At 71.5% G+C, this 110,510-nt stretch carries 111 protein-coding genes and 1 tRNA gene; 58 read left to right on the top strand and 54 right to left on the bottom strand.

All coding sequences use genetic code 11. The annotated features are described in order from the left end of the window. Nucleotides 1–206: 206 nt before the first annotated feature. Together ABZ693_RS15695 and ABZ693_RS15690 are read right to left on the bottom strand one after the other, a co-directional pair. Nucleotides 207–695, bottom strand: a complete 489-nt coding sequence (locus ABZ693_RS15695; protein ID WP_359876726.1) for a GNAT family N-acetyltransferase — start codon at nt 693–695, stop codon at nt 207–209. A 19-nt stretch (nt 696–714) separates the two neighbouring features. Then, a complete protein-coding gene (locus ABZ693_RS15690; protein ID WP_359876724.1) occupies nt 715–1,626 on the bottom strand; it encodes an aminoglycoside phosphotransferase family protein in 912 nt (303 codons plus the stop codon). Between the two features lie 171 nt (nt 1,627–1,797). On the opposite strand from ABZ693_RS15690, the gene ABZ693_RS15685 reads away from it, so the two are divergent. Then, the gene (locus ABZ693_RS15685; protein ID WP_359876723.1) at nt 1,798–3,219 is read left to right on the top strand and encodes an NAD(P)/FAD-dependent oxidoreductase; all 1,422 of its coding nucleotides are present in this window, start codon (nt 1,798–1,800) and stop codon (nt 3,217–3,219) included. Between the two features lie 126 nt (nt 3,220–3,345). On the opposite strand, the gene ABZ693_RS15680 is transcribed toward ABZ693_RS15685, so the two are convergent. Continuing rightward, nucleotides 3,346–5,487 carry a restriction endonuclease gene (locus ABZ693_RS15680; RefSeq protein WP_359876721.1) on the bottom strand — a complete coding sequence of 714 codons (2,142 nt, stop codon included), beginning with the start codon at nt 5,485–5,487 and terminating at the stop codon, nt 3,346–3,348. A gap of 255 nt (nt 5,488–5,742) precedes the next feature. On the opposite strand from ABZ693_RS15680, the gene ABZ693_RS15675 reads away from it, so the two are divergent. After that, a complete protein-coding gene (locus ABZ693_RS15675; protein ID WP_359876737.1) occupies nt 5,743–6,210 on the top strand; it encodes a DUF4240 domain-containing protein in 468 nt (155 codons plus the stop codon). Between the two features lie 275 nt (nt 6,211–6,485). On the opposite strand, the gene ABZ693_RS15670 is transcribed toward ABZ693_RS15675, so the two are convergent. Both ABZ693_RS15670 and ABZ693_RS15665 read right to left on the bottom strand, forming a co-directional pair. Beyond that, a complete protein-coding gene (locus tag ABZ693_RS15670) occupies nt 6,486–6,938 on the bottom strand; it encodes a hypothetical protein (RefSeq protein WP_359876720.1) in 453 nt (150 codons plus the stop codon). A gap of 389 nt (nt 6,939–7,327) precedes the next feature. Next, nucleotides 7,328–7,591 (bottom strand): hypothetical protein, encoded by a 264-nt coding sequence (locus ABZ693_RS15665; protein ID WP_359876718.1) that lies wholly within the window; start codon nt 7,589–7,591, stop codon nt 7,328–7,330. A gap of 324 nt (nt 7,592–7,915) precedes the next feature. Between ABZ693_RS15665 and ABZ693_RS15660 the strand changes: the two genes are divergently transcribed. After that, the gene (locus ABZ693_RS15660) at nt 7,916–8,050 is read left to right on the top strand and encodes an integrase (protein WP_359876717.1); all 135 of its coding nucleotides are present in this window, start codon (nt 7,916–7,918) and stop codon (nt 8,048–8,050) included. A gap of 65 nt (nt 8,051–8,115) precedes the next feature. On the opposite strand, the gene ABZ693_RS15655 is transcribed toward ABZ693_RS15660, so the two are convergent. Then, nucleotides 8,116–8,189, bottom strand: a tRNA-Thr gene (locus ABZ693_RS15655). A 184-nt stretch (nt 8,190–8,373) separates the two neighbouring features. On the opposite strand from ABZ693_RS15655, the gene ABZ693_RS15650 reads away from it, so the two are divergent. From ABZ693_RS15650 to ABZ693_RS15640, 3 genes are all read left to right on the top strand, one after another. Then, the gene (locus tag ABZ693_RS15650) at nt 8,374–9,471 is read left to right on the top strand and encodes an ABC transporter ATP-binding protein (RefSeq protein WP_359876715.1); all 1,098 of its coding nucleotides are present in this window, start codon (nt 8,374–8,376) and stop codon (nt 9,469–9,471) included. 347 nt (nt 9,472–9,818) lie between these two features. Then, a complete protein-coding gene (locus ABZ693_RS15645) occupies nt 9,819–10,280 on the top strand; it encodes a hypothetical protein (RefSeq protein ID WP_359876713.1) in 462 nt (153 codons plus the stop codon). A gap of 31 nt (nt 10,281–10,311) precedes the next feature. Further along, nucleotides 10,312–11,025, top strand: a complete 714-nt coding sequence (locus ABZ693_RS15640; protein ID WP_359876711.1) for a nucleotidyltransferase family protein — start codon at nt 10,312–10,314, stop codon at nt 11,023–11,025. 123 nt (nt 11,026–11,148) lie between these two features. On the opposite strand, the gene ABZ693_RS15635 is transcribed toward ABZ693_RS15640, so the two are convergent. The 6 genes from ABZ693_RS15635 to ABZ693_RS15610 all read right to left on the bottom strand — a co-directional run bounded on the left by ABZ693_RS15635 (nt 11,149) and on the right by ABZ693_RS15610 (nt 18,109). Then, nucleotides 11,149–12,849, bottom strand: a complete 1,701-nt coding sequence (locus ABZ693_RS15635) for a DoxX family protein (RefSeq protein WP_359876709.1) — start codon at nt 12,847–12,849, stop codon at nt 11,149–11,151. Nucleotides 12,850–13,210: 361 nt separating this feature from the next. Then, complete coding sequence (gene rlmB / locus ABZ693_RS15630) at nt 13,211–14,167, bottom strand: 23S rRNA (guanosine(2251)-2'-O)-methyltransferase RlmB (RefSeq protein WP_359876707.1); 957 nt, start codon at nt 14,165–14,167, stop codon at nt 13,211–13,213. A 132-nt stretch (nt 14,168–14,299) separates the two neighbouring features. Beyond that, nucleotides 14,300–15,703, bottom strand: coding sequence for a cysteine--tRNA ligase (gene cysS, locus ABZ693_RS15625; protein ID WP_359876706.1), 1,404 nt, complete (start codon nt 15,701–15,703; stop codon nt 14,300–14,302). A gap of 145 nt (nt 15,704–15,848) precedes the next feature. Beyond that, on the bottom strand, nt 15,849–16,373 hold the full coding sequence (gene ispF, locus ABZ693_RS15620; protein ID WP_359876704.1) for a 2-C-methyl-D-erythritol 2,4-cyclodiphosphate synthase: 525 nt from the start codon (nt 16,371–16,373) through the stop codon (nt 15,849–15,851). Next, complete coding sequence (gene ispD / locus ABZ693_RS15615; protein WP_359876702.1) at nt 16,363–17,112, bottom strand: 2-C-methyl-D-erythritol 4-phosphate cytidylyltransferase; 750 nt, start codon at nt 17,110–17,112, stop codon at nt 16,363–16,365. The genes ispF and ispD overlap by 11 nt, the downstream gene beginning before the upstream one ends. A gap of 514 nt (nt 17,113–17,626) precedes the next feature. Beyond that, on the bottom strand, nt 17,627–18,109 hold the full coding sequence (locus tag ABZ693_RS15610; RefSeq protein WP_003953493.1) for a CarD family transcriptional regulator: 483 nt from the start codon (nt 18,107–18,109) through the stop codon (nt 17,627–17,629). Nucleotides 18,110–18,897: 788 nt separating this feature from the next. On the opposite strand from ABZ693_RS15610, the gene ABZ693_RS15605 reads away from it, so the two are divergent. Then, complete coding sequence (locus ABZ693_RS15605; protein ID WP_359876700.1) at nt 18,898–19,542, top strand: DUF461 domain-containing protein; 645 nt, start codon at nt 18,898–18,900, stop codon at nt 19,540–19,542. A 187-nt stretch (nt 19,543–19,729) separates the two neighbouring features. On the opposite strand, the gene phoP is transcribed toward ABZ693_RS15605, so the two are convergent. Beyond that, a complete protein-coding gene (gene phoP / locus ABZ693_RS15600) occupies nt 19,730–20,410 on the bottom strand; it encodes a two-component system response regulator PhoP (protein ID WP_188271409.1) in 681 nt (226 codons plus the stop codon). Further along, nucleotides 20,407–21,897 (bottom strand): sensor histidine kinase, encoded by a 1,491-nt coding sequence (locus tag ABZ693_RS15595; protein WP_359876698.1) that lies wholly within the window; start codon nt 21,895–21,897, stop codon nt 20,407–20,409. The genes phoP and ABZ693_RS15595 overlap by 4 nt, the downstream gene beginning before the upstream one ends. Before the next feature lie 441 nt (nt 21,898–22,338). On the opposite strand from ABZ693_RS15595, the gene phoU reads away from it, so the two are divergent. After that, complete coding sequence (gene phoU, locus ABZ693_RS15590) at nt 22,339–23,019, top strand: phosphate signaling complex protein PhoU (RefSeq protein ID WP_359876697.1); 681 nt, start codon at nt 22,339–22,341, stop codon at nt 23,017–23,019. Nucleotides 23,020–23,490: 471 nt separating this feature from the next. Here the strand turns inward: phoU and ABZ693_RS15585 are convergent, their stop codons facing one another. Continuing rightward, nucleotides 23,491–24,069 (bottom strand): GNAT family N-acetyltransferase, encoded by a 579-nt coding sequence (locus tag ABZ693_RS15585; RefSeq protein ID WP_359876735.1) that lies wholly within the window; start codon nt 24,067–24,069, stop codon nt 23,491–23,493. A 114-nt stretch (nt 24,070–24,183) separates the two neighbouring features. On the opposite strand from ABZ693_RS15585, the gene ABZ693_RS15580 reads away from it, so the two are divergent. Further along, nucleotides 24,184–24,765 carry a GNAT family N-acetyltransferase gene (locus tag ABZ693_RS15580; RefSeq protein ID WP_359876695.1) on the top strand — a complete coding sequence of 194 codons (582 nt, stop codon included), beginning with the start codon at nt 24,184–24,186 and terminating at the stop codon, nt 24,763–24,765. A 98-nt stretch (nt 24,766–24,863) separates the two neighbouring features. On the opposite strand, the gene ABZ693_RS15575 is transcribed toward ABZ693_RS15580, so the two are convergent. Then, entirely contained in the window at nt 24,864–25,226 is a 363-nt protein-coding gene (locus tag ABZ693_RS15575) for a hypothetical protein (RefSeq protein WP_359876693.1), read from the bottom strand. A gap of 246 nt (nt 25,227–25,472) precedes the next feature. On the opposite strand from ABZ693_RS15575, the gene ABZ693_RS15570 reads away from it, so the two are divergent. Beyond that, nucleotides 25,473–25,958 carry a transglycosylase SLT domain-containing protein gene (locus ABZ693_RS15570; protein WP_359876691.1) on the top strand — a complete coding sequence of 162 codons (486 nt, stop codon included), beginning with the start codon at nt 25,473–25,475 and terminating at the stop codon, nt 25,956–25,958. 486 nt (nt 25,959–26,444) lie between these two features. On the opposite strand, the gene ABZ693_RS15565 is transcribed toward ABZ693_RS15570, so the two are convergent. The 4 genes from ABZ693_RS15565 to ABZ693_RS15550 all read right to left on the bottom strand — a co-directional run bounded on the left by ABZ693_RS15565 (nt 26,445) and on the right by ABZ693_RS15550 (nt 31,703). Beyond that, entirely contained in the window at nt 26,445–28,136 is a 1,692-nt protein-coding gene (locus ABZ693_RS15565) for a DUF262 domain-containing protein (RefSeq protein WP_359876689.1), read from the bottom strand. A gap of 541 nt (nt 28,137–28,677) precedes the next feature. Beyond that, on the bottom strand, nt 28,678–29,508 hold the full coding sequence (locus ABZ693_RS15560; protein ID WP_359876687.1) for a helix-turn-helix domain-containing protein: 831 nt from the start codon (nt 29,506–29,508) through the stop codon (nt 28,678–28,680). A gap of 711 nt (nt 29,509–30,219) precedes the next feature. Then, nucleotides 30,220–30,900 (bottom strand): YdcF family protein, encoded by a 681-nt coding sequence (locus ABZ693_RS15555; RefSeq protein ID WP_359876686.1) that lies wholly within the window; start codon nt 30,898–30,900, stop codon nt 30,220–30,222. Continuing rightward, nucleotides 30,897–31,703 carry a GntR family transcriptional regulator gene (locus ABZ693_RS15550; RefSeq protein WP_359876684.1) on the bottom strand — a complete coding sequence of 269 codons (807 nt, stop codon included), beginning with the start codon at nt 31,701–31,703 and terminating at the stop codon, nt 30,897–30,899. Before ABZ693_RS15550 ends, ABZ693_RS15555 begins: the two co-directional genes overlap by 4 nt. Before the next feature lie 605 nt (nt 31,704–32,308). Between ABZ693_RS15550 and ABZ693_RS15545 the strand changes: the two genes are divergently transcribed. The 13 genes from ABZ693_RS15545 to ABZ693_RS15485 all read left to right on the top strand — a co-directional run bounded on the left by ABZ693_RS15545 (nt 32,309) and on the right by ABZ693_RS15485 (nt 43,472). Then, nucleotides 32,309–32,578: a DUF6284 family protein gene (locus tag ABZ693_RS15545; RefSeq protein ID WP_359876682.1), complete on the top strand. Its 270-nt coding sequence runs from the start codon at nt 32,309–32,311 to the stop codon at nt 32,576–32,578. Beyond that, the gene (locus tag ABZ693_RS15540; RefSeq protein ID WP_359876680.1) at nt 32,575–33,024 is read left to right on the top strand and encodes a Pycsar system effector family protein; all 450 of its coding nucleotides are present in this window, start codon (nt 32,575–32,577) and stop codon (nt 33,022–33,024) included. Before ABZ693_RS15545 ends, ABZ693_RS15540 begins: the two co-directional genes overlap by 4 nt. Next, the gene (locus ABZ693_RS15535) at nt 33,021–34,139 is read left to right on the top strand and encodes a conjugal transfer protein (protein WP_359876679.1); all 1,119 of its coding nucleotides are present in this window, start codon (nt 33,021–33,023) and stop codon (nt 34,137–34,139) included. Before ABZ693_RS15540 ends, ABZ693_RS15535 begins: the two co-directional genes overlap by 4 nt. Continuing rightward, the gene (locus ABZ693_RS15530) at nt 34,136–34,960 is read left to right on the top strand and encodes a phosphoadenosine phosphosulfate reductase (protein WP_359876677.1); all 825 of its coding nucleotides are present in this window, start codon (nt 34,136–34,138) and stop codon (nt 34,958–34,960) included. Before ABZ693_RS15535 ends, ABZ693_RS15530 begins: the two co-directional genes overlap by 4 nt. 61 nt (nt 34,961–35,021) lie before the next feature. After that, a complete protein-coding gene (locus ABZ693_RS15525) occupies nt 35,022–35,339 on the top strand; it encodes a hypothetical protein (RefSeq protein WP_359876675.1) in 318 nt (105 codons plus the stop codon). Continuing rightward, entirely contained in the window at nt 35,336–35,650 is a 315-nt protein-coding gene (locus tag ABZ693_RS15520) for a hypothetical protein (RefSeq protein ID WP_359876673.1), read from the top strand. The genes ABZ693_RS15525 and ABZ693_RS15520 overlap by 4 nt, the downstream gene beginning before the upstream one ends. An 87-nt stretch (nt 35,651–35,737) precedes the next feature. After that, entirely contained in the window at nt 35,738–37,855 is a 2,118-nt protein-coding gene (locus tag ABZ693_RS15515; protein ID WP_359876672.1) for an ATP-binding protein, read from the top strand. 203 nt (nt 37,856–38,058) lie between these two features. Next, the gene (locus ABZ693_RS15510; protein ID WP_359876670.1) at nt 38,059–38,526 is read left to right on the top strand and encodes a hypothetical protein; all 468 of its coding nucleotides are present in this window, start codon (nt 38,059–38,061) and stop codon (nt 38,524–38,526) included. A 13-nt stretch (nt 38,527–38,539) separates the two neighbouring features. Further along, entirely contained in the window at nt 38,540–39,007 is a 468-nt protein-coding gene (locus tag ABZ693_RS15505; protein ID WP_359876669.1) for a hypothetical protein, read from the top strand. Nucleotides 39,008–39,096: 89 nt separating this feature from the next. Then, nucleotides 39,097–39,975 carry a bifunctional DNA primase/polymerase gene (locus ABZ693_RS15500; RefSeq protein WP_359876667.1) on the top strand — a complete coding sequence of 293 codons (879 nt, stop codon included), beginning with the start codon at nt 39,097–39,099 and terminating at the stop codon, nt 39,973–39,975. Between the two features lie 2 nt (nt 39,976–39,977). Next, complete coding sequence (locus tag ABZ693_RS15495) at nt 39,978–41,453, top strand: AICE element replication initiation protein (protein WP_359876665.1); 1,476 nt, start codon at nt 39,978–39,980, stop codon at nt 41,451–41,453. A 457-nt stretch (nt 41,454–41,910) separates the two neighbouring features. Beyond that, complete coding sequence (locus tag ABZ693_RS15490; protein WP_359876664.1) at nt 41,911–42,156, top strand: helix-turn-helix domain-containing protein; 246 nt, start codon at nt 41,911–41,913, stop codon at nt 42,154–42,156. A 77-nt stretch (nt 42,157–42,233) separates the two neighbouring features. Then, nucleotides 42,234–43,472 (top strand): tyrosine-type recombinase/integrase, encoded by a 1,239-nt coding sequence (locus ABZ693_RS15485; RefSeq protein WP_359876662.1) that lies wholly within the window; start codon nt 42,234–42,236, stop codon nt 43,470–43,472. Nucleotides 43,473–43,550: 78 nt separating this feature from the next. Here ABZ693_RS15485 and ABZ693_RS15480 read toward each other — a convergent pair whose 3' ends face one another. After that, nucleotides 43,551–44,312: a phosphoglyceromutase gene (locus tag ABZ693_RS15480; RefSeq protein ID WP_359876660.1), complete on the bottom strand. Its 762-nt coding sequence runs from the start codon at nt 44,310–44,312 to the stop codon at nt 43,551–43,553. Nucleotides 44,313–44,447: 135 nt separating this feature from the next. On the opposite strand from ABZ693_RS15480, the gene ABZ693_RS15475 reads away from it, so the two are divergent. Continuing rightward, entirely contained in the window at nt 44,448–45,773 is a 1,326-nt protein-coding gene (locus ABZ693_RS15475) for an MDR family MFS transporter (protein ID WP_359876658.1), read from the top strand. Nucleotides 45,774–45,840: 67 nt separating this feature from the next. Here the strand turns inward: ABZ693_RS15475 and ABZ693_RS15470 are convergent, their stop codons facing one another. After that, complete coding sequence (locus ABZ693_RS15470) at nt 45,841–46,356, bottom strand: type III secretion system chaperone family protein (RefSeq protein ID WP_359876657.1); 516 nt, start codon at nt 46,354–46,356, stop codon at nt 45,841–45,843. Continuing rightward, complete coding sequence (mshA, locus tag ABZ693_RS15465; RefSeq protein WP_359876655.1) at nt 46,349–47,725, bottom strand: D-inositol-3-phosphate glycosyltransferase; 1,377 nt, start codon at nt 47,723–47,725, stop codon at nt 46,349–46,351. The genes ABZ693_RS15470 and mshA overlap by 8 nt, the downstream gene beginning before the upstream one ends. A gap of 410 nt (nt 47,726–48,135) precedes the next feature. Here mshA and ABZ693_RS15460 point away from each other — a divergent pair, with 410 nt between their 5' ends. The 3 genes from ABZ693_RS15460 (at nt 48,136) to ABZ693_RS15450 (ending at nt 51,975) form a co-directional block, all read left to right on the top strand. Further along, on the top strand, nt 48,136–48,957 hold the full coding sequence (locus tag ABZ693_RS15460; protein ID WP_359876653.1) for a class I SAM-dependent methyltransferase: 822 nt from the start codon (nt 48,136–48,138) through the stop codon (nt 48,955–48,957). Nucleotides 48,958–49,320: 363 nt separating this feature from the next. After that, on the top strand, nt 49,321–50,385 hold the full coding sequence (locus tag ABZ693_RS15455; RefSeq protein ID WP_359876651.1) for a C40 family peptidase: 1,065 nt from the start codon (nt 49,321–49,323) through the stop codon (nt 50,383–50,385). Nucleotides 50,386–50,655: 270 nt separating this feature from the next. Next, nucleotides 50,656–51,975, top strand: a complete 1,320-nt coding sequence (locus ABZ693_RS15450) for a PP2C family protein-serine/threonine phosphatase (RefSeq protein ID WP_359876649.1) — start codon at nt 50,656–50,658, stop codon at nt 51,973–51,975. Between the two features lie 63 nt (nt 51,976–52,038). Here ABZ693_RS15450 and ABZ693_RS15445 read toward each other — a convergent pair whose 3' ends face one another. The 3 genes from ABZ693_RS15445 to ABZ693_RS15435 all read right to left on the bottom strand — a co-directional run bounded on the left by ABZ693_RS15445 (nt 52,039) and on the right by ABZ693_RS15435 (nt 53,574). Further along, on the bottom strand, nt 52,039–52,395 hold the full coding sequence (locus ABZ693_RS15445) for a DUF2516 family protein (RefSeq protein WP_359876734.1): 357 nt from the start codon (nt 52,393–52,395) through the stop codon (nt 52,039–52,041). 167 nt (nt 52,396–52,562) lie between these two features. Further along, entirely contained in the window at nt 52,563–53,129 is a 567-nt protein-coding gene (locus tag ABZ693_RS15440) for a hypothetical protein (RefSeq protein ID WP_359876648.1), read from the bottom strand. A 55-nt stretch (nt 53,130–53,184) separates the two neighbouring features. Further along, nucleotides 53,185–53,574 carry a helix-turn-helix domain-containing protein gene (locus ABZ693_RS15435; RefSeq protein ID WP_359876647.1) on the bottom strand — a complete coding sequence of 130 codons (390 nt, stop codon included), beginning with the start codon at nt 53,572–53,574 and terminating at the stop codon, nt 53,185–53,187. Nucleotides 53,575–53,849: 275 nt separating this feature from the next. On the opposite strand from ABZ693_RS15435, the gene ABZ693_RS15430 reads away from it, so the two are divergent. Beyond that, entirely contained in the window at nt 53,850–54,761 is a 912-nt protein-coding gene (locus ABZ693_RS15430; RefSeq protein ID WP_359876646.1) for an aminoglycoside phosphotransferase family protein, read from the top strand. Between the two features lie 42 nt (nt 54,762–54,803). Here ABZ693_RS15430 and ABZ693_RS15425 read toward each other — a convergent pair whose 3' ends face one another. Together ABZ693_RS15425 and ABZ693_RS15420 are read right to left on the bottom strand one after the other, a co-directional pair. After that, on the bottom strand, nt 54,804–55,202 hold the full coding sequence (locus ABZ693_RS15425) for a winged helix-turn-helix domain-containing protein (RefSeq protein ID WP_359876644.1): 399 nt from the start codon (nt 55,200–55,202) through the stop codon (nt 54,804–54,806). Then, entirely contained in the window at nt 55,199–55,615 is a 417-nt protein-coding gene (locus ABZ693_RS15420; RefSeq protein WP_359876642.1) for a hypothetical protein, read from the bottom strand. Before ABZ693_RS15420 ends, ABZ693_RS15425 begins: the two co-directional genes overlap by 4 nt. Nucleotides 55,616–55,900: 285 nt before the next feature. On the opposite strand from ABZ693_RS15420, the gene ABZ693_RS15415 reads away from it, so the two are divergent. Together ABZ693_RS15415 and ABZ693_RS15410 are read left to right on the top strand one after the other, a co-directional pair. Continuing rightward, nucleotides 55,901–57,193, top strand: coding sequence for an NAD(P)/FAD-dependent oxidoreductase (locus ABZ693_RS15415; RefSeq protein ID WP_359876640.1), 1,293 nt, complete (start codon nt 55,901–55,903; stop codon nt 57,191–57,193). A 32-nt stretch (nt 57,194–57,225) separates the two neighbouring features. Further along, nucleotides 57,226–58,116, top strand: coding sequence for an RNA polymerase sigma-70 factor (locus ABZ693_RS15410; RefSeq protein ID WP_359876638.1), 891 nt, complete (start codon nt 57,226–57,228; stop codon nt 58,114–58,116). A 55-nt stretch (nt 58,117–58,171) separates the two neighbouring features. Here ABZ693_RS15410 and ABZ693_RS15405 read toward each other — a convergent pair whose 3' ends face one another. After that, nucleotides 58,172–60,505, bottom strand: coding sequence for an ATP-binding cassette domain-containing protein (locus ABZ693_RS15405; RefSeq protein WP_359876732.1), 2,334 nt, complete (start codon nt 60,503–60,505; stop codon nt 58,172–58,174). Nucleotides 60,506–60,784: 279 nt separating this feature from the next. Between ABZ693_RS15405 and ABZ693_RS15400 the strand changes: the two genes are divergently transcribed. Continuing rightward, nucleotides 60,785–61,216 carry a helix-turn-helix transcriptional regulator gene (locus ABZ693_RS15400; protein ID WP_359876730.1) on the top strand — a complete coding sequence of 144 codons (432 nt, stop codon included), beginning with the start codon at nt 60,785–60,787 and terminating at the stop codon, nt 61,214–61,216. Beyond that, a complete protein-coding gene (locus ABZ693_RS15395; RefSeq protein WP_435842427.1) occupies nt 61,185–61,643 on the top strand; it encodes a VOC family protein in 459 nt (152 codons plus the stop codon). Before ABZ693_RS15400 ends, ABZ693_RS15395 begins: the two co-directional genes overlap by 32 nt. Nucleotides 61,644–61,836: 193 nt before the next feature. Here ABZ693_RS15395 and ABZ693_RS15390 read toward each other — a convergent pair whose 3' ends face one another. The 5 genes from ABZ693_RS15390 to ABZ693_RS15370 form a co-directional block, all read right to left on the bottom strand. After that, the gene (locus tag ABZ693_RS15390) at nt 61,837–62,385 is read right to left on the bottom strand and encodes an HAD domain-containing protein (protein ID WP_359876635.1); all 549 of its coding nucleotides are present in this window, start codon (nt 62,383–62,385) and stop codon (nt 61,837–61,839) included. Between the two features lie 38 nt (nt 62,386–62,423). Continuing rightward, on the bottom strand, nt 62,424–64,472 hold the full coding sequence (locus ABZ693_RS15385) for a HelD family protein (RefSeq protein WP_359876633.1): 2,049 nt from the start codon (nt 64,470–64,472) through the stop codon (nt 62,424–62,426). Nucleotides 64,473–64,557: 85 nt separating this feature from the next. Then, nucleotides 64,558–65,202, bottom strand: a complete 645-nt coding sequence (locus ABZ693_RS15380; protein WP_359876632.1) for a TetR family transcriptional regulator — start codon at nt 65,200–65,202, stop codon at nt 64,558–64,560. Nucleotides 65,203–65,238: 36 nt separating this feature from the next. After that, nucleotides 65,239–66,489, bottom strand: coding sequence for a GNAT family N-acetyltransferase (locus ABZ693_RS15375; RefSeq protein WP_359876630.1), 1,251 nt, complete (start codon nt 66,487–66,489; stop codon nt 65,239–65,241). A 121-nt stretch (nt 66,490–66,610) separates the two neighbouring features. Beyond that, nucleotides 66,611–67,309 (bottom strand): RsiG family protein, encoded by a 699-nt coding sequence (locus tag ABZ693_RS15370; protein ID WP_359876628.1) that lies wholly within the window; start codon nt 67,307–67,309, stop codon nt 66,611–66,613. Between the two features lie 143 nt (nt 67,310–67,452). Between ABZ693_RS15370 and dtd the strand changes: the two genes are divergently transcribed. After that, the gene (dtd, locus tag ABZ693_RS15365) at nt 67,453–67,878 is read left to right on the top strand and encodes a D-aminoacyl-tRNA deacylase (protein ID WP_359876626.1); all 426 of its coding nucleotides are present in this window, start codon (nt 67,453–67,455) and stop codon (nt 67,876–67,878) included. Here dtd and ABZ693_RS15360 read toward each other — a convergent pair. From ABZ693_RS15360 to ABZ693_RS15345, 4 genes are all read right to left on the bottom strand, one after another. Next, nucleotides 67,856–68,611, bottom strand: coding sequence for a DNA glycosylase family protein (locus tag ABZ693_RS15360; protein ID WP_359876624.1), 756 nt, complete (start codon nt 68,609–68,611; stop codon nt 67,856–67,858). The genes dtd and ABZ693_RS15360 overlap by 23 nt on opposite strands. A gap of 106 nt (nt 68,612–68,717) precedes the next feature. Beyond that, complete coding sequence (locus tag ABZ693_RS15355) at nt 68,718–69,158, bottom strand: hypothetical protein (protein ID WP_359876623.1); 441 nt, start codon at nt 69,156–69,158, stop codon at nt 68,718–68,720. A gap of 302 nt (nt 69,159–69,460) precedes the next feature. Then, nucleotides 69,461–69,664 (bottom strand): DUF397 domain-containing protein, encoded by a 204-nt coding sequence (locus tag ABZ693_RS15350; RefSeq protein WP_359876622.1) that lies wholly within the window; start codon nt 69,662–69,664, stop codon nt 69,461–69,463. Between the two features lie 9 nt (nt 69,665–69,673). Next, the gene (locus ABZ693_RS15345; RefSeq protein ID WP_359876621.1) at nt 69,674–70,528 is read right to left on the bottom strand and encodes a helix-turn-helix domain-containing protein; all 855 of its coding nucleotides are present in this window, start codon (nt 70,526–70,528) and stop codon (nt 69,674–69,676) included. A gap of 236 nt (nt 70,529–70,764) precedes the next feature. Between ABZ693_RS15345 and ABZ693_RS15340 the strand changes: the two genes are divergently transcribed. Both ABZ693_RS15340 and ABZ693_RS15335 read left to right on the top strand, forming a co-directional pair. Continuing rightward, a complete protein-coding gene (locus tag ABZ693_RS15340; protein ID WP_359876619.1) occupies nt 70,765–71,280 on the top strand; it encodes an ATP-binding protein in 516 nt (171 codons plus the stop codon). A gap of 142 nt (nt 71,281–71,422) precedes the next feature. Further along, the gene (locus tag ABZ693_RS15335; RefSeq protein WP_359876618.1) at nt 71,423–71,821 is read left to right on the top strand and encodes a hypothetical protein; all 399 of its coding nucleotides are present in this window, start codon (nt 71,423–71,425) and stop codon (nt 71,819–71,821) included. A 28-nt stretch (nt 71,822–71,849) separates the two neighbouring features. Here ABZ693_RS15335 and ygfZ read toward each other — a convergent pair whose 3' ends face one another. The 4 genes from ygfZ to ABZ693_RS15315 form a co-directional block, all read right to left on the bottom strand. Continuing rightward, the gene (gene ygfZ, locus ABZ693_RS15330; protein WP_359876729.1) at nt 71,850–72,815 is read right to left on the bottom strand and encodes a CAF17-like 4Fe-4S cluster assembly/insertion protein YgfZ; all 966 of its coding nucleotides are present in this window, start codon (nt 72,813–72,815) and stop codon (nt 71,850–71,852) included. Between the two features lie 15 nt (nt 72,816–72,830). Then, nucleotides 72,831–73,268 carry a Fur family transcriptional regulator gene (locus tag ABZ693_RS15325; RefSeq protein WP_359876617.1) on the bottom strand — a complete coding sequence of 146 codons (438 nt, stop codon included), beginning with the start codon at nt 73,266–73,268 and terminating at the stop codon, nt 72,831–72,833. 374 nt (nt 73,269–73,642) lie between these two features. Next, the gene (locus tag ABZ693_RS15320) at nt 73,643–74,215 is read right to left on the bottom strand and encodes a heme-binding beta-barrel domain-containing protein (protein ID WP_359876616.1); all 573 of its coding nucleotides are present in this window, start codon (nt 74,213–74,215) and stop codon (nt 73,643–73,645) included. Nucleotides 74,216–74,506: 291 nt separating this feature from the next. After that, nucleotides 74,507–74,635 carry a hypothetical protein gene (locus tag ABZ693_RS15315; RefSeq protein ID WP_359876739.1) on the bottom strand — a complete coding sequence of 43 codons (129 nt, stop codon included), beginning with the start codon at nt 74,633–74,635 and terminating at the stop codon, nt 74,507–74,509. A gap of 65 nt (nt 74,636–74,700) precedes the next feature. Between ABZ693_RS15315 and ABZ693_RS15310 the strand changes: the two genes are divergently transcribed. Together ABZ693_RS15310 and ABZ693_RS15305 are read left to right on the top strand one after the other, a co-directional pair. Beyond that, nucleotides 74,701–75,063: a DsrE family protein gene (locus tag ABZ693_RS15310; protein WP_359876614.1), complete on the top strand. Its 363-nt coding sequence runs from the start codon at nt 74,701–74,703 to the stop codon at nt 75,061–75,063. Nucleotides 75,064–75,079: 16 nt separating this feature from the next. Further along, the gene (locus tag ABZ693_RS15305) at nt 75,080–75,337 is read left to right on the top strand and encodes a YxzC family protein (protein ID WP_359876612.1); all 258 of its coding nucleotides are present in this window, start codon (nt 75,080–75,082) and stop codon (nt 75,335–75,337) included. A gap of 46 nt (nt 75,338–75,383) precedes the next feature. On the opposite strand, the gene ABZ693_RS15300 is transcribed toward ABZ693_RS15305, so the two are convergent. Both ABZ693_RS15300 and ABZ693_RS15295 read right to left on the bottom strand, forming a co-directional pair. Beyond that, on the bottom strand, nt 75,384–76,649 hold the full coding sequence (locus ABZ693_RS15300) for an MFS transporter (RefSeq protein WP_359876610.1): 1,266 nt from the start codon (nt 76,647–76,649) through the stop codon (nt 75,384–75,386). A 291-nt stretch (nt 76,650–76,940) separates the two neighbouring features. Then, a complete protein-coding gene (locus ABZ693_RS15295; RefSeq protein WP_359876608.1) occupies nt 76,941–78,593 on the bottom strand; it encodes a hypothetical protein in 1,653 nt (550 codons plus the stop codon). An 806-nt stretch (nt 78,594–79,399) separates the two neighbouring features. Here ABZ693_RS15295 and ABZ693_RS15290 point away from each other — a divergent pair. Both ABZ693_RS15290 and ABZ693_RS15285 read left to right on the top strand, forming a co-directional pair. After that, nucleotides 79,400–79,999 (top strand): hypothetical protein, encoded by a 600-nt coding sequence (locus ABZ693_RS15290; protein WP_359876606.1) that lies wholly within the window; start codon nt 79,400–79,402, stop codon nt 79,997–79,999. Next, nucleotides 79,996–80,607 (top strand): hypothetical protein, encoded by a 612-nt coding sequence (locus tag ABZ693_RS15285; protein WP_359876604.1) that lies wholly within the window; start codon nt 79,996–79,998, stop codon nt 80,605–80,607. The genes ABZ693_RS15290 and ABZ693_RS15285 overlap by 4 nt, the downstream gene beginning before the upstream one ends. 68 nt (nt 80,608–80,675) lie before the next feature. Here the strand turns inward: ABZ693_RS15285 and ABZ693_RS15280 are convergent, their stop codons facing one another. The 7 genes from ABZ693_RS15280 to ABZ693_RS15250 form a co-directional block, all read right to left on the bottom strand. After that, complete coding sequence (locus ABZ693_RS15280; protein WP_359876602.1) at nt 80,676–80,960, bottom strand: DUF3099 domain-containing protein; 285 nt, start codon at nt 80,958–80,960, stop codon at nt 80,676–80,678. Between the two features lie 177 nt (nt 80,961–81,137). Beyond that, nucleotides 81,138–81,425 carry a DUF1416 domain-containing protein gene (locus ABZ693_RS15275; protein ID WP_359876600.1) on the bottom strand — a complete coding sequence of 96 codons (288 nt, stop codon included), beginning with the start codon at nt 81,423–81,425 and terminating at the stop codon, nt 81,138–81,140. Between the two features lie 39 nt (nt 81,426–81,464). Beyond that, nucleotides 81,465–82,310, bottom strand: coding sequence for a sulfurtransferase (locus ABZ693_RS15270; protein ID WP_359876599.1), 846 nt, complete (start codon nt 82,308–82,310; stop codon nt 81,465–81,467). Between the two features lie 684 nt (nt 82,311–82,994). Continuing rightward, nucleotides 82,995–83,687, bottom strand: a complete 693-nt coding sequence (locus ABZ693_RS15265) for an LmeA family phospholipid-binding protein (protein WP_359876597.1) — start codon at nt 83,685–83,687, stop codon at nt 82,995–82,997. A gap of 144 nt (nt 83,688–83,831) precedes the next feature. Beyond that, the gene (locus tag ABZ693_RS15260) at nt 83,832–85,295 is read right to left on the bottom strand and encodes a hypothetical protein (RefSeq protein WP_359876595.1); all 1,464 of its coding nucleotides are present in this window, start codon (nt 85,293–85,295) and stop codon (nt 83,832–83,834) included. A gap of 10 nt (nt 85,296–85,305) precedes the next feature. Next, nucleotides 85,306–85,560, bottom strand: coding sequence for a MoaD/ThiS family protein (locus tag ABZ693_RS15255; protein ID WP_359876593.1), 255 nt, complete (start codon nt 85,558–85,560; stop codon nt 85,306–85,308). 45 nt (nt 85,561–85,605) lie between these two features. Further along, on the bottom strand, nt 85,606–86,448 hold the full coding sequence (locus ABZ693_RS15250) for an alpha/beta hydrolase (protein ID WP_359876592.1): 843 nt from the start codon (nt 86,446–86,448) through the stop codon (nt 85,606–85,608). 322 nt (nt 86,449–86,770) lie between these two features. Between ABZ693_RS15250 and ABZ693_RS15245 the strand changes: the two genes are divergently transcribed. The 5 genes from ABZ693_RS15245 to ABZ693_RS15225 all read left to right on the top strand — a co-directional run bounded on the left by ABZ693_RS15245 (nt 86,771) and on the right by ABZ693_RS15225 (nt 92,189). Beyond that, nucleotides 86,771–87,559 carry a response regulator transcription factor gene (locus tag ABZ693_RS15245; protein WP_359876590.1) on the top strand — a complete coding sequence of 263 codons (789 nt, stop codon included), beginning with the start codon at nt 86,771–86,773 and terminating at the stop codon, nt 87,557–87,559. Nucleotides 87,560–87,738: 179 nt separating this feature from the next. Further along, entirely contained in the window at nt 87,739–88,761 is a 1,023-nt protein-coding gene (locus tag ABZ693_RS15240) for a LacI family DNA-binding transcriptional regulator (RefSeq protein ID WP_359876588.1), read from the top strand. Between the two features lie 134 nt (nt 88,762–88,895). Next, the gene (locus ABZ693_RS15235; RefSeq protein WP_359876587.1) at nt 88,896–89,939 is read left to right on the top strand and encodes a S1C family serine protease; all 1,044 of its coding nucleotides are present in this window, start codon (nt 88,896–88,898) and stop codon (nt 89,937–89,939) included. A 55-nt stretch (nt 89,940–89,994) separates the two neighbouring features. Then, a complete protein-coding gene (locus ABZ693_RS15230; protein WP_359876585.1) occupies nt 89,995–90,801 on the top strand; it encodes a response regulator transcription factor in 807 nt (268 codons plus the stop codon). Next, on the top strand, nt 90,798–92,189 hold the full coding sequence (locus ABZ693_RS15225) for a sensor histidine kinase (RefSeq protein WP_359876583.1): 1,392 nt from the start codon (nt 90,798–90,800) through the stop codon (nt 92,187–92,189). Before ABZ693_RS15230 ends, ABZ693_RS15225 begins: the two co-directional genes overlap by 4 nt. Before the next feature lie 19 nt (nt 92,190–92,208). On the opposite strand, the gene ABZ693_RS15220 is transcribed toward ABZ693_RS15225, so the two are convergent. Continuing rightward, entirely contained in the window at nt 92,209–92,619 is a 411-nt protein-coding gene (locus ABZ693_RS15220; protein WP_359876582.1) for a VOC family protein, read from the bottom strand. 230 nt (nt 92,620–92,849) lie between these two features. On the opposite strand from ABZ693_RS15220, the gene ABZ693_RS15215 reads away from it, so the two are divergent. Beyond that, a complete protein-coding gene (locus ABZ693_RS15215; protein WP_359876581.1) occupies nt 92,850–93,866 on the top strand; it encodes a hypothetical protein in 1,017 nt (338 codons plus the stop codon). A 49-nt stretch (nt 93,867–93,915) separates the two neighbouring features. Here ABZ693_RS15215 and ABZ693_RS15210 read toward each other — a convergent pair whose 3' ends face one another. After that, nucleotides 93,916–95,289 (bottom strand): NsdA family TPR-like regulatory protein, encoded by a 1,374-nt coding sequence (locus ABZ693_RS15210; protein WP_359876580.1) that lies wholly within the window; start codon nt 95,287–95,289, stop codon nt 93,916–93,918. A 129-nt stretch (nt 95,290–95,418) separates the two neighbouring features. On the opposite strand from ABZ693_RS15210, the gene ABZ693_RS15205 reads away from it, so the two are divergent. Further along, nucleotides 95,419–95,739, top strand: a complete 321-nt coding sequence (locus ABZ693_RS15205) for a hypothetical protein (RefSeq protein WP_359876578.1) — start codon at nt 95,419–95,421, stop codon at nt 95,737–95,739. Between the two features lie 192 nt (nt 95,740–95,931). Here the strand turns inward: ABZ693_RS15205 and ABZ693_RS15200 are convergent, their stop codons facing one another. After that, complete coding sequence (locus tag ABZ693_RS15200) at nt 95,932–97,755, bottom strand: bifunctional metallophosphatase/5'-nucleotidase (protein ID WP_359876577.1); 1,824 nt, start codon at nt 97,753–97,755, stop codon at nt 95,932–95,934. 195 nt (nt 97,756–97,950) lie between these two features. Here ABZ693_RS15200 and mshD point away from each other — a divergent pair, with 195 nt between their 5' ends. From mshD to pstB, 12 genes are all read left to right on the top strand, one after another. Next, nucleotides 97,951–98,877, top strand: coding sequence for a mycothiol synthase (gene mshD / locus ABZ693_RS15195; RefSeq protein WP_359876575.1), 927 nt, complete (start codon nt 97,951–97,953; stop codon nt 98,875–98,877). 147 nt (nt 98,878–99,024) lie between these two features. Further along, nucleotides 99,025–99,411, top strand: a complete 387-nt coding sequence (locus ABZ693_RS15190; RefSeq protein ID WP_359876573.1) for a GntR family transcriptional regulator — start codon at nt 99,025–99,027, stop codon at nt 99,409–99,411. Continuing rightward, the gene (locus ABZ693_RS15185) at nt 99,408–100,295 is read left to right on the top strand and encodes an ATP-binding cassette domain-containing protein (RefSeq protein WP_359876571.1); all 888 of its coding nucleotides are present in this window, start codon (nt 99,408–99,410) and stop codon (nt 100,293–100,295) included. Before ABZ693_RS15190 ends, ABZ693_RS15185 begins: the two co-directional genes overlap by 4 nt. Then, nucleotides 100,292–101,323, top strand: a complete 1,032-nt coding sequence (locus tag ABZ693_RS15180; protein WP_359876569.1) for an ABC-2 membrane transporter-related protein — start codon at nt 100,292–100,294, stop codon at nt 101,321–101,323. The genes ABZ693_RS15185 and ABZ693_RS15180 overlap by 4 nt, the downstream gene beginning before the upstream one ends. A gap of 257 nt (nt 101,324–101,580) precedes the next feature. After that, entirely contained in the window at nt 101,581–103,827 is a 2,247-nt protein-coding gene (locus ABZ693_RS15175) for an RNA degradosome polyphosphate kinase (RefSeq protein ID WP_359876567.1), read from the top strand. Between the two features lie 52 nt (nt 103,828–103,879). Then, nucleotides 103,880–104,908, top strand: a complete 1,029-nt coding sequence (locus ABZ693_RS15170; RefSeq protein ID WP_359876728.1) for a CHAD domain-containing protein — start codon at nt 103,880–103,882, stop codon at nt 104,906–104,908. Then, nucleotides 104,905–105,342, top strand: coding sequence for an NUDIX hydrolase (locus ABZ693_RS15165; RefSeq protein WP_359876565.1), 438 nt, complete (start codon nt 104,905–104,907; stop codon nt 105,340–105,342). Before ABZ693_RS15170 ends, ABZ693_RS15165 begins: the two co-directional genes overlap by 4 nt. A gap of 80 nt (nt 105,343–105,422) precedes the next feature. Next, complete coding sequence (locus ABZ693_RS15160; RefSeq protein WP_359876563.1) at nt 105,423–105,779, top strand: hypothetical protein; 357 nt, start codon at nt 105,423–105,425, stop codon at nt 105,777–105,779. Between the two features lie 364 nt (nt 105,780–106,143). After that, nucleotides 106,144–107,280, top strand: a complete 1,137-nt coding sequence (pstS, locus tag ABZ693_RS15155; protein WP_359876561.1) for a phosphate ABC transporter substrate-binding protein PstS — start codon at nt 106,144–106,146, stop codon at nt 107,278–107,280. A gap of 142 nt (nt 107,281–107,422) precedes the next feature. Further along, nucleotides 107,423–108,409, top strand: coding sequence for a phosphate ABC transporter permease subunit PstC (pstC, locus tag ABZ693_RS15150; protein ID WP_359876559.1), 987 nt, complete (start codon nt 107,423–107,425; stop codon nt 108,407–108,409). After that, on the top strand, nt 108,406–109,482 hold the full coding sequence (gene pstA / locus ABZ693_RS15145) for a phosphate ABC transporter permease PstA (protein ID WP_359876557.1): 1,077 nt from the start codon (nt 108,406–108,408) through the stop codon (nt 109,480–109,482). The genes pstC and pstA overlap by 4 nt, the downstream gene beginning before the upstream one ends. A 25-nt stretch (nt 109,483–109,507) precedes the next feature. Continuing rightward, complete coding sequence (pstB, locus tag ABZ693_RS15140; RefSeq protein WP_359876555.1) at nt 109,508–110,284, top strand: phosphate ABC transporter ATP-binding protein PstB; 777 nt, start codon at nt 109,508–109,510, stop codon at nt 110,282–110,284. Nucleotides 110,285–110,510 lie beyond the last annotated feature (226 nt).

The following is a 110,510-nucleotide window of genomic DNA, read 5'->3' as shown; positions in this document are numbered from 1 at the left end:
TTCAGCCACGTGATCATTCTGATCGCCCGGAGCTGCCAACCGCAGCGACCGGGCGACTCGTCACGAGAGGCGAAGGTTGCCTGATGCGGCACTAGCCGTGGGGCGTCGGGGCGTCGGGGCGTCGGGGCGTCGGGGCGTCGGGATCAGACCGTCATACGGCCGGCTCCGGCCCGGGAAAGACCCTCACGCCCCCTCTACAACCGCCGCTACGCGACCGCGCCGGCTCCCGCGCCCAGCGAGGCCAGCGCGTCGTCCGTCAGCCGGTAGACCGTCCACTCGTCCTGCGGGCGGGCACCCAGGGACTCGTAGAAGGCGATCGACGGCGCGTTCCAGTTCAGGACCGACCACTCCAGCCGCTCGTACCCGCGCTCCCCGCAGATCCGCGCCAGCTCCGTCAGCAGCGCCTTGCCGTGACCGCCGCCGCGCAGCTCCGGACGGACGTACAGGTCCTCCAGGTAGATGCCGTGCACCCCACGCCAGGTCGAGAAGTTGAGGAACCACAGCGCGAAGCCGGCGACCTCGCCCGTGTCGGTCTCGGCGATGTGCGCGAACGCGGCCGGGTGCTCTCCGAAGAGGGCCTCCCGCAGCTGTTCCGGCGTGGCACGGACCTCGTGCAGCGCCTTCTCGTACGCGGCGAGATCGCAGATCATGTCGTGGATGACGGGGACGTCGGCAGGCGTGGCGGTACGGATCATGGGGACAGACTGCACTCCCTCACCCTGCCCTGGCCAGCATGTTTCGCGCGATGGACACCTGCGCCGGGTCGAGCGCGGCGGCCCCGTCCTCGACATCCCAGAGCCCGTTCTGCAGCACCCGGCCGAGCGTCCAGGCGCGCGCCCGGGCCCGGTCCAGACCGAGGCGTTCGGTCAGCAGGTCGAAACGCCACCGGGTCTCGGCCGGGTCCGGAAGGGGGCCCGGGTCCCACGGGCTCGTCAGCGCCGGCAGCAGGTCGAAGCCGGGGTCGCCGGCCAGCGGCTTGGGGTCGATGGCCAGCCAGGGCTCGCGCGCGGAGGCCAGGATGTTGTCGGAGTGCAGGTCCCAGTGGAGCAGCCGGTCGCCCGGTTCGCCCACCACCTCCCGTACGGCCGACGCGCAGTCCCGCAGCAGCGCCGCCTCCGCCGGGTCCGCGAGGCCCGCCGCGGCCTCCGGCGTCCGCGCGAGCATCGCCGCGGCGATGTCCCCGAGGCCGCGCAGCCCGGCCGGCGCGGGCAGGGCGACCAGCCGGGCGAGGACGTCCGCGAGGATCCGTACCGCCTCGCGCGCGTCCGTGAGCGTCGACAAGTGCCGCTTCTCGTCCGCCCGTTCCAGCAGCATGGTGCCCGTCGGGTCGTCATATGCCAGAAGTCGGACCGCCCCGTTCCCGCCCCACGCGCGCAACGCGACCGGCTCGCCCTCGCTCTCCTCGTCGAGCAGCTGGAACTTGACCGCCGCCGCGATCCCCTCCGTCCGTACTTCCACGGGCAGCACCAGCGACGCCACCCCGTGCATCGAGGGCCCCGTCACCCGCAGCCCCCACCGCTCGACGAATTCCTCCGCCCGGCGCGGCAGCGCCGCGATGAACGCCCGCCCCGCCGCACCGTTGTACTTCTCCTGGGACGCCGCCAGCGCCGCCGGAACCTCGATCATCCGATCAACTCCCCTTCCTCACACGGCTCGTGAACCCCCTGGGAACCCATCCACCGGGACAACGAAATCCGCACCCCCGAAGCTCCCCACCCGCTCCCCGGAATCAGCCGTATCCACCGGCCCCGGGCCCCGGGTAACCTCCCGCCCACGCACCCGGAAGAGGGATGGAAGATGAGCACGCGCAGCACGGCCAACGGCACGGCCAACGGCACGGTCAACGGCGGCATATCGTTCTGGTACGCGCAGGAAGGCGCCTCCGCGCCCCGCGAACCGCTGCCCGGCGACACCACCGCCGACGTCTGCATCGTCGGCGGCGGCTACACCGGCCTCTGGACCGCGTACTACCTCAAGAAGGCCGTCCCCTTCCTCGACATCACCGTCCTCGAAGCCTCCTTCTGCGGCTACGGCGCCTCCGGCCGCAACGGCGGCTGGCTCTACAACGGCATCGCCGGCCGCGACCGCTACGCCCGCCTGCACGGCCACGACGCCGCCGTCCGCCTCCAGCAGGCCATGAACGACACCGTCACCGAGGTCGTCGACGTCTGCGCCGCCGAGGGCATCGACGCCGACATCCACCGCGGCGGCGTCCTCGAAGTCGCCCTCTCCCCCGCCCAGCTCGCCCGCCTCCGGGACTTCCACACCGTCGAGGCCGCCTTCGGCGAGAAGGACCGCGAGCTGTACGGCGCCCGCGAGACCGCCGCCCGCGTCCGCGTCACCGGCGCCGTCGGCTCCAGCTGGACCCCGCACGGCGCCCGCCTCCACCCCGTCAAGCTCGTCAAGGGCCTCGCCGCCACCGTCGAAGCGCTCGGCGTCACGATCCACGAGTCCACGCCCGTCACCGAGATCCGCCCGAAGCACGCAGTCACCCCGTACGGCACCGTCCGCGCGCCGTACGTCCTGCGCTGTACCGAGGGCTTCACCGCGTCCCTCTCCGGCCAGCGCCGCACCTGGCTCCCGATGAACTCCTCGATGATCGCCACCGAGCCGCTCACCGACGCCCAGTGGGACTCCATCGGCTGGGACGGCCTGGAGACCCTCGGCGACATGGCCCACGCCTACATGTACGCCCAGCGCACCGCCGACGGCCGCATCGCGCTCGGCGGCCGGGGCGTCCCGTACCGCTACGGCTCGCGCACCGACAACGACGGCCGCACCCAGCCGCAGACCGTCGACGCCCTCCGCGACATCCTGGTCCGCTTCTTCCCGCAGCTCGCGGGCGTCGGCATCGCCCACGCCTGGTCCGGCGTCCTCGGCGTGCCGCGCGACTGGTGCGCCACCGTCACCCTCGACCGCTCCACCGGCCTCGGCTGGGCGGGCGGCTACGTCGGCTCCGGCGTCGCCACCACCAACCTCGCCGCCCGCACCCTGCGCGACCTCATCCAGCAGGACTCCGGACAGACCGGACCGACCGAACTGACCGCCCTGCCCTGGGTGAACCACCGCGTCCGCAAGTGGGAGCCGGAGCCGCTGCGCTGGCTCGGCGTGCAGACCATGTACGCGGCCTTCCGCGCCGCGGACCGCCGCGAGGCCACGTCCCGTACGACCGCCACGGACCGCATCGCGACCGTCGCGAACCGCCTCTCGGGCCGCTGACCTCTCGGGGCGCTGGCGCACCGCCGCCCCACCGGTCGGAGTCCGGTGGGGCACGGTGCTTCCGCGGGCCGCCCGGGCGCGGGGCTCGCGCGGCTCTCCTCGTCGCGCACCGCGCCTCCGCCCGGCTCACTCCACTTCGATGCCGAAGTCCCCCACGAGCTGCGCGAGCCCGCCCGTGTACCCCTTCCCGCCGAGTACGAAGTCCCAGTCGCCGCCCGCCCGGCGCCGGAACGACCCGAGGACCAGCGCCGTCTCGCCCGGCCGGCCGTCCGACACCTCCAGCCGGTCCAGCTCCGCGCCCGCGTCGTCGCGCAGCACGATCCCCGCGTCCACGAACCCGGCCAGGTCGGCGTCCGGGTTCACCTCCGGATCCACCGCCGCGACCAGGACCAGCCGGTCGGCGCCGGCCGGCAGCGCGTCGAAGCCGACCCGTACCGCCGCCTTGTCGCCGGGCGGCGGCGTCACCATCGCCACCGAACCGTCCGGCGTCGCCGGGTTGTTGAAGAACACGAACCAGTCGTCCGCGAGCACCCGGCTGCCCGCGCACACCAGCGCGCACACGTCGAGCGCGACCGACCCGGTCCACACCATGCCGAGCAGGTTGAAGCCCTCGTCCGCCTCGACCGGCGCCGCCACCGGCTGCACCAGCGTGGGGGCCGGCTCGCCCGTACCGAGCCGCCCCCGCAGCCCGTGCTGCCGCAGCAGCTCCACCAGTTCCGTCCCCGCGATCAGCGTGAGCGGCTTGCCGTTGGCGAAGGCGTACGAGCCGGGGCCGAACCTCGACGTCGTCACCAGGACGCCCTTGTTGGCCCCGGCGTCCTGCACCGTCCCGAACAGATCGCGTACCGCGCTCGGCGGCACCGTGTTCCGGTACCGCTTCACCTGCACCAGGATCGAGCCGCCGCTGATCGGATCCGGATCCAGCGCCTGTACGTCCACGCCGCCGTCGTTCGACCGCTGCGTGGTCACCGCCTGCAGCCCGCGCGCCCGGAACAGCTCGGCCACCAGGTGCTCGAACGCGATCGGGTCCATCGCCAGCAGATCCGGCTCCTCGCCGTCGCCGTGCGACACCACGCCCGCGCCCACCTGCTCGGGTGCCAGCAGCGGCGTCACCGCGACGCGCTCCTCCGGCTTCGCCGACAGGCGGCCCGCCAGCGGCCCCGTCACGCACTCCACGGCGCCGACCAGTTCCAGGTTCAGCCCGTCGAACGCCGGCCGGTCCACCGCGACCGACGCCACGCATATCCGGCCCGGCACACCCGTCGCTGGATCCACGCCCTCGACGAACCCGTTCAGCACCACCCGGTCCAGCGCCCGGCCCCCGCCGCCCCCGGCCGACCCGAAACCGTCCGAACCGAAGCCGTCCGACCCGGCCCCGGCCGACCCGAAGCCGTCGGCCACGAAGAGCTCGCGCACCGCGAGCAGCACACACTGCGCCAGTACGCCCCGGTAGAGCGCCCGGCGCTGGGTCACCGGCCGCTCCACCTCCTTCTCCTGATCCGTACTCGGCAGGTACTTGACGCCCTTCACGTCCGGCACCACGTCGTACCCCGGCAGATCCCAGTCGAGCACCAGCGCCCGCGCACCCCGGTCGTACGCCGCCGACACCTGCCGCGGGAAGCCCTCCGGCCACGCCGTCGACGCGTACAGCACCGCGGAGAAGTACTCGACCACCGTCTCCGGATCACCCGACCGCAGCGCCTCCGCCATCCCGGCGAGCCCGCTGTTGTGCTGCCGTATCTCCGCCAGCCGGGCCGCCGCCCACTCGTCGTACTGCCGCCGGTACGCCGCCAACTGCTCCAGCCGCCGCCCCTCAGCCGCCTGCGCCGCGTACCAGTCCTGCTCGAACCGCGCCCGCGCCTCCCGCTGACCGCCCCAGCCGGCCCGCGCCTGATAGTTCCGCTCGTCGGGCATCAGCACCGGCTGACCGAGCGGCCCCGGATCGAACGGCGCCACTTCCTCCCGCTGCCGCAAGGAATCCACCACCGGCGGCACGCTCCGGCACCCCGAGGCCAGCAGGCCCTCCAGCGCCGCCACCCGCTCGTCCAGCTCCCGCGTCCGCCGGAGCGCGTCCGCGTCCCGCTGCCGCCGGTACTCCGCCCGCTGCTCCCGCTGCATCCGCGCCACGTCACGCTCATGCGCCCGCCGCGCCCGCTCCGCGTCCTGCTGCTGCCGCAGCACGGCCCGCTGCCGCCCCTCCCGCTCACGCTGCGCCGCCCGCTGCGCCTCGGCCCACACGCCGATCAGCCCACTCGAACGCCTACTCATCCGCCGCACCCCTCCCTCGACACACCCCACACGCCCCGCGCCCCGCCCCCGTAACGCACAAGTGTCCCGGACCCCGGTACGTACCGGGACACAAATCCGAAGAGAGCCGGTGAAACACCGGCCCACAGACCGGCGGGACACGCCGCCAGGCCCGGGGCGGGCTGTCCGGGGCCGGCCGGGCGCGGCTGCTGCTGTCCACGGTCGTTGATGTCAGCCGTGGATGTCAGACCGTCCTGCCATCCTGCGCCCGTGAATATGACATGGGCCGACTTCTGGGCGCTGACAGCCACCCTGAACGGCGAAGCCACCCAAGAGAGCTGCCACCGCCTCGCTGAGGAACTGAGCCACCGTCCGATCGCCGACATCGTCGGTTTCGCGGAGCGTCACGCCGAGGCGCTCTACCGCTTGGACCAGGAGAAGTTCGGCACCCTGCCCGTAATCGACCTGACGGCCCGGTTCGGCAGTCCGTTCCCTCAGTCGTCCGACGTGTTCCTGTACGCGCGCTGCGCGGTGGTGGCCGCGGGTCGGGCTGTGTGGGAGAGCGTCTTCTTCGACGTCGACAAGTTCGCGCCGTACACCTCAAGCGAGCGTGACGGCGAGTGGCTGCTGTACGTGCCGGACAAGGCGTACAAGCTGGCCACCGGCGAGGAGTGGGACCGCTCGACCCGGTACTGCTTCGAGAGCTACTCCAACAGGGACGGCTGGCCGGACCTGCGGAGCTGAGGCGAGCACCAGCTTGATCGGGACAGCCTCGTCTTCGGGCTCGTCGGAGTCGGGCTGTGCGGTCACCCGGCAGCCCGCGATGCCAACGTCCGGCCTGGCATTCACCTACCAGTACGGTCGTGCCCGGAACGGGGTACTCCACCTTGTCCGTGGCGCCCGGGGGATCAGCCGTAGCGGCAGTGCACCTCGACGACCGGCACCACCTCCACCGAGGTAGGTGCGTGCCCCTGCTGGACGCTGGTCTGGCTCGACACCATCTTGAGCACGGGGTTGAGTCAGTGGAACCAGACGACGAGACGCACGTTCTCCGCGCCGTGGACTTCACTGAGGATGCGCATGACGCTCCAGACTCGACCCCAGTCTGTGTCGGTACCCGCGACCGACGCCCGGCTTCGTGTGCCGGAGGCGTCCGTCTCCTGCCAGTCGGTGGCGGACAGCTCGGCCCAGGTCACCCAGGTCGTCCCGTACACGCAGTCGTGGCCGCCGCAGTCGGCGAACTCACGACGCAACCCTTCCGACGCGTCCCCCGGAAAGCCGCGGTCCTCAGTAAGCGGACGGAAACCGGAGGAGTTGCGAATCCCGAAGAGGCAGGCCAGGCCGTCATAGGCGTTGCCCCTGTTCAGCAGGAAGAGGTCGATGCCCGCTTCCCAGACCGTGTCCTCATCGTCCAGACCCCACAGCCGGGCCCCCGGACGGCACTCGATCAATCCACTGACGTCGGCCGACATGGCGTGATCCTGCCTGCCGGGCCTGGGAGCGAGCATCCGTATCTCGCTCCACCCGCTCGTGGCCGCCCTCGCCCAACCGACCCCGTTGACGCAACCCGTAGATGTCGAAGCCCCCCGTCCTGAAGGACGCCGCCGGCAAGGACCCGGGAGTCGGGATCCGGTTGGCGTCCGCCGAGTGGCTGCACAACTCACCCAGCTCTACACCGGCGAGGACTTTCGCCCTCTGCCCAAGAGGTGGCCCGCCGGCGGCAGGATCCGCTCCGACCGCCTCGCGGCCTCCTCGTCGACCGGGGCCGCACCCGCGCCGCCCCCTGACATCGAGACGACCCGCCCCAAGCCCCCGCAGGACGAACAGCGGGAACTGCTTCAGGCCGGTCCGGTCACCGGAGCTACGGCAGGCGGAATCCACCGAGCTGGTAATCAAGGTCAGCCTTGAACTCCAGCCGAGGAACTGCGGCCCGCATGGCCGCGTAGCGCTCAGGCACGACCGGATACACGGCAGTGGCGAGGAGCTCATCCTCCCCACGCTCCGGAAAGAGCGTGTGGAGACTCAAGATCTCGTCCCGCGTCAGACTGGTGACATGGGCCGCAGCCTCATCGCCGTCCCACCCGATGAGTTCCCAGCCCACGTCTTCGACATCGTGATCAATCATGCTGCTCACATTACGAGCGGGCTCCGGTGAGATCTGCGGCAATATCTGCAGGGAACCTCTGGCCCCGGTACGGCTCCTCTTGCTCTTCGGCGGCTTGCCGCCGCCCACCGTTCGTCACCTGCGTCACGCGGTGACGGACGCTCCGTCACGGGTGACACAGGCCATCGCCCCTTGCGTCACCGAGAACCACGGGTCAGAAGCCCATATGACGCTGATGACGCCGTGACGCAGAAATCCCCGCCTCGGACGCACGAGCCGCCGGCCCACCACTGGACCGGCCCGGCCGCACGACGTACGGCACGGCACCTCGACGCTGCTCGCCGCGTGATCATGCCGATCCTGGGCCACTCCCAGATCGCCGTGACCATGAACGTCCACACCCACGTGGTCGACCACTCGCAGCGGGAGGCCATGGCCAAGACGGACGGCTCGCTCGCCCCGAAACGGGCCCCCGAGTAGCGGTTGTCGTCGGAAACAGTCGTCAGGGGCCTGCCGTAGAGAAGACGGCAGGCCCCTGACATGCGAGCCCCCTGTCGGGTTCGAACCGACGACCCCCGCTTTACAAGAGCGGTGCTCTGGCCAGCTGAGCTAAGGAGGCAGCGAAAGCAGTGTAACGAACGCCCGCGCGCCGGAGGCGGGAAATCTCAGGGTCTCCCGGCTGCTGACAGATCGGGCGGGGGCAGGTAGCGTCGCTCGGAGTTCACCCAGGTGGACTAGACCTCAATCCTTCCTTTACTCGGATCGTCCGGCACGTTCCTGCCGGTGAAGGGATACACATCACCATGGCTTCCGTCACGTACGACAAGGCGACCCTGGTCTACCCCGGCGCCGAAAAGCCCTCCGTCGACCAGCTCGAGATCGAGATCGCCGACGGCGAGTTCCTCGTCCTCGTCGGCCCCTCCGGCTGCGGCAAGTCCACCTCGCTGCGCATGCTGGCCGGCCTGGAGGACGTCAGCGCCGGCGCCATCCGGATCGGCGACCGCGACGTCACGCACCTGCCGCCGAAGGACCGGGACATCGCGATGGTGTTCCAGAACTACGCGCTCTACCCGCACATGACCGTCGCCGACAACATGGGCTTCGCCCTGAAGATCGCCGGCGTCAACAAGAGCGAGATCCGCGCCAAGGTCGAGGAGGCCGCCCGGATCCTCGACCTGACCGAGTACCTGGACCGCAAGCCGAAGGCGCTGTCCGGTGGTCAGCGGCAGCGTGTCGCGATGGGCCGGGCCATCGTCCGCGAGCCGCAGGTATTCCTCATGGACGAGCCGCTGTCGAACCTCGACGCCAAGCTCCGTGTCTCGACCCGTACGCAGATCGCCTCGCTGCAGCGCCGGCTCGGCATCACCACCGTGTACGTGACGCACGACCAGACCGAGGCCCTGACCATGGGCGACCGGGTCGCGGTCCTCAAGGACGGTCTGCTCCAGCAGGTCGACACGCCGCGCAACATGTACGACAAGCCCGCGAACCTCTTCGTCGCCGGCTTCATCGGCTCCCCCGCCATGAACCTGATCGAGGTCCCGATCACCGACGGCGGCGTGAAGTTCGGCGCCAGCGTCGTGCCGGTCTCGCGTGACGCCATCGCCGCCGCGTCCGCCAAGGGCGACACCACGGTGACCGTCGGCGTGCGCCCCGAGCACTTCGACATCGCCGGCGCCACCAGCAAGGACGGCCTGGCCGTGCAGGTCAACGTGGTCGAGGAGCTGGGCTCCGACGGCTTCGTGTACGGCACGACCCGCGTCGGCGGCGAGGACAAGGAGCTCGTGGTCCGCGTCGGCGGCCGCGAGGTCCCGGCGAAGGGCTCGACCCTCCAGGTCACCCCGCGCGCGGCCGAGCTGCACGTCTTCTCGACCTCGACCGGAGAGCGTCTCTCCAACTGACCCGAGCCGACTGACCCGAGCCGACTGACCCGAGCCGACCGACTCAAGTCGACCGACCGAGCCAACTCGCCTGCCCGCCAGGGCGGTTCGCCCGGTCCACGGTCACCACGGCCTCGTTCCCGCCCCGCGGGAGCGGGGCCGTTCCCGTACGTCGGCGCGATCCCGCGCACGGCCTCACCCATGACCCCGCATGAATACCGACTTGGCGAAAACCCCGGCAGAACTGGCCATTCGTCCCGGCGCCGACTGCCCCGCGTCAACACGAAATTCGAAAAGCCTCCTCGAACGATCCCTCGCAAGGGTGACTAAATGACGCCATATCATTACCGGCCGCTACGCTCGCCTCCGTGACCCACTCTGCCCGCCGTATCGGCCGCTCCCTCGCCCTCGTCCTCCCCGTCGTGCTGGTGCTCTCCGGAACGCTCGCGGTGTCCGCCGTTCCGTGGGCGGGCCAGGACGGGACCCAGATGCTGACCGCGTCGACCGCCTCGTCGGCCATGGACGCGTCGGCCACCGCCACCACCACCTCCGCCGGCACCGCCCGCGGCGCCAAGGCCGCCTCCCGCGCCCCGCAGGACGTGCTGCGCGACCGGCTGCTGGCCGAGCTCCAGGAGAAGGACCCCGGCACCGCCCTGACCCACCTCCAGCGCGAGGTGGAGAACCGGCCGTCGCTCGCCAAGCACTGCATGTCGATCGCGCGGTCCCTCGGCGCCGCCGCCGTCCGTCACTACGGCCCGACGCGCGCCCAGTCCTTCTCCCGCCCGGTCTGCGACACCTCCTTCGCGCTCGGCGTCATGCGCGCGAGCTGAGGCCGCGCCGGGCCCGCATATCGTTCCCGGTATGCATACCTTCCCGACGCAGGCCGTGATCCTCGCGGGCGGCCAGGGTTCGCGGCTGCGCCCGTACACCGACGACCGCCCCAAGCCGATGGTCGAGATCCCGGGCACCGGGACCCCGATCATCGGCCATCAGCTGTCCTGGCTCGCCGCCGAGGGGGTCACGGACGCCGTCGTCTCCTGCGGCCATCTCGCCGAGGTGCTCCAGGAGTGGCTGGAGAGCGCCGATCTGCCGCTCCGGGTGACGACGGTGGTGGAGTCCGAGCCGCTGGGCCGCGGCGGCGGGCTCAAGTACGCCGCCGCGCGCCTGCCCGAGCCGGGCCGGCCCTGGTACGCGACGAACGGCGACATCTGGACCCGTTTCTCGCTGCGCGAGATGGCGGAGTTCCACGCCGAGCGCGACGCCACCGCGACGCTCGCGCTGGCCCGGCCGCGGATCCCGTGGGGCGCCGTCGAGACCGACGCGTTCGGTCACATCACCGACTTCATCGAGTCGCCGCCGTCCCCGTACCTCATCAACGCGGGCGTGTACGTCTTCTCCGCCGCGTTCACCGATCTGCTGCCGGACCTCGGCGACCACGAGCGCACGACGTTCCCCCGGCTGGCGCGCGAGCGGCGGCTCGCGGGCTTCCCGCTGCCCCAGGGCGCGTACTGGCGGGCCATCGACACCGCCAAGGACCTGACGGAGGCGGCCCGGGAGCTGGCCGCCCACGCCTGACGGCACTCCCCACGCACTCCCCACGCCCCGCACACATCCAGCAGCCCCGACAGCGGGCATGGACGAGGGCCCCGGGTGTCTTCCCGACACCCGGGGCCCTCTTGTCCGTACGCGGCCGGGGCGTCAGCCCAGCAGGCCGCCGATCGGGTTGCGTGCCCCGCCCGAGGACGAGCCGCCGTCCGTGGACCCGCCGGCGCCGCTGCCGCCGCCGCTGGTCCCGCCGCCCGGCGCACCGCTCGTACCGCCGGAGCCGCCCGCCGAGGTGCTCCCGCCGCCGGTGGCGGAACCGGTCGACGAGGAGGACGACGGCGGGACCGCCGTACCTGCGCCGGACTGGCTCGGGGCCCCCGTGCCGCCGCCCCGCGACGTCGTCGGGCTGCTCTGCCGCGTGCCCTGCTCGGGGCCCCGCGCCGACTCGCTCGGCTTGGCCTCCGGCTCGTTCTTCTGCTGCGTGCCGCCGGTCCCGCTCGCGCCACTCGTCGCCGTCGGCCTCGGCAGGCGCGGGGTCTGCTGGACGGTGCCGGTGGCCCCGGGCTCGTGCGGGAGCGGGCGGCCCGGCAGGTGGTTGACCGGATCGTCGTCCGGTCCGGGCACGGTGACCATCTCGGTGGAGCGCACCGCGCCGCCGAGCATCGAGCCGACGAGGAGGGTGACGCCGATGACGATCGCGGTGATGACCGCGCCGCGGCGCAGCACCCGGCGGCGCAGTTCCCAGATCTCGGAGCGCGGCCCGAGGGTGCGCCAGGCCTCGCCCGCGAGGCGGCCGTCGAGGGAGTAGACCGGGGCGCCCGCGATGATCAGCGGCGACCAGGCGGCCAGGTAGATGATGTCGGGGGTCTCGTAGGCCGGGACGGCCTTCCAGCTGATGGTGAGGATCAGCGCGGCGGACAGCAGCGCGCCGACGGCGGCCGCGATCCGCTGCCACAGGCCGAGGGCGGTCAGGACGCCGACGACGACCTGCAGGAACGCGACGGTGAGTCCGGTGCCGACGGGGTGCTGGAGCGCGAAGTCCCGCAGGGGTTCGGCCGGCGGCCAGGGGTGCAGGGCGTGCAGGGTCTTGACCATGGAGCCGCGTTCGCCGCCGTCGAAGTAGACGGGGTCACAGAGCTTGCCCATGCCCGAGTAGACGGAGATGCAGCCGAGGAACACCCGCAGCGGCAGCAGCACCACCCCGAGGTTCATCCGGCGGCCGGGGTAGTACGCGTGCCGGACCGGGTCGACGCCGTGCCGCTGGGACGCCCGGGCGCGCGGGTCGTTCCCGGTCGCGTCGTCGCCACCGTCGTACGTGTCGCCGTACGGGCCGTCGTCGTACGCGTCGCCGTACCGGCCCTGGTACGTCTCGATCGGGGCCGTCTCGTACAGGTTGTCGTACGCCCCCTCGGCGCGCCGCATCGGCGGCAGCAGCGGACCGGCGGGCGCCGGCCGCACCCGGGGGGTCGGCATCGTGTCGTCGTCGAGTCGCGGGACGGCGCGGGTGCCGGGGTCCAGGGTGGACACGCCGGGGCCGCGCGGGGTGACGGTGTCGCGGACGGCCTGGAGCAGGCCGGCGGCGGCGGGTGAGGACTTCCCGGTCCATACGACGGGCCGGCGCCGGGGCCCGTCGGCGCGGGCGCCGCCGCCCATGGCCGCGGTGATCCCGGCGGCTCCGGCGAGGGCGGCGATACGGGGGCTCGCGGCGAACCTCGGCTGCTGGGCCGGCGCGAGCCGCACACGGAAGCTGGCGTGGTTCACGATCACCTGGGCGGGATCGCAATCCACCTTGACCATGCTCAGCGCGGGCTGATCGTCGAACCCCGGCCGGGGCGTTCTGGTGTCCACACTCATCTAACCGAGTGACGCGCGGTTAGGACACTGCCTTGACGGCACGGGAATGTCCGAGGCCCGTCAAGATATGGGCCCGGGCGGAGGCTGCCGAGGTCAGCGGGGGTGGGCGCGCTCACGCCGGGCGTGCGCCGGGCGCGGGAAGAGGGCTCGTACGGGAGCGCGCAGGAGCGCGTACGGCGGCTCGCGCCGGAGCGCGCACCCCGCGCGATCCGCACAGCACACCCCACACCGGGCGCACCGCGCCAACGAAAGCGCGACGGGCCCGCGCACCGCGGGCCCGTCGCACTCACACCCTCCGGGAGGGCTCGACTCCGAGAGCTCAGCTCAGAGGGCTCGACTCGGAGAGCTCAGCTCACAGGGCTCAGCTCATACGGCGGCGGGCCGCCTCGTACAGCACGACCCCCGCCGCGACACCGGCGTTCAGCGACTCGGCGCCACCCGGCATCGGGATGCGGACGAGGAAGTCGCAGGTCTCGCCGACCAGGCGGGACAGGCCCTTGCCCTCGGAGCCGACCACGACGACGACCGGCCCGGCCAGCGCGTCCAGCTCGTGCACCTCGGTGTCACCGTCGGCGGCGAGGCCGACAACCGTCAGACCGGCCTTCTGGTACTGCTCCAGGCAGCGCGTGAGGTTGGTGGCACGGGCCACCGGCGTACGGGCGGCGGTGCCGGCCGAGGTCTTCCACGCGCCCGCCGTCATACCGGCGGCGCGGCGCTCGGGCACGACCACGCCGTGGCCGCCGAAGGCGGAGACGGAACGGACGACGGCGCCGAGGTTGCGCGGGTCGGTGACGCCGTCGAGGGCGACGATCAGCGGGTCCTCGTGCTCCTCGTACGCGGCCTCGGCGAGGTCCTCGGGGTGCGCGTACTCGTACGGCGGGACCTGGAGGACGAGACCCTGGTGGTTGAGGCCGTTCGTCATCCGGTCCAGCTCGGGGCGCGGCGCCTCCATGATGTTGATGTTGCCGCGGCCGGTGGCGAGGTTGAGGGCCTCGCGCACACGCTCGTCGTTGTCGATGAACTGCTGGACGTAGAGCGTCGTCGCGGGCACGCCGTCGCGCAGCGCCTCGAAGACCGGGTTACGGCCGACGACCATCTCCGACTGGCCCTTGCCGCCGCGGCGGACGACGGGCTTGCGCTTGGCCGCGTTCCGGGCCATCGCGTTGGAGACGCGGTAGGCCTTGTGGCCCTTGCGGTTCTCGGCCTTGGGCGTCGGGCCCTTGCCCTCGAGGCCCTTGCGCCGCTGGCCACCGCTGCCGACCGTCGCGCCCTTCTTGTTGGACGTGCGACGTCCCCTGCGCTGGCTGTTCCCGGCCATGACTGCTACCTGCTTCTCGGATCACGTACGCGTGCGTACGCGTACCTAAGTCTGTCTGTGTCTGTAAGTGAAGTGTGCCGCCCGGAGGCCCGGACGGCACACTCATCGGCGTATCGGCGGTCCGGCGGCGGCTCAGCGCCCGGAACCGGCGACCGACCAGCGCGGCCCGTCCGGTCCGTCCTCGATGGCCAGACCGGACTGGTTCAGCTGGTCGCGGATGGCGTCCGCGCTGGTCCAGTCCTTGCGCTCACGCGCCGACTCGCGCTGCTGGAGCACCAGGCGGACGAGGGTGTCGACGACGCCGTGCAGCTCCTCGCCGCGGTCGTTCTCCTCGGCCCAGTGCGGGTCGAGCGGGTCGAGACCGAGGACGCCGAGCATGGCGCGCACCTCGGCGAGGCGGGCGACCGCGGCTTCCTTGTCGTCGGCGGCGAGCGCGCTGTTGCCCTGGCGGACGGCGGTGTGGATGATCGCCAGCGCCTGCGGCACGCCGAGGTCGTCGTCCATGGCCTCGGCGAAGGCCGGCGGCACCTCGGCGGCGGGGGCGACGGGCGCCCCGGCCTTCTCGGTGGCGCGCTGGACGAAGCCCTCGATACGGGCGAAGGCGGCCTCGGCCTCGCGCAGGGCCTCCTCGCTGTACTCGATCATCGACCGGTAGTGCGGGGTGCCCAGGTAGTAGCGCAGGACGATCGGGCGCCAGTTCTTCACCATCTCGGAGACGAGGACGCTGTTGCCCAGCGACTTCGACATCTTCTCGCCGCTCATGGTGACCCAGGCGTTGTGCACCCAGTAGCGCGCGAACTCGTCGCCGAAGGCGCGGGCCTGGGCGATCTCGTTCTCGTGGTGCGGGAAGACCAGGTCGAGGCCGCCGCCGTGGATGTCGAAGGCGGAGCCCAGGTACTTGTGCGCCATGGCCGAGCACTCCAGGTGCCAGCCGGGACGGCCGCGGCCCCACGGGGTCTCCCAGTCGGGCTCGCCCGGCTTGGTGGCCTTCCACATGGCGAAGTCGCGCGGGTCCCGCTTGCCGGAGACGCCCTCGTCGGGCTGGCGCAGGTCGTCGATGTCCTGGTTGGACAGCGACAGGTACTCCGGGAAGGAGCGCACGTCGAAGTACACGCTGCCGTCGGAGACGTACGCGTGGCCGCGCTCGATCAGGCCGCGCATCATCTCGACCATCTCGGTGACGTGGCCGGTGGCGCGCGGCTCGTAGGTCGGCGGCAGGCAACCGAGGGCCTGGTAGCCGGAGTTGAACGCGCGCTCGTTCTCGTAGCCGATCGACCACCACGGACGGCCCTGTTCGGCGCCCTTGGCGATGATCTTGTCGTCGATGTCGGTGACGTTGCGGATGAACGTGACGTCGTAGCCGCGGTATTCGAACCAGCGGCTCAGGATGTCGAAGTTCAGACCGGACCGGATGTGTCCGATGTGCGGTGCGGCCTGCACGGTCGCGCCACACAGGTAGATCGAGACGCAGCCCGGCTTGATCGGGGTGAAGTCACGGGTCTGCCGGGCGCTGGTGTCGTACAGGCGAATAGTCACCACACCAGAGTAGTGGGCGAGCGGCGATGCCCCGAGACCCACCAGGGGATCTCGGGGCACTTTCTCGGCGGGGACGCGCCCCGGGAGCGGAACCGGGCGCTCCCCGTCCGGCTCCGCGCCGCGCTCGAGTCCCGTACGCGGTGATTCAGCCCTGTACGGGGTAGACGAGCGCGGTCGCGAGCGCGGCCAGGCCCTCGGCGCGGCCGGTGAGACCGAGCCCGTCGGTGGTGGTGCCGGAGACGGAGACAGGTGCGCCCGCCGCCTCACTGAGCGCCTTCTGGGCCTCGTCGCGGCGCTTGCCGACCTTCGGACGGACGCCGACGACCTGGACGGCGATGTTGCCGATCTCGTATCCCTCGGCGCGCACGATCCGGGCGGCCTCGGCGAGCAGCGTGACGCCGGAGGCGCCGGACCACTCGGGGCGCGAGGTGCCGAAGTGGGCGCCGAGGTCGCCGATGCCGGCGGCGGAGAAGAGCGCGTCGCAGGCGGCGTGGGCGGCGACGTCACCGTCGGAGTGCCCGGCGAGCCCGTACTCCTCCCCCTCCCAGAGGAGGCCGGCGCACCACAGCTCCCGCCCCTTCTCGAAGGCGTGGACGTCGGTGCCGATGCCGGTGCGGGGAAGCACCGGGACCACCGGGGCCGGGGCCGGGGAGCTGCTGTCAGAAGCCATCGTTGGCCCTCCTGCGGGCGAGTACGGCCTCGGCGAGGACGAGGTCGAGGGGGCGGGTCACCTTGAACGCCTCTTCGTGGCCGGGCACCACGACGACGGGCGCGCCGAGCTTCTCGACCATCCCGGCGTCGTCGGTGGCGCCCTCGCCGGCGAGGGCGACGGTGGCATGGGCGTTGACCAGGGTGTCCCGGTCGAAGCCCTGCGGAGTCTGTACGGCGCGCAGCCGGGCCCGCACGGGGGTCGCGACGACGCGCTCGGGGTCGCCGGGCCGCTCGGCCGGCTCGATCTCCTTGACCGTGTCGGCGAGGGGCAGCGCGGGGACGACGGCGACCGCCCCGTCCCGTACCGCCTCGATGACGGTGTCGACGACCTCGGCCGGGACGAGCGGGCGGGCCGCGTCATGGACGAGGACGGTGGTGATGTCGTCCGGCACCGCCTTGAGTCCGAGGTGGACGGACTCCTGGCGGGTATCGCCGCCGGGGACGACGACGTAGTCGGTACGGTCGGGCAGGGCGTGGTCGTCGAGGAGGTTCTTGACCTCGGCGGCGCCGTCGGCGGGGGCGACCACGACGACGAGGGAGACGGCGCGCGAGGCGGCCATCGCCCGGACGGCGTGGACGAGGATGGGCGTGCCGTTCAGCGCGCGCAGCGCTTTGGGGGCGCCCGGGCCGAGGCGGACACCACGGCCGGCCGCGGGGATCACCACGGCGGTCCGGCTTTCACGCGCTTGGTCTGTCATCGGTTGCACTCCGGCAGGTTTGTTTCCGCGGGCGACGTGGGTATGGCGTCGATGAGCTTGACGGTGACGCCTTGACCGGGCCCCTTCCGGCCCCTTCCGTGAGTACGGTCGGGTGGCGCCGTGCGAGAGCCGCGGGGGGATGCCGGCTCTCCGGTTCCGGGTGTACCGGGTTCCGGAGATCCTGGATCCGGGTCGAAGCTTGTGATCGGGGATCGCGTATCGCCGGTCGGGATCGGTGTCGTCGACCGGATCGGCGTCGCCGGCCGGACATCGCCGGCCGGGCGTCGGTGATCGGGATCGAGTTCGGTGATCGGGATCGGGATGCGGATCAGGGGGTCCGAACAGAGAGACGAACATGCCGCAGTGCCCGGCGACGGCACTGTGGAACCGTACGGTGGACCGCTTCTCAGCGGCCCACCGGGATTCACAGGACGTCTACGGGCACTGCGGCATCGTGCGTCGTGCTGACATGGCGGGTATGCCAGGCGTCAGGCGGTCGGCTCGGGTGTCGGGCTCAGGACGCGAGTACTTCGTCGAGAAGTGCCTCGGCCTTGTCCTCGTTGGTGTTCTCCGCGAGAGCCAGCTCGCTCACCAGGATCTGGCGGGCCTTGGCGAGCATGCGCTTCTCACCGGCGGAGAGTCCGCGCTCGCGCTCACGACGCCACAGGTCGCGCACCACTTCGGCGACCTTGATGACGTCACCGGAGGCGAGCTTCTCCAGATTTGCCTTGTAGCGACGGGACCAGTTCGTCGGCTCTTCCGCGTACGGCGCGCGCAGCACCTCGAAGACCCGGTCCAGCCCGTCCTGACCGACCACGTCGCGAACACCGACGAACTCGGCGTTGTCCGCCGGTACGCGTACCGTCAGGTCACCCTGCGCGACCTTGAGCACCAAGTAGGTCTTGTCCACGCCTTTGATCTGGCGAGTTTCGATGGCCTCGATCAGCGCGGCCCCATGATGGGGATAGACCACGGTGTCGCCAACCTTGAACGTCATGTGACAGGTACCCCTTCCGTGGCTATCCAGGGTAACACGGATACGGCTTCTTCTGAATGGCGTTTTCGCAGGTCAGGGCATATCTCGGGGCTTGACAACAGCGCGGCGGACGTGCTGCGGAGGTCTTCCGGAGTGCGGTATTCGCAGGTCGGAGCCGCTGCGCGGACGCAGGGAAACAGTGGTGTCACAGATGCCGGGAGGGGGCCGAGGAGGGTGTGATGCCCCGGTTCGCCAGGTTCGGTGTGGCGCTGTTCACGTACTCCGTTCGAGCATCGGCGGCGTGATCGACCACCCGTCCGGACCGATTCCCGAATTGATCACCGGGGTTTCTCGAATGCCTCCCGAAGGACCCGGATGGGGGAATGCGCGCACGATGGCCGAATTGATCACGGCGGATTTGTGAACGCCGGGTCAAACGAGGGGCAAACAGCGAGTCAATGTGTGGAGATCCGGCCATGTCGGCGCGTTATCGACGTTCCTCGGAACGGATCAGCGTCTGTTGGAGACCCACCCACGGGACGGTCGGAGGGCCGTCCAACGGCCCTCCGACGGCTGTCCGACGGCTGTCCGACGCCCGTCCGGTGGTGGGTCCGGTGGTGGCTCGTGACCGTCGGCAGCGGCTCCGACCACAGTCCGGCGAAGGCCGCGCGAGCACCGGAGACGGGCAAGACACCCACTAGGGGGCGGGTCGGGTGCGAGGCGGAGAGTGCGGCTCGGTAACCTAAGGCCGCTGACACACCTTTAGCCGTTCCTTAGCCTGTCCGTTCGTCCTAGGAGATGCCGCCGCCGTGAGCCGCAGCCTTCGACGCGGCGCCCTCGCCGCCACCGCCCTCGTGATCTCGGTCGCCTCGCTGTCCGCCTGTGGTGCGGGTAACGACGCACAGACGCTCGGCATCCGGCCGGACAACGCCGGTGTCTCGGTCGATGACATCAAGGTCCTCAACGTCCTGGTCATCACCCAGCCCGAGCACGGTGCGGAGGGCCCCGCGGTCGTTTCCGCCACCCTCTTCAACAATGGTGACAAGCAGCAGACCCTCGAGTCGATCACCCTGCCGGGCACCTCGGCGACGGTGAAGCTGGCCCCCGCCAAGGGCACCGGTCCGGTCGTCGTCCCGGCCGGCGGCTCCACGCTGCTGGGCGGCGCGGGCAACGCGTCCGCCACCATCGAGAACGGCCGCGAAGCCGGCAAGAACGGCAGCTCGCAGCAGGTCGTCTTCAAGCTGAGCAAGACCGGCGAGGCGAAGGTGAACGCCTTCGTCGTCCCGGCCGCCAGCTACTTCAAGGAGTTCGGCCCGTCCGAGATCCCGGCCCTGCCGACCGCCACCGCCACGCCGACGGGCACGGCGACCAAGCCCGCCGCCCCGACGGGCACGGCGACCCCGGGTAGCACCGCCGGCCCGACGGGCGAGGCCACTCACGCGGCCGGTCACTGACCGCCGTACGCACGTATACGTGAAGGGCGCCCCCTCTTGGAGGGGGCGCCCTTCACGTATGGCCGCCGTCTTTACGGCTCGATCCCCCGCTCACACCGCGCCCCTCGCACCGCTCGGCCCCTGGGGGCCTCACGGGCTTCGGGACGCCGCGCCGGACTCCGTCCGGCCGCAGAGATCGCCGCCGTCTTTACGGCTCGAACTTGTAGCCCAGGCCGCGGACCGTCACCAGGTAGCGCGGGGCGCCCGGGTCGGGCTCGATCTTGGCCCGGAGGCGCTTGACGTGGACGTCGAGGGTCTTGGTGTCGCCGACGTAGTCCGCGCCCCAGACCCGGTCGATGAGCTGCATACGGGTCAGCACGCGGCCCGCGTTGCGCAGCAGCATCTCCAGGAGGTCGAACTCCTTCAGCGGCAGGTCGACCTTGCCGCCGCCGACCGTGACCACGTGGCGGTCCACGTCCATGCGGACCGGGCCGGCCTCCAGGGCGGCGGGGGTGACCTCCTCCGGCTCGCCGCGGCGGCGCAGGACCGCGCGGATGCGGGCGACCAGCTCCCGCGAGGAGAAGGGCTTGGTCACGTAGTCGTCGGCTCCTATCTCCAGGCCGACGACCTTGTCGATCTCGCTGTCCTTGGCGGTCACCATGATCACCGGGACGTTCGAGCGGCCGCGCAGCTGGCGGCACACCTCGGTGCCGGGCAGGCCCGGCAGCATCAGGTCGAGGAGGACGAGATCCGCTCCGTTGCGCTCGAACTCGTCGAGTCCGTCGGGCCCGGTCGCCGCCACGGCGACCTCGAAGCCTTCCTTGCGGAGCATGTACGACAGGGCGTCGCTGAAGGATTCCTCATCCTCGACGACAAGCACTCGGGTCACGGAAGGACCTCCGGGGCGATGAGCGGTTCGGTCATGAGTTCGGAAGTTGGTGCGGAAGTGGCGGGCGCGGGTGCCGCGGCGGACCGGCCTCCGCCGACGCGCCCGCGGCCGCCCGCGGCGTCGCCACGGGAGTGGTCGTCGGCGCGGTGGTCGTCATCGGGGTGGCCGCCGTCGCGGTCTCCCCGGCGGTCTTCAGAGCGGTTTTCAGGGCGGTTTTCTGGGCGGTCGGCGTCGTCGAAGCCGCCGTCGGCGCCGTCCGTAAAGGTGTCGTCGTCGAAGTCGTCACCTGCATAGTCCCCACTGGCGTAGCCGGTATCCGCGGCACGCCGGCCGCGTGCCGCGCCGGCCTCCGGCAGCCGCAGGGTGAAGGTCGAGCCCTGGCCCTCGGTGCTCCACACGGTGACCTCGCCACCGTGCGAGGCGGCCACGTGCTTGACGATGGCGAGGCCGAGCCCCGTACCGCCGGTGGCGCGGGAGCGGGCCGGGTCGACCCGGTAGAAGCGTTCGAAGACCCGCTCGCGGTCCTTCTCGGAGATGCCGATGCCCTGGTCGGTCACGGCGATCTCGATCAGGTCGCCACCGGGGGCGGCGACGCGGCGGGCGGCGATGCCGACCCGGGTGCGGGCGGGCGAGTAGTTGACGGCGTTCTCGACGAGGTTGCCGAGAGCGGCGGCGAGCTGGCCGCGGCTGCCCCAGACGTACAGGTCGGCCGCGCCTCCGGCGGCCATGGTGATCTGCTTGGTGGAGGCGGTGTGCCGGGAGCGGTCGATGGCCTCGGCGACCAGTTCGTCCACCCGTACCGGCTCGGAGTCCTCCAGCGGGTCGTCGTTCTGCACCCGGGAGAGGTCGATGAGCTCCTGGACCAGGTTGGTCAGGCGGGTGGCCTCGATCTGCATCCGGCCCGCGAAGCGGGTGACCGCCTCGGGGTCGTCCGAGGCGTCCATGACGGCCTCGGAGAGCAGGGAGAGGGCTCCGGTCGGGGTCTTCAGCTCGTGGCTCACGTTGGCGACGAAGTCACGCCGTACCGCTTCGATCCGACGGGCCTCGGTGAGGTCCTCCACGAGCAGCAGCACCAGCCGGGAGCCCAGCGGGGCGACCCGGGCGGAGACGGCGAGGGCCTCGACGCGGCCGGTGCCGCGCCGCGGCAGGTCGAGTTCGACCTGCCGTATCTCGCCGTCGCGACGGGTGTCGCGGGCCATGTTGAGCATGGGTTCGACGGCCAGTTTCCCGCCGCGGACCAGGCCGAGCGCGTACGCCGCCGAGCTGGCCTTGACCACGGAATCGCTCTCGTCGAGGACGACGGCGGAGGAGCGCAGCACGGACAGCACGGTGTCGACGCCGGGCGGCAGCACGGCGTCGGTGTGCAGAGAGGTACGGGTGGGTTTCGCCTGGTCGCGCTCGCTCCAGCGGAACGCCAGCATGGCGATCACGCCGGTACATACTCCGGCGATAGCGGCCAATGCGGCAACCGCCGCGTTCACGTCCATGCGTCCAGGTTATGCGGGTGTGGCGACACTCTCCCAGCCGTCCGAGTGGCTGCTCGAACAGTCGTCGCCCAGAGTTCACCGAGGGGACGGGTGTGATTCACATGCCGCGGAGGGTAACCGGGCCCGCGTCGCCCAGAGTTCACCTGGAGGACGCGTCCGGTTCACGCGGGCGGCCGGATCAGGACGCGTACGGGCCGGACCGTGGGAGCGTGGGGGTCCGAGCCCACGGGACTCGGGGCCCGGGACCACGGCCGTACCTGATCCGGACCGCGGGAACGGGGCCCGGGCTGTGGCACGGGGCCCGAGCCGCGGGCTTCGGGTCACGGCGTCGGACTTCGGGCACGGGTCACGAGTCACGGGCTCCGAGCCGGCCGCCCACGTTCGAGCGACGCGACGCGATGAAACGCGAGCGACGCGACGAGACGCGATGAAGGGACACCCATGCGGGACGCGTACCACGAGGAACTTGACTCGATAGGCGAAGGCCTCGTCGAGATGGCCCGCCTGGTCGGGTCCGCGATCGGGCGGGCCACCACGGCCATGCTGGACGCCGACCTGAAGCTCGCGGAGCACGTCATCGCCGCGGACCAGAAGGTCGACGACCTCCAGCACGACCTGGAGGCGCGCGCGATCGCGCTGCTCGCGCGGCAGCAGCCGGTGGCGACCGACCTGCGGATAGTCGTCACCTCGCTGCGGATGAGCGCCGACCTGGAGCGCTCGGGCGACCTGGCCCAGCACGTGGCGAAGCTGGCGCGGCTGCGGTTCCCGGACCGCGCGGTGCCGGACGACCTGCACGCCACGATCCTGCAGATGGGGCAGCTGGCGCAGCGGCTGATGGCGAAGGCCGCCGAGGTCATCATCACCAAGGACGTCGACCTGGCGCTTCAGCTGGAGCAGGACGACGACGAGATGGACCTGCTGCACCGGGCGCTGTTCCAGCACCTGATGGACGACCGCTGGAAGCACGGCATCGAGACGGCCGTCGACGTGACGCTGCTCGGCCGTTATTACGAGCGGTTCGCCGACCACGCGGTGTCGGTGGCCAAGCGCGTGGTCTACCTGGTGACGGGCGAGCACGCGGACGAGCTCCAGCCGGCGGACGCGCCCGTCGAGGGCGCGTAGCGGCGAGGAAGCGCAGGGACGAGGGGCACGCGGGTACGTCGGGCGGGCGTGGGCTCGCCCGGCGTGTCCGGCAGGCGTGGGCGGGTCCGGCGTGTCCGGCAGGCGTTGGGCGGGTCCGGCGTCTCGGGCGTATCGGGGCAGGGCGGCGCACACCGTCGCACACCACCGCACGCCTGTGCGCCGTTGATGCGCCGTGCGGGACGGGCTTGCAATGAGAGGAGGGCGACGTACGCCTCTCAGGGAGCCAGGGAGGGACCCCATGGCCGAATCTGCTCCGATACGCGACCACCCGACGCAGGATCCCGCGCGTGACGCGGGGTTCCTGACCGCCCTCAGCGGCTGCCAGTGCGGCCCGGGCTGCGGCTGCGGCTGCCAGTCCGGCGGGTCGTGCCAGTGCGGGGGCAGCTGCGGCTGACCGCGCGCGTGCCGAACGGTGCGGGCCCGCTCGTCTCGTACGGCGGGCCCGCACCGTCACGTCCCGCTGGCGCCGTCACCACCGCCGCCACCGCCGTTGCTGTCACCGCCGGCACCGCCGGCACCGGTGTCGCGCAGGTCCAGGAGGCCGACGGCCTGGTCGCCCGACATCTCGCCGGTCTCCCGGAAGCCGAGCCCGCGGTAGAAGGCGCCGGGGCCGTGCTCGCCCTGGTGCCAGGTCACGTACATCTCGTCCGCCCCGCGCCGCCGCAGCTCCTCGGCCACGGCCCGGACGGCGTACCGCCCGTACCCCTTGCCCTGCTGCCCGGCGTCGATGTTCAGCCGCCACAGGCCGCTGCGGCGGCCGGCTCCGTCCCACGGGAGGTCGAGGAAGGCCATCAGGAAGCCGACCAGCCGGTCCCCGTCGAAGATCAGCCGGGGCCAGGCGCCGTCCCCGTACGCGTACGCCTCGGCGAGCGAACGGACGACGGGCGCGACGTTGTCCTCCTGGTGCGGATGGACGCGCAGGTCGATCGCGGCGTCGACGGTGTCGGGGGTGACGGGTTCGAGGCGGAGACCGGTCGTCGCCCGCGTATCCGTACCCGCGTCCGTCTCCTCGTTCAGGCTCGTGCTCATGCTCATGGCGCCGGACGCTAGACGAGCCCGTACGCCCGCCGCGCGCGAATATCCGGCCGGGCGGCGTGGCGAGCGGCCTTCCGGCGCGGGCGCCGACGGCCCAGGATGGCCGCCATGACCTCCGTCCCCGCGCCCCGTACCTCGTCTCCCACGACCCCGGTGGTCCTCGGCCAGGCCACCGCGCCCGGCGAGGTCTCCGCCGGTCTGCGGCGGCGGCTGACGGAGTGCTGGATCGCGGTGACCAACGCGGGCGGGGCCGCCGGATTCCCGTTCCCGCCGGTCACGGAAACGCACGTCGCCCCGGTCCTCGACGGCCTCCTCGCCCGGCTCGCCCCGGACGGCCACCGGCTGATCACCGCGACGGCCGGCGGCGCCCTCGCCGGCTGGGTCGTCCTCGGCCACGATCCGAACCCGCTCGTCGCGCACTGGGGCTCGGTCCACCACCTCCAGACCCACCCGGACGTCCGCGGCCGGGGCATCGGCACCGCCCTCATGCGCGAACTCCACCGCGTCGCCCGCGACGAACTGGCCCTTGACCACCTGCGCCTGGCCGCCCGCGGCGGCGAGGGCCTGGAGTCCTTCTACGCCGCCCTCGGCTGGCACGAGACCGGCCGCTGGCCGAACGCCCTGCGGCTGCGCCCGGACGACACGCGGGACGAGGTGCTGATGCGGTACGCGTGCGGGGGCGCGGGCTGACGCGTTCCCGCTCCCCGTACGGCGAAGGGGACACCGCGCGTCGTACGGCGTCCCCTTCGCTCCGGTCCCGTGTCCGGGCCCTGCGACCGGCCCGGCGGTCAGTCCTCCGCTTCCCCCAGGAAGACCACCGAGCGCAGCTTGAGCCGGTCCGAGGCGGGGCGGCCGTGCGGGCGCAGTTTCCAGGAGTCGCCGGAGCAGTCGGGCCCGGTGAAGACCAGCGCCCACGCGTCGGTGCCGTTGTGCGGCGCGAAGGCCGGCTCGGAGGCGCCCGGGTCCGCGACCTCGGGCAGCGTGACGCACACCCCGCTGTCCGGGTCGTGGAGGACGGCCGACTGGGGTTTGCCGTTCGGCCCGACGAAGCGGTAGCCGAAGTCGCCTTCGGCGGCGAAGGCGGGCGCGGCGAGGACGGCCGTGAGGGCGAGGGCACCGCAAGCGGCGGTGGCGGTGTACCGAAGGCGCACGGGAGTCTCTTTCGTGAACAGGAAGAGCGTCGGACGACGGGCACCTCCGGGGCACCCTCCGCACCCCTACCGCGCCCTTCCCGCCCCCCATGCGCCCGTCCCCCGCCGAAAGGTTCCTGCCTCACCCGTCCGGCTCAGCCGCCGAACTCCCCCATGAGCTGGGTCACATGGACACGACCCCAGGCAACCGCGGGTCGCGCGTACACCCTCATCACCGATGACTCGTTCTCGAAGAAGGGTGTGCTCGTGTCCCGCTCTCCTCTTGATACGCGGTTCGCCGTCCGTACGGGCGCGATCGCCCTCGCCCTCGCCGCCGCTTGCGCTACGCAGACCGGGACCGCCGCGGCGGCTTCGCCGGGGTGCCCGAAGTACACCTCCACCTTCAAGTCGGTGGGGAAGACCTACGGCGTCTCCTGGCAGCTCCTCTCCGCCCTGGCACGGGTGGAATCCGGCTGCAATCCGTCGGCCGTGGGAGCGGCCGGTGGCCGCGGACTGTTCCAGCAGCTCCCGGCCGCCGGTGTCGACCTGCGCACCGCGACGAGCCAGACGAAGGCAGCCGCCAAGTTCCTGGCCGGGGCCAAGCGTCAGGTGGGCTCCCGGCCGGAGCTGCTGGCGGCGTCGATGAACGCGGGTGTCGCGGCGGTGAAGAAGTACAAGGGAGTCCCGCCGTACAAGGAGACGCAGCAGTACGTGAAGCGCGTGATGGCCCAGTACAAGGCGCTCACCCGCTAGCGCTGCCCGGGCACGGAAAAGCCCCCTGCCGGCGGGGAAGCCGCGGGCAGGGGGCCGATCGCGTGGGCTACTTCTTCTTGCCCTGGGTCTGGCGGGCCCGTTTTTTTCACCAGGTCAGCGGCGCCCAACCCTCCGCTGACCTGCGGTTGGGCGGTCGTTACTGGTCGTTGTCGGCCGTTGCTTGTCACCCTCGGAGGGCCCAGAGAGGGCCCGGCGATGTCGCCCCCGAGTCCTCACTCAAGAGGAGCAGCCTCCCCTTCGCCTTCGCTCGCCGTGGCGAAAGAAGGGGCCCCTCTCGACCGCCCCTCCTCTAAGCGCAGCGGAAACTCGGTGACGGGTTACGTCACACTCGCTTTCAAGCCTGTTCGTGCTGGACTGAGCTAAGTCCAGCCTCGTTCAACCTCGTATCCTGCCCGGGCGCGACCGATACAGACGGCTCCGTGAGTCCACAGATTGTCCAAGCGACGGTACGCGGATGGCCAACCTTCAACGAGGCCAAGCGAGCACAGCCTTTTCAGCAAGAACCTTTTGCCGTGCGGCAATCTCAGCTGCAGTCCACTTCGCGTGCTGACCGACTGTGGCTGTAAGGGAAAGTGCCGACGACTGGAGGATGGGAGCCTTAACCGAGAAGGACTTATTGCCGATCTTTCCGTTCTTCCCTTTTGGAAGCAAAGTCATATTCCCAAGGCGATAGGCCCAATTGTAACGTTCCTCCGCCGTCTTGAATGTTGGCCAATCCGCTTGTGTTGCATTCTGGGGAAGAACGTGCTCAAGGTTGAGCTTGTCGCCGTCTTCGTTGGGCACTAGCTCGGGCTCGGGAGTCTTTGCATCGTAGCGTTCCAGGGCGAGAAGGTAGTAGCGGGCTGCGGCATTTTTGGGTACCCGCATGATTGCAAAGGCTTCTTTGAACTGATCGTCCGATGGGATGGTGCTTCCCAGTTTTTCCCTCACGCTTTTTACCGTCTTTACCTGCCCGCCGCGGATGGCGACAGCGGCGTCACAGTAGCGTTCTTCTGTCGTTCCGGAGTTCATCGTCTCTGTGACGGTCCCACGAACGGACCAGCTCACAGCTGCGCGAAGAAGTTTCTTGAGCTCCACATCCGAGAATTTATCCATCGCAGCAAGCAGTAGAGGCCTGTTGGGTGCGAGATTAAACCTGGCTAGAATCTGCAGATCAGCCTTTCCCGCATGGTCCAAGTTGGTCCAGAATTCGTGTCCGGGGTTCGTGATAGCCGCATATTTCTCTGCCGCTCGGGATAGGTCGATCGTGAACTGTGAGGCCTGACTCTTCGTCTTCACCTTTTCCTTGATCTTATCGTATAGGTCTCGTTCTCGCGTCAAGCCGTAGCGAGAGCTCCAATAGTGCCGCAAGAAGGCGGTAAACTTGCTGTCTGCAGCAGAAAGTTCCAGGGACCCGAGGGTACGCATCCAGTAGTCGCGTACTTTATCGAGTTCACTCCCCGCTTTTCCGAAGATGTAGTTCTTGAGAAGGTCGGCAGTGGTTAGATCGGCCCCTCGGTTGTTGAGGGTCTCGAAAATTACGTATGCATCGGATTCAGATGGAACTTCGATTACTCCGAGACGAACGCGTTCACGGAGAAAAGTAGCCCATTGTAGAAGCCTTTTCTCCGCTTCATCACCGACTGAGTCAGCAACTGCACCCATAGCTTTTGACAAGAAGGCGTATGACTTCATCACAGCGGGAGATTTGCCGTCTGCCGCTTCGGGGTCAGCATCTCCGGAGACGATGGAACTGAAAATGGCATCGTCTTCGGGGTTCAGGACTAGACGAGGGTCCTTACCCTCCGATTGCAGGGTTTCCTTGGCGAGATAGTCGCGCTCAATTACGCTGAATTTTTCGTTACCACGACTTTCGAGATGATCGCGAATCGCGGCCAATAGCAAGGAAGTAGTCACGATTCGCTGCTGACCATCGATGATGGTTTTTCGTGTACCGTCCCCTTCCGTGGTGAGTACAACCGTTCCGAGGAAGTACTCATCAGTTTCCCCAAAGGCGTGAAGCAGATCGCTCCAGTACTGAGCGACCTCCGCATCTGGGCGCCAGCGGTACGAGCGCTGGTAAATGGGGACGCGCATCTCTTGCATTTCGATCAACTCGGCGACACCGACGAGCTGGAATTTGATCGACGTAGACGTCGCTTTGGTAGCAGGAGGCATGCTTCGCATCGTAGGACACTGCATGAGAGCAGTACATGGATTTGGCCAACTTGGACGGTTGTTGACGGATCGTCAGGTGGAGGGTCTTGGCTCCACTCCCCTAGCCACTGCCCAAGCGACGGTAGGGAGTGCTCCATGCAACAGAGGTTGGGATCCCAGTCCCACGCTCACCCATCCGTCATCCTGAAGCTGATCAGCGCCGGTGCAGCCTCGATCCATTACGGGCGTGAGTCACTGCCGGTAGACCGCGCTTGGAATCCTCGAACTCTCTGGTCGTCATCACGATGTAGTCGCAGAGCCAGTCACCTGCATCCGTCAGGGACGCGGCCGGCCGGGCCCGAAGCCTTCGCGGGCGGCCTACATGCAGTTCTTCAGCGTCTGTCCACAGTTTGCCGCACACGACATGCCTGGAGCGAAATCTGGATTCTCAGCTGGGGGGCACAGTTGTTCTGGGGGCGATTGGGCTCCTGGCCTACGGTGCAGTCGCTTCGCGAGGTTCGTAGTCGATTCGGCTCTGCAGGTGCTGCGCGTCAGAGACTCGTCATGACTCCGCACTGCGGTTCATTACTTCGAAAATGCAATGCCCGCCAGCCTTCCACAATTTGATATCGTCAGTTCGATTTTTGAATTCGCGCATTCTTTGGGCGAAGCACGAGGAGCACCAGAACTGCGAATCGGCTCTTCCTGGTGAATCTGTCACGATGGTGACAGTCTTGTAGCAGCCCTGACAATTAATGTGCAAGCCCCGAATATGGTAGGAGCTAGACGATGAAGAGGGGCTGTGTGAGTGGCGAGCTCTACTCGTGTTTGGTTTGTCCGTCTGCTCAGCGCAGCGTTCCCACGCCCGAGCCCATGACTCGATCTCGACTTGCCCGCAGCTCCGGGCGAACGCCAGCGTGAACTCTCGACTAGGTTTCGACTTATTCCAAAAGAAGCGACTCAACGTGCTGCGCGATATGGGGCCGTACGCCTTGGAGTTAGCTGCCAATTCTCGATAGCTTGGGCTTCCAGAACTCTCGTAAGCACGGATCATGCACCTGCGGAGTTCGTCAAAAGTGTTGACGTACTCGATGTCTACTGGTCGCCCTTGGGGCTCATTTCTTTTGCTCCGGGAGCGTCGTACGTGGGCGTTCGTACGCCGCCGTTCAGCTTCCCTCGGATCTGCTCCGCAGGCGTCGGCAAAAGCTCGGACGACCTCTGCAGTGGGTACTACCTTGCCGGAAGCGGCACGGCGCAAAGTGTCCTCGCTGTACTTGGTCTTCCTTGCCAGCTCGCGATAGGTGATGCCCGCACGTTCGCGCTGGCGCCTGAGCCAAAGAGCGAGAGTGCGGGCAACGCCATCGGCGCCGACAGGATCTTCGCGGCGCCCCATGCTTATGCGCTAGCCGCGGTGACCGTCGACTCGGGACACTCGCCGCAGGACTCTCGGAGGCGCAACGTGAGATCGACAGATTGGATGAGGAGACCGATCCCCATAGCTCCTGGGATGCCAATGAGTGGCAAGATCACAGCCACAAGGAGCACGATCACGATGACGGTTATGTGGGGGCGCCTGACCCATCCGACCAAGCGTCGGATGCACCTACGGACACGTCCCGTCTGCTTCATGGCGAGGATCTCCTTGGTTTCGGTACGGGTGTGCGGCTGCCCTGCTGTCGCACGACTAGATGGTGGCCCTGTGGTGCTCTCGAACTCCAGCCACGACAGGAGGTAGTTGCAGATCTGTCCCATGAAAGGCCGCTCCGGCCGGGATGAGGCCCTCAAAAAATTCCTCGTACTAACCCCCAGCTCAGGATATGCCTGGGGGCACCCTTAACCGCAGATCTGTCCCATCCGGACTCAAATGCTCCGGTTAGTGACTCGAACATCGATGACAGGAGCTGGGGGGCGCTAAAACGACGGAAGCTCATCGCTTGCCTTACCTCTCCATTCACTGCTCGCCTCAAGCTCCCATCCCCTACGTCGTGGACGCACACGTTGAGGAGCGGGCGTGGTTCATGGCGTCCAGATGGAGCGTGCCGCTGTATGAACGGCCTGGACGCGATGGTTCGGGCTGGAGTCGAATCCCACGTAGAGTGCCGCGCTATGCATCCGGCACAGTGGCGGTGCCAACATCTGTCGGAACGAGGCGGCTCGTGAACCCACGCGACACGAGCCGCTCGTATGCCTGCGTCACGTCGCCGGGCACCTCCTGCGGGACCGTGAACCCAAGCCCTGGATAGATCAACAGCCGTTGCAACGAACCCACCAACATGTCAATCACAAGGCGTGGGTCCTGGATCGAGTCGACGTATTCAGGGAGCGTCATCGGGGTGGAAGCGCATACGAATTCCGCCTCAGGCCACAGCTTCCGGGCGGTGGCATAGGCCCGCCGTTCCTCGTACGGCTTGCTGACGAGCAGCACTGAGGACACCTCAATCCCGTGCTCTTCGAGCAGCGAGCGGGACAGGGTGATGTTCTGCCCGGTGTTGCGTGCGTTCGGCTCCACAAGGATGGCGTCCGCCGGCACGCCCAGATCAAGCGCCCGGTCTCGGTAGTGCTCGGCTTCACCGCGCGGCATGCGGCCCTTGGTTGTCTGGCTGGTCGCGCCCGTGAAGACGATCAGCGGCATCATGCCGCGCCGGTACAGGGCCACGGTGGTGTCGGCCACCCCCAGATCGTGACTGCCCAGACCAATGCCGACCGAGCAGGGACGCGGTTCGTGGTGCATCTGCTGGTAGTCCCAGAGAAGTTGGGTGTGCTCCCAGTCCTGTACGGAGATCACGCCGAACCTTCCTTGCCCTTGCCCTGGTGGCTGGCGGAATCGGGAACGTCGAATTCGTACTCCCACGCAAAGCGGGAGGCGGCATGGACGCCGACAGCGAACTCAACCACGGTGCCGTCCGCCGTGTATGTGGTCCGGTGCAGTTCGACCACCGGTTCTCCGGCAGGGAGCTGTAGGAGCTTCACCTCGTCACCCGTCGGCACACGCGCGAACAACGCCTCTTTCATGTGGTCGATCTCGTAACCGGCGTCATAGAGAACGCGGTATCCGCCCCCCCGGCCAGCGGGCCCCGGTGTCGGATCGACGATGCGGGTGCCCTCGACATGTTGGGGACGGTAGTAGCTGGTCAGGGTGTGGGTCGGCTGCGTCCCTTCCTTCACCAACCTGGCCCGTGCGTACACCCCGGACCCAACCGGGACGCCGAGCCCTTCGGCTACAAGGGCAGTCGCTTCGACGCGGCTCACCGTCTGCGTCTGCTCGTCCCTCTTGTACGCCCGCCCCGACGCCACACGGTCAGCGATGAACGCGACCTCCTCGCCATCGCGCCACTTTGCCTTGTCGTAGCGGGCAATGCCGAGCCGCTTGAGGGGGGCCCGTGCGCGCACAACTGTGCCGTGCCCGCGTGACGACGTCACGAGCCCTTCGGCCTCAAGCGCCTTGTACGCCTGATGAACCGTGGACTTCGAGCCTTCCCCTGCCTCTACCAGCTCTCTGATCTGGGGCAACTGGGCCCCGGGCTTGCGTTCCCCGCTCTTGATCTCGTGCGCGAGCCGATCCGCCAATTCGCGCCACTTAGGTGCCACAACCGTCTCCCTTCGACGTGATCCAGTGAAGCACAGTCCCAGGACTGTTGACAGTCCTGGGACTGTGCGTCATTGTCTTCACTAGCGCTCGCAGTCCTAGGACAGCGAGTGTGGGGGGCCTTCTTTGGGCTGCTTCGAAACGCAGGGCGGCACGCTGCAAGACCGCCCGATAAGGCCAGGCAGAACAGGGTTTCGGCCCGTACTGGCGAGGTGGCCCGGTGACCGCGAGCAACGGCCGGCGTGTGGGGACTTAGTCCCCCTTGCAGTGATGTTCCTTATCCCTTCGACCTGGGAGTTCCGATGATTCGACGAACCCTGTGGGCGTCGCCGTGACGGACCGGCCGACGGCGCCTGAGCGACACCCGCGTCAGTGAGCGGAGCGCACGCGCTTATGGCCGAACCGGTCCGCCCCCTTCCTGCCATCGCAGCGGCTAGCGCTGCGGCCGGTTGCCTCCCCCGCCCGTCCGACAGCGCTTCGCGTGCTGGTCGTACGGGCGGGGGGGCAGGGAGCCGGTGCCCTGGTCTCCAACGGCGCGCGGCCCCCGGTGGTGCAACACCGGGAGCCGCTGATGGGCCGTTCAACCCTGTGAGAGGAACACGACCCAATGAAGCACATCGTCACTGTTCAGGACGCTGTTACCGCGTTCGCCGACTTCATGGAGCCGACGGCCGCTGAGCTGGACGCGATCGAGCTGGAGTCCCCCGTCATCCTGGCGGAGGTCGACCTGTTGGACGCGCAGATCAAGACCCTCGACCGCCCCGTGAACGAGGTCGACGCCCGCCGCATCCGCAGGGCCCGTAACCGGGTGCTGGCCGCGCGGCGCGACCTGGTCAACCGCACGGCCGACGCGATGCTGCCGGGCGGTGCCGCGTGAGCGCCCCGGCCGAGAAGCTGACGGCGGCGCACGCCGAGGTAAAGGCGGAGATCACGCGCACGGACACCAAGACCGGGCTGCTGCTCGCGTTCATCGGTGCAGTGCTGGCCGGCGCGTGGTCGGTCGCCCGTGACCTGCCCCTAAACCTCGCCGCCTACCTGGCGGGCGGTCTGGGATTGATGCTGCTGGTCGCGGCGGCCGGACTGATGCTGCGCTCGACCCGCCCGAACCTGCGCGGTCGGCACGGCTTCCCGCTGTGGGCCACCCTCACCGCTGAGGAGATCACCACCACCCTCAGCGGCGGGAACCTCGCGGCGGACGTCGCCGCCCTGTCCCGGCTCGCGGTGGTGAAGTTCACCGCCCTGCGCCGCGCGGTCGACCTGACCATGACGGGCGGGGCCCTGCTCATCACGGCCGTCCTGCTCGCGCTGGGGGGTGCGGCATGAGCGAGACACGCAAGCCCCTGACGACCGTGCAGAAGACGGTGCTAATGGCCGCCTTCGTGCCGATGCTGGCCACGGGCGTGATCGGCGGTATCGGCACGTACAGCAACATCGGGCACGCCTACGGCAAGGGCACCGCGCTCGGTGCGCTCGCCGCCGGTGAGGGTGCCACGGCCGTGCTCGCGCTGGTCCTGCTGGGACTGACCATGCTGGGACAGTCCTCCCCGCGCGTCGTGCGGTCGGGGCTGTGGGTGCTGCCGGCCGCCGCGTCCGTCATGGCCGCGATGGCCGCGCCGGACCCTGGCCGCACGGTCGTCTACGCCCTGACCCCGATGGGCATGTCCGTCTCGGCGGAGGGCATGGCGTTCCTGGCCCGCCGGATCGTGGTGCACACCGACGGCCGCGACGCCGAGAGCGAGCGGCGCACCGCCGACCTGGTCCAGGCGCTCGCCTACCACCGGGCCCGCGCCGCACACCACCCGACCAGCCGGGTGCGCAAGCGCTCGGATCGGGCGTCGTGGCGTCTGGCCCGCAAGGTCGGGGTCGGAGACGCGGCGCTCGGATCGCGACTGCTGGACGTTCAGCGGGACCGGATCACGGCTGGTGCGGATGCCGCGCTCGGGTCGATGTTCGGCACCGCGACCCCGAGCCCCGCCCCGATCATGAATGCGGAGGAATCCACCGAGATACTGAGAAATCGGTCTACGGCTGACCTGCGGGAATCCACCCCGCCGACCACGGTCACACTGGCCCGGTTGAGCATGCCGGATCCGGTCGCGGTCGACCTGGGCAAGTCCACTCTGCCGCTGAAGCCCGTACGGGCGATCCCCGCCCCGGCACCGGCCCCGGTGTCGATCGTGCGGGCGGTGCCGGCTGTGTCGGGCCGGGCGCCGCGCCGGGCGACGGGCCGGGTTCCGCAGGCCGCACGATCGCCCCGCCCGAAGCGCACCCCGGATCAGTTGCTCGCCGAAGCGCGGTCGGTCACGGCCGACTGGTCAGACGCGCAGATCACCTCTGCGGGGATCCGTCGGGAGCTGCACACCTCGCCGGCCAACGCCCGGATGCTGCGGGACACCCTCCTTGCGGAGCGGGCCCGCACGGCGGAGGTGGCGCAATGACCACACCCACCACGGATGCGGTGAAGACGTTCAGCTTCGGCGGGGGCGTGCAGTCCATGGCCGCCTTGGTCCTCGCGGCTCGGGGTGAGCTGGACTACCGGACGTTCCTGATGGCGAACGTCGGGGACGATTCCGAGCACCCCGGAACCCTGCGCTATCTGCGCCAGTACGCCACCCCCTACGCCGAAGCGCACGGCCTTGAGCTGGTCGTGCTGGACCGGGTGATGAAGCGCTCGGGTGAGGTCCGCACCCTGTACCAGGACCTCACCCGGGAGGGATCCCGCTCGCTGAAGATCCCGGTGCGCATGTCCAATGGGGCTCCCGGCACCCGCTCCTGTACGGCCCAGTTCAAAATCAAGGTCGTCGGGGACGAACTCAAACGCCGTGGGGCAACGAAGGACGCGCCCGCGACGGTCGGGATCGGCATCAGCCTCGACGAGATCGCCCGCGCGAACAACCGGCGCTGCGAGCCGCACGAGCACATCGAATACCCGCTGCTCGAACGCGGGATCCGCCGTATCGACTGCGCCCGCATCATCCGTGACGCCGGTCTGCCGGTGCCGCCGAAATCGTCGTGCTGGTTCTGCCCGTTCCACCGGCCCGAGACGTGGCACGACATGCGCCGCGACGAACCCGAGCTGTTCGAGCGCGCGTGCCAGCTCGAAGAACTCCTCAACCGCCGCCGTGACGAACTCGGCAAAGACCACGTGTGGCTAACCCGGTTCAACCGGCCGCTACGAGCCGCGATCCCGGACGGCGTCGACACCCTCCCGTTCGACGAATGGGACTCCGGATGCGACTCCGGATGGTGCATGACCTGACGGGCCCCGCCCGCACCCGCACACCACCCCGCATTCCCTGCCTGAGGAAGGTCACCGACCCATGGGCAAGCCCGACACCCGAAGCATCGACCGCGAGATCACTAAGACGAACCGCAAGCTCGAAGCGGTCCGCCGGGGCGAGATGTGGCCCCTGAACAGCAGCGAGCGCCGCGCCGTGCTCGGTGCGCTCGCCGGGGGCTCGTACCGGGTCCTGCGCGGCAAGAGCACCACCCGGCAGGAGAACCGGCTGGAGTCCGTCTCGGAGCAGGCCATCACCCGGCTGACGGCCGAGATCACCGCGCTGCACATCGAGCGTCAGCGGATCGTGCGCGAGTACGCCGCCGCCAAGGCCGCCAAGAAGGCGTCCGGGTGGTGGTGAGCGTGCCGCCCGCCGGCGGCCGTTGCCCGGCCGCGCACCCGGACGACCCCACCCCGTGCGTGGGTGAGGTCGTGGTGACCGTGCTGGACCGCTTCAACAGGGGCGCGGACGGCTGCGAGCATCACGGCGCCCGCCTGCTCGCCTCCCTCGACGGAGGACGCGTCTACGCCCTCCCGCACGCCGCGCCCTGTACGGCCATCCGCGTGTTCAAGGCCGCCGCCGGCATCCGCCCCTTCTGCTGGCTGGACGGCCCCCGCGCCGAGCCGTCCCAGCTCAGCGAGATCGAGAACCGCGCCCGCCGCCCCCGCTGAGCCACCACCCGCCCCGCCCGCCCGCTATGGGGCGGGGCGCCCACCGATTTCCCGCCCCGACCTGGGGCAGTCAGGAGCACTCCCGTCATGGGTGACACCGTCGTCCACCTGCGCAAGAACACCGACCTGTCCACCGAACCGGCCGCCGTGACCACGCTGACCGTGGTCCCCGACCCCGCCCCGCCCGCCCCGGTTCCGCTGTGGGTGCGCTCCGGGCGGGCGGTGAAGCACGCGGCCACGCACGAGCACACGCGCACCGCCGCCCGCGCTGCCGTCCGGCACACCCTCTACGTGGCGGGCGGGGCCCGGATCGTGGCCCGCCGCGCGTGGGACGCCCGCACCCCCGCCCGCTATGAGCGCAATCTTCGCGCGGCGGAAGCCGCGGGGAACTACGAGGCCGCGATGGAGTGGGAGGAGCGCGGGCAGCGCTTCCGCGAGGCACGCCACCGCCGCCGCATGGACCTCCTTCACTCCCCGGTGGACGCGGCCAAGGGCGCCCTGGTCGGCACGGGGATGGGCATAGGGTCCCTGGTTGCCCTCGGTGTCGTGCTGGCCATCGCGAACAAGAACGTCACAGACGTCATCACCCCGGTCATGGCGGTCATCGAGTTCATCCGCCTGATGATCACCATCGTTCAGGTGGTGTGGGGGCCGCTGGTCACCCTGGGCCCGTTCCTCGCCCTGCTCGCGCTGTGGGCGGTCGGCAGCAAGCAGCAGGCAGCGCCCGCGTGGGTCATGCCCGCGCACGTCCGCAACGGTGAGGGTGAGCCGATCACCCCGTCCATCGTGGTCAAGGCCCTGCGCGACCTCGGTATCCCGGCCATGCGCAACGCCATCAAGGAGATGGGCGACGCCGGCGCGTCCATGCTGTCCCCTATCGTGATCGCCGGATGTGGGGTGGAGGTCGACGTCACCCTCCCGTCCGGGGTGTCGACGAACGAGATCCAGCAGCGCCGCCGCAAGCTCGCCGAGAACCTGTCCCGACACGAGCACGAGGTATTCATCACCATCCCGCAGGCTGCACGCACGGTGCGGCTGTGGGTCGCCGACTCCGGGGCGCTGGACGAGCCGATTGGCCCCTCCCCGCTGGTCACCGACGAGACCCTGACCGGCGACTACGCCAAGGGGCGCGCGCCGTGGGGTCAGGACCTGCGTGGGGATGCCGCCGCCATCAGCCTGTATCAGCGGCACTTCCTGATCACGGGTCTGTCCAACCAGGGCAAGACGGCCGCGCTGCGGGCGCTCGCGCTGTGGCTGGCCCTGGACCGGTCGGTGCAGTTCCTGATGGGTGACCTCAAGGGCGCCGGCGACTGGGCCATGTTCGACGGCTTGGCCACCGTGCTGATCCAGGGGCCGACGGATGAGCACGTGATCGAGGTGACCGAGATGGTTGAGGGCGCGGTCGACGAGATGAACCGCCGCCTCCAGGCCCAGCCCGGAACGCAGTTCCCGCCGCTGATCGTGCTGGTCGACGAAGCGCAGGTGGCGTTCATGTGCCCGGCCGTGGACGACGAGAAGCGGCCCTATGGCGGGTCCAAGGCCAAGTCCCGGTACTTCACCGCCGTCCGCAAGATCCACAACCAGGGCCGCGCGGTCAACGTGCTGATGTGGCAGGGCACGCAGGACCCCACCGACCAAAACCTCCCCAAGCTCGTGCGGGAGGGCGCGCACACCCGTGCCTCGCTCGCGCTGGGCACCGAGTCGCAGGCCCGCATGGCGCTGGGAGACAAGGCGGTCGACGGCGGGGCCGCGCCGAACCTGCTGCGCCCCGGTCTGGACAAGGGCACGCTCGTGGTCGCGTCCGACGGCATCGAGATCCCCGCCGGACAGGCGTCCATCACGGTGCGAACCCACTACATCAGCACCGACGACGCGCACGTGATCGCCGACCGGGCCAAGGCCCTGCGCGACGGGGTCACCACCCTGCACGCGATCGAGCGGGGCGAGGAGCGTGACCCGCTCGCCGACATCGCGGCCGTCCTCGGGGACGCGTCCCGGGTGCTGACGGCGGACGTCCTCAAGCGGCTCGCCGCGCTGAACGAGGATGCCTACGGCGCCTGGACGAACGGCGACCTCAAGCGCGTGCTAGACGCCCACGGCGCGGAGCCCTACAAGTCCGACGGCCGCATGGTCGTCGCCCGTGACCGCGTCCTGCGCGCGCTCGCCAACCGCGACGGCGACGGTTCCGCTTCCGCCGCCGAGTAGAGGGAGGCGCACCCTCCCCGGGCCAGGGAGGCAGGGAGAACTCCCTGAAACCCTCCCTGGCCCGCCTCCCTGGCCCTGACCTGCATGAATGATCAGTCAGGGAGTCAGGGAGGCGCGCAGGTCAGCACCCCCGAAACCCCTGCACACGCCACCCCTCAGGGGGTGGTTCCGCCTCCCTGAACCGTCACCGGAAGGGATTCCGCATGTACCCCGAACACACGGACCGCGCGCCCGCCGTACGGGCCCCGGAAGTCCACCAGCCCACCCTGATCACCCCCGCCGTTCCGTACCCGGCGCCGCTCGTTCCCGTCCAGCCGCACACCGTGCCGACGGTTGCGAGCGTCGTCCTCCCGGACGGCCGCGTCGTCACCGGCTACGCCATGAGCCCCGTCCAGCCGAAACCGATCGCGGCCAAGCCGGCCGTCTCGCGTGCCGCGGTGAACGTCGCCCTCGGAGGGATCGGGTTCCTCACCGCGTGCGGCGGACTGCTGCTGCTCACCACGTTCATCACCGCGCTCACCGCGCTCATCACCCAGCTCATCACGCTCGCCGCCGTCATCTTCGGCGGATGGATCGCCGTCCAGGTCCTCGGCCACCGCGACACCGGCAGGGGTGGCAACACCTTCCACATCCGCAAGGCCGTCTTCAAGCGCAACCGCTTCAACAGCTGACAGGGAGCCCCGAGTGTTCGAGATCCGCGTCATCTGCGACCCCGACGACACTGACCGCGTCACCACCGCGCTGACCCTTGCCTTCACGACCGGCGATCTGCGCCGGTACCCGACCCGCGACGGGAAGCGCACCCGCCTACACCTCACCGCCGACCACCGCCCCGCCCCGCAGGACTGGCCGACGCCGGAGCAGGCATACGCGAGCGCCCCGAGCATCAACAGCGAGATCGGATGGACGGCCCGCTTCCTCGCCGGCGCTGAGTGCTTCACCGAGTTGGGCCGTGAGTTCTACCTGCGCAAGGCCGCCCTGCTCGACCGCATCGCCCTGCTCGACGACCCCAGCGCCATGGACCGCGACGTCATTGGCACCGCCGAAGCGGCGGCCGTGTTCCTGCTCGACATGGACCAGCCCGGCCTGATCTGCGACCCGCGCGCCTACGTCCGCCAGCAGTACGCCCTCACGCTCACCGACGACCAGTAGCTGCGCCAAGGGCGACCCCCCAATTCCGCCAAGAACCCGGGGTCGCCCTTGCCCAACTGCCACTGACTGACCTGTGGAGGTCTCCCAGCATGACCCAACCGACCCCCATTCGGCGAGGACCTGACCGCAGGCCCCGCCTGCTGGACACCGCGCTCACGCTGGCCGCGCACGGTATCCCGCCCCTGCCCCTGCGAGCGGGAAAGGTGCCGTTCGGCAACTGCCCGGACTGCGTCGGCAACGCGTGCGGCGGACGGCCGAATATGAAGCACGCGGGCCCCTGCCGCTGTCCCGGTGTCTGTCACGCGTGGGCCGCCGCCACCACCGATCCGCACGTCCTCAGCTCCCCGCCGTGGACATCCGCATGGCATCGGGCCGCCGCCGTTGCCTACCACCCCGGCGGCGCTGGCGTGACCGTGGTCGACCTCGACAACGCTGCGGCCGTCAGATGGGCCCGCGAGACGCTACCCGCCACCCGCACCGTGCTGACCACACGCGGCCAACACTGGATCTACCAGGGCGTCATGCAGTCCGCCAATGCCGTAGGGTCCGGCGTGGACATCAAGTCCACTATGGCTTACGCCCGGTGGCTCGGTCCCGGCAGCGGCACCATGACGGCACTGCCGGACGTCGTACGCACGCTGGCCGTGAAGGAACGCCCAACGGTCCGGCCGGCTCCGCAGACCGTCGCCGTGCCCGCCTTGGTCGGTGGCAGGGAGTGCCGCCACCGCACGCCCGCCTACCTGGAACGCGGCATCGCCATGGCCGAGCAGCGCATCATCCAGGCCTCCAGCGCGGTACACGCCACCGTCTACCGCACCTTCCTCGCCGTGCTGTCGACGCACGGCCGTTGCGGGTGCCTCACCGACACCCATGTCGGTCGTTTGTTCACCGCCGCTCAGGCCAAGGGCGAGTCCCCGCGGCACTGCACCGACGCGTGGACCAACGCCCTGACCACGTTGGGACTGTGACCATGGCCGACGACGAGAAGAACCCTGCCCGCGAGGTCATCACCGACTACGCACAAGCGCACTTCCGCTACTTCCGCACCGCCGACGGAACCGTGTACGCGCAGAAGAACAGCCACCCCGTGGCCCGCCCGATCCGCTCCCAGGGCACAACCGGCAGCCACCGCCAGGAACTCATGGTCGGCCTCTTCCGCGACGGGCTGGGCGTTTTCAACGGAACCGCCCTAAAGGAAGCACTGGACCTGATCGAAGCGCTCGCGCTGACGGAGGACGTTCAGCCCGTCCACATCCGCGTCGCCCCCGGATACGACGGGGCCACGTGGCTGGACCTGGGCCGTAGCGACGGGCAGTCCGTCCGCATCCACCCCACCGGCTGGGACATCGCCGTCCCCGATCCACGTGAGGTGTGCTGGCGGCGCACCCAGCTCACGGGCGAACTGCCGCTGCCGGTCAAGAACACTGAGGGCAAAGGCATCGATCTACTGCTGAGGCTGTGCAACTTCGCCAACGCCGAAACGGAGTGCCTGGCCATCGCGTGGCTGGTCGGCTGCCTCGGACCGTCCGTGCCCGTCCCCGCCCCCTTCCTCACCGGCCCCCAGGGCGCCGGCAAGTCCACCGGTGGCCGGATGCTCGTGCGGATCATCGAGGGCATGACCGGTGACCTGCGCCGGGCCCCGAAGGACGAAGAGAACCTGCTCGCAGCCGTGGCGGCCGGCTGGGTCACCGCCCTGGACAACCTCTCCCACATGAGCCCGGATCTGTCCGACGCCATGTGCTGCATCGTCACCGGAGCTGAGAACGTCAAGCGTGCTCTGTTCACCGACGGGGACGTGTTCCGCGTCGGCTACCGCCGCCCCCTGCTCCTGACCGGCATCGACGTGGGAGTCATCCGCCCCGACCTCGCCGAACGGCTCCTGCCGTTGCGGTTGGAGCGGCCCCGGGTGCGGCGCACCGAGGATGAGCTGTGGACGGAGTACGCGGAGGTGCTGCCCGTCGTCCTCGGCTCGCTTCTGGACCTCACCGTCAAGGTCCGCGCAGTCGAGGCAAAGACCCCCACCGACCTGCGCATGGCCGACTTCGCCCACCTGTGCGCACAGCTCGACGCGGCCACCGGCCTCGGGGCCCTCACCGCCTACCGGGCCAGCCTCGATGACCTGAACGACGACGTCATTGAGGGTGACTTGCTGGCACAGACCGTGTTGCAGCACGCCGCAGACATCGAGCCGGGCGCAGAGCAGCGGATGACGTCCACGGAGTGGCTGCACTGCCTCAGCCGCGTCTACACAGGGGACGACTTCCGTCCCCTGCCCAAGGGCTGGCCGACCACCGGCAAGGTGCTCTCCGACCGCCTCAAGCGGCTACAGCCGACCCTCGCCGCCCGTGGCGTCCTCATCGACTCGGGCCGCACCCGCGAGGGCCGCTTCATCGAGATGACCCGCTCACCGGCAGCACCGCCGCCGCACGAGCAGCAGGCGTTCTGACCGGCGCCGCCCCCGCACGAGCAAGAGGAGCACCACCGGCCAGGCGTGCTCCTCTTGCTGTTCGGCGGCACCGCCGCCCTGCGATGGACGCGCCGCGAAGCGGCCCTTTCTTCACGTCCTGAGCGGCACCGCACCACCACAGACACCCCCCTCTTTTTTTCCTAAGTAGGGAAACGCTGCGTCACCGCGTCACACGATCTTGGAAAACGGCGGGTGGCCTGCGCAGACGAGCGTGACGCAGACGCTCCCGGCTGCGTCACGCCGCGTCACCTGCGTCACGCGTGACAGACAGCCTGCGTCACGCGTGACGCACCCCCACCCCTCTGCGTCACGCGAAAACGGCAGGTCAGCAGCCTGAGTGACGCAGGTGACGCGGTGACGCAGAAATCCGCACCTCGGACACACACGCAGTCCGAGAACCCGCCCAAGCCAACGCGACTCAACCTCTGAGGACTCCATGAGCCGAACCCGTTCCGCTCAACCCGACCCCCGCGCCACTCTCCGCAGCGGCGTGCCTGACCGGTACCTCACTCCCGACGACATCGCCGAAATCTTCGGCGTCCCCCTCGAAACCGTCTACCAGTGGCGCAGGAAGCGCACCGGTCCTCCCGGCTTCCGCGTCGGCAAGCACGTGCGCTACGACCCCGCCGAAGTGGGGGCCTACGTCGCTCAGCTCAAGAACGTCGACCGCGTCGCGGCTTGACGCAAGCTCGCACACCGCCAGGGGTGGCCGTTGAAACGGCCACCCCTGATCCATGCTGAGAAGGGACTCCGCCTCCGATGGCAGGCAGCATCCAAGACCGCTGGTACAAGACCGAGACCGACGCCAACGGCAAGACCGTCCGCGTCAAGACCGAGCGCTACGGGACCGGGCTGCGCTACCGGGCCCGCTACTTCGCCCCCGACGGCAAGCGCAAGGGCAAGTCCTTCCCCGACGGACAGAAGCGGCTCGCTGAGCAGTGGCTGAGCAAGGTCACGGCGGACGTGGCCCGGGGCGACTACATCGACCCGAACGCATCCCGGACGTCGTTTCAGGAGTTCGCCGAAGTCTGGCTCGCGAGCCAGAGCGGAGACCCGAACACCCGCGCATCGATGCAGTCTCAGCTCAGGCTGCACGCCTTCCCGCGCATCGGGTCGCGGCCCCTGGGGTCCTTCCAGCCCAGCCACATCCGCGAGTTCGTGACACAGCTCGAAGCGTCCGGCATGTCCGGCGCCTACGCCCGTGTGATCTTCTCCAACATGCGGGCTGTGCTATCCGCTGCCGTAGAGGATGGCTACCTCCGCCGGAACCCGTGCAACTCGCGCACGGTGACGCTCCCCGAAATGGGCATGCGTCGCGTCGTCCCCTGGCAGCCAGAACGTGTCTTCGCCATGCGGGCCGCCATGGTCGAACGCTTCCGGCCCATGGTGGACATGGGCGCCGGCTGTGGCCTACGGCAAGGCGAGATCCTCGGGCTGTCCGTGGATGAGCTGGACTTCGACAGCGGCACCCTGCACGTGGTGCAGCAGCTCAAGCTCAGCCTGAGCAAGGCCGTGTTCGCGCCCCCGAAGGGCGGCAAGCTCCGTGACGTCCCTCTGCCCGATCCCGTGGCGGAAGCGCTCCAGGAACACATCAAGCGCTTCCCGCCCGTCGAGATCACGCTGCCGTGGATGCGGGCGAACGGCCAGCCCGTGACCAAGCGCCTGATCTTCACCGGGCCCAACGGCGGCCACGTCTGGCGTACGTCGCTCAATGAGGACCACTGGAAGCCCGCTCTGGCGTCCGTGGGCGTCATCCCGAAGGCTAAGAGCCGGGAGCACACGGCCGCGCGCGAGCATGGCATGCATGCCCTGAGGCACTTCTACGCGTCCGTTCTGTTGGACGCGGGAGAGAGCATCAAGGCCGTGAGCGAGTACCTCGGGCACTCCGACCCGGGACTGACGCTGAAGGTATACGCGCACCTCATGCCGAGCAGCCGGGACCGGGCCCGGAAGGCGCTGGGTCAGGCACTCCGACCGCCGCAGGACCCGCCGCGTTGAGGTCCCGCAGAGGGCCCAGGCCGCGAAAATGCCCCCGCTCCGCGCCGTATGCGCAGGTCGGGGGCATGATCACAAACTCTACTTCTTCTTGCCCTGGTTCTTCACGGCCTCGATGGCGGCCGCCGCGGCGGTCGGGTCGAGGTAGGTGCCGCCCGGGTTGAGCGGCTTGAAGTTCTCGTCGAGCTGGTAGCTCAGCGGGATGCCGGTCGGGATGTTGAGGCCCGCGATGTCGGCGTCCGAGACGCCGTCGAGGTGCTTCACGAGGGCGCGCAGGCTGTTGCCGTGGGCGGCGACGAGGACCGTGCGGCCGGCCAGCAGGTCCGGGACGATGCCGTCGTACCAGTACGGGAGCATCCGGTCGACGACGTCCTTCAGGCACTCGGTGCGCGGGCGGAGCTCCGGCGGGATCGAGGCGTAGCGGGCGTCGGCGGCCTGGGAGTACTCGTTGTCGTCGGCGAGGGCCGGCGGCGGCGTGTCGTACGAGCGGCGCCACATCATGAACTGCTCCTCGCCGAACTCGGCGAGCGTCTGGGCCTTGTCCTTGCCCTGGAGCGCGCCGTAGTGGCGCTCGTTCAGGCGCCAGGAGCGGTGCACCGGGATCCAGTGGCGGTCGGCGGACTCGAGCGCGAGCTGCGACGTGCGGATGGCGCGCTTCAGGAGGGACGTGTGGAGCACGTCGGGGAGCAGGCCGGCGTCCTTGAGCAGCTCACCGCCGCGGACCGCCTCCTTCTCGCCCTTCTCGGTGAGGTTGACGTCCACCCAGCCGGTGAACAGGTTCTTGGCGTTCCACTCGCTCTCGCCATGGCGGAGGAGGATCAGCTTGTACGGTGCGTCGGCCATGGTGACGAGCCTAGACGACGCCTGACGATTGACGCGCACCGTCAATTCACTGGCGTCCGGCGTATGAGATGCGTAAGTTACGGGAGCCACGAGAGGCACTTACATACACAGCACAGCACAGGGGGCCGGCCACTCATGTCCATCGCCGCACTCAGACGTTCCGCACGCGCCACGGTGGCGGGCTTCCCGGGGGGCTTCTGGTGGCTCTGGCTGTCGACCCTGGTCAACCGGACCGGTGCCTTCGTCCTCACCTTCCTCTCGCTCTACCTGACCCAGGAACTCGGCTACTCCGCCTGGTTCGCCGGGCTCGTCGTCGCCCTGCACGGTCTCGGCGGCGTCGCCGGCTCCCCGCTCGGCGGCATGCTGACGGACCGTTGGGGCCGCCGCCCCACCATGGTCGCCATGCACCTGACGACCGCCGGCTTCGCCGGGCTGCTCGCGTTCGTCACCAGCACCTGGGGCATCGCCCTCGTCGTACTCGGCATGGGCGTGGCCATGCAGGCCGTCCGGCCCGCGATCAACGCCGCCATCGCCGACCTCGTCCCGGCCGCCGAGGTCCGCCGCGCCTACGCGCTCAACTACTGGGCCCTCAACCTCGGCTTCGCCATCGCCGCCATCGGCGGCGGCGCCGCGTCCGTCCTCGGCTACCGCACGCTCTTCCTGGTCGACGCCACCGCCACCGTGCTGTGCGCGCTGATCGTCTTCTTCCGGCTGCAGGAGACCCGGCCCGAGGCCGTGTCCGGCCCCTCCGCGGCGACGGGCGCGGCGGGCAAGGCGGCCGGCGCGCCGAAGGTCGGCATCGTCACCGTGCTGCGCGACGCGCCGTTCCGCACCCTGGTGACCCTCAACCTGCTGGTCTGCCTGGTGTTCACCGCCCCCTGGATCGGTCTGCCGCTCACCATGGCCGGCGAGGGCCTCGAACCGTCCGCCTACGGTGTCGTCATCGCCGTCAACGGCGTCGTGATCGTCGCGTTCCAGCTGCTGGTCAACCGGATCACGGACAAGCGCTCGCCCGTGATGCTGCTGACCGTCTCCTCGCTGCTCTTCGCCCTCGGCACCGGGGCCACCACGCTGGCCGGGAGCTCGGTCGCCTTCGCCGCGACCGTCGTCGTCTGGACCATCGGCGAGATGGTCCACGTGCCGACCAACGCCGCCGCCACCGCCCGGCTCGCGCCGGAGCACGCCCGCGGCCGCTACCAGGGCGTCATGGGCATGTCCTGGTCGGTGGCCGGTTTCGTCGCCCCGATCGGGGCCGGCTTGATCGTCGACGGGCCCGGGCCGGACATCCTGTGGATCGCCTGCGCCCTGATCGGCGCGGTCGCCGCCGTCGGCTACCAGACCCGGCTGCGTACCGTCCTCGCCGATGTCGAGGACGGCCACACGGGTACGGCCAAGGAGGAGACCCCGGCGCCCAAGGGCGTCGTCGCCGAGCCGGCCGCCGCCGTCGACGCCACCGCCTGATTGCCTGGCCGGAGAGGGAGATACGGCCGGAACTCCGGCCGCGTCCCTGTGCCGAAGCCGGCGGGCGTCAGCTCGCCGGCTTGCCCGTCAGGTTGCGGAAGGCGTCGAGGTTGCGGGTCGACTCGCCGCGCGACACCCGCCACTCGTACTCCCGCCGGATCGCCGTCGCGAACCCCATCTCCAGCAGCGTGTTGAAGTCGCCGTCCGCCGCCTCCAGGACCGAGCCGAGGAGCCGGTCCAGTTCCTCCGGGGTGACGGCGGTCAGCGGCAGCTTGCCGGCCAGGTAGATGTCGCCGAGCCGGTCGATCGCGTAACCGACGCCGTAGAGCTTGAGGTTGCGTTCGAGCAGCCAGCGGTGGACGCCGGCCTCGTTCTCGTCCGGATGGCGGACGACGAAGGCGTTGAGGGAGAGGGAGTGCCGGCCGGCGCGCAGCGACAGTGTCGTGAAGAGCTTGTGCGTGCCCGGGAGCCGTACGACGTAGGAGCCCGGTTCGGGGGACTCCCACTCCAGTTCCGCGTCCTTGAACGCGTCCTCGATGATCCGCCGGATCCGCTGGACGCCCTCGGTGTCGACCTCAGCCATGGTGCGAGCGTACGCGACGGCGCAGCTCGCGGTGTTCCCGGTGATCACGCAGCCGGTGGTCGTGGATCGCGGCCGTGTACACGTCCGCCGTCCGGCCCGCCGCCGCGTCCCAGCCGAAGGAGCCGGCGTGCCGGGCCGCCGCCTCGCCCATCCGGGCGGACAGTTCCGGCTCGGCCGCGAACCGGGCGAGCATCCTGGCATAGTCCACGGGATCGTGGCCCCGCACGAGGAAGCCGGAGACCTCGTCCCGTACGGCCACGGGCAGACCGCCCACCGCCGCCGCGATCACCGGGGTGCCGGCCGCCTGCGCCTCGATGGCGACCAGGCCGAAGGACTCGCTGTAGGAGGGGACGACGAGCACGCTGGCGGCGCGGAACCAGTCCGCGAGCCGGTCCTGCCCGACCGGCGGCTGGAACCGTACGACATCGCATATGCCCAGCTTGGCGGCGAGCTTCTGCAGCTCCTCCGGCTTGGCGAGACCGCTGCCGCTCGGCCCGCCGACCACCGGCACCACCATCCGCGAACGCAGCGACGGATCGCGTTCCAGCAGGAGCGCGACGGCGTGCAGCAGGATGTCCGGGGCCTTGAGCGGCTGGATACGTCCCGCGAAGGCGGGGATGAAGGCGTCCTGGGGCAGGCCGAGGCGGGCGCGGGCGGCGGCCCGGCCGTCGGCGGGGCGGAACCGCTCCAGGTTGACGCCCGGGTGGACGACGGCGATACGGGCCGGATCGGCGTCGTAGAAGCGGGCGAGTTCGCCGGCCTCCTCCGAGGTGTTGGCGATCAGCCGGTCGGCCGCCGTGACGATCTGGGTCTCGCCGATCACGCGGGCGGGGGGCTCGGGCGTGTCCCCCTCCGCGAGCGCCGCGTTCTTGACCTTGGCCATGGTGTGCATGGTGTGGACGAGCGGGACGCCCCAGCGCTCGGCGGCGAGCCAGCCGACGTGGCCGGAGAGCCAGTAGTGGGAGTGCACCAGGTCGTAGTGGCCGTGCCGGTGGCCCGCCCAGGCCTGCATCACGCCGTGCGTGAACGCGCACAGCTGGGCCGGCAGCTCCTCCTTCGCCAGGCCCTCGTACGGGCCGGCGTCGACGTGCCGGACGAGGACGCCGGGTGCCAGCTCGACGACCGGGGCGAGGCCGCCGGCGGTGGCCCGGGTGAAGATCTCGACCTCGACGTTGATCGCGGCGAGCCGCTTGGCCAGTTCGACGATGTAGACGTTCATGCCGCCCGCGTCGCCGGTGCCCGGCTGGTGCAGGGGGGAGGTGTGCACGCTGAGCATGGCCACGCGCCGGGGCCCGCGCTGCCGGCCGGGGAGCCGGAGCCGGGACGGCGCCGCCAGGGTGCCGGCGAACCGGGACACGTACTGGCTCACGTCGGCGATCCTTCCGCTGTCGGGCTGTGTCGGTCTGGACGGACTGTCCGGCCGGGCCGTCCGGCGGGACGGGCCTGGTCGGGTCGGGCCTGGTTGGGCCTGGTCGGGCCTGGTCGGGCCTGAGCCGTCTGCCTGGCCGGGCGGGCTGTCCGGCAGGCCGGTCGGGCGGGCCGGGCCGTCTCGCCGGTCGGGCTGTGGCGCTGTCGGGGCGACGGGCCGGTCCGGCCGCCCTGGCGGGGCGGCGGGTCGGCGTGGGCGCGGGGCACACCGGGCGGCGAGACGGCGCGCCCACCAGCACCGACAACACGCGCGTGGCGCGCTTTCATTTCCGCCGCCTCGGGCGCTTTGCCAATTCATTACCCGAGGGGTGTGGGGACGGTCACAGCGGACTCACCCCGTACGCTCGTTCCATGGCTCCGCGCACCACTCTTCCCCAGAGCTCCTCCTGGGGGCGCCCCCAGGGCACCGTCACCCGCGGGACCACCAACCCCAACCGCCTCCGCCGCCAGGACCGCTGGATCGCCGCCGTCCACGGCCCGGCGCTGCGCCGCTCCGGCCCGCCCCCGCTCGCCGTCGACCTCGGCTACGGCGCCGCGCCCTGGACCGCCGTCGAGCTGCTGACCCGGCTGCGCACCGCCGACCCCCGCACCCGGGTGGTCGGCATCGAGATCGAGCCGGCCCGGGTCGCCGCCGCGCAGCCGTACGCGCGCGAGGGCCTGGAATTCCGTCACGGCGGCTTCGAGGTGCCTGTGGCCGGCGAGGTCGCGCTGATCCGGGCCGCGAACGTGCTGCGCCAGTACGACGAGGCGCGGGTCGCGGACGTCTGGGCGCGGCTGTGCGCCCGGCTCTCACCGGAGGGGCTGCTGGTGGAGGGGACCTGCGACGAGATCGGCCGGCGGCACGTATGGGTCGCGCTCGACCGGACCGGGCCGCGGACGGTCACCTTCGCCACCCGGCTCGGCTCCCTGGACCGGCCCTCCGACCTGGCGGAACGCCTGCCCAAGGCGCTCATCCACCGCAACGTGCCGGGCGAGCCGGTGCACGCCTTCCTGCGGGACTTCGACCGGGCGTGGGCGGCGGCCGCCCCGTACGCCTCGTACGGAGCCCGGCAGCGCTGGATCCGCACCGTACGGGATCTGGCGGCGGACTGGCCGGTGACGGACGGGCCGCGGCGGTGGCGGCAGGGCGAGATCACGGTGCGGTGGGAGGCGCTGGCTCCGGTCGGACGCTGACGCGCGCGGAGGAGCCGGCTCCGGCCGGCACGTACGCGCGCGTGAAACGCGCACAGGAGAGACACGCGCGGGAGAGACGCGCGCGGGAGCTGAGGCGGGTGCGTATATGTACGCGCGCGTGGGGGCGCGCGCCAGGACGTATCGAAGCGCGCGGGAACGCACCGTGCGCCGCACTCGTCTCTCCAGGGGGAAGTGACCCGGCACGCCCTGACTCCCCCTGTTGCTTTCGGGGCACTCATGGCACTATCGCCAAAGGTCATGACCAAGTTACTGACGGTAAATCAGATCGCTTGTGATCGGACCGCCGGCCGGACGCACGACCAGACCAGAAACGGGTGCCGTCGCGCGCCTGAGGGGGAGCCAGTGAACCGACACCGCCATGCCCTTGCCGCGTTCACCGTGGCCTGTGCCCTGACCGTGCTGGCCTCGCCCGCCCTCGCCGTCCAGGCGTCCGCCGCCCCGCTCCGCCCGCTGCCCGAGCCGCCGTCGCTGCCGGCGAAGTCCCTGGAGGAGGTCCGCCAGGAGATCGACGGCCTCTACCGGGAAGCGGCCGCCGCCACCGACGCGTACAACCTCGCCGAGGAGCGCGCCAAGCAGCAGTCCGGCGAGATCGTGCGGCTGGCCCGGATGATCGAGGACGGCGAGAAGCGGATCGACGGCCTGAAGGCGCAGGCGGGTGCCGCGGCCCGCGCCCAGTACCGCAACGGCGGGCTGCCGGACGGTGCCCAGCTGGTCCTCACCAGCGACCCGGAGCTCTTCCTCGACCACGCGGGCCGGCTGAAGGAGAGCCAGAAGGCCACCAAGGACATGATCGCCGAGCTGACCCGTACGCAGGCCGAACTGACCACGTACTCCAAGGAAGCCGGCGACAACTGGACCAAGCTGGAGGCCGGCCGGGTCAAGCAGGCCCAGGCGAAGAAGGAGATCAACGCCAAGATCGACGCGGCGGAGAAGCTGGAGTCCCGGCTCGCCGCCGACGAGCGCGCCCGGCTGCTGCAGCTGGAGCGGCAGGAGCAGGACCGGGCGCAGACCGCCTGGGTCGGCTCCGGCGTCCTCGCCGGCCTGAGCGGCCGGACCAGCGAGCAGGGCAAGCGCGCGGTCGAGTTCGCCACGGCGCAGATCGGCAAGCCGTACGTGTGGGGGGCCGAGGGCCCGGGCTCGTACGACTGCTCGGGGCTGACCCAGTCCGCCTGGACGGCCGCCGGACGCACGATCCCGCGCACCTCGCAGGAGCAGTGGCGGCTGCTGCCGCGCATCGACATCAAGGACATGCGGCCCGGCGACCTGATCGTCTACTTCAAGGACGCGAGCCACATCGGGATGTACGTGGGCAACGGCTCGATCGTGCACGCGCCGCGTCCCGGCCGGAACGTCACCCTCGCGGGCGCGGGCTCGATGGAGATCCTCGGCGTCGTCCGCCCCGGCTGATCCGCCGGAAGCGATCCGCCGGGAGCGATCCGCCGAGCGCCCCTGGGTACGGGCGGCGACGCGGCGGACGGTGGGCGGCGGACGGCTTCGCGAGTGACGTTTGTCATCGCCCGCCGCCGCCCCGGAGGCCTCTGTGCGGCGACTACCTCCCCCTCCGTGGCATATGCCATACGGCCCAGGCGGTTCCCGGCCCGTTCGCCGTTCCTCTGCGGCGGGCGGGCCCGCTAGGGTCGGTCCCCGGCCCTCGGGGGAGGGAAGGAAACCAGACCGATGCCCGTACCCGTACCGCGCCAGAGGACCGAGCCTCTCGCGGCACCCGGAACTCCCGGCGCCGCCGGCGACCTCACGCTCCTGGTCGTCGAGGACGACCCGGCGGGCGCCCTCGCCGTACCCGAATTGCTCGACGCGGCCGGCACCCGGGTGCGTATCCGCACCGCCCGCAACCTCACCGAGGCCGAGCGGCTGCTCACCGACGACGTGCACTGCGTCCTGGTCGACCTCGCCCTGCCCGCCCCGCGCGCGGGCGACGGCGACGACCCGCTCGCACCGCTCCGGCACATCCTGCGGCTCGCGCCGCGGCACGCCGTCCTCGCCCTCGCCGCGTCCGCGGACGCGGAACTCGCGGCCGAGGCGGTCCGTGTCGGCGCCCAGGACCACCTCTTCCGCGAGGAACTCGACGGGCGGGTCCTCAGCCGCGCCATCCGGTACGCGGTCGAGCGCAAGCGCGCCGACGTCGTCCAGGTCAAGCTCGCCGAGTCCCGGCTGCGCGCCCAGGAGAACGCCCGCCTGGAGCGCGGACTGCTCCCGACGCCCCTGCTCGACGGCTCCGACCTGCGGTTCGCCGCCCGCTACCGGCCCGGCCGGTCCCGGGCGCTGCTCGGCGGCGACTTCTACGACACCGTCCGTACCGCCGACGGCACCGTCCACGCGATGATCGGCGACGTCTGCGGCCACGGCCCCGACGAGGCCGCGCTCGGCGTGGAACTGCGGATCGCGTGGCGCGCGCTGACCTTCGCGGGCCTGTGCGGCGACGAACTCCTCTCCACCCTCCAGCAGGTCCTGGAGCACGAGCGCGAGAGCGACGAGATCTTCGCGACCCTCTGCACCCTCGACATCGCGCCCGACGGGCGGCGCGCCGGCCTGTGCCTGGCGGGCCACCCCTCGCCGCTGATCGCCCGGCACGGGCGGGCGGCGCAGCTTCTGCCGTACGAGGACGGGGGGCCGGCCCTGGGACTGCTGCCGCGCGCCCGCTGGCCGCGCCGGCAGGTGGACCTCGGGGCGGCGTGGAGCCTGCTGATGTACACGGACGGGCTGATCGAGGGCCGTTCGGCGGGCCCGGATTCGCCGCGGCTCGGCCAGGAGGGGATGGTCGACATGATCAACCGCCAGCTGGCGACCGGGCTGCGCGGCGAGGCCCTCCTGGACGCGGCCGTCACGGAGGTGCGGTCGCTCAACGGCGGCGAGCTGACGGACGACGTGGCCGTGCTGGCCCTGGAGCGGCTGGAGGTCGCGCCGGGAGGCGTGGCGGGTGCGGGGGCCGGGGTGGTCGGCCTGGATGCTCGTCCGGAATGTAACAGGGCCCGGGGATAGCACCCCGGACCCTGTGTCCTGTCGTATCGCGTATCGCTTGCGGCGTGTACGGATACGGGCCGGTCAGCGGCCGCCGTTGTAGGGACCGTACGGCCCGTCGCTGCTGGAACCGCCGCGGCGCCGGCCGCCCCCGCTGATCTCGCGGAGCGCGGGCCGCACGTCGACCATGAAGACGATGGCGGCGACGAGCCCGGCGATCTGGAACATCATCAGCATCGGCCCGAGCAGCATCGCGCCCACCAGGTTGACGGCGAGGTTGCCGCCGAGCAGGAGCAGCCAGAACTTCTTCGTCTTCTTGTCGGCGGCGCGGTAGGCGTCCTCGCGGCCGAGGGCGGCGAAGACCAGCGAGACGACCGCCATGCCCAGGAAGAGAAGCGTGGACACCAGCAACAGGGTGAGGTTGAACCGGTCCATCAACATGCTGGGCACCGCCTTGAGGGTGTCTTGAGGGTGGGAAGGGGAAAGGTCGCCTCGCCGTCAAGGTACCTCGTGGAACGCTCCGGGCACGGGTGTACGGCCCGGGCCCCGGAGCGACAGGGGTGCCGACGCGGCTGCTCCGCGCCGTGCGCCGCCTCCGCGGCGACCGCCTACTCGCCGGCCGTCTTGCTGGCCGCGGGCTTGCGCGCCGGCTCGGACTCCTCGGCCGCCGCCACCGGCTCGGTGACGGGCTCGGTGACGGGCTCCGTGACGAGTTCCGGCTCGGTGACGGGCTCGGTGACGACGACGGGCTCGGTCACCGGTTCGGTCACCGGCTCCGGCTCGACGGCGATGGCGATCTCGGTGATCTCCTCGGCGGCCTCGCCGCGCCACGTACGGACGGTCTCCTCACCGTGCGCGGCGAGCTCCTCGTACTTCTCCCGCGCCTTGACCGCGTACTCGGCGGCGACGCCGACCCCGCGCAGCGCCAGGTCCTGGGCCTGCTCGCCCAGCTTCTTCAGGTCGGTGTCGATGCCGCCGACGAGCTCGGCGAACTTCGCCTGCGCCTTCTCCTGCACCGCCTTCGGGTCCGTCTTCCGTACGGCCTCGATCCGCGCCGGCGCCTCGGCGGCCAGCTGCTCGATCAGCCCGGGCACCTTCTTGGCCTGCTGCACGGCGAGGTCGGCGGTGCCGGCGGCGAAGTAGAGGGGGGTGCGCAGTTCGTCGATGATGGCCATGGTCGTGGTCCTCCCAGAGGTTCTACGTGTCGGTGGACTGCTGCCGCGCCTGCCGCTACCGCTCGGAGGTACCGGGGGCGGTGCCGGCTGCGTCGTTCTCGGCGGCGTTCTCCTTGCGGAACGAGTCGTAGATCTGGAGCAGCACCTGCTTCTGCCGCTCGTTGATCGAGGGATCGGCCAGGATGACGGCGCGCGTCTCCAGCTCCTCCCGCTCCTTCTCGTCGAGGATCCCGGCGCGCACGTACAGCGTCTCGGCGGAGATCCGCAGGGCCTTCGCGACCTGCTGCAGCACCTCGGCGCTGGGCTTGCGCAGCCCCCGCTCGATCTGACTCAGATACGGATTCGACACGCCCGCGGCCTCGGCGAGCTGACGCAGGGACAACTGCGCGGTCCGCCGCTGTTCGCGGAGGTACTCACCGAGATTGCCGACGTTGAGCGATGCCATGCCCCGACCCTGCCACCCGGCGCTAACTATTGCAAGCAGGTGCTTGCAATAGTTCCGTCACAGGAGAGGGAGGGGGCGGAGGAGAGAGCACGACGGAGGAGCACGACGGAGGGCCGATCGGACGGACGAGCGGACGCCACCGGGGCCGCCGCGCGCGTCCTCGACCACCACCTCGACCAGCTCCCGGGCTCTCCCGGGCGGGACGCGACGCCGGCCTGAGCGGGCGGCGGAAAAGCCGTTGGCACACGTCCCACCCGGCCGCCAGACTGCCCGGCGTGACGCTTCACGAGAACGAGATCCCGGCCGACGAGACCCTGGTCCGCTCCCTGCTGAAGGCGCAGCGCCCGGAATGGGCCGAGCTGCCACTCACACCCGCGGGCGCGGGGACCGACAACACGATGTACCGGCTGGGCGACGACCTCCTCGTACGCCTTCCACGCACCGCCGACAACGGGCGGTCGCTGCGCAAGGAACAGGAATGGCTGCCCCGCCTGGCACCCTTCCTCCCCCGCCCGATCCCCGCACCCGTGCACGCCGGGACGCCCACCGACGCGTTTCCCGTGGCCTGGTCGGTCTACCGCTGGATCGACGGCGCCGAGGCCGGCCCGGACACCGTCCGGGACTGGTCCGCGTTCGGCGCCGACCTGGCGGCGTTCGTACGGGACCTCCACCGCGTCGACCTCCTGGGGGCGACCCGCGAGGACGACGGTCTCGACTGGTACCGCGGGGGCGGCCTGCGGCCGTGCGACGCGTGGATCACCACGGCCCTCGACGACTGCCGGACCAAGGCCGGCGCCACCCTCGACGTCGACACGCTGGAGCGGCTGTGGCGGGCCGGTCTCGCGCTGCCCGATCCCGCGGGGCCCCACGTGTGGCTGCACGGCGACCTCAAGCCGACCAACCTCCTGGCCCTGGACGGCGGACTGCACGCGGTCATCGACTTCGGCGGACTGTCGATCGGCTTCCCCGACGCCGAACACGCCACGATCTGGGACTTTCCCGCCGAAGCCCGCCGGGCCTACTGGGACGCCCTCGACCTCGACGACGCGACCTGGACCCGCGCCCGCGCCTGGGCGGTCGCGGTGGGCGTCAGCGGCGTCTCGTACTACTGGGACACCTTCCCCGCCTTCGTCGCCGAGTGCCGCGCCCGCCTCGACGCGATCCTGACGGACGCCGCGGCGCGCTGAGCGGCGCCCCTGACGGGCCGTCCCGCGGCAGGTCACATCGCGTCAGCTCAGCGGACCCGCGATGGCCGCGAGGGCGGCGAGGTGGCGGCGGTAGGCGGCCGTTCCCTCGCCGGTCAGGCGCAGCCAGGTGCGCGGGCGGCGGCCGATCTGGCCCTTCTCGACGGTCACCCAGCCCGCCTCCTCCAGCCGGGAGACCTGCTTGGACAGGGCGGAGTCGGTGATCTCCACGAGATCCCGTACGTAGCCGAAGTCGGCCTTCTCCGTGGCGGCGAGCGCGGCCACGATCGACAGCCGCACGGCCGAGGACAGCAGCGGGGCGAGCGCGTGGCGCGGGTGCGGCCGCGGGGCCGCTCCCGGGCCCGCCGGGGCCTCCGGGGGTCCCGGAACTCCCGAGGTTCCCGGGACCCCCGACGCCCCCGGCGTCTCCGATGCCTGTGTCATGTGGTACGTCCTTCCCGCCAGGCCGTCACGACGGCCGGCAACGCGCAGACTACGGCGGCCGCGGCCGCGAAGGCGACGCTGTCCGTGAAGACCAGGAAGCCGAGCGCGAGGGCCAGGCCGTAGGCGGCCACCCAGGCCCCGATCATCCGGAGGTGCTGCCGCGCGTAGCCCTGCGGCATCACCGGCTGCCGCACCGCGAACATGCCCAGGCTCACCGCCACCACGGCGTTCGCCCCCGAGCTGACCATCGCTCCCACCATCCCGTGCCACAGCAGCACCGCGGGCACCAGGATCAGCTGCCAGCAGGCGAACATCCACAGGTACCTGACGTACCAGCGGCTGCGCGCCCGCGCGGTCGCCTCGATCCGGGCCGCCCCCGCCAGTACCGCGGCCGCGTCCATCTGCTCAGGCATGGCACACCCCTCCCGTCGTCGCCGGGGGAATCCCCTTGTCCATCCCGGCATCTACTTTCCAAAGTAGCAAGTACTTGCCGAGGAAGATAGAGAGGGCTGCCGGCACGCGCGCGGAGGCGCTCGTCCCTACGTCACCGCAGGTCAGAGCACCTTTGGGTGACGCCACCGACACCGCCCCACCCGACACGGACTGTGAGCCGCGGCACACGCTGTCACAGGCGTCGCGGGCCCGGTGTCTTGAGGTCGACCCCCTGAAACACGCAGGGGAGGCGGAGGAGGGACACCATGACCACCGAGAACAACACCGAGAACCGCGCCGAGACCAGGGTCGTCGTGATCGGCGGTGGGTACGCGGGCGTGATGGCCGCCAACCGGCTGACCCGGGACCCGCGCGTGCGCGTCGACCTCGTGAACCCGCGCCCCGAGTTCGTCGACCGCGTCCGGCTGCACCAGCTGGCCGGCGGCACCCACGCCGCGACCGCCGACTACCGCGAGCTGCTGGCCGGCCGGGTCCGGCTCGTCGTCGGCTCCGTGACCCGGATCGACACCGCCGCCCGCGAACTGGAGCTGGCCGGTACGGACGCGCGCGAGGGCAACGGCCGAACCCAGGACCAGGGCCAGGGCCAGGGCCAGGGCCGGAAGCTCGCGTACGACTACCTCGTGTACGCGGTGGGCAGCGGCAGCGCGGACCCGGGCGTGCCGGGAGCGGCCGAGTTCGCGTACCCGCTCGCCGACCTGGAGGAGACCCACCGGCTGCGTACGGTCCTCGACGACACCCCCGACACCCGCACCGTGACCGTCGTCGGCGCCGGCCCCACCGGCATCGAGACCGCCGCCGAACTCGCCGAGCAGGGCCGCCGGGTGACCCTGGCGGCCGGCGGGGAGCTCGGCCCGTACCTCCACCCGAAGGGCCGGCGCGCCGTGGCCCGCCGCCTGGCCGCGCTCGGCGTCACCGTGCTCACCGGCCCCGGCGCGCGGGTCGCGGCCGTGTCGCGCGAGAGCGTCACGCTCGCCGACGGGCGCGAGCTGCCGAGCGCGGTGACCGTGTGGACCGTCGGCTTCGGCGTGCCGGACCTCGCCGCCCGCAGCGGGCTGCGGACCGACGCGCTCGGGCGGCTGCTCACCGACGAGACGCTGACCAGCGTCGACGACGACCGTATCGTCGCCGCCGGCGACTCGGCGGCCCCGTCAGGCCTGCCGCTGCGGATGAGCTGTCAGGCCGCGCTGCCACTGGGCGCGCACGCCGCCGACACCGTGCTGCACCGGATCGCGGGCGAGCGCGCCACGCCGATCGCGATGGGCTTCGCCGGGCAGTGCCTGAGCCTGGGGCGGAGGGCCGGGCTGTTCCAGGTCGCGCGCAAGGACGACGTCGCGCGCGGGATCCACCTCGCCGGGCGCCCCGCTGCCTCGGTCAAGGAGTATGTCTGCGCGAGCATCGTCAAGCAGCTGACGAGGGAGGGGCAGAAGCCCGGTTCGCTGACGTGGGAGTGGCTGAAGGACCCGAAGCGCGCGGAACGGCTGCGCGCGCGGACGGGCACCGCTACCGTTCCCACCGCCCCGACCGCCGCGCACAGCTGACGTCCCGCCACCACCCCCGAGAGGATTCCGTCGTGGATGCCGCCGACCCGGCGACCGAGAGCTTCGTCGCCCACCGCAACCTGCTCTTCACCGTCGCGTACGAGATGCTCGGATCGGCGGCCGATGCCGAGGACGTCCTGCAGGAGACCTGGCTGCGCTGGGCCGGCGTCGACCTGTCGGAGGTCCGCGACCAGCGCGCGTACCTGGTCCGGATCACCACCCGCCAGGCGATCAACCGGCTGCGGACGATGAGCCGCCGCAAGGAGTCGTACGTCGGCCCGTGGCTGCCCGAACCGCTGCTCACCACCCCCGACGTGGCACAGGACGTCGAACTCGCCGAGAGCGTGTCGATGGCCCTGATGCTCGTCCTGGAGACGCTGTCGCCGACGGAGCGGGCGGTGTTCGTGCTGCGCGAGGTCTTCGATGTCGGGTACGAGGAGATCGCGGCCGCCGTCGACAAGACCCCGGCCGCCGTCCGGCAGATCGCGCACCGCGCCCGCGCCCACGTCGAGGCCCGCCGCCCCCGCGAGGTCGTGCCGGCGAGCGTGACCCGCGCGGCCTTCGACTCGTTCCGCAGCGCCCTCGACACCGGCGACCTGCAGGGCCTCCTCGACGTCCTGGCCCCCGACATCGTCCTGCTCACCGACGGCGGCGGGATCAAGTCGGCGGCCCGCCGCCCGGTCCTCGGCGCGGACAAGGTGGCCCGCTTCATCCTGGGCGGCATCACCAAGTACCGGATCGTCCTCACCACCGTGCCGACCGTCGTCAACGGCAGCCCGGGCCTGGTGATGATGGTCGACGGCGAGGCCGACGGCATCCTCGCGTTCCGCTTCGAGGGCGACCGGATCTCCGGCCTCTACTTCGTCCGCAACCCCGAGAAGCTGACCCGGATCGACGAGGAGACACCCCTCTCGCTCCGGTGAACGGACGCTCCGGTGAACAGCCGCCCCGGGGCCGCCGCAACGGCCGCCCCGGGCGCTACTCCCCCACGTACCACGCCAGGTGCTCCCCCGTCACCGTCGACCGCGCCGCCACCAGCTCCGCCGGCGTCCCCTCGAACACGACCCGGCCGCCGTCGTGCCCCGCGCCCGGCCCGAGGTCGACGATCCAGTCGGCGTGCGCCATGACGGCCTGGTGGTGCTCGACGACGATGACCGACTTGCCGGAGTCGACGAGCCGGTCGAGCAGCCCCAGGAGCTGTTCGACGTCGGCGAGGTGAAGGCCGGCGGTGGGCTCGTCGAGGACGTACACGCCGCCCTTGTCGCCCATGTGCGTGGCCAGCTTGAGCCGCTGCCGCTCGCCGCCCGAGAGGGTGGTCAGCGGCTGCCCGAGGGTGAGATAGCCGAGGCCGACATCGGCGAGCCGGGTCAGGACGCGGTGCGCGGCGGGCGTACGGGCCTCGCCCTCGCCGAAGAACGCGGCGGCCTCGTCGACGGACATGGCGAGGACCTCGGCGATGTTCCGGCCGCCGAAGTGGTAGTCGAGCACGGCCGCCTGGAACCGCCGCCCCTCGCACTCCTCGCACTCCGTCGCCACGCCCGCCATCACCGCGAGGTCGGTGTAGATGACGCCCGCGCCGTTGCAGGTCGGGCAGGCGCCCTCCGAATTGGCGCTGAACAGCGCCGGCTTCACGCCGTTGGCCTTGGCGAACGCCTTGCGGATCGGGTCGAGGAGACCGGTGTACGTGGCGGGGTTGCTGCGCCGCGAGCCGCGGATCCCGCTCTGGTCGACCGACACCACGCCCGCGCCCGCCGGGACCGAGCCGTGCACGAGCGAGCTCTTGCCGGAGCCGGCGACCCCGGTCACGACGGCGAGCACGCCGAGCGGGAGGTCGACGTCGACGTCCCGCAGGTTGTTCGCGCGCGCCCCGCGGATCTCCAGGACGCCGTTCGCCTTGCGTACGGCGCCCGGGTCCTTGATGCGGGCACGGTCGCCGAAGTGCCGCCCGGTGACCGTGTCGCTGGCCCGCAGCCCGGCCACGGTGCCCTCGAAGCAGACGCTGCCGCCTCCCGTACCGGCGCCCGGCCCGAGGTCCACCACGTGGTCGGCGATCGCGATCGTCTCCGGCTTGTGCTCGACGACGAGCACCGTGTTGCCCTTGTCGCGCAGCCGCAGGAGCAGGTTGTTCATGCGCTGGATGTCGTGCGGGTGCAGCCCGGTGGTCGGCTCGTCGAAGACGTACGTGACGTCCGTGAGCGACGACCCGAGGTGCCGCACCATCTTCACGCGCTGCGCCTCGCCGCCCGACAGCGTGCCGGCGGGGCGGTCGAGCGCGAGGTAGCCGAGGCCGATCTCCACGAACGAGTCGAGGGTCTGCCGGAGCGTGGCGAGCAGCGGCGCGACGGACGGGTCCCCGATCCCCCGTACCCACTCCGCCAGATCGCTGACCTGCATCGCGCACGCGTCCGCGATGCTCACGCCGTCGATCTTCGCCGACCGGGCGGCCTCGGTCAGCCGGGTGCCGTCGCAGTCGGGGCAGATGGCGAAGGTGACCGCGCGCTCGACGAAGGCGCGGACGTGCGGCTGGAGCGTGTCGACGTCCTTCGACAGCACCGACTTGCGCAGCTTCGGGATCAGGCCCTCGTAGGTGAGGTTGACGCCGTCGACCTTGATCTTGGTCGGTTCCCGGTGCAGGAGGTCGTCCAGCTCGCGCTTGCTGAACTCGGCGATCGGCTTGTCCATGTCGAAGTAGCCGCTGCCGCCGAAGATCCGGCCGTACCAGCCGTCCATGCTGTAGCCGGGGATGGTGAGCGCGCCGCCGGCGAGCGACCTCGTGTCGTCGTACAGCGCCGTCAGGTCGATGTCGGAGACCGCGCCGCGGCCCTCGCAGCGCGGGCACATGCCGCCGGTGATCGTGAAGCTGCGGCGCTCCTTCACCGTCCGGCCGCCGCGCTCGAACGCGACCGCGCCGCCGCCGCTTATCGAGGCGACGTTGAACGAGAACGCCTTCGGGCCGCCGATGTGCGGCGTGGCCAGCCGGCTGAAGAGGATGCGCAGCATGGCGTTGGCGTCGGTGGCGGTGCCGACGGTGGACCGCGGGTCGCCGCCCATACGGCGCTGGTCGACGCTGATGACGGTGGTGAGGCCGTCGAGGACATCGACGTCGGGGCGGCCGAGGGACGGCATGAAGCCCTGGACGAAGGTGCTGTACGTCTCGTTGATCAGGCGCTGCGACTCGGCGGCGATCGTGTCGAAGACCAGCGAACTCTTCCCGGAACCGGAGACTCCGGTGAAGACGGTGAGCCGGCGCTTCGGGATCTCGACGCCGACGTCCTTGAGGTTGTTCTCGCGCGCGCCGTACACGCGGATCATGTCGTGGCTGTCGGCGGCGTGCCGCGTGCTGGTGCTGTTCGTGCTGGTGCTGTTCGTGCTGGTGCTGCTCGCGCTCGTCCCGCTCATGTACGTGCGTCTCCCTCGTCACCCTCGTACGTCCTCCCGGCCAGGCTAGGCGGGGACGGGCCGAAGCGGCTTCTCCATTCCTGATCCCTGTCGTCCGGTCCGGATGTCAGGCGGATACGGCAGGGTGAAAGGGTGACTCCGACCCGATCCTCCCTCGACGACCTGGCGCGGCTGCGCCACGCGCGCGACCTGATGGACCGCGACTACGCGGAGCCGCTGGACGTCCCGGCCCTGGCGCGGGCCGCGCTGATGTCGCCGGGCCACTTCTCGCGCAGTTTCCGCGCCGCGTACGGGGAGACGCCGTACGGCTACCTCATGACGCGCCGCGTCGAGCGCGCGAAGACGCTGCTGCGGCGGGGCGACCTGAGCGTGACGGAGGTGTGCTTCGCGGTGGGGTGTACGTCGCTGGGGTCGTTCAGCTCGCGCTTCACGGAGCTGGTCGGGGAGAGCCCGAGCGCGTACCGGGCGCGGGACCACGAGGCGGGCGAGTCGATCCCGGGGTGTGTGGCGATGTACCTGACGCGGCCGACCCGGGCGGGGACGGCGGGCCGGCCCACGCCCGTACGACCGGTCGCCGCGGAACCGGTCACGAATGGAGAAGCGGACGGCCGCTCCGGCTCGTAGCGTCGACGCCATGAACACCATCAACGTTTCCCAGTGCTTCATCGCCGTCGACGACCACGACAAGGCGCTCGCCTTCTACCGCGACGCCCTCGGCCTGGAGGTCCGCAAGGACGTCTCCTTCGAGGGGATGCGCTGGGTGACGGTCGGCTCGCCCACGCAGCCGGACGTCGAGATCGTCCTCGAACCGCCGCTGGCCGACCCGAACGCCCCCGCCGCCGACCGGCAGGCCGCCGCCGAACTGCTCGCCAAGGGCATGCTGCGCGGCGTCAACTTCCGTACGGACGACGTGGACGCCACCTTCGAGCGGGTGCGCGCGGCGGGAGGCGACGTCCTCCAGGAGCCGATGGACCAGCCGTACGGGGTCCGGGACTGCGCGTTCCGCGACCCGGCGGGCAACATGCTGCGGTTCAACCAGCCGCGACGATGAGCACGGCCGCCGGCACGGAGGTGAACAGCGGCCACGTGAGACCGGCGGTCAGCACGCGGGCGGGCACGCACAGGCGTCGTACCGGCGGTCAGCACGCGGGCGGGCACGCACAGGCGTCGTACCGGCGGCAGGAAGGCGACACCGACCGGTACGGCGACCACGAGCGCGGGGCGCGAGCACGAGCAGGGCGTACTCATTCCCGGCCGCGGGGCTCCTCGGCCACCCGCACCACCCACGCCGTGACCGCCGCGTAGTCGGCGTCGCCGAGGCCCGTCCGCGGGTCGACGCGGTGCAGGAGCGCCGGGGCCGGGTGGTGGGCGGCGGCCCAGGCGCGGTCGGCGGGGCGGATCTCGTCGTCCAGCCAGACGTACGGCCGCCCGCCGGCCCACACCGACAGCGGCCGGGTCTTCCAGTGCAGGCCCGCCCCCAAGTCCGCCTCCAGATCCGCCACTCTCTCCGCCTCCAGCTCCTCCTCCAACTCCTCCGGCCAGTCGACGACGGGCAGCGGCGGCAGCCCGAGCCGCGGCGCCAGGACCTCGTTCGCCGCCTCGCCCCAGGTGGTCGCCCACACCAGCTCGCAGCCGAGCCCGGCGAGCCGCCGCCCGTGCGCGGGGTCCACGCGCCGCACGAGCGGATGCACGCCGGGCGGCGGAACGGGGGCGTGGCAGGGGTACGTGTACGGGGGCGGGGCACCGAACGGGATCAGGGGCCCGTCCACGTCCAGGAACAACAGGGGCCGCATACCACCCAGCCTGCCACCGTTCGCCTGCCACCGTTCGCCTACGGCCGGGCGGTCTCCGCCAGGGCTCCCGCCAAGGCCCCGGCCAGGGCCGCCGGCAGGGGTTCGGCGTGGACCAGGGCGAGGCGGGAGACCGCGCGGGTGAGGGCCACGTACAGCCGGTGCGCGCCGCGGGGTTCGGCCGCCACGATGGCGGCGGGTTCGGCGACCACGACGTGGTCGTACTCCAGGCCCTTCGCGAGCGAGGCCGGCACCACCGTGACCCGGTCGGCCGGGAAGCCCCGCTCCCGCAGCGGGCCGACCACCGCGTCCGCCGCGATGACGCCGACCGAGCCCTCCTCGGCGAGCGCCGCCCGTACCGCCTCGGCCACGCCCGCCACGACGTCGTCGACCCGCCGTACGGTCACCTCGCCGCCCGCGCGCAGCGAACGCCCGGCCCAGTCCGCCGCGCCCAGCTCCGGCAGCAGCCGGTTGGCGAGCTCGACGACGGCCGCCGGGACGCGGTAGCCGGTGGTGAGGGGCACCAGGGTCGCGTCGGGTTTGCCGAGGTGGGCGAGCTGGGCCGGCCAGTCGCGGGCAGCCCACGGGGTGGTGCCCTGGGCGAGGTCGCCGAGGACCGTGAGGGAGCCGAACCCGGCGCGGCGCGCGATGGCCCGGCACTCCATGGGCGACAGGTCCTGGGCCTCGTCGACGACGATGTGCGCGTAGCCCTCGGGGCGTTCGACGAGGCCGGCGAGTTCGTCGAGGAGGACGAGGTCGGCGGCGGTCCAGCGGGCGCTGCGGTACGAGCGCGGGGGCTTCGTCCAGCGGATCGCGGCGCGTTCGGCGGGTGTGAGGAGCGGGTCCCCCTCCGGGGCCGTGGGGCCCGGCGGCTCGGTCAGGATCTCGGCGAGGACCTCCTCCGGGGTGGCCTTGGGCCAGCACGCGTCGAGCCAGGCCGTCACCGGCCGGGCCCGCTCGATCCGGCGCGTCCAGACGGCGCCGAGCACCCCGGCCCGGCGTTCGGCGCGCAGCTGGAGGGCGCGGACGGCGCGGGCGCGGACCCGTTCGCGGCCGGTGGCGTAGGGCGGGGCCTCGTCCCGTACCGCCGCGACGATCCCGGCCAGCTCGTGCGCGGGGACCCGCCAGTGGTACGAGCCGTCCGGCACCACCAGGTCGCCGGCCTCGGCGGACGCCGCGTCCACGCGCGCGTAGAGGGCCCGGCGCAGCACCTCCGCCATCCGTGCGTCGTGCTTGACGCGGGCCGCCGCCTCGCCGTCCTCGGCGCGTACCTCGTGGCGGGCGATCTCGTCCTGGACGGTGGACTGGCGCACCCCGGTCTCACCGAGCGCGGGCAGCACCTCGGCGATGTAGGAGAGAAAGGTGCGGTTGGGGCCGAGGACGAGGAGTCCGGAACGCCGGAGCCGCCGCGGGTGGGTGTAGAGGAGATACGCGGCCCGGTGCAGGCCGACGGCGGTCTTGCCGGTGCCGGGGGCGCCCTGCACGCAGATCGAGGTGGCGGGGCCGGAGCGGACCAGGTCGTCCTGTTCGGGCTGGAGGGTCGCGGCGATGTCGCGCATGGGGCCGACGCGGGGCCGTTTGATCTCCGTGGCAAGCATCGCGCTCGCGCCCGGTCCGCTCACGTCACCTGCCGTACCGGAGGTCTCGCCCAGGTACTCGTCCTCCAGCGCGGTCAGGTCCGCCGACGCCCCGAGGCTGCCCGGCGCCCAGCCGAAGCGGCGCCGGCGCTCCACACCCTGGGGATCCTTCGGCCCGGCCTGGTAGTAGGCGCGGGAGACCGGCGCCCGCCAGTCGACGACCAGCGGCGGGGCGGCCGGGTGCTCGGCGACCCGGCGGCGGCCGATGTGGTGGACCTGGCCGTCCGTACGGTCGAGGCGGCCGAAGAAGAGCGGGCCGGGCGGCATCTCGCGGAAGACCTTGGCGCGGCTGCGCAGGTGGTGGCCGAGGGCCTCGGCGTCGGCCCCGGAGGCGGCGGTGTCCTGGCCGGTGACGACCTGTTCCTCGACGCCCTCGATCATGCGGGCGAGGGCGGCGCGGCAGGCGTCGTGGTGGGCGCGTTCCCGGTCGAGGTCATGACGGAGGGGCTGCATGCCGTCCAGGGTCCCTCGCGAACCCCAGAAAATGCAACTCGGTTACATTTTTTACTTGGTCATCTTCGAGGGGGGTGCCGGCGCGTCAGTACGGCAGGCCCTCCGCCAGCCCCCGGAACGCCTCCCGCGTCGCCTCCACCGCCCCCGGCAGCACCGCGTCGACCGGCTCCCCCGCCGTGATCCGCCGGATGTTCTCGTCCGCCAGGACGCGCAGCACCACCACGATCTGGGCCGCCGCGAGCCGCGCCCGCAGGGGAACCTCCGCGTCCGTCCCCTCCGGCATCCCCTCCGGCGTCCCCTCCAGCGCGGCGGCGAGCACCCCCTCCGACCGCGCCTGGAACGCCTGCATCCGCGCCACCAGCGACGGCGTCCCGTGCAGCAGTCGCAGGAACGCGAGCACCTGCGGCGCGTCGTTGAGCCCGGTCACCGGGTCGCGCCGCTCCAGGCCCGCGAGGACGTGGTCGCGCAGCGCGGTCAGCGGCGGCACCCCGGCCTCCCGGGCGGCGGCCACCACCCGGGCCGGCTCGTCCTCGTGGTCGGCGAACCGGTGCAGGACCAGGTCCTCCTTGGCCGGGAAGTAGCGGAACAGCGTCGGCTTCGACACCTCGGCCGCCGCCGCGACCTCCGCGACCGAGACGGCGTCGAACCCCTTCTCCAGGAAGAGCGCGATGGCCACCTCGGAGAGTGTCTGCCGCGTCCGCTCCTTCTTCCGCTCCCGCAGTCCGCTCACTCCCGGAACCTCCACACGCCTACCCCCGGCCACTGGTCAGAAGATGTCCATGCTCCACGGTCGGCGCGGGGTCCGCAGCAGCAGGTCCGCCCGCGCCGCCGCGCCGGCCGTCGCCTCCTCGATCCGGCCGAGCGCCACGAGCCGTTCCGCCGACTCGTCGCCGAGCGCCAGCCTGCCCAGCTCCGCCACGTCCAGGACCAGGTCGGGGGCCGTCGTCACCGGCGTACACGCGCCGCCCTCCGGGGAGGCGTCGAGCCGGTAGCGCCCGCCCGCGAACCCGGCCGCGTCCTTCACGTCCAGGACCAGGGTGCCCTCGGCCGCGTACGTACGCGGCTCGAACACCTTCGGCACGTCCAGGATCCGCAGCCACAGCATGTCGGCGTGGGTGAGGACCTGCGCGGCACGCGGGTCCGGCAGGAGCAGCGGCAGGATGTCGTCGGGGGCGCGGTAGCCGGTACGGACCTTGACGATCCAGTCGATGGAGCAGACGTACCGCCACAGGGCGCGCTCGGCGGCCGGGGTGACGCCGAACAGATCGCGGACGGTCAGGGTGTTCTGCGGCTGCTTGCCGTCGTTCCACTTGGCGTCGGCGACGTACGCGACGTAGCCCTCGGCCTCGCCCGCGTCGTTGCGGTAGACGGCGTAGAACGGCTCGGTCCACGGCTCCGCCTGATACGAGACGCCGGTGCCGATGTCCCAGCCGCGCGCGTCGCGGTCGGTGACTCCGGCCCGCAGGCCGGCGAACCGGCGGTGCAGCGCCGGGCCCTCCTTGCGGATCTCGGCGCCGTCGGCCAGTTCGATCCGGCCCCCGCCGTCCTCGGCCGAGGGCCCGGACCAGCGGCGGTCGAGACCGGTGCGGGTCACGTCGACGGCCCACTCGATGAGCGAGCTCGCCGGGCCGAAGCCGAACCGGCCGTAGATCGGGTACTCGGCGGCGATCAGCGTCGCGCACGCGTCGCCGCGCTCCTTCGCCGCCGCCAGATCGCCGGCCATCATCCGGCTGAGCAGCCCGCGCCGGCGATGGGTCGGGGCGACGCTGACCCCGGTGACCGCGTCCGCGGCGAGCCGGGCGCCGCCGACCGTACTCAGACTCTGCTCGAAGGAACGGAAGGTGGCGACGATCCGGCCCCGGTCGAAGGCGGCGTACGTGCGGGACAGGTCGTAGTGCGGAAGCCGGTCGGCGACATCCTCGTCCGCCACGACCGGCTGCACGAGGAAACCGGTCTTCAGACTCCGCAGCCATTCGGGGAATTCGGACGCGTCGATCGGACGCACGTCGAGGCTCATCCCCCGAGGCTAGGCAGGAGCGCCCGCCGTCCGCACCCGAGTTTTCCCGGGCCCGTACGGCCGCCTTCCGGCGTCTCCCGCCGCCTCCCGCCCCCGGCTCCCGACACCTCCTGGCTCCGGCTCACGCCAGCAGGTCGTCGACCTGCGCCTCGCCCTCCCGGTAGCGGCGGGCGATCTCCGCGCCGCAGTCGTCGGCGGTCCGCTGGAGCTGGTGCCGGCGCCGCGACACCTGCTGCTCGCAGCCCGCGAGCCGGCCCATGGCCGTCCGCAGTTCCTCGTCCGTACGGGCCGACAGGTCCGACAGCTCGACCTCCGACAGCGTCTCGGCCGCCAGCCGCCGGTACTCCTCGCCACGCGGCGTCGACAGCGTCACGTGCCGGGCCGAACGGGCCGCCGCCCCGGGGCGCGCCGGAGTGTCCGCCAGGATCTCGGAGAGCCGGTCGAGGACCGGCGTCTCGGGGGCGCAGCGGCGGGCCAGTTCGGCCCGCAGGATGTCGATCCGGCCCTGGAGCATCCGCCGTACGTAGCTCAGGTCGGCCTCGTCGCTCTGCGCGTCGCGGCGCAGCGCCCGCAGCTCGGGCAGCCGCAGGGTGCCGAGATCCGGATGCGGCCTGCCGGAGGGCGGGAGATCGGGATCCGGCAGCTCTGGACACGGCGGACTGGGATGCGACAGCTCGGGCAGTTCGGGCTCGGCGGTCCGCTGGACGGGCGGCCGTCCGACGGCGCCGGCGGCCGTGAGACCACCGGCCGCGAGGCCGTCGGCACGGGTCAGCGGTACTACGGAACCGGACGGCGTGGGCCCGGTGCCAGATGCGCTCATGAGAATCGTCCCCTCGACCGGTGCGGGCGAAAGCGCACCGTCTGTAAGGAATGGTGCCACTGGAGCGAGGGCCTACGCAGGCGGTCTGCACCCGTTCGGCCCTGCCGGTGTCGGCCGGGCGACGGGTCGGTAGGTTGGTCCGCATGCGAGCGGTGGTGCAGAGGGTCGACGGCGCGAGCGTCGTCGTCGCAGGGGAGACCGTCGGCGAGATCGCCGGCGAGGGGTTGTGCGTGCTGGTCGGGGTGACCCACGACGACACGCCCGAAAAGGCCGCGCAATTGGCCAGAAAACTCTGGTCCGTACGGGTGCTGGAGGACGAGAAGTCCTGCTCCGACGTGAACGCGCCGCTGCTGGTGATCTCCCAGTTCACCCTCTACGGGGACGCCCGCAAGGGCCGCCGCCCCACCTGGAACGCCGCCGCCCCCGGCCCGGTCGCCGAACCCCTCGTCGACGAGGTCGTCGCCCGGCTGCGCGACCTGGGCGCCCGCGTGGAGACCGGCCGCTTCGGCGCGGACATGCGCGTCTCGCTCACCAACAACGGCCCGTTCACGGTGCTGCTGGAGGTGTAGCCGCCGCCTGCTCCTCGCCTGCCCAGGTGAGGGTGAAGAGAGTCAGAGCGTGCAGCTGCGCGCGCGTGGGTGCCCATCGGTGCCACTGCTCCTCGAACCCGTCCTCGGCGACGAGGCCGTCTCGGAGGACTCTCCCGGCCCCGGCCCGCACGGCGGGGTCGCCGTGCGGGAAGACCGAGAAGTCCCCGGTGACATCGGCCGCCGCCACGGCCGCGGCCCACGAACCCAGGTACGGCACCTCGGCAAGTTTCTTGGCCAGGCAGGCTGGGCCCCGAATCGTCCACTGGCCGCCACGGTCGAGGTACGCCTCGGCGACGGCCCGCAGCGCCATCCGGTCGACCGCCGCACCGACGGCGTCGAACTGCCCGTCGGACAGCGCGAGTACGGTCCCGGGTGAGGGCACGAGAGCGAACTCACCGGCTTCCGTCCTGAATCCGCGCCCGTACGCGGCGAAAAAGGCGCCGTGCTTGCGCGCCGCCTGCCCGGCAGGCACGGACCGGCGGAGAATCGCGGTCACGACCGCGTCCCACTGGGACGGATTCGTGAGCCGGACGACCGTGCCGAGACGGACCAACTCGTCGAGCAGCGGCTCCGCTTGGGCGGGCCCGGCGAGCAGGTCGATGGGCGAGGTGTAGGCGAGCGGCGGCGGTTTGGCGGCGGGTCGGCGGCGGGGTCCCCCGCGACCGGCCGCAGGGCGAGGTGTCCGCTCCGGTCGTTCCAGAGCGCCAGCCATACGGCACCGCCGTATTCGAGGAGCCGGGCGCGTTCGCCGGCGGTGGTGGCGCGCCACGCGGGGTGGTCGGTGGCGATCTTCGTGCCCATGGTGCGATTCCGTTCGGCTACTGCCCTGTCGGCTGCGGAGTGTGGCGGCGGACGTGGGGTGCGGGGAGTACGAGGAGGCGCACGGGTCGCACCGACCACTCGGCGACGGTTCCGTTCTCCAGGCTCACCGTGAACCCCACCGGCATTCCGGCGTCGAGCAGCCCGAGCGCCACGCGGCGACCGGACGCCAACTCCGCATTCACCCGGGCGATGTCACGCGCAGCCATGTCGAACACCTCTGATCCGCGCACCTGCGCCCGGATCTCCCGCAGGGCGTCACGCGAGCCGTCGAACACGCGCGGGACCCGCACCGGAACGGCCCGCCCGTCACCTTCCGACGCGTACCGGACCACTTCGAGCAGAAAGCCGCGCGCGACGGGCGGCAGCCCGGGGGCTGGGGTGGGCCCACCGGACAACCTTGCCCCGTTGACGCTGGTCACACCGGCTGCTGCGCTCATTCCTTGGCCTTCCGGATGCGGTGCCATAGATGCCCCCATGGGCAGGATGAAGCAGCCATGCCACTCAGGGGCAACTCGTGAAGCGCTCCCCCAACCAGCATGCAAGCAGGGAGATTTACGCAGCCAGGAATGTTGATCCATCGAGAATCGACCCGTCGCCACGACGCAGAGCGACGGTACTGCTACGCAGCGCTCGACGGCAAGTGTGCACCGGGGCATACTTGCCACCCCTAGGGGATTGGCATATGCCAGTGACCCTCGACCCTGAGGATCGAGGGTCACTGTTGCCACGCGGGGACTGCCTAGTCGACGAAGTGGTCGAACTCGCCGGCCTTGACGCCACGGATGAAGGCGGCCAGGTTCTCGCGGCTCGTTGCGACGACGACCTCGGGAGCCTCGCTCTCGCGCATCACGATCCGACCACCGTCCTCCCCGAGCTCAACGCAGTTCTCCCCGCCGCCACCGGAGAACGAAGACTTCCGCCACGTGATATCTGATGAGCTCATGCCCTTTTCTCACAGTTCCCTTGCGATGTGATGGATGAGTCCCCGCGACCCCTCCGGGTCGAGCGAGGCATGCTCGGCGATTTCGAGCAGGGTCCGGTATTTCTTCAACTCGGCCTCCGCGTCCAGGAAGCGCCCGCCGAAAGCACTGTCGATCTGAACCGTGTCCAGCTCGGGAACCGGGCCGCTGGCATACAAGACCGGCTGCGTCACCTCGATGAAATCCTCACTCGTGAACGGGATGACGCGAACGTGCACCGTCGGCAGCCTTGAGACCTCGATCAGGTATTCAAGCTGTTCGCGCACGACTTTCCGACCACCGAAACGCATGCGCAGCGCGGCCTCGTGGACGATGGCTATGTACTGCGGCGGCTCTTCGCGCTCGAAGATCGTGAACCGCTTCAGCCGGTGCTCGACGCGAGCCTCGATCTCATCCTCGGGGAGCTTCGGATTGACACCCGAGAACAGTGCCCGAGCGTAGTTCTCGGTCTGAAAGGGGCCGGGAAGGGTGATGCTCTGCATGGATCGCATGGACACCGCATGGTGTTCAAGTTCCGCGATATTCAGCCAGGCCGGGTCCAGCTTCCCTCGGAAGTCGTCGAACCAATGCTGCCCGCGATACTCCAGCGCTATCGCGCACAGGGCTTCGACCAGCGGCTCGTTGTCGCACTGGTAGAACGTGGCCAGGCGTCGAATGCGTTCGACGCTCACACCGATTCGACCCGCCTCGATATGGCTCACCTTCGCCTGGTCGGTCGAGAGAAGGCCAGCGGCCTCGCGCGCAGTCCTACCCGCTCGATCACGCAGCTTCCTCAGCTCGGCGCCAAGTCGCTGCTGCCGTGCGGTCGGGTTATCCCTCGGTGGCATTGTTCCCTTCCCCTGTCGTTGACCCGAGTCTGCCGCGTAACAGCGCCTTGGGTCCACCTTGCACCACCAGGAGAGGGGGGCACACTTGCTACGGAGCATATATGCCCCCTACAGTCCTGGCAGCACAGCGCCCCGCCTCCGAAGTGCAGCCGTGACACGCGCCCTTGTGGCCATCACCTCCCCGAACGGCCAAGCCACGCAAGGCAGGCGCGAGTCCTACCGCGTTGGGAGACGACATGCGGAACGCACTCCTCGTAGCTCCTGCTCCACACCCCGACCCGCCCGTGACCTACTGGTTCACCGGCCCGAACCGAGCCAACTCCGCTGCCCTCGCCCGCCATTGGGTGGCCGACCTGCTCCGGGGCAACGGGCATCCACTCCTCCAAGACCGTGCCGAACTCTGCACCTCGGAGCTGGTCACGAACGTCCACCGGCACACGCGTTCGCAGGTGATCACGGTCGAGGTGTCCTTCGCCGCCGGACACGTGCTCGTCCGCGTCCACGACGACTCCCCGGACCGCGAGCCGCAGCCGCAGCCGCAGCCGCAGCCGCAGCCGGCGGACCCGTACACGCTCGCAACCTCGGGGCGCGGGCTCGAACTGGTCGACGCCCTCGCCGACTGCTGGTCGGTCGTCTCGGACGAGACGTCCAAGAGCGTGTGGTTCCTGCTCCACGCCACCGAGCCCGAGCCCGACCCCGACCCCGACCCCGACCGGGCGAGGCCGGAGCCTTCGGCGGAGGCCGCGCCCTGACCCCGTAGCGATGGCACCCGAACGGCGCATTCGAAGGGCCGCTGCCCGGCGGCGGCCCCGGTTGCCGGGCCCGGGAGCCTCGTGAAGATGGGAGAGGCACTGGTCCAGGGGGAGGCCGACGGACGAGCCCTGAGGAGATGCCGTGAGAAGCAAGGCGCTGCGGACCGTCGCGGCGGCGGGCGGAGTCGCCACCGTACTGGCGCTCGGCGTCGCGTGCGGGAACTCGAACCCGGCCCCCGCCGCCAGCCCCACCTCGACCGCGACGGCCACGGCGGACCGCGGGGTGCCGCTCTACCCCGGCGCCACCCAGACCCGGCACACCGGCTCGACCACGCTCCTGAGCACCGACGACTCGGTGAAGCAGGTCGGCGACTTCTACGCGGACGCGCTCAGCCGGGACGGGTGGAAGACCATCTCGAAGTACGTGGGCGACTACAGCGCCAACATCGTGGCCCGGCGGGGCCACGACGGGGTGACTGTGCAGGTCACCCCGCTCGGCTCGCACACCGCGATCTCGGTGTCGACGTACCCGACGGGCTGAGGCGCCCACGCGCCCCCGAAAGCGGGCCCTACGGCTCGACGATCGTCTCCTGCGCCGCGGCCGTCGTGCCCGCGACCAGCTCGGCGTCCACCGGCACGTTCCGCTTCACCAGCGCGAGCGCGATCGGCCCCAGCTCGTGGTGGCGCGCCGAGGTCGTGACGAAGCCCAGCTGGCGGCCCTCCGGGCCGTCGGCGGCGAGGCGGATCGGGTCGCCGTGGGCCGGCAGGTGGACCTCGCTGCCGTCCAGGTGCAGGAAGACCAGGCGGCGCGGCGGCCTCCCCAGGTTGTGGACGCGGGCGACCGTCTCCTGGCCGCGGTAGCAGCCCTTCTGGAGGTGCACGGCGCTGCCGATCAGGCCGATCTCGTGCGGGATGGTCCGGTGGTCGGTCTCGAACCCGAGCCGCGGCCGGTGCGCCTCGACCCGCAGCGCCTCGTACGCGAGGATGCCGGCGGCCGGCCCGTGCGCGGCCGCGAAGTCCGTCAGGTCCGCGCGCGGCAGGAACAGGTCGCGGCCGTGCGCCGTCTCCCGTACGACCACGCCCTCGGGCACGGCGGCGATCGAGCCGGCCGGGAGGTGGACGACGGCGAAGTCGTCGGTACGGTCGGCGACCTCGACCCGGTAGAAGAACTTCATCGACTCCAGGTACGCGACGAGCGCCTCGCGCGTCCCGGGCTCCACGTGCGCCCACACCGTCTCGCCGTCGTCGACGAGGTACAGGGCGTGTTCGATGTGCCCGTTCGCGGAGAGGATCAGCGCGTCGGTGGCCTGGCCCGGCGGGAGGTCGCTGACGTGCTGGGTGAGCAGCAGGTGCAGCCAGCTCAGCCGGTCGTCGCCGGTGACGGTGACGACGCCGTGGTGGGAGAGGTCGACGAAACCGGTGCCGTCGGCGAGGGTCCGCTGCTCGCGGAACAGGTCGCCGTAGTGCGCGGCGACACCTTCGTCGCGGCCTTCGGCGGGAACGGCGCCGGGCAGGGACAGCAGAGGGCTCTTCAGGGACATGGGAAAAGCCTACGACTCCTCGCCGGCGGCCTTCCGCGCGCAGTCCCGGCACTGCCCGAAGATCGCGAAGTGCTTCATGTCGGTCTCGAAGCCGAAGGTCTCCCGGAGCTTCCCGGTGAACCCGGCGGCGACCTCCACGTCCGCCTCGATGACGTCCGAGCAGTCCCGGCACACGAGGTGGAGATGGTGGTGCCGGTCGGCGAGGTGGTACGTCGGCGCCCCGTGCCCCAGATGGGCGTGGCTGACCAGCCCGAGCTCCTCCAGGAGCTCCAGGGTCCGGTAGACGGTGGAGATGTTGACGCCGGACGCGGTCTTGCGGACCTCGCAGAGGATGTCGTCGGGCGTCGCGTGTTCGAGCGCGTCGACGGCCTCCAGGACAAGCTGGCGCTGGGGCGTCAGCCGGTAGCCGCGCTGCCGCAGGTCGCTCTTCCAGTCGGTGCTCACCACGCCCCCAGTGTAGGAGGGCGATCCGGGTCCGCGACGGCCTCGGTCGACTCCCTCCTCTCCCGGTGTCCGGCAAGCCGGCCGTCTTCGCGTTTGGTGACCAGTCCGACCCGGCCGAGGATACGGGCGTCACCGGTTGCCAGGACAGCGGGCGATAGGCTTCCCGTGGAAGCTTCGGGATCGCCTCTGCCACGGCATGCCCCTTGGAGCACGGCTTATGAAACCCCCGGCCACGCGCTATGCGGCCGGGGGTTTCCGCTTACCGAACCCCTTGTGCTCTGCATTTTGTGAACCCTTCTGGGTGACGGCAACCCCATGAGGCCCGCCGACCGGAGTCGACGGGCCTCATGGGGGCTGTCCGTATGGTGCCGCGGGACCTACTTGAAGAAGGCGATGCCGTCGTCCGGCATGTCCGGGAGGTTGCGGGCCATCTCGGCGACGTCCTCCGGGGTGACGACCTTCTTCAGGTGCGCCGACATGTAGGGGCGCAGCGGGACCTCGGGGGTGGCCTTCTCGCCGACCCACATCAGGTCGCCCTTGACGTAGCCGTAGAGGCGCTTGCCGCCGCTGTACGGGCCGGAGGCGCCGGTGCGGGCGACGGCGTCCGTCGCGATGTCGATCTGCGGCTTCTGGTCGGCCAGCTCGCCGTACCAGACCTCGACGATGCCCTGGTCGCGGACCATGACGATCTCGACGTTGCGGTCCTTGTCGATGCGCCAGTAGCCGCTCTCGCTCTCCAGCGGGCGGATCTGGTTGCCCTCGGCGTCCAGGACCCAGGAGTGCGAGTGGTACTCGAGGAAGTCACGGCCGTCGTGGCTGAACGTCACGGACTGGCCGAAGTTGCACTTCTCGGCGCCGGGGAAGTCGGACACACCCGCGCCCTCCCACGTGCCCAGCAGGAACGCGAGGGGGACGAGGGCCGGGTTGAGGTCGGACGGGATCTCGATCATGGGCGGCTCAGGCGATCTGTGTCTGGTCTGGGCGGGGACGGGGGCGGGCGCGACGGGTCCGGACGCTGCGGAGCGCCGATGGGTCAGCGCTGGCCCTGGTAAAGCTTCTTCACGGCCAGGCCGGCGAAGGCGAGGACCGCGACGCAGACGAGCGCGAGCAGCGTTTCGAAGAAGACGATCACTTGGTGCTCCTCGATGAGCATGAAGGCAGTACGGGCCGGCCCCCAGCTTAGTCGGCGGGGGGACGGCCCTCTCGGTGAGGTGGGTCTCGTACGGATCCCCTATGGGTGATCAGCCCAGGAGCTGGGTCTGCAGGATCACCGTCTGCCGGAACGGGACGGTCTCCACGCCGCCCTTGCGGGACTGCACGACCAGGGCGAGCGTGTCCCCGGCCTGGACGAGAATCGCGGATTCCGTCATCCGCGCACCCTGCTGACCCGTGGGTAGTGCGGGAGGTTGCCTTCACCCGCATTACAGTTCGGTATATGGCGAAGAAGCTCGTGATCAAGGTGACCGCCGGGGCCGACGCCCCCGAACGCTGCTCCCAGGCCTTCACGGTGGCCGCCGTCGCCGTCGCCAGCGGGGTCGAGGTCTCGCTGTGGCTGACCGGCGAGTCCTCGTGGTTCGCGCTGCCGGGCCGGGCGGCGGAGTTCGAGCTTCCGCACGCCGCGCCGCTGCCGGACCTGATCGACTCGATCCTGGCGGGCGGCACCCTCACCCTGTGCACGCAGTGCGCGACGCGTCGCGAGATCACCGAGGACGACGTGATCGAGGGTGTCCGCATCGCGGGCGCGCAGGTCTTCGTCCAGGAGGCGATGGCGGACGAGACCCAGGCGCTCGTCTACTAGATCCGCTTCCGCTTCCGTGCACCGGCCGACGCTCGACGAGATCGAGGAACGCTTCGTCGCGCTCGTCGAAGGCCGTCTGACCCGTGACGAGGCCGACCGCTGGGCCGCGCGGTGGATGGCATATGACGACCTGGCCTGGGACGACGTCTCCTGGTGGGCGCTCGGACTCCTGCACGGAATCGACCTCCCCGGCGGCCCGGACGGCGCCTTCCTGTACGACGACGAGCAAGTCCGTGACTGGCTCGCCGCGTTGAGAAGGCGCCGCACCGCGTAAGGCGGACCGGCACCTGCCGACGGCCTACCGACGGCCAACCGACGGCCTACCGACGCGACGGGATCAGCGTCGCCCCGGCGGACAGCACGACCGGAGCCGCGGCAAGGATGAACAGTGCGGGCAGAGGCATATGCCCGACCAGCAGCCCGACCGCAGCCGTCGAACCCGACGAACCGGCGTTGAACGCGGTGTTGACCCACGCGCCCGCGGTCGTACGGGCCCCCGGGCCGGCGCACTCGTCGGCGATCAGATACGCCGTCGTGAGCGCGGGGGCCACGAACAGTCCGCCCAGCGCCGCCCCGGCGATGAGCACGTACGGATGCGGCGCGAAGCCGGTGGCGGCCATGACGAGTCCCAGGGCGAGCGCGAGCGCCGAGACGCGGTGGCGGCCGGAGACGCGCCAGGAGACGGCGCCGTAGGCGAGGCCCCCGACGGCGCTGCCCGCGGACAGCGCGGCCATGATCCACGGAATCGTGTGAGCGGCCCGGTGTTCCTCGGCGAAGGCGATCACGAGCAGGTCCAGTGATCCCAGGCCCATCCCGAGCCCGGCGGTGACGGCGATCGCCCGCCTCAGTCCCGAACCGCCGCCCGCGAGGCGGGATCTCGCGCGGGGAGGGGTCCCCTGGAACGGCCCTTCCGGCCCTTCCGGTCCCTCCGGCTCCTCCGGTCCTTCCGGCGCCGTGGCGGCCTGCCCCGCCGTTCCCCAGCCGTCGACCGCCGGGGACGCGACCAGCAGGAGCGCCCCCGCCAGGACGAGTACGGCGCTCACGGCCAGGCCCGCCGACGGCGCGGCGACCTTCATCAGGACGCCCACCAGCAGCGGTCCGGTGACGAACAGGAGTTCCTCGGCGACTCCGTCCAGGCTGTACGCGCGCTGCAGCAGCGGCCGGTCGGGGACCAGCGTGCTCCACAGCGTCCGCATGACCGGGCCGAGCGGGGGCGTGGTGGCACCGGCGGCGGCGGACAGGACGGTCAGCAGGACCGCCGACCCGCCGGACCACGCGGTCGCGCCGGCCAGGACGGTGAGCAGCACCGCGTACACGGAGGCCATGAGCGGCAGCACACGGCGCGGCCCGTACCGGTCGATCAGACGGGCGCGGGCAGGGGAGAGAAAGACTCCGGTCAGGCCGAAGACGGCCATGGTGCCGCCCGCCACGGCGTAGGAACCGGTGGCCTCTTTGACCGCCAGGACCAGGGAGAGCGGGGCCACTCCGTAGGAGAGCCGGCCCAGCAGGGCGGCACCGAACGTACGGCAGGCATGGGGAGTTCGCAGCACGGCCGCGTACGACGGCGCCGCTGTAGGCGAAGACATGGGGGTGTTCCTTGGAAAGGTCGCGCGCCGGTACGACGGCGCGCGCACGCGTGCGGGGAGGACGGCGAAGGCCACGCCCGGTGAGGGGGCGCGGCAGCGCGGACTCCTATGCACGGAAAAGGAACATGCGGGCGAAGGTAGCAGAGCAGGGGGGCAGGGAGACAACCCCCGGCCTCACACGAAAGGGAGCCTCCCGACGTACGGGAGGCCCCCTTCGGCCCTCGGCTCTCGGCCCTCGGCTCTCGGCCCTCGGCTCTCGGCCCTCGGCTCTCAGCTGTCCGGGTGGGCCGGTCAGCTCGTGGCGCGGGTCCGGCGGCGCCACCGGACCAGGGCACCACCCGCCACCAGGGCGGCCGCGGCGAGGACCGCGATCAGGCCGACCGGCGCGCTCGAACCGGTGTGGGCCAGGCTGCCGTCACGGCCCGTCGGCGCGGGCGCGTGGGCGGACGGGTGAGCGGGCCCGGCCGTCGGGCCCGAAGCCGTCGGCTTCGGAGCCGGCGTCCCCCCGTCGGTCGGCTTCGGCGCCGGCTTCGCGGTGGACGTCGGAGTCGGAGTCGGGGTGGGCTTCGGAGTCGGTCCGGGACCGCCCTCGCCGGCCGGCACCGACCCGCTCCCGCCGAGGAACGCGGTGTCCGTGTCCCGGGCGGACGTCTGGGCCCGGACCGAGTCCTTCGTGGTGCGCGGGAGTTCACGATGCCGCGCGGTGAACTCCGTACCGGAGATGTTCTTCTTGGGCGCCTGGGAGAAGTCGACGCCGCCCACCGTGTAGGTGTAGATGGTGCCGCCGGAGGGCCACTCGTACTGGAACTCGCCCTCGGTGAAGGACTTGCGCATCCGCTCCCACACCGTGCGCTTGTCCCAGCCCTTGTTCTCACCGCGCAGCGGCCACCGCCGGAGGTCGTCGCTGTCGGTGATCGCGTGGAAGTCGGTGGCCTTCTTCGCGTCCTGCTGCCGGATCCACTCCGCCGCGACGCGCGAGGTGTAGACGCGCCGCAGGTCGGCGTACTTCGGGTCGTGGTTGACCTTCTCCTGGACCGCGGGCATGATCCACTGCTTCATCAGGCGAACGCCGGCGTCCTTCTGCTCCCGCGTCAGCTTCGTGTCGCAGCGCTCGCCGGGACCCGGGGTGGTGAAGTCCATCGGCGCGTGATGGACGAGGAGCGGGGCGTCGAGGATGTAGATGCCGCCGTCCTGCTCGCGCACCTTCGCGGGGCCGGGGACGATCCAGTTGCGGCCGGGGCCCCAGCACGGGACGCCGTCGACCTGCGGCAGCGCGGCCATGAACTCCTTGCCCGGGGACTTCTTCGGGTCCAGGGCACGGGACCAGTCCCGCTTCATCTCCATGTCGGCCTCCAGCAGGGTCCTGCCGGTGTCCGTCTTCGAGAAGCCCTCGTCCATGATCGTGTCGGGCTGGTCCGGGTTCAGGTTCACCCACATCCGGTCCGGGGACAGCGCCAGCCAGGTGAAGAACGCGTCGGAGGCCATCTCCAGTTTGGCCTGGCCGCCCCAGCCCGGGTTCTCGTCCTCGTCCGGCATGAGGTCGGCCTTCATCGAGTAGTCCAGGCCCTTGCCCTTGACCGGATTGCCGACGTACTGGAGCTCAAGGGTGGAGAAGTCGACACCGCCGGGGCCACGGCCGAGCGCCGACCGGGTGTTGTCGCGGTTGTACTCGTCCTGGAGCCGCTTCGCCTCCGCCGGGGTCTTCCCCGACTCGCGGGCAAGGGAGTCGAGCGGGCCCTGCGTGCCGTTCTTCCCCAGCGCGGCGAAGTTCGGGTCGGTCTTCTTGTACGGCGTGTCCGGCCACAACCCCGCGGCAGTCGCCCGCCGTTCGGCGATCCGGATCGGGTTGCCGACCGTCCCGCGCTCGGTCCGCAGCCGGGCGTTCTCGGCCTGATAGTCGCGCAGGGTCGCCCGGTTGGGCTTCTCGCTGGTGAACATCGTCATCCGCGACTTCGTGAAGTCGTACTGCGCGTCGTTGTGCCGCAGGGCCGACGAGATTGAAGTCCTGGACGGCCTTGGTCTCGAAGACACCGCCCTTCTGCCCGCTGACCTGGGCGCTGATCAGGTTGACCATCCAGGACGCGAACGGCTTGGGCTGATTGGACTGGCCCCGGTGGCGCTTGTAGCGGGAGTAGATCGCCTTGCGCATGTCCTCCGGGTTCCGGGAGGACTCGTACGCCGCGTCCCACTTGTCGATGTCGGCACGTGTGCCGGTGACCGCCGCCATCTCGCCGGCGTTCGGAGCCGGGACGTTCTCGTCCAGTGGTGCTGCTCGCTCGGCGCACCGGACTGCTTCGGGGTGCGCGGATAGGCCTTCTTCAGGTGCATCGTGTCGCACCGGCTGCCCGTGGTGATCTTCGCCGTGTCACCGGGTGCGGCGGACGCCGCGCCGGGCAGGCCGATCAGCAGCATTCCGGCCGAGGAGACGACCGCCAGCGCGGCGGAAAGGCGCCACCTCAGGCGCTGCCGCAGGGATGCACCCGGTGTACTCGCCGTGCTTGATGTGCTCGATGCGCTCGATGCGCTCGATGCGCTCGTCGTACGCGCCGTACTCGACGTACTCACAGACTGTCCCATGGTGGTGGGGGCCGCGGGACACGGTTCGTGCGCGGACGGACCAGGCAGGGGCCCCCGCGTCCCGCCTCCGTCCGCCGGCCCACACCCTAGATTCCGCCAACCCGCCGTGGCCAAGGGGTTGTTGCCTCGGCATGTCGCGACGATCGGCGACGGCGTTCGGTACGGTTTCGGGCATGCCCGCGCCCCATGAGCACGACGCCTACGACGCGACCCGCCACCCCGGCCTCCTGGCGTGGCTGGACGAACGGCGGACCGATTTCACGCGCTGGGCCCACGAGGCCGCGGGCGCCCACCCGTTCGACCACTCCGACGCGTCCCTGGACGCCCTGGAGGACCTGGTCCGCGCGACGTACGCCGGTCCGGAGGAGATCACCCGGCAGCGCCGTACCCCCTTCGTCCAGGGAGCCGTCTGGTACATCGGCGACGTCCTGTGCCGCCGCAAGGGGTGGGTGTGGACGTTCGAGCCGGACTTCGACACCGGCGAACTGCCGCCGTTCTACGGCGAGACGGAGGCGCCGGGACTGCTCGACACCCCCTGCGTGGGCGCGCCCGGGGCCGGTCCCGGCGAGCACTGGTACCCGCTGAACACCCTGCGCCGGCTGGTCGCCGAGGACGACGAGATGGGCGAGCCGATCGACGAACGGCTCGTCGGGATGATCGAGGGCTGGTACGACGAGGAAGCCGGAGAAGAGGACGGCGAGAACGACGAGGACGGGGACGACGGGGACGACGGGGACGACGGGGACGACGGCGAAGGAGACACGCGGACGTGATGCTGGAGCTGCTGCCGGGGGTCGGCGTGACCCTGCCGGACGGGGCCGGGACGCTCCGGTTCGGGACGGGCCCCGCCGAGGCCGGTCCCGTGCTCGCCACGGCGCCCCAGGTCCATCGCGGACCGCAGTGCGCGTCCTTGACCCGCGCCGGCTACCCGGAACTCCGGCACGCCCACGACGCCTGGCTGTCCGGAGTGCTCTTCGATCCCCTCTGGAACACCGTCGCCACCTTCGGCGACGTGATGCTGACCGTCGCCGGCGGCGGGCCGGGCCGTACGGACCGCCTCGCCGCCGTCCGTATCGACGTCCGGTCGCCCGCCGGGACGGCGCGGCGGACGACCTCCGTGGTGTGGGACGGCGTCGACCTGTTCGGGCATCCGGCCCGGGACGTCGTGTCCGTGCTGCCGGAACCGCGGCACCCGGGTTCCCCGCCGGGCACCGACACCGTCGTGGAGCCCCTGGGGCTGTGGCTGGGCGGGCGGACGCCGGCCGATGACCGGTTCTCGCAGCTGCTTCTGATCGCCGCGCCCACCGGATGGGAACAGTGCTGTGCGGGCACGTTCACCTGCGAGGAAGGCGGCGACGGTCTCACGGGGATCTTCCACTGATCCGCTGATCCCCGGGCAGGCACACGCGGGCACGGGCAGGCACCGACGGGCATGGACAAGGGCCGCCCCTACTCGTCCCGGTCGCGGTCCTTCCGATCCGGGCGCTTCTTGCCGTCGAGCTCGTCCCACCACTCGTCGGACTGCTTGTCGCCGGTCGGGTCGTCCCACCAGCGGTCCTCCGGGCCACGCCGGTTCGCGACCATCGCGGCGACCGGCGGGATGAGCATGGCGACCACGCACATGGCGATGGCGGCGGGGACCGAGAAAAGGCGCACGACGGCGAAGGCGCCCACGAAGAGAACCATGCAGGCGCCCATCATCCAGAAGTAGACGCGCCGACGCCGTGCGTACACACCTTCAGCGTACGACCGGACGCGCGCCCCGCGCCCGGTCGCGGGCAGACCGAAGGGCCGTGCCACGTTCTGGTCGGCGTCCAACCCCCCAGAGGCACGGCCCTTCGGCCGTTCAGTGCCGTGACGGCGTACGCGTCACGGTGTGCGCGTCACCGCGCACGCGTCACGACGTACGCGTCACAGCGCGATGGCGACCTCGGCCAAGCCGCCCTTCTGGGCGACGACCGTGCGGTCGCCGGTGGCGCCGGGGACCAGGGCACGGACGGTCCACTGGCCCTCGGCCGCGTAGAAGCGGAACTGGCCGGTCGCCGAGGTCGGGACCTCGGCCGTGAACTCGCCGGTCGCGTCCAGGAGGCGCACGTAACCGGTGACGGGCTGGCCGTCCTTGGTCACGTAACCCTGGATCGTGGTCTCACCGGGCTTGATCGTCGAGGCGTCGGGGCCGCCGGGCTGCGCTCCGCACATGTCGGGATTCCTTACGTCGAAGGGGAGGAAGGCGAGGGACTACTTGCCGGAGCCGAGCTCGATCGGCACGCCCACGAGGGAGCCGTACTCGGTCCACGAACCGTCGTAGTTCTTGACGTTGTCGACACCGAGCAGCTCGTGCAGGACGAACCAGGTGAGCGCGGAGCGCTCGCCGATGCGGCAGTAGGCGATGGTGTCCGTGGCGAGATCCACGCCCTCGGCGGTGTAGAGGGCGGCCAGCTCCTCGTCCGACTTGAAGGTGCCGTCGTCGTTGGCGTTCTTCGACCACGGGATGCTCTTGGCGGTGGGCACGTGGCCGGGGCGCTGCGACTGCTCCTGCGGGAGGTGCGCCGGGGCGAGCAGCTTGCCCGAGAACTCGTCGGGCGACCGCACGTCGACCAGGTTCTGCTTGCCGATCGCGTCCACGACGTCGTCGCGGAAGGCGCGGATCGAGGCGTCCTGCGGCTGGGCCTTGTAGTCGGTCGCCGGACGGCTGGGGACCTCGGAGCCGTCGACCAGCTCGCGGGCGTCCAGCTCCCACTTCTTGCGGCCGCCGTCGAGCAGCTTGACGTCCTGGTGGCCGTACAGCTTGAAGTACCAGAACGCGTACGAGGCGAACCAGTTGTTGTTGCCGCCGTAGAGGACGACGGTCGTGTCGTTGGCGATCCCCTTGGCCGAGAGGAGCTTCTCGAAGCCCTCCTGGTCGACGAAGTCGCGGCGCACCGGGTCCTGGAGGTCCTTCGTCCAGTCGATGCGGATCGCGTTCTTGATGTGGTTCTGGTCGTAGATCGACGTGTCCTCGTCCACCTCGACGAGGGCGACCTGGGGGTTGTCGAGGTTGGCCTCGACCCAGTCGGCGTCGACCAGGACGTCGCTGCGAGCCATGCTGTTCTCCTCCGGGGCAGTGTGCGGCGGTGTGGTGCGGGGGTGGTGCGGGTACGCATCGGGCATATGTGCGACCGACGGCGTACGGCTACGCGAAGTGGCCCCGACATCACGGGTGGGACCTGGGGAAGGCGGGGAAAGTGCGTCCCGCTCAGACGGATCGACAGAGCATGGCGGCGATGCGGCACAGGTCTACTGCCCGCCGCTTCGTGAGTTCCGCATGTCGCTCCATGCCGACGATCGTAGGGACGGCATCCGGCCATGTCACCGGCGTGTCGTATTTTGAGACACGAAAATCCGTCATTCGAGACGGACAAAGGGTGCGGAGCCTCCCCGGACCGGCGGCCGCCTGCCCTCGCGACCTCGGATTTTGCAGGTCGGATGATTCTGTCTCGAAATGTGGGCGGATCCGGGAAGAAAACGGCCGCGAGGGGTGGGAGACGGGGCCAGAGCGGGGTGAGGAAGCCTCCGGAACACGCTCAGGACGGGGCGTACCGGGGCAGGGTGGAGGCCAAGAACGAGGCCATGACAGGGCGAGCGCAGGGCCGACCCGGGTGGGCGCGGGTGCCCAGGCCGGCGTTCGGGACTCCGTGGGCTCCGGGGGCTCCGGGGGCTCCGGGGGCTCCGGGGGCTCCGGGGGCTCCGGGGGCTCCGGCCGGAGACTTTCAGGGCTCCACGTACGGCTCAGGGCGCGGTCAGGGCGACGTTCTCGCCCGCCACCATCACCGCCAGGCCGTCCGGCCGCGGCTCCACCTTCGTCAGCCGCATGCCCTTCGGCAGGCCCTCGACACGCCGGTCGAAGTCCGTGCGGGACCGGATCAGCTGCTCCAGGCCCGGCATGCCCTCGCCGGGCACCGAGTCGGCCCGGACCCGGAGGGTGTTCCCGTTCACCAGGGTCACCGTGGACGTCACGGTGCGGGTGATCATCCGGCCGAGGACCCGGACCCCGCCCGTCACCTTCAGCTTGCCGCCCTCGCCGTACTCCACCTTCGCCTCGTGGCCCGAGGCCGCGGCCAGGTCGTCGTACCCGATCAGGGCCGTGCCGTCGGCCGTACGGGCCCGGTCGATGGCGTAGTCGCCGTCCAGGGTGACGTCGCGCAACTCGGCGGTCAGCTCGCCGATCCGGATGGACTGGCCGCCGGCGGAGGTCTGGACTCCGGTCAGCTTCACGTCGACCTCGTCGAAGCGCCGGCCGGTGATCTGGGTCAGGAACGGGAAGCCCTTGATGTCGACGTCCGTCGACTCCGGCCGTACGGTCCCGAACCGCACCTTGCCGGCGGCCTCCGACTCCACGTACGCGACCGCCAGCCGGTCCACGCCGACGAGGATCCCGCCGAGCACGACCGCCAGGATCAGCAGCACCCGCAGTGCGCGCATCGCTTCGCCCCCATCCCTAGGAAAGAAAACCGGCCCTCCGACACAAGATCGACGTGTCAAAGGGCCGGTCGGTTCCCCGGGCGCCTCCCGGGACGGTCCGCCGCGGGACAGGCCGGGGGATAGGCCGGGGCATATGCCGGAGAGTTACACGAGGACGCGTCCCAGCAGGTAGACGGCGGGCACGGCGGCGGTGAGCGGCAGTGCGACACCGGCCGTCATATGCACGAACCGCGACGGGTAGTCGTACGCGGCCGCCCGCAGTCCGATCAGCGCGCACACTCCGGCGCCCAGGCCGAGCAACGCGCCCGAGGAGGCGCCCAGGCCGGTGAACGCGCCGCCCGCCAGACCGCCGGCCGCCGCCGCGAGCAGCGCGACGACCGCGGAGACCGGGCCGGGCAGCGGCACGGCGCGGGCGAGGGTGCCGGCGGCGACCGCGAGGGCCCCGGCGACCACCGCGTCCGACTCGGCGCCCAGGTAGCCGGTGGCCAGGACCGCGAGGGCGGCCGACGCGACCGTCGCCATCAGGCCGTACATCCGCTCGTCCGGGTCGGCGTGGCTGCGCAGCTGGAGCACCACCGTGAGCAGTACCCAGACACCGAGCGTGCCGGTGATCGCGCCGGCCGCGTGCTCCCGGCCGGCGGCCAGCAGCGCCGCGTCGGCGACGACGCCGCCGAGGAAGGCGAGGGCGATGCCCTGCCGGGCCGGCCACATGCCGTTGAGCCGGAACCAGCCCGCGGCGGTGAGCGCCTGGAGCAGGACCAGCGGGACGAGCAGTCCGTACGAACCGAGCACGGCGCCGCCGGCCAGCAGGACGCCGAGCCCCGCCGTGATCGCGGCCGGCCGCATGCCGGGGTCGATGATCGGCGACCGGCCCTCGGCGCGGGCGCGCTGGGCGTCGGTGATCCGGGTGTCGCCGGAGGTGGTGGGGCTGGAGTACGCGGGGCCGGCGTCGGGCCCGGCGGGCGCGGGAGCCCCGGCGTGCGCGGGCGCGTGGGAGGGCGTGTGGCCCTGCACCGGAGCCTGCGCGTGGGCCTGGGCCTGCGCCTGCGCCTCGTACGGCGCCTGCGTGACCTCGGGCGGCAGCGGGTGTCCACCCGTCGCCGGCGACGGGTACACCTGCTGCGGGGCCGGCGGCTGGTGGGCATGGACCGGCGCCATGTACGCCGTCGCCTGCGTGTCAGGAGACTGCGGGACCTGAGGGGCCTGGGGGGCCTGAGCAACCGGGGGCTGATGCGCCTGCACGGGAGCCATGTACGCCGTCGCCTGCATGTCAGGAGACTGCGGGACCTGAGGGGCGTGGGGTGCCTGAGGAGCCTGCGGCTGATGCGCCTGCACCGGCGCCATGTACGCCGTCGCCTGCATGTCAGGAGACTGCGGCGGCTGAGGCATCTGGGGTGTCTGGGGCGCCTGAGGCATCTGCTGCGGATACGCAGCCGCCTGCGGGTGCCCCACCACCGGCTGGTACTGGGTGTCCCAGGTCTGCCCCTCCCACGTCTGGGCGACCTCGGCATCCCCGTACTGCGGATGCGCCGGCGCGTGCGGGTGCTGCGGATGCTGCGGGTACTGCGCGCGCTGGGGGTCGTACGGATACTGCTGATCACTGCTCATGGTGTGCGGTTCACCCTCCTGCGAACGGGGGGAGCACCTCGACCGTGCCGCCCTCGGCCAGCCGTACGGTCTCATGCGCGCGGGTCCCCACGGGGTCGCCGTCGATCAGGAACGAACACCGGACGAGGACCCGCTCCAGCTCGCCGGGGTGCCGTTCACGGGCGCCGGCCAGCGCCTCCGCGAGCGTCCCGGCCGTATACGGCTCCTCGGCGACCCCGGCCGCGGCCTTCGCCGCGGCCCAGTAGCGGATGGTTCCCGCTGCCATGACGGCGCTCCCTTCGTTCGTGTGCGCGCCGCCCACCATCATGGGCTATGGCCGGACCAGCCAGGCGCCGAGGCGGTCGAGCAGCTCGTCGTCGGCCGCGTTCTCGGCGTGGCCCATGCCGCGCTCCAGCCACATCTCGGCCGTGCCGCCCGACGCGGCCGCCGCCGCGACGAGGCTGTCCGGGTGATCGAGCGGGAAGTACGGGTCGCGGTCGCCGTGCACGACAAGGAGCGGCGTCGGAGCGATCAGCGGCACCGCCTCGACCGGCGACAGCGGCACCGGGTCCCACTCCTTGGTGTCGATCCGGGTGTGGAGCCCGTAGCGGCCGACGAGCCGGCCGACCGGCCGGGTCACCACCCAGTGCACCCGGCGCATGGACGGCGTCCCCCGGTAGAACCAGCGCGCGGGGGCGCTGACGGCGGCCACCGCGTCCGTACGCGCGCCGGTCCCGCGCTCCAGCGCGGCGTGCCGGAGCACGACCGAGCCGCCCATGGAGAAGCCGACCGTCACCACGCGCGCGTGGCCGAGCCCGCGCGCCCAGCGGACGGCGGCGGACAGGTCGAGCACCTCGCGGTCGCCGACGGTGGTGCGCCCGCCGGAGCCGCCGTGGCCGCGGAAGGAGAAGGACACCACGTTGGCGTGGGCGCGGAAGGCCTGGACGGCGCGCCGCACCGCGGGCCGGCCGGCCGAGCCGGTGAACCCGTGGGCGACCACGACGGCCGTATCGGTGACACTGGGAGTGGCCGCTTCGTAAACCGCCTCGATCCGGACACCGTCCTCGGTCCGCAGACCGGTCCGGAGCACACCGCGCGGCGGTCCGGAAGGTGTACGGGAAGTGAGCGAGGAAACATCCACCATGTGAAATCGGCCCTCTGCCTCGGAACTCATGTGGGCTATTGTGCTGGCGGAGGATCCGGGCATCGCAGCCCCCGGGTCCTTTTGTGTTTCCGGTCCTTTGTTACAGGCGGATGAACAAACGCTCTCGGGCGCGAGAGCCATAGGCACCCCCTACGTGAGCCACCCCGTCGGGCGACCCCCACGTCACCCGCGGACGCACCCGCAGACGTCCTCGCACGGACCGAGGAGGAACCGACGTCATGGACGAGCGAACCCCGCACGACCGTCGCCGACGCAGCCGCAGCCGTGGCCGCGCGGCGAGCCGGCCGACGCCCCCGCGGCCCGCCCCAGGAACCCGGGGAGGTGGGACGCGATGAGTTCGCTGCTGCTGCTCACCAACGCCCTCCAGCCCTCCGCCGAGGTGCTGCCCGCCCTCGGCCTGCTGCTCCACAACGTGCGCGTGGCCCCCGCCGAGGGCGCGGCCCTGCTCGAGACCCCCGGCGCCGACGCGATCCTCGTCGACGGGCGGCGCGACCTGCCGCAGATCCGCTCGCTGTGCCAGCTGCTGCGCTCCACCGGCCCCGGCTGTCCGCTGATCCTCGTCGTGACGGAGGGCGGCCTGGCGGCCGTCACCGCCGACTGGGGCATCGACGACGTGCTGCTCGACACGGCCGGCCCGGCCGAGGTGGAGGCCCGGCTGCGGCTCGCCGTCGGCCGCCGGCAGCTCGACACGGACGACTCCCCCATGGAGATCCGCAACGGCGACCTGTCGGTCGACGAGGCCACCTACAGCGCCCGTCTGAAGGGCCGGGTCCTGGACCTGACCTTCAAGGAGTTCGAGCTGCTCAAGTACCTGGCCCAGCACCCGGGCCGGGTCTTCACGCGCGCGCAGCTGCTCCAGGAGGTGTGGGGGTACGACTACTTCGGCGGCACCCGCACGGTCGACGTGCACGTACGGCGGCTGCGGGCGAAGCTCGGGCCCGAGCACGAGTCGCTGATCGGGACCGTACGCAACGTCGGCTACCGCTTCGTCACGGCCGAGAAGCCGGAGGACCGGGCCGCGCGCGCCGAGAACCGGGCCGCGCGCGCCGAGCAGACCCGGACCCGGGCCCAGCCCCCGAGCCGGGACCGCGGCCCGGCCGAGGCCGCGCGGGAGCGCTGACCGGGACCGCCAAAGGCCCACCCGGGACCGCCCGGCACCGCCCGGTACCGCCGGGAAGCCCCCGGGAGCCTCCGGGAACGCCGAGGTGACGCCCGGCGGGCCGCCCGCGCGACAGTGCGGTGGCCACGGGGTGGACGCGACCTGCCGGAACCAAGGTCACCCCGCGTAGACTGCCGCGCGTGGCCAAGGTGACGCGGGACGATGTGGCGCGACTGGCGGGGACTTCGACCGCGGTCGTGAGCTACGTCATCAACAACGGACCCCGGCCGGTCGCCCCGGCCACGCGCGAGCGTGTCCTCGCCGCCATCAAGGAGCTGGGCTACCGCCCCGACCGGGTGGCCCAGGCGATGGCGTCGCGGCGCACCGACCTCATAGGCATGATCGTCCCGGACGCGCGCCAGCCCTTCTTCGCGGAGATGGCGCACGCGGTCGAACAGGCCGCCGCCGCGCGCGGGAAGATGGTCCTGGTCGGCAACTCCGACTACCGCACCGAGCGCGAGATCCACTATCTGCGCGCCTTCCTCGGCATGCGGGTCTCCGGGCTCATCCTGGTCAGCCAGGGCATGAGCGAGCAGGCGGCGAGCGAGATCGAGGCGTGGGACGCCCGGGTCGTGCTGCTGCACGAGCGGCCCGAGGCGATCGACGACGTCGCGGTCGTCACCGACGACATCGGCGGCGCCCAGCTCGCCACCCGGCACCTCCTGGAGCACGGTCACCCGTACGTGGCGTGCCTGGGCGGCGTCCCCACCACCCCGTCCATCGGCGACCCGGTCGCCGACCACGTCGAGGGCTGGCGGCGGGCCATGATCGAGTCCGGCCGCTCGGTCGAGGGACGGCTCTTCGAGGCCCCGTACAACCGCTACGACGCCTACAAGGTCGCGCTCGGCCTGCTGTCCGGGCCGGACCGCCCGCCGGCCATCTTCTGCTCGACGGACGACCAGGCCCTCGGCGTGCTGCGGGCCGCCCGCGAACTGCGCATCGACGTGCCGGAGGAGCTGGCGGTGGCCGGCTTCGACGACGTCAAGGAAGCCGGGCTGGCCGACCCTCCGCTGACCACGGTCTACTCCGACCGGCCGGCGATGGCCCGGGCGGCGGTGGACCTGGTGCTCGACGACTCGCTGCGGGTGGCGGGGTCGCGGCGCGACCGGGTGCGGCAGTTCCCGTCGGCGCTGATCGTGCGCCGGTCCTGCGGCTGCGAGTGACCTCGCGCGTGACCTGAGGAAGCCCGGGCCGCGGTTCGGCCCGGGTGGGCCTTTATTTCGGGCATACGGGGTTCTGTCGGGCTTCTCACCACGTCCTCAGACGGTTCTCATGTACGGCCCGGAGAGTCGTACCCATGACGGACTTCCCGGAGCACCAGCCGCAGCAGCAGCCCCAGCCGCAGCCGTCCTGGCCGCCGCGGCCGCCCCTGCCGCCCCACGACCCGTTCGCCTCCCCCGGCGCGCACGAGCAGCACACCGCCCACGCCCCCGCCGCGCGCCGGCGGGCCCGGCGGCGCGGCGTCGGCCTGCTGACCGCCGTCGCGATCGCCGCGGCCGCGGTCGGCGGCGGCACCGCGACCCTGATCGAGCGGTGGACCGACGACACGCCCGGCATCACCGCGGCGGCGCCGAGCCCGGTGGACGGCACCACGGTCGCCTCGGGCAGCAAGGGCACGGTCGCCGGGGTCGCCCAGGCCGTCTCCCCGTCCATCGTGGAGATCTCCGCGAGCGGTTCCGGCGGCCGTTCCACCGGCTCCGGCGTGATCATCACCTCCGGCGGCGAGATCGTCACCAACAACCACGTGATCTCCGGGGCCTCGACGATCAGCGTCCGGCTCAGCACCGGCAAGACGTACACCGCCGAGGTCGTCGGCACCGACCCCGCCAAGGACCTCGCGCTGATCAAGCTGCGCGGCGCGTCCGGGCTCAAGGCCGCCACCCTCGGCGACTCCTCGGGCCTCCGGGTCGGCGACCAGGTCGTCGCCATCGGCTCCCCCGAGGGCCTGACCGGCACCGTCACCAGTGGCATCGTCTCCGCGCTCGACCGGGACGTGACCGTCGCCCGCGAGGACGGCGGCCAGGACGGCTCGCAGGGGCAGCAGTGGAACCCGCGGCAGGGCTGGCCGTTCGAATTCGGCGGGCAGCAGTTCAACGGCGACACCGGCTCCTCCAAGACCACCTACAAGGCGATCCAGACCGACGCCTCGCTCAATCCCGGGAATTCCGGCGGCGCGCTGATCGACATGAACGGCCGGATCATCGGCATCAATTCGGCGATGTATTCGCCCACGAGCGCGGGGAGTTCGGGAGCCGCCGGCAGTGTCGGTCTCGGATTCGCGATTCCGGTCGACACCCTCAAGGCCGATCTGCCCGCCCTGCGCGGGGGCGGCAGCGTCTGATCCCGTGACGGACACCTGGGCGGGCGTACGGACGGACACGTGGGACGCTGGCCCCATGAGTGGCATCGTGGGGCAGCACCCGGGACAGCAAGCGGGTCAGCGGGCCGAGGCCGAGAGCGGCGGCACCGAGCGCATCCTCATCGTCGACGACGAGCCGGCGGTGCGCGAGGCGCTGCGCCGCAGCCTCGCCTTCGAGGGATACGGGACCGAGGACGCCGTCGACGGTCTCGACGCGCTCGCCAAGCTGGAGGCGTACGCCCCCGACCTGGTCGTCCTCGACGTCCAGATGCCCCGCATGGACGGGCTCACCGCCGCCCGCCGGATCCGCGCGGCCGGCTCGACCGTGCCGATCCTCATGCTCACCGCCCGCGACACGGTCGGCGACCGGGTCACCGGCCTCGACGCGGGCGCGGACGACTACCTGGTGAAGCCGTTCGAGCTGGACGAGCTGTTCGCCCGGATCCGGGCGCTGCTGCGGCGCAGCGCGTACGCCGCCGCCCGGGCCGCCGCGGCCGCCGAGCCGGCCGGCGGGGGCGACGTCCTCGCCTTCGACGACCTGCGGATGAACCTGGCGACCCGCGAGGTGACCCGGGACGGCCGGCCGGTGGAACTGACCCGGACCGAGTTCACGCTCCTGGAACTGTTCCTGGCGCACCCGAAGCAGGTGCTCACGCGCGAGCAGATCCTGAAGGCCGTGTGGGGCTTCGACTTCGAGCCCAGCTCCAACTCGCTCGACGTATACGTGATGTACCTGCGGCGCAAGACGGAGGCGGGCGGCGAGCCGCGGGTCGTGCACACCGTGCGCGGCGTCGGATACGTCCTGCGTGCCGGCGGTACGGGCGGGGGTGCCGGCGCCGTATGACCGGCCCCGTCGTCTGGTTCCGGTCCCGCCCGCTGCGCTCCCGGCTCGCCCTGCTCACCGCGCTCGCCGTGGCGGTCGCGGTGGCGGCCGTGTCGCTCGCGTGCTGGCTGGTGGCCCGGGCCCAGCTGGAGCACGAGCTGGACGCGTCGCTGCGCGGCAGCAAGGTCGACAACGCGTACGTCAACCTGGTGCTCGCCGGCTGCCGCACCGAGAGCCCGGTGCCCCCGCTCCCCCCGTACACCGTCCAGGTCGTGCTGCCCGACGGCACCGCCTGCACCTCCGGCCGGGCCGCCATCCCCGTGCAGGCGGCGGACCTCCGGGTCGCGCAGGGCCTCATCCCGGACACCCTGCACACCACCCGGGACGCCGACGGCCGCCAGATGCGCGTCTACACCTACCAGCAGCAGCCGGGCCGGCCCGGCCTCGCCGTCTCGCTCGCCCGGCCGCTGTCCGAGATCGACAACTCGCTGTCCACCCTGGGCTGGGTACTGCTCGTCGTCTCCGGCATAGGGGTCCTCGGCGCGGGCGCGGCCGGACTGTGGGTGGCGCGCACCGGGCTCGCGCCCGTGGACCGGCTGACCGGCGCGGTCGAACACGTCGCGGCGACCGAGGACCTGACCGTCCGCATCCCGGTGGAGGGCGAGGACGAGATCGCCCGGCTTTCGCGGTCGTTCAACGCGATGACGGCGGCGCTCGCCACCTCCCGCGACCGGCAGGCCCGGCTCATCGCGGACGCGGGCCACGAACTGCGCACCCCGCTCACCTCGCTGCGCACCAACATCGAACTCCTCGCCCGCAGCGACGAGACCGGCCGCGCGCTGCCGCCGGACGACCGGCGGGCCCTGCTGGCCTCGGTGAAGGCCCAGCTCACGGAGCTGGCGTCGCTGGTCGGCGACCTCCAGGAACTGGCCCGGCCGGAGGCCGCCCCGCCCGGCCCGCTGGAGGTGGTGCCGCTGCACACCATCCTGCGCTCGGCCCTGGACCGGGCCCGGCTGCGCGGACCGGAGCTGACCTTCGAGACGGACCTGGCGCCCTGGTACGTACGGGCGGAGCCCGCCGGGCTCGAACGGGCCCTGGTGAACGTCCTCGACAACGCGGTGAAGTTCTCGCCGCCGCGCGGCACCGTCGAGGTCCGGCTGATGCGCGGCGAGCTGACCGTACGGGACCACGGCCCGGGCATCCCGGCCGACGAGCTCCCGCACGTCTTCGACCGCTTCTGGCGCTCCCCGTCGGCCCGCAGCCTGCCCGGCTCGGGGCTCGGCCTGTCGATCGTCGCCCGGACCGTCGGGCAGGCCGGCGGCACCGTCGCCCTCACCCCGGCGGACGGCGGCGGCACCGTGGCCACCCTCCGATTCCCGGGCGCCCCGACCCCGCCGCCGGAGGTGTGAGGCCGGGGGCCGGGGGCCGTCAGGAGTGGGACCAGGAGCGGGTGCAGAGCACGAGGCGGTAGCCGTCCGGGTCCTGGACGGTGACGCCCCAGGTGTCCCAGTACGGGTTGTGCGCGGGCACCCGCGTGCCGCCGTGCGCCAGGAGCCGCTCGACCAGCGCGTCCGGCACGGGCCCGGCCAGGTAGACGACGAGCAGGTCGTCGGGGGTCGGCGTCGGTTCGAGCGGGGCGGCGGGGTCCCGGGTCAGTTCCAGATGCCACCCGGCGTCCGGCCAGCCGACCATCAGCAGCGAATGCTGCCGCTCGCCGCCGTCCGCCTCGTGCGCGTACAGCACGTCGAGCCCGAGCCCCGCGACCCAGAAGCGGCGTGCCGACTCCAGGTCACGGGAGGGGCGGGCAATGCGCATATGCGCGGTCGAGATCGCTGACATCCTGTCGACTCCTCAGGTGAGCTGCGCCGTCACGCGGAATCCGTCGCGCTGGAGCGTAGCCAGCGATCGGGCATATGCCATCGGGCGCCGGTCCTAGGTCTCACCTTCCTCCACCATGCCGGGCTCCCCGTCCCTCGCCCGGCGGGAGAGGGACCGGAGGGGTGTGTTCCTCCCGCCAGGACGGGAACAACCGGGTTTCGGAAGCGATCCGGGATGTACGGGGGGCTGGTGTGGAGACGGAACTCGCGGCTCTGGCGATCGCGCTGCTCACGGGCGCGGTGACGAGCATCGGGCAGGAGGCCGCCGGCACGGCCGTCCGGCTCGTGCGGGAGCGGCTGGCCGCAACGCCGCGGGGACAGGCGGCGCTGACCGGACTGGAGGCCGCGCCCGGTGACGAAGACGCCCGGCGGGAGGCCGAGCGGGTGCTCCAGGAGGAACTGGGGGCGGACCCCGCCTTCCGGCAGGTCCTGGCGACACGCCTGAACGTGTCGACGACCCACACCGGGATGACGAACGTCGTGACGGTCAGCGGCACCAGAATGCGCGGAAGTCAGATCTCGCTCGGCCCGATCACCGTCAACAAACCGAATACGACCGCCGGACTGCTGGGCCTGGCGGCCGCGCTCGTCGTGACGGCCGCCCTCCTCGTCTACGGCGTGGTGCAGCTGGTCGGCACCACCCCGGGAAACGACGGAAACGAGGGAAGCCAGGGCCGGAAGGACGGCCGGACACGGGCGCTGAGCCCGGCCGAGGCGGAGCGGATGCTGCCGGGGCTGACCGACCTGCCGGGCCCCTGGGAGACCACACAGCCCGCGGGCCTCACGGGCGACGGAACCACGTGCGTCAACGCCCAGGCGGAGTACGAGTCCCAGACCCGGGACGCCGACGGGCACACCGACCTGAAGGTCCGGTTCGACACGTACGCCTGCCCGGACACGGCGACCGCGGCCGAGGGGTTCGCCGCGGAGACCCGGCGGGGGTCGAACCCCGGGGGCGGGAAGGAGACCCCCGTCCCCGGCCGTGCTGTGGGCGACCAGAGCGCGTCCGCCGGCTACCGGGTCAAGGACGGCGAGATGGCCGACCCGAGCCAGGTCGGCCCCCATCTGATGTGGCGGGCCCGGGTCGGCACCGTGTTCATCGAGATGCACTACGGACCGGTCCGTGACGGAGCCGGATCCGAGAAGGAGGCGGAAGAGCTGATGCTGCGCATGTGCGACCGTGCCCGCGCGGCACAGGAACGGGCTTGACCCCCCGTCGGCGGCCGCCGGGGCCAGGGAAAGTTTCGAAAGTCCCGCCTCAGGCCGCGCTCTTCTGCTCCGCGACCACCCGCGCCCGCTCCCCCAGGGTCCGTACCACCCGGCTCCGGGGCTTCGCCGCGACATGCCCGCGCAGCACCGCGAAGTGCTCGTCGCCCCGCGCGGTCGACAGGGCGGTGTAGTCGTCCAGGAACCGGTCCCAGGTCGCGCACGCCGCCTCCACGTGCCCCCGCTCCCACTGCCGCGCGGCGAGCACCCCGTGCGCGTGCACCCGGCCCTGCCGCTCGTGCGGGGACCGGACCCGGTTGGACCGCTGGAGCGCGGTGATCGAGCCGGGCAGGTCGCCCAGCTCGTACAGCACGTGCGAGACGTGGAAGTGGTACGCGGCCTGGTCGTAGCCGCCCACGGCGTCGTTGCGGCCGTCGGCCCGGGCCAGTGCCGCCTCCGTCTCCCGCAGCCGCCCGAACGCCTGCCGCCGGTCCTTCACCAGGGCCGCGCCGTGCGCCTGCTGCCCGCGCAGGAACGCCACCAGACGGGGCCCGGCGACCGGGGCCGCCTCGGCGGCGGAGTCCGCGTACTCCAGGGCCCGCCGCCCGTACCGCAGATTCGCCGCCTGGAGCGCCATCCCGCGCAGCGTCCGGCAGTACGTGAGGTGGTCCTGGGCGTCCCGGGCCAGCTCCAGCGCCTGCACGAAGTAGCGCTGTCCGAGGCCGTGCGCCCGCTCGTACATCGCCATCCACCCCGTCAGATAGACGAAGTCGGAGGCGGCGGCCTGCATGTCCCGGCGCACCGCCGCCGTGGCGTCGGCCCGCAGCCAGGACAGCACGGTGTTCGTCAGGAAGGCGGCGGCCATCGGGCGGGCGTGGCCGCCGCCGAGGTCGTCCAAAATGATCGCGATGTGCTGGGTCATCGTGCGTACGGTGGCGACCTCGCCGGAGCCGATCCGCACCGTACGGCCGGCCGTGACCTCCTCCGCCGCGAGGTCCGGCGGGGCGCCGCTGTCGCCGAACCCCGGCACCGTCAGGGCCGCCGAGTACAGGCCCGCGGTGAGCACGCCCCGCCGCGAGGGGTCCATGTCCTTCCGGGCCAGGTCGGCGAGGCCGCGCGTGCCGGTGGCCGCCGGGTCGTCGCCCTCACCCGTACCACTTCCCGCCACGCCGTCGGACGGGACGAACCCCAGCTCCGCGCAGCTCACCGGACGGCCGAGCCGCCGGGACAGGGCCTCGGCGACGACCGGGCGGACGGGTTTCTTCGGCAGGGAGCCACGCAGCCAGTAGGTGACCGTGCTGGCGGAATGGCTGAGCGTCAGCCCGGCCTCGGCCCCGGCGCGGTTCACCGCGCGGGCGAGCTGCCCGTTTCCCCAGTCGGCCTCGGCCATCACGCGTACGAGGGCCGTGTTCGGCGTGCGTCCCATCCCAGCTCCCTGGCGTTCAACGCATTCAACGACGTGCCCAGCATGAGGCGCTCTCCAGGTCGGTGTACCCCCGTTGAATGACTATCAGCCATCCGCGCCCCACGGATGTCCTCGGAAAGGAACGCCGCCATGACCGCCGCCGATCCCTGCCCCTGTGCGCCGAGCCGCGCACTGCGCGACCGAGCGGCGCGAGGGTGGGAGAAGTTCGTGCACCGTGCCGCCGCCGGTCTGCCGAGCGCGCCCGGCCACCCGGTCGACGCCGCCGGCCACGAGCAGCATCCGCTGGTCAACACGCTGGTACGGGACATTCCGAGCGGCAAGGAGGGCCTCCTGCTCGCCGTCACCCACGAACCGCACGCCGACGGGCGGGTGGTGCGCATCGCGCACATCCGGCCCATGGCGGGCGTCGAGTGGTCGACGGCCGCCGACAACGTCCAGGCGGTCCGCTGAACGCCTTTCCCCGCCCGTACGGGCGCGTACGGGCGCGTACGGGCTCCCCGAAAGCTCACACGAAAGAGGGCGGCCTCCGTGGATACGGAGACCGCCCTTTCCGCCGTTCACGCACGTGTGCGCGGTGCGGCGGATTCGAACCGTTACTGCTTACCGCTTACCGCTTCCCGCGAACTGCCTCTCGCGAACTGCTCACCGGACGACCGTGATGCGGTCGGCCGCCGGCACCGCGAGCGGCGCGGTGGCGGAGGAGTTCGCCGCCAGGTACTCGTTGAAGAGGTCCAGGTCCGAGGCGCCGACCAGCTTGTTGGTGCCCTTCGCGAGGGCCGCGAAGCCGTCGCCGCCGCCCGCGAGGAACTCGTTCATCGCGACGCGGTAGCTCTTCGACGGGTCGATCGCCTCGCCGTTCAGCTTGATGCTGCCGGTCACCACACGGTCCGCGCCCGACTTGGTCATGTCGAGCGTGTAGGTCAGGCCCCTGGAGACCTGGAGGATCTTGACCGCGTTCAGATTCGAGCCGCTGACCTGCTGCTTCAGCGCCTCGACCAGGTCGGCGCCGGACAGGTCGACCACGTTCATCATGTTGGTGAACGGCTGCACCGCGAAGGCCTCGCCATAGGTCACCACACCGTCGCCCTCGGCGCCGGACGCCTTGTGGACGAGGTCGGCGCGGATGCCGCCCGGGTTCATGAAGGCCACCTGCGCGCCGCCCTTGCCGGCCGGGGCCAGGCCCGCCAGCTGCGCGTCGGCGATCACGTCGCCGAGCGGCTTCTCGTACGCCGTGGAGCCGCGGCCGTTGATGTCGGCGGCGATCCAGCCCTGCGGGCGGTTGGCGATCGGGGCCGCCAGGTCCTGCCACTGGCCGATGAGGCGGCTCATGTCCGGGGCCTTCGGCACGTCACGGGTGACAGCGTGGTTCGCCGAGTCGACGGCGGTGCGCACGATGTCCTTGGTGGCGCGGTCGTACGTCAGCGTGGTGTCGGTGTAGAGCCGGCCGAACGACGCCGCCGAGGTGACCAGGCGCGGCTTGCCCGCCGGGTCGGGGATGGTGCACACGTACGCGTTGTGGGTGTGACCGGTGACCAGCGCGTCGACCTGCGGGTCGACGTTCTTGGCGATCTCGGTGATCGGGCCGGAGACACCGCCGCCCGCGACCGGGCTGTCGCAGTCGTAGTCGTAGTTCGCGGAGGCCGGCAGACCGCCCTCGTGGACCAGGGCGACGATGGACTTGACGCCCTGCCGCTCCAGGATCTTCGCGTACTTGTTGATCGTCTCGACCTCGTCGCCGAACTTGAGGCCCTTGACGCCCTCGGCGGTGACGACGTTCGGGGTGCCCTCCAGGGTCACGCCGATGAAGCCGATCTTGACGCCGTCCTTCTCCCACACGAAGGTCGGGTCGAGCAGCGGCTTGCCGGTCTTCTCGCTCGTCACATTGGCGGCGAGGTACGGGAAGTCGGCGCCGCCGAACTTCTTGCCGCCGTCGAAGCAGCCGGCGGTCGGGTGACAGCCGCCGTTCTGCAGGCGGGACAGCTCGGCCGCGCCCTCGTCGAACTCGTGGTTGCCGACCGAGGTGACGTCCAGGTCCATGCCGTTGAGCGCGCCGATGGTCGGCTCGTCGTGGAAGAGACCGGACAGCAGCGGCGAGGCGCCGACCATGTCACCGGCGGCGGCGGTGATGGAGTAACGGTTCCCCTGGCGGGCCTGGCGCAGGTGGGTGGCCAGGTACTCGACGCCGCCGGCGTCGATCTTCTCCGTGGTGCCGTCCGGCTTCACCCGGCTGACCTGGCCGGACGAACCGGCCGGGGGCTCCAGGTTGCCGTGCAGGTCGTTGAAGGAGAGCAGCTGGACGTCGACCATCCGCCCCCAGCCCTTGCCGTTGGTGCCGCCCTGCCCGGCGGCGGTGTCCTGCGCCGCGCCGGCCGGCATCGCGGCGACCAGCGCGCCGACGGTGGCGAGGCCCGCACCGGCGGCGAGAATGCGCCGCCCGGTCCTGTTCTGCTTCCTAGTCCCTGCCATCTTTCCCCAGTTTTCTGTACGAATCCGCTGCTGCTCGCGCAGCCTAAGGTCAACGCGCGTAGCGCAACAGGGGGGAACCGGTTACGAGGTGGTTGCCATTCATCTCACGGGCCGCCTCTCCCGGGTCGCCTCGCACCTGACAGTCTCGGGGCTTTCTCCCACAGGCCCGCGCCCGCCCCCCGTAGGCTCGTCACCATGACGTCTGACGCGGCGCCGGCCCTCGAACCCGGTCGGCAGATCACCACCCACGAAGAACTGAGCCCCGAGCAGGTCCGGGACACCCTGGAGCTGCTCGATGCCGCCGACCGCGCCGACGGCGTCCACGCCGTGTCGGAGCAGGGGCGGCTCTACCTGCGCCACGGACGGCGCGAGGGCGTCCGTCACCTCCTGCTCACCGTCGGCCCTGACCTCTACGGCTACGCGCAGCTGGAGGAGACCGACCCGGTCGAGGCCCCCGCGGCCGAGCTGGTCGTGCACCCCGCGCACCGGGGCCGCGGGCACGGCCGGGCACTCGGCCTGGCGCTGCTCGACGCGACCGGCAAGCGGCTGCGGGTCTGGGCGCACGGCGGCAAGCCGGCCGCGCGGCACCTGGCCCAGGTGCTCGGCCTGACCCTGTTCCGCGAGCTGCGCCAGCTGCGCCGCCCGCTGGTGCCGCTCGACCTGCCCGATCCGGTGCTGCCCGAGGGCGTCACCATCCGCACCTTCTCGCCCGGCGCGGACGACACGGCCTGGCTGTCCGTCAACGCGACCGCGTTCGCGCACCACCCGGAGCAGGGCTCGCTGACCCAGCGCGACCTGGACGACCGGATGGCCGAGCCGTGGTTCGACCCGAAGGGCTTCTTCCTGGCGGAGAAGGACGGCCGGCTGGTCGGCTTCCACTGGACCAAGGTGCACGCCGAGGAGCAGCTGGGCGAGGTGTACGTGGTCGGCGTGCTGCCCGACGCCCAGGGCGGCGGCCTCGGCAAGGCGCTGACGGCGACGGGCCTGCGGCACCTGGCGGGCGAGGGGCTGCCGACGGCGATGCTGTACGTCGACGCGGACAACACGGCGGCGGTGACGGTCTACGAGCGGCTGGGCTTCCGTACGCACGAGGTGGACCTGATGTACCGCGCGGAGTCCTGACCTGGCCTGACCTGACACCACCTTGATCCACTCCAACCGGGGCAGATCAGGGCAGCCGAACTCGGCCCACACAGGGGGCGGTTGACACCGCCCCCTGTTTTCCACCACCCTTTCACTACTTGATTAGTGAAAGGGTGGTGCAAGCGCGTGCTCGCCTACCGCATCGACCGGCGCAGCGGGGTCGCCACCTACCTCCAGATCGTCCAACAGACCCGCCAGGCCCTCCGGATGGGCATCCTCGCCCCCGGCGACCGGCTGCCCACGGCCCGCGAGGTCGTCGAGGCCACCGCCATCAACCCCAACACGGTCCTCAAGGCCTATCGCGAGCTCGAACGCGAAGGCCTCGTCGAGGCCCGCCGGGGCCTGGGCACCTTCGTCCGAGCCACCCTCGGCACCGCCGCCCCCGCCGACTCGCCGCTGCGCGGCGAACTCGCCGGCTGGGCCCGCCGGGCGCGCGCGGAGGGGCTGGAGCGGGAGGACGTGGCGGCCTTGTTCACATCCGTACTGAACGAATACTTCGAGGGGGACGCGTGACCGCCGAGCACACCCGGCACAGCACCGGAGGGATCGCCCTGGCGGCAGACGGACTCGGGCTGCGGTACGGCGGGAGAAGCCGCCCCTGGTCCCTGCGCGACTGCTCCTTCGACCTGCCCGCCGGCCGGGTCTGTGCCCTCGCCGGCCCCAACGGCGCCGGCAAGTCGACCCTCCTCACCCTCGCCGCCGGCCTGCTCCGCCCCACCGAGGGCACGATCAGCACGCCGGAACGGGAGCGGATGGCGTACGTCGCCCAGGACCGCCCGCTCTACCCCCAGCTCACCGTCGGCGAGACCCTGGACCTGGGCCGCGCCCTCAACCCCGGCCGCTGGGACGCCGACGCCGCACTCGCCGTCGCCGACCACCCGGGTCTCCGGCCGAACGCCACGGTCCGCTCGCTCTCCGGCGGCCAGCGCACCCGTCTCGCCCTCGCGCTCGCCCTCGGCAAGCGCCCCGAACTCCTGCTCCTCGACGAGCCGATGGCCGACCTCGACCCGCTCGCCCGCGTCCAGCTGATGGGCCTGCTGATGGCCGACGCCGCCGAGCACGGCACCACCATCGTCATGTCCTCGCACATCCTCGCCGAACTCGCCGACGCCTGCGACCACCTGCTGCTCCTGCACGACGGGCGGATCCGGCTCGCGGGCGCGGTCGACGACCTGCTCGACGCGCACACCGTGCTCGCCGGCCCGGCCCAGGACGCCGACCTCTCCCCGTACACCGTGGTCGACACCGCGACGACGGGCCGTCAGTTCACCGCGCTCGTCCGCATCGAGGGCGCGCCCGTCCCGGACGGCTGGCAGCGCTCCGAGCCGTCCCTCGAAGAACTCGTCCTCGCCCACCTCCGCGCGGCCTCCGCCACGCCCGAAGGAGCCGCCGCATGAGCGCCCCGACCCTGACGAGCCCGGCGAAAACGGCCCCGCCCCCGGCCGCCAAGGGCCCTTCGCCCAGGAAACTTTCCCTCCTGGTCTTCGCCAAGGTGACGGCCCGCCAGCACCGCTGGACCGTCTGGGGGGTGATCGCCCTCGCCGCCGTCGCGGTGGCCGTCCTGCTCTTCTCGGTCTACTGGTCCGGCCACGCCGTCAACGTCCTCAAGACGGCCGACTGCGTCAAGGACACCCGGGACCCGGACTGCTACCAGCTGGCGCGCGAGTACTTCGACGCCCAGTTGCTGGCCAGCCGTCTCACGGAGCGCGTCGGGCTCGGCCTGCTCCTCCTGCCCGCCGCCGTCGCCGGCTACATGGCGGGCCCGCTCGTCGCCCGCGAACTGGAGACCGGCACGTACCGACTGGCCTGGACCCAGTCCGCCTCCCCGGCCCGCTGGCTCGCCGCCAAGCTCACCGCGTCCGCCGTGATCACCGTCGTGCTCGTCGTGGTCGTGAACCTGGTCTTCCGGTGGTCCTGGGACGACGCACCCGACGCCGACTACCCGAGCTCCTGGTACGACCCCACCGTCTACGCCTCCCTGCCCGGCACCGTCCCCGTCGCGGCCACGCTCTTCGGCCTCGCGCTCGGCGCTCTCGTCGGCCTGCTGATCCGCCGTACCCTGCCCGCCCTGCTGACCTCCGCCCTGCTCACCGGCGGCGTGATCCTCGCCTTCGTCAAATACCGGCACCTGCTGTGGCCCACCGAGACCCTCACCGGGACCGCTCTCGGCCGCTCCGACCGCTCCGACCGCTCCTGGACCCTGGAACAGGGCATGCTCACGTCCTCCGGCCAGAAGGTCAGCCTGGAGGACTGCCGCTGGGACGCCGGCTGCCTGACCCGCCAGGGCGGCGTCACCGACTACGCCGACGTCCACCCGCAGAGTCACTTCTGGCCGCTCCAGCTCGTCGAGACCGGCATCCTGCTGGCCCTCGCCGCCCTCGCGCTCCTCGCCGCCTTCCGTGTCCTGCGCTCCCGGTTGCCGTAGGCGATCAGGCCGACGGAGAAGGGGGGACGGGCCCGCACGGAAGCGGGCCCGTCCCCCCTTTTTTCCGCCCTACGAGCCCGGCCCCCGATTCCCGCACGTCACGTCCCCGTTACCGGCCATTCAGACGCGCTTGCGACGCTCACGCAATGAAGCGCACCGTGCCCGTCCGCGCCCGCGCCCTCCCCAAGGGGAGGCTGCCCTCCCCCACGGCCCGCTCCGACGCGCCCGACCACCCCTTCACGCGGAAGAATGGGGTCATGAGCCAGCAGCCCGCCGAGGTACCGGTCACGACTCCGACGAACGCGCCCGCTCCGTCGGCCCAGCCTTCCCTGGGCTCCATAGCCGCGCACCGGCCGCACGCCGTGCGCAGCGGCCCCGTGAGCGATCTCGCCCCCGACCTCGACGCCGACCCCGACGCGTACGAGGACGACGAGGCCGGCGAGCTGCCCCAGGGGCGCTTCCTCGACCGTGAACGCAGCTGGCTCGCCTTCAACGAACGCGTCCTCGAACTCGCCGAGGACCCCGCGACGCCGCTCCTCGAACGAGCGAACTTCCTCGCGATCTTCGCCTCGAACCTCGACGAGTTCTTCATGGTCCGCGTCGCCGGCCTGAAGCGCCGCATCGCGACCGGCGTCGCCACCCGTTCCGCCTCCGGCCTCCAGCCGCGCGAGGTGCTCGACCTGATCTGGACGCGCTCGCGCGAACTCATGGCCCGGCACGCCGCCTGCTTCCAGCAGGACGTGGCCCCGGCGCTCGCCGACGAGGGCATCCACCTCATCCGCTGGCCCGAGCTGACCGAGAAGGAACAGGCGCGCCTCTTCACGCTGTTCCGGCAGCAGATCTTCCCGGTCCTCACCCCGCTCGCCGTCGACCCGGCCCACCCCTTCCCGTACATCTCCGGGCTCTCGCTCAACCTCGCCGTCGTCGTCCGCAACCCGGTCACCGGCCACCGCCACTTCGCGCGCGTCAAGGTCCCGCCGCTGCTCTCCCGTTTCCTGGAGGCCTCGCCCGAGCGCTACGTCCCGCTGGAGGACGTCATCGCCGCGCACCTGGAAGAGCTGTTCCCGGGGATGGAGGTGCTGGCCCACCACATGTTCCGGGTCACCCGCAACGAGGACCTGGAGGTCGAGGAGGACGACGCCGAGAACCTGCTCCAGGCCCTGGAGAAGGAACTCATGCGGCGCCGCTTCGGCCCGCCGGTGCGCCTGGAGGTCGAGGAGTCCATCGACCCGTACGTCCTCGACCTGCTGGTCCGCGAGCTGAAGATCTCCGACTCCGAGGTCTACCCGCTGCCCGGACCGCTCGACCTCACCGGCCTGTTCGGCATCGCCTCGCTCGACCGGCCCGAGCTCAAGTACCCCACGTTCGTCGCCGGCACCCACCGCGACCTCGCCGAGGTCGAGTCCGCGTCCGCGCCCGACATCTTCGCGGCCGTACGCGAGCGGGACGTGCTGCTGCACCACCCGTACGACTCCTTCTCCACCTCCGTCCAGGCGTTCCTGGAGCAGGCGGCGGCCGACCCGGCCGTCCTCGCCATCAAGCAGACGCTGTACCGGACTTCGGGCGACTCGCCGATCGTGGACGCCCTCATCGACGCCGCCGAGTCCGGCAAGCAGGTCCTCGTCCTCGTCGAGATCAAGGCCCGCTTCGACGAGCAGGCCAACATCAAGTGGGCGCGCAAGCTGGAGGAGGCCGGCTGTCACGTCGTCTACGGCCTCGTCGGCCTGAAGACGCACTGCAAGCTGTCGCTCGTGGTCCGCCAGGAAGGCGAGGTCCTGCGCCGCTACAGCCACGTCGGCACCGGCAACTACCACCCCAAGACCGCACGCCTGTACGAGGACCTCGGCCTGCTCACCGCCGACCCGCAGGTCGGGGCCGACCTGTCCGACCTGTTCAACCGGCTCTCCGGCTACTCGCGGCGCGAGACCTACCGGCGGCTGCTCGTCGCGCCCAAGTCGCTGCGCGACGGCCTGGTCTCCCGGATCGACAAAGAGGTCGCGCACCACCGCGCCGGACGGCCCGCGTACGTCAAGATCAAGGTCAACTCGATGGTCGACGAGGCCGTCATCGACGCCTGCTACCGCGCCTCCCAGGCCGGCGTGCCCGTCGACATCTGGGTACGCGGCATCTGCGCCGTACGCCCCGGCGTCGAGGGCCTGTCCGAGAACATCCGGGTCCGCTCGGTCCTCGGCCGCTTCCTGGAGCACTCCCGGATCTTCGCCTTCGGCAACGGCGGCGAGCCCGAGGTCTGGATCGGCAGCGCCGACATGATGCACCGCAACCTCGACCGCCGTATCGAGGCCCTGGTCCGGGTCACCGACCCCGGCCACCGGGCCGCCCTCACCCGGCTCCTGGAGACCGGGATGTCCGACACCACCACCTCCTGGCACCTGGGCGCCGACGGAAACTGGACGCGGCACGCGACCGATCCCGAGGGCCGTCCGCTCCGGCACGTCCAGGAGATGCTCATCGACGCGCGGAGGCGCCGGCGTGCCCAATCCTGACCCCACGCAGGACGTCGTACGGGACTCCCCCCAGGGCGTCGCCCCGGACCCCCTGGGCCCCCGGGACCCCCGGGATGTCCCCAGGGACCTTCCCCCGGACGCCACCGCGGGCGAGGTCCTCGCCCCCTATCTGCACGCCCGCTCCGCCGACTTCCTGCGCGGACTGCGGCTCCACACCGAGAGCGGCGCGGGCACCGGGGGCGCCGAGGAGGCCGCCCGCACCCTGCGGGCGGCGGCCCGCCGCATCAGCGGCACCCTGCACACCTACCGCCCCCTGCTCGACCCCGCCTGGGCCGACCAGCTGCGCGCCGAGCTGGCCTGGCTCTCCGGCACCCTCGCCCTGGAACACGCCTGCACCTCCCGGCTCGTCCGGCTGGCCGACGCGCTGGCCCGGCTGGCGGGCGGCGGTACGGCGGCGACGGCGGCCGTCCCCGCCGCCCGGGCCGGCGGGGACCCGGAGGGCAGCCGGGGGCTCACCGTCGGCGCCGCCCGGGCCGGCGCCCTCCTGGAACGCCAGCTCACCCTCGCCCGGACCCGCGCCCACTCCGCCGCCCTCCAGGCGCTCGGCTCCGCCCGCTTCCACGCCGTCGCCGACGCCGTCGCGCTGCTCGCCTCCGAGGTGCCGCTCGGCCCGGCTGGCGCCGCCCGCGCCGACGAGGTCCTGGACGCGCCCGCCGCCGTCGTCGAACGCCGGCTGCGCGACGCGGTCGGCGTCCTCCCGCTGGCCCGGGCCGCCGCCCCGTACAACGCCGCCGCCCTCGGCCTGACCGCCGGCGAGTCGCAGGACGCGCCCTGGCACCAGACCCGCGGCCTGCTCCGGCTGCACCGGTACGCCGCCGAGGTGCTGCGCGGCGACGGCGTACCCGATCCGGTCCTGTACGAGGCGGCCCGCGCCCTGGACCGGCACCGCGACGCCGCCGAAGCCGCCGCCGCGGCCTCCGCGGCGGCCCGTACCCCGCGGATCGCCCCGGCGACGGCGTACGCCCTCGGGGTCCTGCACGCCGACCAGCGCCACGAGGTCGAGGCCGCCCGCTTCGCCTTCCAGCGCGCCTGGTCCCGGACGACGGCGCCGGTGCGGTGAGCGCCACCGGCCCCGTGATCCTGGCCGCGGGCGCGGTGCTGTGGCGGCGGGCCCGGAACGGGGAGGGCGGGGGCGGGGGCGAGGGCGTCGAGGTCGCGCTCGTCCACCGGCCGAAATACGACGACTGGTCGCTGCCGAAGGGGAAGCGGAAGCGGAACGAGACGCTGGCGGCGTGCGCGCGGCGCGAGGTGCTGGAGGAGACGGGCCAGTCCTGCACGCTTGGCGCCCGCCTGCCCGTCGTGCGCTACCTGGTGAACGGGCAGCCGAAGGAGGTCACCTACTGGGTGGCCCGGGCCCTCGGCGGCACGTTCGCACCGGACCGGGAGGTCGACACGGTCGTCTGGCTGCCGCCGGCCGCCGCCCGCGCCCGCCTCACCCAGCCGCGCGACCGTGCCCTGCTGGACGAGGCGCTGCGTACCGCATCGGCCGGCTGACCAGCAGGTCATGGCGTCCACTCGCCAACTTTCCCCGGGTTTGCTGACGTAACGGAAGAACGCCCCCTACGTTCCTCTTGGTGACGATTGCGGTCACCTCGTCGTACAACGGGAGGTTTTCCATGCACATCCGCCAGCGTGCCGCCGGAGCCGTCCTCGCCCTGGGTCTCGCCGTCGGCGGCCTGTCGGCCACCGCGTTCCCGGCCACCGCGGCCGACCTCAGCTGCTCGGCCCGGCTGGTCACCGGCAGCGCCGGCCACAAGGGCGCCTCGGTCACCTGCACCGGCGGCGCGTTCACCGCGTACGTCGACTGCGAGCGGACCGACAACGGATACCAGTACCGGCACTTCGGCAACCGCGCCGTCTCGGGCGGCACCTCCACCGTCTGGTGCGACCTCAACGCCCGGGTGATCCACGTGGACGCCGTCCCGAGCTGATCCGACCCACCCCCCGTGCCGCCGGTGCCCCTCGCGGGCCCGGCGGCACTGTCATGCCCGGGGCACCCGGCGTGCGCGGTACATGGGGCACCCGGCGGCGCACGGTGGCGTACGGCGACACCCGGTGGCGTACGGTCGGCGGCACGGCACCTTGATCCACATCCCCGCACCTCACCTTCCGGCACGGTTCACTTGCCGTTCACTCTCTTCCATGGGCCGCTTCACCTGTTCTGCCTAATTTCGGCCGTACGAGGTGCCCGGCCCCAAACCGGAACCGCACCCCACCACCCGACCCACGCCGCCACGGATACGTTCAGGACACCAAGGTCCACGGCACGGCGGCTTCTGGAAGGAACACCCGAAAGTGAAGCTTTCGCGCAAGAACGGGCTTCGCGCCTCCGCGATCGGTGCCCTCGTCGTCTCCGGCGTGCTCGTCCTCTCGGCGTGTGGTTCGGACAACAACAGCGAGCCCACCAAGAAGGGCGGCAAGACCTCCGCCGCCGCGTCGAACATCAAGTGCGACGACGCCAAGGGCCAGCTGCTCGCCGCGGGCTCCAGCGCGCAGAAGAACGCGATGGACCTGTGGGTCAAGAACTTCCAGGCCGCCTGCGCGGGTGTCGAGGTCAACTACCAGGGCATCGGCTCCGGCGCCGGCATCACCAAGTTCAACCAGGGCCAGGTCGCCCTCGCCGGCTCCGACTCCGCGCTGAAGGAGGAGGAGGTCGCCGCCTCGCAGAAGATCTGCAAGGGCGGCAAGGGCATCGACCTCCCGATGGTCGGCGGTCCGATCGCCATCGCGTACAAGCTGAACGGCGTGGACAACCTGGTCCTCGACGCCCCCACCCTGGCGAAGATCTTCGACACGAAGATCACCAAGTGGAACGACCAGGCGATCGCCAAGCTCAACCCGGGCGCCAAGCTCCCGGACAGCACCATCCAGCCCTTCCACCGCTCGGACGAGTCGGGCACCACCCAGAACCTGGGCAAGTACCTGAGCACCACCGCCCCGGCCGACTGGAAGTACGACCCGAAGACGAAGTCGTGGCCCGCCCCCAACGGCCAGGCCGCCAACGGCAACTCCGGTGTCGCCACCGCGCTGAAGGGCGCCGAGGGCTCCATCGGCTACGTCGAGCTCTCCTACGCGACCGCCAACAAGCTCAGCACGGTCAGCATCAACACCGGCGCCTCCGCCCCGGTCCCGGTCAACGCCGAGACCGCCTCCAAGGCCATCGCCGCCGCGAAGATCAAGGGCACCGGCAACGACCTCGCCCTGTCCCTCGACTACACGACGAAGGCCGAGGGCGCGTACCCGATCCTCCTCGTCACGTACGAGATCGCCTGCGACAAGGGCAACAAGGCCGACACCCTGCCGACCCTGAAGGCCTTCCTCAACTACACCGCCAGCGAGGAGGGTCAGAAGATCCTCTCCGACGCCGGCTACGCCCCGCTCCCGGCCGAGATCGCGGCCAAGGTCCGCGAGATCGTCCCGACCCTGTCCTGACCCCACGCCGGGGGCGGCCTCTCCCGCCTCCACGGAGACCAGCAGAGGCCGCCCCCGGCATCCGGTGCACCGCCGCCAGGAGCCCGAACGCCGCGCCCACCCGCGTGAGACGCGTACCGGCTCCGCAGACCGGAGAATTCAGATGGCTACGACCACACCCGAAACACCCGACATAGGAGAGCGCCGCCGGCCCTCCACGTCCACCGGCCGCGCCGGCGACCGTATCTTCATCGGTCTGTCCCGCGGCTCCGGCATCACGCTCCTCGTGATCATGGCCGCGATCGCGGTCTTCCTGACCTACCGCGCCGCCCAGGCCATCTCGCAGGACAGCGCCAACTTCTTCACCACCTTCGAGTGGAACCCGGCCGGCACCCCGCCGGTCTTCGGCATCGCCGTCCTCGCCTTCGGCACGATCGTCTCGTCGGTCATCGCCATGGCCATCGCCCTGCCGGTCGCCATCGGCATCGCGCTCTTCATCTCGCACTACGCCCCGCGCAAGCTGGCCAAGCCGCTGGCGTACGTGGTCGACCTGCTCGCCGCGGTGCCCAGCATCATCTACGGCCTGTGGGGCGCGATCTTCCTCGTCCCGTACCTGGCCGGCCTGAACTCCTGGCTGGACCAGTACCTGGGCTGGACGTACATCTTCGACAGGTCCAGCGACGGCCTCGCCCGCAACCTGTTCACCGTCGGCATCCTGCTGGCCATCATGATCCTCCCGATCATCACCAACGTGACCCGCGAGGTCTTCCTCCAGGTCCCGAAGATGCACGAGGAGGCCGCGCTCGCGCTCGGCGCCACCCGCTGGGAGGTCGTCCGCATGGCGGTGCTGCCCTTCGGCCGCTCCGGCATCATCTCCGCCTCGATGCTCGGGCTCGGCCGCGCGCTCGGCGAGACGATGGCCGTCGCCGTCGTCCTCTCCCCGAGCTTCCTCATCTCGGGTCATCTGCTCGACCCGGGCGGCGGCACCTTCGCCCAGAACATCGCCGCGAAGTTCAACGAGGCCGACGGCTACGGCCGGGACGCCCTGATCGCCTCGGGTCTCGTCCTCTTCGTCATCACCTTGCTGGTCAACGGCGCCGCCCGCATGATCATCGCGCGCCGCAAGGAGTACTCGGGGGCGAACTCATGAGCCACGCCATACAGGAACGCCCGGTCGGCACCGCCGCGGCCCCGAAGCCGCCCCTCGCCCAGGCCCGCCTCCCGCGCTGGACCCCCGCGGCCGTCGCGGCCGGCTCCATCGCCGCCGGCTGCGGCCTCGGCCTCGCCGCCGGCTGGCACAGCAAGGTCCAGTGGGGCCTGCTCTCCGCGCTGTTCTTCGTCCTCGTCACGTTCGCCGTCACCACCAAGGTCGAAGGCGCCCGGCAGGCCAAGGACCGCGTCGCCACCAGCCTCGTCTGGGTCAGCTTCGTCCTCGCCGTCGTCCCACTCCTCTCCCTCGCCTGGGTCACCCTCAGCGAGGGCGCGCAGGTCGTCGACGGCTACTTCCTCTCCCACTCGATGAACGGTGTCCTCGACACCGAGCCCGGCGGCGGCATCTACCACGCGCTGCTCGGCACCATCGAGCAGGTCGGCATCGCGACCGCGATCGCCGCCCCGATCGGTCTGCTCACCGCGGTCTACCTGGTCGAGTACGGCGGCGGCACGCTCGCCAAGGCCGTCACCTTCTTCGTCGACGTCATGACGGGCATCCCGTCGATCGTCGCGGGTCTGTTCATCCTCGCCACCTGGAACCTGCTCCTGGGCTTCGGCCCCTCCGGTTTCGCCGGCGCGATGGCCCTCGCGATCCTGATGATGCCGGTCGTCGTCCGCTCCACCGAGGAGATGCTGAAGCTCGTCCCGAACGAGCTGCGCGAGGCCTCCCTGGCCCTCGGCGTCCCCAAGTGGCGCACGATCCTGAAGGTGGTCCTGCCCACCGCGATCGGCGGCATCACCACGGGCGTCATGCTCGCGATCGCCCGCATCACCGGTGAGACGGCCCCCGTCCTGCTCCTCGTGTTCGGTACGAAGCTGATCAACCCGAACCCCTTCGAAGGCGCCCAGTCCTCCCTGCCGCTCTACGTGTACGAGCAGTACGCGGTCGGCACCGACGCCGCCGTCGCCCGTGCCTGGGGCGCCGCGCTCGTCCTGATCGCCTTCGTCATGATCCTCAACCTGGTGGCCCGCGGCATCGCCCGCTGGAAGTCCCCGAAGACCGGCCGCTGACGCGGCACTCTGGATGTGAACTGATATGGCCAAGCGAATCGACGTCAGCGGCCTCTCCGCCTACTACGGCAACCACAAGGCGATCGACGACATCTCGATGACCGTCGAGCCCCGCTCCGTGACGGCCTTCATCGGCCCCTCCGGCTGCGGCAAGTCCACCTTCCTGCGCACCCTGAACCGCATGCACGAGGTCACCCCCGGCGGCCGCGTCGAGGGCAAGGTGATGCTGGACGACGAGAACCTGTACGGCGCCGGCGTCGACCCGGTCGCGGTACGCCGTACCGTCGGCATGGTCTTCCAGCGCCCCAACCCCTTCCCCACCATGTCGATCTTCGACAACGTGGCGGCGGGCCTGCGCCTCAACGGCGGGTTCCGGAAGTCCGAGCTGGACGACATCGTCGAGCGCTCGCTCCAGGGCGCCAACCTCTGGAACGAGGTCAAGGACCGCCTGAACAAGCCGGGCGCCGGCCTCTCCGGCGGTCAGCAGCAGCGTCTGTGCATCGCCCGCGCCATCGCGGTCGAGCCCGAGGTGCTGCTGATGGACGAGCCCTGCTCGGCCCTCGACCCGATCTCGACGCTCGCCGTCGAGGACCTCATCGGCGAGCTGAAGGAGCGCTTCACGATCGTCATCGTGACGCACAACATGCAGCAGGCCGCCCGCGTCTCGGACCGGACCGCGTTCTTCAACCTGGCGGGCGTCGGCCAGCCGGGCAAGCTCGTCGAGCTGGACGACACCGAGCGCATCTTCTCCAACCCGAGCGTCCAGGCGACCGAGGACTACATCTCCGGCCGTTTCGGATAGACCGCCGTCCCCACGGCGGGGACCCTTGAACGTCCCGCCCGTGAACACCCACCACCGGGAGCAAGCACCACGCCCCGGCCGCGGTGACCACGTGCCGGGCAATCACGCCGTACGGTGCTGCATGGCGGTGCCGCCGTACGACGAACCGGGCCCGGCTCCCCTCGCGGACCGGCCCCGGGGGCCCGGCCCGGCGGGGCCGAGGTGACAAGGTCGTCCCGGGCGGGCA

The sequence above is a fragment of the Streptomyces laurentii genome, assembly GCF_040635425.1.
GTDB classification, from domain to species: Bacteria; Actinomycetota; Actinomycetes; order Streptomycetales; family Streptomycetaceae; genus Streptomyces; species Streptomyces laurentii.
This window is presented reverse-complemented; position numbering and strand designations above follow the sequence as displayed.

What these genes read in the sequence shown, in the direction of transcription:
- ABZ693_RS15535 (WP_359876679.1), top strand. Translation starts at nt 33,021, where the DNA reads ATGAGCGAGACACGCAAGCCCCTGACGACCGTGCAGAAGACGGTGCTA.
- ABZ693_RS15450 (WP_359876649.1), top strand. Translation starts at nt 50,656, where the DNA reads ATGCCCGTACCCGTACCGCGCCAGAGGACCGAGCCTCTCGCGGCACCC.
- ABZ693_RS15695 (WP_359876726.1), bottom strand. Translation starts at nt 695, where the DNA reads ATGATCCGTACCGCCACGCCTGCCGACGTCCCCGTCATCCACGACATG.
- ABZ693_RS15320 (WP_359876616.1), bottom strand. Translation starts at nt 74,215, where the DNA reads ATGATCGAGATCCCGTCCGACCTCAACCCGGCCCTCGTCCCCCTCGCG.
- rlmB (WP_359876707.1), bottom strand. Translation starts at nt 14,167, where the DNA reads ATGGCCGGGAACAGCCAGCGCAGGGGACGTCGCACGTCCAACAAGAAG.
- ABZ693_RS15435 (WP_359876647.1), bottom strand. Translation starts at nt 53,574, where the DNA reads ATGGCATCGCTCAACGTCGGCAATCTCGGTGAGTACCTCCGCGAACAG.
- ispF (WP_359876704.1), bottom strand. Translation starts at nt 16,373, where the DNA reads ATGGCTTCTGACAGCAGCTCCCCGGCCCCGGCCCCGGTGGTCCCGGTG.
- ABZ693_RS15580 (WP_359876695.1), top strand. Translation starts at nt 24,184, where the DNA reads ATGACCTCCGTCCCCGCGCCCCGTACCTCGTCTCCCACGACCCCGGTG.
- ABZ693_RS15225 (WP_359876583.1), top strand. Translation starts at nt 90,798, where the DNA reads ATGACCGGCCCCGTCGTCTGGTTCCGGTCCCGCCCGCTGCGCTCCCGG.
- ABZ693_RS15315 (WP_359876739.1), bottom strand. Translation starts at nt 74,635, where the DNA reads ATGACGGAATCCGCGATTCTCGTCCAGGCCGGGGACACGCTCGCCCTG.
- pstB (WP_359876555.1), top strand. Translation starts at nt 109,508, where the DNA reads ATGGCCAAGCGAATCGACGTCAGCGGCCTCTCCGCCTACTACGGCAAC.
- ABZ693_RS15670 (WP_359876720.1), bottom strand. Translation starts at nt 6,938, where the DNA reads ATGTCGGCCGACGTCAGTGGATTGATCGAGTGCCGTCCGGGGGCCCGG.
- ABZ693_RS15360 (WP_359876624.1), bottom strand. Translation starts at nt 68,611, where the DNA reads ATGGCTGGCGCTCTGGAACGACCGGAGCGGACACCTCGCCCTGCGGCC.
- ABZ693_RS15200 (WP_359876577.1), bottom strand. Translation starts at nt 97,755, where the DNA reads ATGGCAGGGACTAGGAAGCAGAACAGGACCGGGCGGCGCATTCTCGCC.
- ABZ693_RS15530 (WP_359876677.1), top strand. Translation starts at nt 34,136, where the DNA reads ATGACCACACCCACCACGGATGCGGTGAAGACGTTCAGCTTCGGCGGG.
- ABZ693_RS15445 (WP_359876734.1), bottom strand. Translation starts at nt 52,395, where the DNA reads ATGTTGATGGACCGGTTCAACCTCACCCTGTTGCTGGTGTCCACGCTT.
- ABZ693_RS15420 (WP_359876642.1), bottom strand. Translation starts at nt 55,615, where the DNA reads ATGCCTGAGCAGATGGACGCGGCCGCGGTACTGGCGGGGGCGGCCCGG.
- ABZ693_RS15525 (WP_359876675.1), top strand. Translation starts at nt 35,022, where the DNA reads ATGGGCAAGCCCGACACCCGAAGCATCGACCGCGAGATCACTAAGACG.
- ABZ693_RS15495 (WP_359876665.1), top strand. Translation starts at nt 39,978, where the DNA reads ATGGCCGACGACGAGAAGAACCCTGCCCGCGAGGTCATCACCGACTAC.
- ABZ693_RS15515 (WP_359876672.1), top strand. Translation starts at nt 35,738, where the DNA reads ATGGGTGACACCGTCGTCCACCTGCGCAAGAACACCGACCTGTCCACC.
- ABZ693_RS15415 (WP_359876640.1), top strand. Translation starts at nt 55,901, where the DNA reads ATGACCACCGAGAACAACACCGAGAACCGCGCCGAGACCAGGGTCGTC.
- ABZ693_RS15290 (WP_359876606.1), top strand. Translation starts at nt 79,400, where the DNA reads ATGCCCGCGCCCCATGAGCACGACGCCTACGACGCGACCCGCCACCCC.
- ABZ693_RS15400 (WP_359876730.1), top strand. Translation starts at nt 60,785, where the DNA reads ATGGACCGCGACTACGCGGAGCCGCTGGACGTCCCGGCCCTGGCGCGG.
- ABZ693_RS15490 (WP_359876664.1), top strand. Translation starts at nt 41,911, where the DNA reads ATGAGCCGAACCCGTTCCGCTCAACCCGACCCCCGCGCCACTCTCCGC.
- ABZ693_RS15565 (WP_359876689.1), bottom strand. Translation starts at nt 28,136, where the DNA reads ATGCCTCCTGCTACCAAAGCGACGTCTACGTCGATCAAATTCCAGCTC.
- ABZ693_RS15405 (WP_359876732.1), bottom strand. Translation starts at nt 60,505, where the DNA reads ATGATCCGCGTGTACGGCGCGCGCGAGAACAACCTCAAGGACGTCGGC.
- ABZ693_RS15470 (WP_359876657.1), bottom strand. Translation starts at nt 46,356, where the DNA reads ATGGCTGAGGTCGACACCGAGGGCGTCCAGCGGATCCGGCGGATCATC.
- ABZ693_RS15485 (WP_359876662.1), top strand. Translation starts at nt 42,234, where the DNA reads ATGGCAGGCAGCATCCAAGACCGCTGGTACAAGACCGAGACCGACGCC.
- ABZ693_RS15685 (WP_359876723.1), top strand. Translation starts at nt 1,798, where the DNA reads ATGAGCACGCGCAGCACGGCCAACGGCACGGCCAACGGCACGGTCAAC.
- ABZ693_RS15440 (WP_359876648.1), bottom strand. Translation starts at nt 53,129, where the DNA reads ATGGCCATCATCGACGAACTGCGCACCCCCCTCTACTTCGCCGCCGGC.
- ABZ693_RS15220 (WP_359876582.1), bottom strand. Translation starts at nt 92,619, where the DNA reads ATGTCAGCGATCTCGACCGCGCATATGCGCATTGCCCGCCCCTCCCGT.
- ABZ693_RS15205 (WP_359876578.1), top strand. Translation starts at nt 95,419, where the DNA reads ATGACCGCCGCCGATCCCTGCCCCTGTGCGCCGAGCCGCGCACTGCGC.
- ABZ693_RS15175 (WP_359876567.1), top strand. Translation starts at nt 101,581, where the DNA reads ATGAGCCAGCAGCCCGCCGAGGTACCGGTCACGACTCCGACGAACGCG.
- ABZ693_RS15245 (WP_359876590.1), top strand. Translation starts at nt 86,771, where the DNA reads ATGAGTTCGCTGCTGCTGCTCACCAACGCCCTCCAGCCCTCCGCCGAG.
- ABZ693_RS15300 (WP_359876610.1), bottom strand. Translation starts at nt 76,649, where the DNA reads ATGTCTTCGCCTACAGCGGCGCCGTCGTACGCGGCCGTGCTGCGAACT.
- ABZ693_RS15545 (WP_359876682.1), top strand. Translation starts at nt 32,309, where the DNA reads ATGAAGCACATCGTCACTGTTCAGGACGCTGTTACCGCGTTCGCCGAC.
- ABZ693_RS15500 (WP_359876667.1), top strand. Translation starts at nt 39,097, where the DNA reads ATGACCCAACCGACCCCCATTCGGCGAGGACCTGACCGCAGGCCCCGC.
- ABZ693_RS15345 (WP_359876621.1), bottom strand. Translation starts at nt 70,528, where the DNA reads ATGCCACCGAGGGATAACCCGACCGCACGGCAGCAGCGACTTGGCGCC.
- mshD (WP_359876575.1), top strand. Translation starts at nt 97,951, where the DNA reads ATGACGTCTGACGCGGCGCCGGCCCTCGAACCCGGTCGGCAGATCACC.
- ABZ693_RS15340 (WP_359876619.1), top strand. Translation starts at nt 70,765, where the DNA reads ATGCGGAACGCACTCCTCGTAGCTCCTGCTCCACACCCCGACCCGCCC.
- ABZ693_RS15640 (WP_359876711.1), top strand. Translation starts at nt 10,312, where the DNA reads ATGCATACCTTCCCGACGCAGGCCGTGATCCTCGCGGGCGGCCAGGGT.
- ABZ693_RS15585 (WP_359876735.1), bottom strand. Translation starts at nt 24,069, where the DNA reads ATGAGCACGAGCCTGAACGAGGAGACGGACGCGGGTACGGATACGCGG.
- ABZ693_RS15690 (WP_359876724.1), bottom strand. Translation starts at nt 1,626, where the DNA reads ATGATCGAGGTTCCGGCGGCGCTGGCGGCGTCCCAGGAGAAGTACAAC.
- ABZ693_RS15350 (WP_359876622.1), bottom strand. Translation starts at nt 69,664, where the DNA reads ATGAGCTCATCAGATATCACGTGGCGGAAGTCTTCGTTCTCCGGTGGC.
- ABZ693_RS15355 (WP_359876623.1), bottom strand. Translation starts at nt 69,158, where the DNA reads ATGAGCGCAGCAGCCGGTGTGACCAGCGTCAACGGGGCAAGGTTGTCC.
- pstA (WP_359876557.1), top strand. Translation starts at nt 108,406, where the DNA reads ATGAGCCACGCCATACAGGAACGCCCGGTCGGCACCGCCGCGGCCCCG.
- ABZ693_RS15560 (WP_359876687.1), bottom strand. Translation starts at nt 29,508, where the DNA reads ATGGGGCGCCGCGAAGATCCTGTCGGCGCCGATGGCGTTGCCCGCACT.
- ABZ693_RS15390 (WP_359876635.1), bottom strand. Translation starts at nt 62,385, where the DNA reads ATGCGGCCCCTGTTGTTCCTGGACGTGGACGGGCCCCTGATCCCGTTC.
- ABZ693_RS15370 (WP_359876628.1), bottom strand. Translation starts at nt 67,309, where the DNA reads ATGAGCGCATCTGGCACCGGGCCCACGCCGTCCGGTTCCGTAGTACCG.
- ABZ693_RS15595 (WP_359876698.1), bottom strand. Translation starts at nt 21,897, where the DNA reads ATGGACGTGAACGCGGCGGTTGCCGCATTGGCCGCTATCGCCGGAGTA.
- ABZ693_RS15385 (WP_359876633.1), bottom strand. Translation starts at nt 64,472, where the DNA reads ATGCAGCCCCTCCGTCATGACCTCGACCGGGAACGCGCCCACCACGAC.
- ispD (WP_359876702.1), bottom strand. Translation starts at nt 17,112, where the DNA reads ATGACAGACCAAGCGCGTGAAAGCCGGACCGCCGTGGTGATCCCCGCG.
- ABZ693_RS15475 (WP_359876658.1), top strand. Translation starts at nt 44,448, where the DNA reads ATGTCCATCGCCGCACTCAGACGTTCCGCACGCGCCACGGTGGCGGGC.
- ABZ693_RS15480 (WP_359876660.1), bottom strand. Translation starts at nt 44,312, where the DNA reads ATGGCCGACGCACCGTACAAGCTGATCCTCCTCCGCCATGGCGAGAGC.
- ABZ693_RS15295 (WP_359876608.1), bottom strand. Translation starts at nt 78,593, where the DNA reads ATGACGATGTTCACCAGCGAGAAGCCCAACCGGGCGACCCTGCGCGAC.
- ABZ693_RS15510 (WP_359876670.1), top strand. Translation starts at nt 38,059, where the DNA reads ATGTACCCCGAACACACGGACCGCGCGCCCGCCGTACGGGCCCCGGAA.
- ABZ693_RS15610 (WP_003953493.1), bottom strand. Translation starts at nt 18,109, where the DNA reads ATGACGTTCAAGGTTGGCGACACCGTGGTCTATCCCCATCATGGGGCC.
- ABZ693_RS15395 (WP_435842427.1), top strand. Translation starts at nt 61,185, where the DNA reads ATGGAGAAGCGGACGGCCGCTCCGGCTCGTAGCGTCGACGCCATGAAC.
- ABZ693_RS15375 (WP_359876630.1), bottom strand. Translation starts at nt 66,489, where the DNA reads ATGAGCCTCGACGTGCGTCCGATCGACGCGTCCGAATTCCCCGAATGG.
- ABZ693_RS15675 (WP_359876737.1), top strand. Translation starts at nt 5,743, where the DNA reads ATGACATGGGCCGACTTCTGGGCGCTGACAGCCACCCTGAACGGCGAA.
- ABZ693_RS15180 (WP_359876569.1), top strand. Translation starts at nt 100,292, where the DNA reads ATGAGCGCCCCGACCCTGACGAGCCCGGCGAAAACGGCCCCGCCCCCG.
- ABZ693_RS15425 (WP_359876644.1), bottom strand. Translation starts at nt 55,202, where the DNA reads ATGACACAGGCATCGGAGACGCCGGGGGCGTCGGGGGTCCCGGGAACC.
- phoU (WP_359876697.1), top strand. Translation starts at nt 22,339, where the DNA reads ATGCGGGACGCGTACCACGAGGAACTTGACTCGATAGGCGAAGGCCTC.
- ABZ693_RS15265 (WP_359876597.1), bottom strand. Translation starts at nt 83,687, where the DNA reads ATGCGCGCACTGCGGGTGCTGCTGATCCTGGCGGTCGTGCTCGGCGGG.
- ABZ693_RS15235 (WP_359876587.1), top strand. Translation starts at nt 88,896, where the DNA reads ATGACGGACTTCCCGGAGCACCAGCCGCAGCAGCAGCCCCAGCCGCAG.
- ABZ693_RS15680 (WP_359876721.1), bottom strand. Translation starts at nt 5,487, where the DNA reads ATGAGTAGGCGTTCGAGTGGGCTGATCGGCGTGTGGGCCGAGGCGCAG.
- ABZ693_RS15650 (WP_359876715.1), top strand. Translation starts at nt 8,374, where the DNA reads ATGGCTTCCGTCACGTACGACAAGGCGACCCTGGTCTACCCCGGCGCC.
- ABZ693_RS15275 (WP_359876600.1), bottom strand. Translation starts at nt 81,425, where the DNA reads ATGTGCGGAGCGCAGCCCGGCGGCCCCGACGCCTCGACGATCAAGCCC.
- ABZ693_RS15250 (WP_359876592.1), bottom strand. Translation starts at nt 86,448, where the DNA reads ATGAGTTCCGAGGCAGAGGGCCGATTTCACATGGTGGATGTTTCCTCG.
- ABZ693_RS15270 (WP_359876599.1), bottom strand. Translation starts at nt 82,310, where the DNA reads ATGGCTCGCAGCGACGTCCTGGTCGACGCCGACTGGGTCGAGGCCAAC.
- ABZ693_RS15230 (WP_359876585.1), top strand. Translation starts at nt 89,995, where the DNA reads ATGAGTGGCATCGTGGGGCAGCACCCGGGACAGCAAGCGGGTCAGCGG.
- ABZ693_RS15635 (WP_359876709.1), bottom strand. Translation starts at nt 12,849, where the DNA reads ATGAGTGTGGACACCAGAACGCCCCGGCCGGGGTTCGACGATCAGCCC.
- ABZ693_RS15310 (WP_359876614.1), top strand. Translation starts at nt 74,701, where the DNA reads ATGGCGAAGAAGCTCGTGATCAAGGTGACCGCCGGGGCCGACGCCCCC.
- pstC (WP_359876559.1), top strand. Translation starts at nt 107,423, where the DNA reads ATGGCTACGACCACACCCGAAACACCCGACATAGGAGAGCGCCGCCGG.
- ABZ693_RS15210 (WP_359876580.1), bottom strand. Translation starts at nt 95,289, where the DNA reads ATGGGACGCACGCCGAACACGGCCCTCGTACGCGTGATGGCCGAGGCC.
- dtd (WP_359876626.1), top strand. Translation starts at nt 67,453, where the DNA reads ATGCGAGCGGTGGTGCAGAGGGTCGACGGCGCGAGCGTCGTCGTCGCA.
- ABZ693_RS15665 (WP_359876718.1), bottom strand. Translation starts at nt 7,591, where the DNA reads ATGATTGATCACGATGTCGAAGACGTGGGCTGGGAACTCATCGGGTGG.
- ABZ693_RS15255 (WP_359876593.1), bottom strand. Translation starts at nt 85,560, where the DNA reads ATGGCAGCGGGAACCATCCGCTACTGGGCCGCGGCGAAGGCCGCGGCC.
- ABZ693_RS15260 (WP_359876595.1), bottom strand. Translation starts at nt 85,295, where the DNA reads ATGAGCAGTGATCAGCAGTATCCGTACGACCCCCAGCGCGCGCAGTAC.
- ABZ693_RS15460 (WP_359876653.1), top strand. Translation starts at nt 48,136, where the DNA reads ATGGCTCCGCGCACCACTCTTCCCCAGAGCTCCTCCTGGGGGCGCCCC.